Annotated in this window: 109 protein-coding genes and 3 tRNA genes (2 of these 112 cut by a window edge); 44 read left to right on the plus strand and 68 right to left on the minus strand. The window is 71.4% G+C overall.

Annotation, left to right across the window (positions count from 1 at the left end; all coding sequences use genetic code 11):
- The 6 genes from HSO01S_RS11020 to HSO01S_RS19060 form a co-directional block, all read right to left on the minus strand.
- Positions 1 to 512, minus strand: the beginning of a protein-coding gene (locus tag HSO01S_RS11020) for an MFS transporter (protein ID WP_218003796.1). The gene continues 769 nt to the left of window position 1, outside the view; the window shows 512 of its 1281 coding nt (coding positions 1-512); its start codon is at positions 510 to 512; its stop codon lies off the left edge, out of view.
- Positions 513 to 543: 31 nt separating this feature from the next.
- On the minus strand, positions 544 to 1962 hold the full coding sequence (locus HSO01S_RS11025; protein WP_066041302.1) for a GAF domain-containing protein: 1419 nt from the start codon (positions 1960 to 1962) through the stop codon (positions 544 to 546).
- A 109-nt stretch (positions 1963 to 2071) separates the two neighbouring features.
- Positions 2072 to 2437 (minus strand): DUF6457 domain-containing protein, encoded by a 366-nt coding sequence (locus tag HSO01S_RS11030; RefSeq protein ID WP_066041304.1) that lies wholly within the window; start codon positions 2435 to 2437, stop codon positions 2072 to 2074.
- 152 nt (positions 2438 to 2589) lie between these two features.
- Complete coding sequence (locus HSO01S_RS11035; RefSeq protein WP_066041307.1) at positions 2590 to 3012, minus strand: organic hydroperoxide resistance protein; 423 nt, start codon at positions 3010 to 3012, stop codon at positions 2590 to 2592.
- Positions 3013 to 3091: 79 nt separating this feature from the next.
- Positions 3092 to 3571, minus strand: a complete 480-nt coding sequence (locus tag HSO01S_RS11040) for a MarR family winged helix-turn-helix transcriptional regulator (protein ID WP_066041569.1) — start codon at positions 3569 to 3571, stop codon at positions 3092 to 3094.
- Positions 3572 to 3665: 94 nt separating this feature from the next.
- On the minus strand, positions 3666 to 4172 hold the full coding sequence (locus HSO01S_RS19060; protein WP_066041309.1) for an 8-oxo-dGTP diphosphatase: 507 nt from the start codon (positions 4170 to 4172) through the stop codon (positions 3666 to 3668).
- A gap of 55 nt (positions 4173 to 4227) precedes the next feature.
- Here HSO01S_RS19060 and HSO01S_RS19065 point away from each other — a divergent pair, with 55 nt between their 5' ends.
- Entirely contained in the window at positions 4228 to 4404 is a 177-nt protein-coding gene (locus HSO01S_RS19065) for a hypothetical protein (RefSeq protein ID WP_169799976.1), read from the plus strand.
- Between the two features lie 84 nt (positions 4405 to 4488).
- Positions 4489 to 4749, plus strand: coding sequence for a TraR/DksA family transcriptional regulator (locus HSO01S_RS11050; RefSeq protein ID WP_084361567.1), 261 nt, complete (start codon positions 4489 to 4491; stop codon positions 4747 to 4749).
- A 16-nt stretch (positions 4750 to 4765) separates the two neighbouring features.
- On the opposite strand, the gene HSO01S_RS11055 is transcribed toward HSO01S_RS11050, so the two are convergent.
- From HSO01S_RS11055 to HSO01S_RS11065, 3 genes are all read right to left on the minus strand, one after another.
- Positions 4766 to 5074, minus strand: coding sequence for a hypothetical protein (locus HSO01S_RS11055; protein ID WP_157079021.1), 309 nt, complete (start codon positions 5072 to 5074; stop codon positions 4766 to 4768).
- Entirely contained in the window at positions 5071 to 5589 is a 519-nt protein-coding gene (locus HSO01S_RS11060) for an amino-acid N-acetyltransferase (protein WP_066041317.1), read from the minus strand. Before HSO01S_RS11060 ends, HSO01S_RS11055 begins: the two co-directional genes overlap by 4 nt.
- A 117-nt stretch (positions 5590 to 5706) precedes the next feature.
- Positions 5707 to 8235 (minus strand): ATP-dependent Clp protease ATP-binding subunit, encoded by a 2529-nt coding sequence (locus tag HSO01S_RS11065; RefSeq protein WP_066041319.1) that lies wholly within the window; start codon positions 8233 to 8235, stop codon positions 5707 to 5709.
- A 160-nt stretch (positions 8236 to 8395) separates the two neighbouring features.
- Between HSO01S_RS11065 and HSO01S_RS11070 the strand changes: the two genes are divergently transcribed.
- The gene (locus HSO01S_RS11070) at positions 8396 to 9517 is read left to right on the plus strand and encodes a pirin family protein (RefSeq protein ID WP_066041321.1); all 1122 of its coding nucleotides are present in this window, start codon (positions 8396 to 8398) and stop codon (positions 9515 to 9517) included.
- Here the strand turns inward: HSO01S_RS11070 and HSO01S_RS11075 are convergent.
- From HSO01S_RS11075 to tilS, 17 genes are all read right to left on the minus strand, one after another.
- The gene (locus HSO01S_RS11075; RefSeq protein WP_066041324.1) at positions 9514 to 9885 is read right to left on the minus strand and encodes a manganese efflux pump MntP; all 372 of its coding nucleotides are present in this window, start codon (positions 9883 to 9885) and stop codon (positions 9514 to 9516) included. The two genes, HSO01S_RS11070 and HSO01S_RS11075, sit on opposite strands and share 4 nt — an antisense overlap.
- Before the next feature lie 18 nt (positions 9886 to 9903).
- Positions 9904 to 11361 (minus strand): cardiolipin synthase, encoded by a 1458-nt coding sequence (gene cls, locus HSO01S_RS11080; protein WP_066041326.1) that lies wholly within the window; start codon positions 11359 to 11361, stop codon positions 9904 to 9906.
- A gap of 73 nt (positions 11362 to 11434) precedes the next feature.
- Positions 11435 to 11614, minus strand: coding sequence for a hypothetical protein (locus tag HSO01S_RS11085; protein WP_066041327.1), 180 nt, complete (start codon positions 11612 to 11614; stop codon positions 11435 to 11437).
- A gap of 85 nt (positions 11615 to 11699) precedes the next feature.
- On the minus strand, positions 11700 to 13214 hold the full coding sequence (gene lysS, locus HSO01S_RS11090) for a lysine--tRNA ligase (RefSeq protein ID WP_066041330.1): 1515 nt from the start codon (positions 13212 to 13214) through the stop codon (positions 11700 to 11702).
- A gap of 197 nt (positions 13215 to 13411) precedes the next feature.
- Positions 13412 to 14308, minus strand: a complete 897-nt coding sequence (gene panC, locus HSO01S_RS11095) for a pantoate--beta-alanine ligase (protein ID WP_066041331.1) — start codon at positions 14306 to 14308, stop codon at positions 13412 to 13414.
- Between the two features lie 144 nt (positions 14309 to 14452).
- Positions 14453 to 15157, minus strand: coding sequence for a Rossmann-like and DUF2520 domain-containing protein (locus HSO01S_RS11100; protein ID WP_084361568.1), 705 nt, complete (start codon positions 15155 to 15157; stop codon positions 14453 to 14455).
- Positions 15154 to 16890 carry a PH domain-containing protein gene (locus HSO01S_RS11105; protein WP_066041334.1) on the minus strand — a complete coding sequence of 579 codons (1737 nt, stop codon included), beginning with the start codon at positions 16888 to 16890 and terminating at the stop codon, positions 15154 to 15156. The genes HSO01S_RS11100 and HSO01S_RS11105 overlap by 4 nt, the downstream gene beginning before the upstream one ends.
- Positions 16887 to 17354, minus strand: coding sequence for a PH domain-containing protein (locus HSO01S_RS11110; RefSeq protein ID WP_066041338.1), 468 nt, complete (start codon positions 17352 to 17354; stop codon positions 16887 to 16889). The genes HSO01S_RS11105 and HSO01S_RS11110 overlap by 4 nt, the downstream gene beginning before the upstream one ends.
- A gap of 22 nt (positions 17355 to 17376) precedes the next feature.
- On the minus strand, positions 17377 to 17829 hold the full coding sequence (locus tag HSO01S_RS11115) for a DUF3180 domain-containing protein (RefSeq protein ID WP_066041340.1): 453 nt from the start codon (positions 17827 to 17829) through the stop codon (positions 17377 to 17379).
- Complete coding sequence (gene folK / locus HSO01S_RS11120) at positions 17826 to 18377, minus strand: 2-amino-4-hydroxy-6-hydroxymethyldihydropteridine diphosphokinase (protein ID WP_066041342.1); 552 nt, start codon at positions 18375 to 18377, stop codon at positions 17826 to 17828. The genes HSO01S_RS11115 and folK overlap by 4 nt, the downstream gene beginning before the upstream one ends.
- A complete protein-coding gene (gene folB, locus HSO01S_RS11125; protein ID WP_084361569.1) occupies positions 18374 to 18865 on the minus strand; it encodes a dihydroneopterin aldolase in 492 nt (163 codons plus the stop codon). Before folB ends, folK begins: the two co-directional genes overlap by 4 nt.
- Complete coding sequence (gene folP / locus HSO01S_RS11130; protein ID WP_066041344.1) at positions 18862 to 19704, minus strand: dihydropteroate synthase; 843 nt, start codon at positions 19702 to 19704, stop codon at positions 18862 to 18864. Before folP ends, folB begins: the two co-directional genes overlap by 4 nt.
- Positions 19701 to 20315, minus strand: coding sequence for a GTP cyclohydrolase I (gene folE, locus HSO01S_RS11135; RefSeq protein WP_066041346.1), 615 nt, complete (start codon positions 20313 to 20315; stop codon positions 19701 to 19703). Before folE ends, folP begins: the two co-directional genes overlap by 4 nt.
- 7 nt (positions 20316 to 20322) lie before the next feature.
- Complete coding sequence (gene ftsH, locus HSO01S_RS11140) at positions 20323 to 22335, minus strand: ATP-dependent zinc metalloprotease FtsH (RefSeq protein ID WP_066041348.1); 2013 nt, start codon at positions 22333 to 22335, stop codon at positions 20323 to 20325.
- Positions 22336 to 22457: 122 nt separating this feature from the next.
- Entirely contained in the window at positions 22458 to 23141 is a 684-nt protein-coding gene (locus tag HSO01S_RS11145) for an Ig-like domain-containing protein (RefSeq protein WP_066041351.1), read from the minus strand.
- Positions 23142 to 23207: 66 nt separating this feature from the next.
- Entirely contained in the window at positions 23208 to 23762 is a 555-nt protein-coding gene (gene hpt / locus HSO01S_RS11150; RefSeq protein WP_066041353.1) for a hypoxanthine phosphoribosyltransferase, read from the minus strand.
- Between the two features lie 12 nt (positions 23763 to 23774).
- Complete coding sequence (gene tilS, locus HSO01S_RS11155) at positions 23775 to 24809, minus strand: tRNA lysidine(34) synthetase TilS (RefSeq protein ID WP_066041355.1); 1035 nt, start codon at positions 24807 to 24809, stop codon at positions 23775 to 23777.
- A gap of 97 nt (positions 24810 to 24906) precedes the next feature.
- Between tilS and HSO01S_RS11160 the strand changes: the two genes are divergently transcribed.
- Entirely contained in the window at positions 24907 to 25401 is a 495-nt protein-coding gene (locus tag HSO01S_RS11160; protein ID WP_066041573.1) for an inorganic diphosphatase, read from the plus strand.
- 69 nt (positions 25402 to 25470) lie between these two features.
- On the plus strand, positions 25471 to 27447 hold the full coding sequence (locus tag HSO01S_RS11165) for a hypothetical protein (RefSeq protein WP_066041357.1): 1977 nt from the start codon (positions 25471 to 25473) through the stop codon (positions 27445 to 27447).
- A 71-nt stretch (positions 27448 to 27518) separates the two neighbouring features.
- Here HSO01S_RS11165 and HSO01S_RS11170 read toward each other — a convergent pair whose 3' ends face one another.
- The 3 genes from HSO01S_RS11170 to HSO01S_RS11180 are packed head-to-tail and all read right to left on the minus strand — an operon-like array spanning position 27519 to position 30740.
- Entirely contained in the window at positions 27519 to 28064 is a 546-nt protein-coding gene (locus HSO01S_RS11170) for a hypothetical protein (RefSeq protein ID WP_066041358.1), read from the minus strand.
- A gap of 2 nt (positions 28065 to 28066) precedes the next feature.
- Positions 28067 to 29428, minus strand: coding sequence for a M23 family metallopeptidase (locus HSO01S_RS11175; RefSeq protein WP_066041360.1), 1362 nt, complete (start codon positions 29426 to 29428; stop codon positions 28067 to 28069).
- A 49-nt stretch (positions 29429 to 29477) separates the two neighbouring features.
- Complete coding sequence (locus HSO01S_RS11180; protein WP_084361570.1) at positions 29478 to 30740, minus strand: M23 family metallopeptidase; 1263 nt, start codon at positions 30738 to 30740, stop codon at positions 29478 to 29480.
- 121 nt (positions 30741 to 30861) lie between these two features.
- Here HSO01S_RS11180 and HSO01S_RS11185 point away from each other — a divergent pair.
- From HSO01S_RS11185 to HSO01S_RS11195, 3 genes are all read left to right on the plus strand, one after another.
- Positions 30862 to 30934, plus strand: a tRNA-Glu gene (locus HSO01S_RS11185).
- A gap of 55 nt (positions 30935 to 30989) precedes the next feature.
- A tRNA-Asp gene (locus HSO01S_RS11190) sits at positions 30990 to 31063 on the plus strand.
- 59 nt (positions 31064 to 31122) lie between these two features.
- Positions 31123 to 31195: transfer RNA gene (locus tag HSO01S_RS11195), tRNA-Phe, on the plus strand.
- A 73-nt stretch (positions 31196 to 31268) separates the two neighbouring features.
- Here the strand turns inward: HSO01S_RS11195 and HSO01S_RS11200 are convergent.
- Entirely contained in the window at positions 31269 to 32171 is a 903-nt protein-coding gene (locus HSO01S_RS11200; protein WP_157079022.1) for an Abi family protein, read from the minus strand.
- 152 nt (positions 32172 to 32323) lie between these two features.
- On the opposite strand from HSO01S_RS11200, the gene HSO01S_RS11205 reads away from it, so the two are divergent.
- Complete coding sequence (locus tag HSO01S_RS11205; protein ID WP_066041365.1) at positions 32324 to 33172, plus strand: DNA/RNA non-specific endonuclease; 849 nt, start codon at positions 32324 to 32326, stop codon at positions 33170 to 33172.
- Positions 33173 to 33210: 38 nt separating this feature from the next.
- Here HSO01S_RS11205 and HSO01S_RS11210 read toward each other — a convergent pair whose 3' ends face one another.
- Together HSO01S_RS11210 and HSO01S_RS11215 are read right to left on the minus strand one after the other, a co-directional pair.
- Positions 33211 to 34350: an FUSC family protein gene (locus tag HSO01S_RS11210; RefSeq protein ID WP_157079023.1), complete on the minus strand. Its 1140-nt coding sequence runs from the start codon at positions 34348 to 34350 to the stop codon at positions 33211 to 33213.
- Entirely contained in the window at positions 34343 to 35062 is a 720-nt protein-coding gene (locus tag HSO01S_RS11215; protein WP_084361571.1) for a DUF1275 family protein, read from the minus strand. Before HSO01S_RS11215 ends, HSO01S_RS11210 begins: the two co-directional genes overlap by 8 nt.
- 195 nt (positions 35063 to 35257) lie before the next feature.
- Between HSO01S_RS11215 and HSO01S_RS11220 the strand changes: the two genes are divergently transcribed.
- Complete coding sequence (locus HSO01S_RS11220) at positions 35258 to 36469, plus strand: cupin domain-containing protein (RefSeq protein WP_066041368.1); 1212 nt, start codon at positions 35258 to 35260, stop codon at positions 36467 to 36469.
- A gap of 21 nt (positions 36470 to 36490) precedes the next feature.
- Here the strand turns inward: HSO01S_RS11220 and HSO01S_RS11225 are convergent, their stop codons facing one another.
- Positions 36491 to 36769 (minus strand): hypothetical protein, encoded by a 279-nt coding sequence (locus tag HSO01S_RS11225; RefSeq protein ID WP_066041370.1) that lies wholly within the window; start codon positions 36767 to 36769, stop codon positions 36491 to 36493.
- Positions 36770 to 36882: 113 nt separating this feature from the next.
- Here HSO01S_RS11225 and HSO01S_RS11230 point away from each other — a divergent pair, with 113 nt between their 5' ends.
- From HSO01S_RS11230 to HSO01S_RS11245, 4 genes are read left to right on the plus strand one after another with little or no spacing between them, the layout of a single operon-like run.
- The gene (locus tag HSO01S_RS11230; protein WP_066041372.1) at positions 36883 to 38085 is read left to right on the plus strand and encodes a winged helix DNA-binding domain-containing protein; all 1203 of its coding nucleotides are present in this window, start codon (positions 36883 to 36885) and stop codon (positions 38083 to 38085) included.
- Positions 38082 to 38882, plus strand: coding sequence for a spermidine synthase (locus HSO01S_RS11235; RefSeq protein ID WP_066041375.1), 801 nt, complete (start codon positions 38082 to 38084; stop codon positions 38880 to 38882). Before HSO01S_RS11230 ends, HSO01S_RS11235 begins: the two co-directional genes overlap by 4 nt.
- Positions 38879 to 39580, plus strand: a complete 702-nt coding sequence (locus HSO01S_RS11240) for an SOS response-associated peptidase (protein ID WP_245635980.1) — start codon at positions 38879 to 38881, stop codon at positions 39578 to 39580. Before HSO01S_RS11235 ends, HSO01S_RS11240 begins: the two co-directional genes overlap by 4 nt.
- Before the next feature lie 45 nt (positions 39581 to 39625).
- Positions 39626 to 40453, plus strand: a complete 828-nt coding sequence (locus HSO01S_RS11245; RefSeq protein WP_157079024.1) for a hypothetical protein — start codon at positions 39626 to 39628, stop codon at positions 40451 to 40453.
- A gap of 16 nt (positions 40454 to 40469) precedes the next feature.
- Here the strand turns inward: HSO01S_RS11245 and HSO01S_RS11250 are convergent, their stop codons facing one another.
- The 3 genes from HSO01S_RS11250 to HSO01S_RS11260 all read right to left on the minus strand — a co-directional run bounded on the left by HSO01S_RS11250 (position 40470) and on the right by HSO01S_RS11260 (position 46662).
- A complete protein-coding gene (locus HSO01S_RS11250; RefSeq protein ID WP_066041379.1) occupies positions 40470 to 41219 on the minus strand; it encodes an alpha/beta fold hydrolase in 750 nt (249 codons plus the stop codon).
- A gap of 109 nt (positions 41220 to 41328) precedes the next feature.
- Complete coding sequence (locus HSO01S_RS11255; RefSeq protein WP_066041380.1) at positions 41329 to 42495, minus strand: ABC transporter permease; 1167 nt, start codon at positions 42493 to 42495, stop codon at positions 41329 to 41331.
- A 99-nt stretch (positions 42496 to 42594) separates the two neighbouring features.
- A complete protein-coding gene (locus HSO01S_RS11260; RefSeq protein ID WP_084361574.1) occupies positions 42595 to 46662 on the minus strand; it encodes a cell wall-binding repeat-containing protein in 4068 nt (1355 codons plus the stop codon).
- 188 nt (positions 46663 to 46850) lie between these two features.
- Between HSO01S_RS11260 and HSO01S_RS11265 the strand changes: the two genes are divergently transcribed.
- Together HSO01S_RS11265 and HSO01S_RS11270 are read left to right on the plus strand one after the other, a co-directional pair.
- The gene (locus tag HSO01S_RS11265; RefSeq protein WP_066041384.1) at positions 46851 to 47993 is read left to right on the plus strand and encodes an ROK family transcriptional regulator; all 1143 of its coding nucleotides are present in this window, start codon (positions 46851 to 46853) and stop codon (positions 47991 to 47993) included.
- A gap of 129 nt (positions 47994 to 48122) precedes the next feature.
- Complete coding sequence (locus tag HSO01S_RS11270; RefSeq protein ID WP_066041577.1) at positions 48123 to 48971, plus strand: TspO-related membrane protein; 849 nt, start codon at positions 48123 to 48125, stop codon at positions 48969 to 48971.
- Here the strand turns inward: HSO01S_RS11270 and HSO01S_RS11275 are convergent.
- Together HSO01S_RS11275 and HSO01S_RS11280 are read right to left on the minus strand one after the other, a co-directional pair.
- Entirely contained in the window at positions 48937 to 50547 is a 1611-nt protein-coding gene (locus HSO01S_RS11275) for a sensor histidine kinase (RefSeq protein ID WP_084361575.1), read from the minus strand. The genes HSO01S_RS11270 and HSO01S_RS11275 overlap by 35 nt on opposite strands.
- Positions 50544 to 51248, minus strand: a complete 705-nt coding sequence (locus tag HSO01S_RS11280; RefSeq protein WP_169799980.1) for a response regulator transcription factor — start codon at positions 51246 to 51248, stop codon at positions 50544 to 50546. Before HSO01S_RS11280 ends, HSO01S_RS11275 begins: the two co-directional genes overlap by 4 nt.
- A gap of 291 nt (positions 51249 to 51539) precedes the next feature.
- On the opposite strand from HSO01S_RS11280, the gene phoA reads away from it, so the two are divergent.
- On the plus strand, positions 51540 to 53477 hold the full coding sequence (gene phoA / locus HSO01S_RS11285) for an alkaline phosphatase (RefSeq protein ID WP_066041387.1): 1938 nt from the start codon (positions 51540 to 51542) through the stop codon (positions 53475 to 53477).
- A 113-nt stretch (positions 53478 to 53590) separates the two neighbouring features.
- Complete coding sequence (locus tag HSO01S_RS11290) at positions 53591 to 54139, plus strand: DUF1697 domain-containing protein (protein WP_066041389.1); 549 nt, start codon at positions 53591 to 53593, stop codon at positions 54137 to 54139.
- 43 nt (positions 54140 to 54182) lie between these two features.
- Here HSO01S_RS11290 and HSO01S_RS11295 read toward each other — a convergent pair whose 3' ends face one another.
- Complete coding sequence (locus HSO01S_RS11295; protein ID WP_066041392.1) at positions 54183 to 54740, minus strand: CGNR zinc finger domain-containing protein; 558 nt, start codon at positions 54738 to 54740, stop codon at positions 54183 to 54185.
- Between the two features lie 76 nt (positions 54741 to 54816).
- Between HSO01S_RS11295 and HSO01S_RS11300 the strand changes: the two genes are divergently transcribed.
- Both HSO01S_RS11300 and HSO01S_RS19260 read left to right on the plus strand, forming a co-directional pair.
- Complete coding sequence (locus HSO01S_RS11300) at positions 54817 to 55866, plus strand: EamA family transporter (protein ID WP_218003797.1); 1050 nt, start codon at positions 54817 to 54819, stop codon at positions 55864 to 55866.
- Positions 55867 to 55944: 78 nt separating this feature from the next.
- Positions 55945 to 56457: a hypothetical protein gene (locus HSO01S_RS19260; RefSeq protein WP_066041395.1), complete on the plus strand. Its 513-nt coding sequence runs from the start codon at positions 55945 to 55947 to the stop codon at positions 56455 to 56457.
- Between the two features lie 77 nt (positions 56458 to 56534).
- On the opposite strand, the gene HSO01S_RS11310 is transcribed toward HSO01S_RS19260, so the two are convergent.
- Positions 56535 to 56879 (minus strand): hypothetical protein, encoded by a 345-nt coding sequence (locus HSO01S_RS11310; RefSeq protein WP_066041397.1) that lies wholly within the window; start codon positions 56877 to 56879, stop codon positions 56535 to 56537.
- 28 nt (positions 56880 to 56907) lie between these two features.
- Positions 56908 to 58083: a zinc-dependent alcohol dehydrogenase gene (locus HSO01S_RS11315; RefSeq protein WP_066041399.1), complete on the minus strand. Its 1176-nt coding sequence runs from the start codon at positions 58081 to 58083 to the stop codon at positions 56908 to 56910.
- A gap of 129 nt (positions 58084 to 58212) precedes the next feature.
- On the opposite strand from HSO01S_RS11315, the gene HSO01S_RS11320 reads away from it, so the two are divergent.
- Positions 58213 to 58503, plus strand: a complete 291-nt coding sequence (locus HSO01S_RS11320) for a hypothetical protein (protein WP_066041400.1) — start codon at positions 58213 to 58215, stop codon at positions 58501 to 58503.
- 4 nt (positions 58504 to 58507) lie between these two features.
- On the opposite strand, the gene HSO01S_RS11325 is transcribed toward HSO01S_RS11320, so the two are convergent.
- Genes HSO01S_RS11325 through HSO01S_RS11335 form a run of 3 tightly spaced genes read right to left on the minus strand, consistent with a single transcriptional unit; the run spans position 58508 to position 62033 of the window.
- Positions 58508 to 59248: a glycosyltransferase family 2 protein gene (locus tag HSO01S_RS11325; protein WP_084361577.1), complete on the minus strand. Its 741-nt coding sequence runs from the start codon at positions 59246 to 59248 to the stop codon at positions 58508 to 58510.
- A complete protein-coding gene (locus tag HSO01S_RS11330) occupies positions 59245 to 60789 on the minus strand; it encodes a bifunctional PIG-L family deacetylase/class I SAM-dependent methyltransferase (protein WP_066041402.1) in 1545 nt (514 codons plus the stop codon). The genes HSO01S_RS11325 and HSO01S_RS11330 overlap by 4 nt, the downstream gene beginning before the upstream one ends.
- A complete protein-coding gene (locus tag HSO01S_RS11335; RefSeq protein WP_157079025.1) occupies positions 60786 to 62033 on the minus strand; it encodes an acyl-CoA dehydrogenase family protein in 1248 nt (415 codons plus the stop codon). Before HSO01S_RS11335 ends, HSO01S_RS11330 begins: the two co-directional genes overlap by 4 nt.
- 263 nt (positions 62034 to 62296) lie before the next feature.
- Here HSO01S_RS11335 and HSO01S_RS11340 point away from each other — a divergent pair, with 263 nt between their 5' ends.
- Positions 62297 to 62665, plus strand: a complete 369-nt coding sequence (locus HSO01S_RS11340; RefSeq protein WP_066041406.1) for a gamma-glutamylcyclotransferase family protein — start codon at positions 62297 to 62299, stop codon at positions 62663 to 62665.
- 25 nt (positions 62666 to 62690) lie between these two features.
- Here the strand turns inward: HSO01S_RS11340 and HSO01S_RS11345 are convergent, their stop codons facing one another.
- Both HSO01S_RS11345 and HSO01S_RS11350 read right to left on the minus strand, forming a co-directional pair.
- Entirely contained in the window at positions 62691 to 63404 is a 714-nt protein-coding gene (locus HSO01S_RS11345; RefSeq protein ID WP_245635981.1) for a hypothetical protein, read from the minus strand.
- Complete coding sequence (locus HSO01S_RS11350) at positions 63401 to 63982, minus strand: helix-turn-helix domain-containing protein (protein WP_066041407.1); 582 nt, start codon at positions 63980 to 63982, stop codon at positions 63401 to 63403. The genes HSO01S_RS11345 and HSO01S_RS11350 overlap by 4 nt, the downstream gene beginning before the upstream one ends.
- A gap of 57 nt (positions 63983 to 64039) precedes the next feature.
- Here HSO01S_RS11350 and HSO01S_RS11355 point away from each other — a divergent pair, with 57 nt between their 5' ends.
- Positions 64040 to 65074, plus strand: a complete 1035-nt coding sequence (locus tag HSO01S_RS11355; protein WP_245635982.1) for an NAD(P)/FAD-dependent oxidoreductase — start codon at positions 64040 to 64042, stop codon at positions 65072 to 65074.
- Between the two features lie 181 nt (positions 65075 to 65255).
- On the opposite strand, the gene HSO01S_RS11360 is transcribed toward HSO01S_RS11355, so the two are convergent.
- Positions 65256 to 66080, minus strand: coding sequence for an SDR family oxidoreductase (locus HSO01S_RS11360; protein ID WP_066041408.1), 825 nt, complete (start codon positions 66078 to 66080; stop codon positions 65256 to 65258).
- Between the two features lie 68 nt (positions 66081 to 66148).
- Here HSO01S_RS11360 and HSO01S_RS11365 point away from each other — a divergent pair, with 68 nt between their 5' ends.
- Positions 66149 to 67195, plus strand: coding sequence for an LLM class flavin-dependent oxidoreductase (locus tag HSO01S_RS11365; protein ID WP_066041410.1), 1047 nt, complete (start codon positions 66149 to 66151; stop codon positions 67193 to 67195).
- Between the two features lie 42 nt (positions 67196 to 67237).
- Here HSO01S_RS11365 and HSO01S_RS11370 read toward each other — a convergent pair whose 3' ends face one another.
- The 6 genes from HSO01S_RS11370 to HSO01S_RS11395 all read right to left on the minus strand — a co-directional run bounded on the left by HSO01S_RS11370 (position 67238) and on the right by HSO01S_RS11395 (position 72437).
- Positions 67238 to 68113 carry an alpha/beta fold hydrolase gene (locus tag HSO01S_RS11370; RefSeq protein WP_066041411.1) on the minus strand — a complete coding sequence of 292 codons (876 nt, stop codon included), beginning with the start codon at positions 68111 to 68113 and terminating at the stop codon, positions 67238 to 67240.
- A 38-nt stretch (positions 68114 to 68151) separates the two neighbouring features.
- Complete coding sequence (locus HSO01S_RS11375; protein ID WP_066041413.1) at positions 68152 to 69003, minus strand: PPK2 family polyphosphate kinase; 852 nt, start codon at positions 69001 to 69003, stop codon at positions 68152 to 68154.
- Positions 69004 to 69070: 67 nt separating this feature from the next.
- The gene (locus HSO01S_RS11380; RefSeq protein WP_066041416.1) at positions 69071 to 69535 is read right to left on the minus strand and encodes a GNAT family N-acetyltransferase; all 465 of its coding nucleotides are present in this window, start codon (positions 69533 to 69535) and stop codon (positions 69071 to 69073) included.
- Positions 69536 to 69583: 48 nt separating this feature from the next.
- Positions 69584 to 70525, minus strand: a complete 942-nt coding sequence (locus tag HSO01S_RS11385) for an FHA domain-containing protein (protein ID WP_066041419.1) — start codon at positions 70523 to 70525, stop codon at positions 69584 to 69586.
- Between the two features lie 13 nt (positions 70526 to 70538).
- Complete coding sequence (locus tag HSO01S_RS11390; protein ID WP_066041422.1) at positions 70539 to 70811, minus strand: hypothetical protein; 273 nt, start codon at positions 70809 to 70811, stop codon at positions 70539 to 70541.
- 195 nt (positions 70812 to 71006) lie between these two features.
- Positions 71007 to 72437, minus strand: coding sequence for an amidohydrolase family protein (locus HSO01S_RS11395; RefSeq protein WP_066041423.1), 1431 nt, complete (start codon positions 72435 to 72437; stop codon positions 71007 to 71009).
- Positions 72438 to 72528: 91 nt separating this feature from the next.
- Here HSO01S_RS11395 and HSO01S_RS11400 point away from each other — a divergent pair, with 91 nt between their 5' ends.
- From HSO01S_RS11400 to HSO01S_RS11410, 3 genes are all read left to right on the plus strand, one after another.
- Positions 72529 to 73140 carry a histidine phosphatase family protein gene (locus HSO01S_RS11400; RefSeq protein WP_066041425.1) on the plus strand — a complete coding sequence of 204 codons (612 nt, stop codon included), beginning with the start codon at positions 72529 to 72531 and terminating at the stop codon, positions 73138 to 73140.
- 63 nt (positions 73141 to 73203) lie between these two features.
- The gene (locus HSO01S_RS11405) at positions 73204 to 74403 is read left to right on the plus strand and encodes an acyl-CoA dehydrogenase family protein (RefSeq protein ID WP_169799977.1); all 1200 of its coding nucleotides are present in this window, start codon (positions 73204 to 73206) and stop codon (positions 74401 to 74403) included.
- Positions 74404 to 74521: 118 nt separating this feature from the next.
- Positions 74522 to 75652 (plus strand): VIT1/CCC1 transporter family protein, encoded by a 1131-nt coding sequence (locus HSO01S_RS11410; RefSeq protein ID WP_066041429.1) that lies wholly within the window; start codon positions 74522 to 74524, stop codon positions 75650 to 75652.
- A 51-nt stretch (positions 75653 to 75703) separates the two neighbouring features.
- Here the strand turns inward: HSO01S_RS11410 and HSO01S_RS11415 are convergent, their stop codons facing one another.
- The gene (locus HSO01S_RS11415) at positions 75704 to 76279 is read right to left on the minus strand and encodes a 1,2-dihydroxy-3-keto-5-methylthiopentene dioxygenase (protein ID WP_066041432.1); all 576 of its coding nucleotides are present in this window, start codon (positions 76277 to 76279) and stop codon (positions 75704 to 75706) included.
- A gap of 157 nt (positions 76280 to 76436) precedes the next feature.
- Between HSO01S_RS11415 and HSO01S_RS11420 the strand changes: the two genes are divergently transcribed.
- From HSO01S_RS11420 to HSO01S_RS11435, 4 genes are read left to right on the plus strand one after another with little or no spacing between them, the layout of a single operon-like run.
- On the plus strand, positions 76437 to 77534 hold the full coding sequence (locus tag HSO01S_RS11420; RefSeq protein WP_066041434.1) for a substrate-binding domain-containing protein: 1098 nt from the start codon (positions 76437 to 76439) through the stop codon (positions 77532 to 77534).
- Positions 77531 to 79153: a sugar ABC transporter ATP-binding protein gene (locus HSO01S_RS11425; RefSeq protein ID WP_084361579.1), complete on the plus strand. Its 1623-nt coding sequence runs from the start codon at positions 77531 to 77533 to the stop codon at positions 79151 to 79153. The genes HSO01S_RS11420 and HSO01S_RS11425 overlap by 4 nt, the downstream gene beginning before the upstream one ends.
- Positions 79140 to 80192: an ABC transporter permease gene (locus HSO01S_RS11430; RefSeq protein ID WP_066041437.1), complete on the plus strand. Its 1053-nt coding sequence runs from the start codon at positions 79140 to 79142 to the stop codon at positions 80190 to 80192. The genes HSO01S_RS11425 and HSO01S_RS11430 overlap by 14 nt, the downstream gene beginning before the upstream one ends.
- A 9-nt stretch (positions 80193 to 80201) precedes the next feature.
- Positions 80202 to 81500 carry an S-methyl-5-thioribose kinase gene (locus HSO01S_RS11435; protein ID WP_066041439.1) on the plus strand — a complete coding sequence of 433 codons (1299 nt, stop codon included), beginning with the start codon at positions 80202 to 80204 and terminating at the stop codon, positions 81498 to 81500.
- Between the two features lie 46 nt (positions 81501 to 81546).
- Here HSO01S_RS11435 and HSO01S_RS11440 read toward each other — a convergent pair whose 3' ends face one another.
- The gene (locus tag HSO01S_RS11440) at positions 81547 to 83859 is read right to left on the minus strand and encodes an LLM class flavin-dependent oxidoreductase (protein ID WP_066041442.1); all 2313 of its coding nucleotides are present in this window, start codon (positions 83857 to 83859) and stop codon (positions 81547 to 81549) included.
- A gap of 98 nt (positions 83860 to 83957) precedes the next feature.
- On the opposite strand from HSO01S_RS11440, the gene HSO01S_RS11445 reads away from it, so the two are divergent.
- Both HSO01S_RS11445 and HSO01S_RS11450 read left to right on the plus strand, forming a co-directional pair.
- Positions 83958 to 84455 (plus strand): MarR family winged helix-turn-helix transcriptional regulator, encoded by a 498-nt coding sequence (locus HSO01S_RS11445; protein ID WP_066041444.1) that lies wholly within the window; start codon positions 83958 to 83960, stop codon positions 84453 to 84455.
- A 98-nt stretch (positions 84456 to 84553) separates the two neighbouring features.
- On the plus strand, positions 84554 to 85429 hold the full coding sequence (locus tag HSO01S_RS11450; RefSeq protein WP_066041445.1) for an aminodeoxychorismate lyase: 876 nt from the start codon (positions 84554 to 84556) through the stop codon (positions 85427 to 85429).
- Between the two features lie 178 nt (positions 85430 to 85607).
- Here HSO01S_RS11450 and mtnB read toward each other — a convergent pair whose 3' ends face one another.
- From mtnB to HSO01S_RS11470, 4 genes are read right to left on the minus strand one after another with little or no spacing between them, the layout of a single operon-like run.
- Positions 85608 to 86348 carry a methylthioribulose 1-phosphate dehydratase gene (mtnB, locus tag HSO01S_RS11455; protein ID WP_084361581.1) on the minus strand — a complete coding sequence of 247 codons (741 nt, stop codon included), beginning with the start codon at positions 86346 to 86348 and terminating at the stop codon, positions 85608 to 85610.
- Complete coding sequence (gene mtnC, locus HSO01S_RS11460; protein ID WP_066041447.1) at positions 86345 to 87097, minus strand: acireductone synthase; 753 nt, start codon at positions 87095 to 87097, stop codon at positions 86345 to 86347. Before mtnC ends, mtnB begins: the two co-directional genes overlap by 4 nt.
- 54 nt (positions 87098 to 87151) lie before the next feature.
- Positions 87152 to 88399 carry a phosphotransferase gene (locus HSO01S_RS11465; protein WP_157079026.1) on the minus strand — a complete coding sequence of 416 codons (1248 nt, stop codon included), beginning with the start codon at positions 88397 to 88399 and terminating at the stop codon, positions 87152 to 87154.
- Between the two features lie 29 nt (positions 88400 to 88428).
- The gene (locus HSO01S_RS11470) at positions 88429 to 89547 is read right to left on the minus strand and encodes a translation initiation factor eIF-2B alpha/beta/delta subunit family protein (protein ID WP_084361582.1); all 1119 of its coding nucleotides are present in this window, start codon (positions 89545 to 89547) and stop codon (positions 88429 to 88431) included.
- A 76-nt stretch (positions 89548 to 89623) separates the two neighbouring features.
- Between HSO01S_RS11470 and HSO01S_RS11475 the strand changes: the two genes are divergently transcribed.
- Both HSO01S_RS11475 and HSO01S_RS18755 read left to right on the plus strand, forming a co-directional pair.
- Positions 89624 to 90361, plus strand: coding sequence for a DUF2510 domain-containing protein (locus HSO01S_RS11475; RefSeq protein WP_066041452.1), 738 nt, complete (start codon positions 89624 to 89626; stop codon positions 90359 to 90361).
- 8 nt (positions 90362 to 90369) lie between these two features.
- A complete protein-coding gene (locus HSO01S_RS18755) occupies positions 90370 to 90537 on the plus strand; it encodes a hypothetical protein (protein WP_157079028.1) in 168 nt (55 codons plus the stop codon).
- 15 nt (positions 90538 to 90552) lie between these two features.
- Here HSO01S_RS18755 and HSO01S_RS11480 read toward each other — a convergent pair whose 3' ends face one another.
- From HSO01S_RS11480 to HSO01S_RS11500, 5 genes are all read right to left on the minus strand, one after another.
- Positions 90553 to 92283, minus strand: a complete 1731-nt coding sequence (locus HSO01S_RS11480; protein ID WP_084361584.1) for an ATP-binding cassette domain-containing protein — start codon at positions 92281 to 92283, stop codon at positions 90553 to 90555.
- A 22-nt stretch (positions 92284 to 92305) separates the two neighbouring features.
- Positions 92306 to 93547 carry a multiple monosaccharide ABC transporter permease gene (mmsB, locus tag HSO01S_RS11485; RefSeq protein ID WP_066041459.1) on the minus strand — a complete coding sequence of 414 codons (1242 nt, stop codon included), beginning with the start codon at positions 93545 to 93547 and terminating at the stop codon, positions 92306 to 92308.
- Positions 93540 to 95078, minus strand: coding sequence for a multiple monosaccharide ABC transporter ATP-binding protein (gene mmsA, locus HSO01S_RS11490; protein ID WP_066041460.1), 1539 nt, complete (start codon positions 95076 to 95078; stop codon positions 93540 to 93542). Before mmsA ends, mmsB begins: the two co-directional genes overlap by 8 nt.
- Before the next feature lie 132 nt (positions 95079 to 95210).
- Complete coding sequence (gene chvE, locus HSO01S_RS11495) at positions 95211 to 96293, minus strand: multiple monosaccharide ABC transporter substrate-binding protein (RefSeq protein WP_066041592.1); 1083 nt, start codon at positions 96291 to 96293, stop codon at positions 95211 to 95213.
- A gap of 373 nt (positions 96294 to 96666) precedes the next feature.
- On the minus strand, positions 96667 to 97683 hold the full coding sequence (locus HSO01S_RS11500; protein ID WP_066041462.1) for a LacI family DNA-binding transcriptional regulator: 1017 nt from the start codon (positions 97681 to 97683) through the stop codon (positions 96667 to 96669).
- A 186-nt stretch (positions 97684 to 97869) separates the two neighbouring features.
- Between HSO01S_RS11500 and HSO01S_RS11505 the strand changes: the two genes are divergently transcribed.
- The 5 genes from HSO01S_RS11505 (at position 97870) to HSO01S_RS11525 (ending at position 104019) form a co-directional block, all read left to right on the plus strand.
- A complete protein-coding gene (locus HSO01S_RS11505; protein WP_066041464.1) occupies positions 97870 to 98928 on the plus strand; it encodes a LacI family DNA-binding transcriptional regulator in 1059 nt (352 codons plus the stop codon).
- Between the two features lie 98 nt (positions 98929 to 99026).
- A complete protein-coding gene (locus HSO01S_RS11510; RefSeq protein WP_066041466.1) occupies positions 99027 to 100799 on the plus strand; it encodes a xylulokinase in 1773 nt (590 codons plus the stop codon).
- A complete protein-coding gene (locus HSO01S_RS11515) occupies positions 100796 to 101572 on the plus strand; it encodes an L-ribulose-5-phosphate 4-epimerase (protein WP_084361585.1) in 777 nt (258 codons plus the stop codon). Before HSO01S_RS11510 ends, HSO01S_RS11515 begins: the two co-directional genes overlap by 4 nt.
- Positions 101569 to 103092 carry an L-arabinose isomerase gene (gene araA / locus HSO01S_RS11520; RefSeq protein ID WP_066041468.1) on the plus strand — a complete coding sequence of 508 codons (1524 nt, stop codon included), beginning with the start codon at positions 101569 to 101571 and terminating at the stop codon, positions 103090 to 103092. Before HSO01S_RS11515 ends, araA begins: the two co-directional genes overlap by 4 nt.
- On the plus strand, positions 103093 to 104019 hold the full coding sequence (locus HSO01S_RS11525; RefSeq protein ID WP_066041470.1) for an aldose 1-epimerase family protein: 927 nt from the start codon (positions 103093 to 103095) through the stop codon (positions 104017 to 104019).
- Between the two features lie 10 nt (positions 104020 to 104029).
- Here the strand turns inward: HSO01S_RS11525 and HSO01S_RS11530 are convergent, their stop codons facing one another.
- The 4 genes from HSO01S_RS11530 to HSO01S_RS11545 form a co-directional block, all read right to left on the minus strand.
- Entirely contained in the window at positions 104030 to 105043 is a 1014-nt protein-coding gene (locus tag HSO01S_RS11530; RefSeq protein WP_066041472.1) for a zinc-dependent alcohol dehydrogenase family protein, read from the minus strand.
- A gap of 20 nt (positions 105044 to 105063) precedes the next feature.
- Complete coding sequence (locus tag HSO01S_RS11535; RefSeq protein WP_084361586.1) at positions 105064 to 106083, minus strand: phosphotriesterase family protein; 1020 nt, start codon at positions 106081 to 106083, stop codon at positions 105064 to 105066.
- A complete protein-coding gene (gene xylB / locus HSO01S_RS11540) occupies positions 106080 to 107573 on the minus strand; it encodes a xylulokinase (RefSeq protein WP_066041474.1) in 1494 nt (497 codons plus the stop codon). The genes HSO01S_RS11535 and xylB overlap by 4 nt, the downstream gene beginning before the upstream one ends.
- 71 nt (positions 107574 to 107644) lie before the next feature.
- Positions 107645 to 108379, minus strand: coding sequence for an SDR family NAD(P)-dependent oxidoreductase (locus HSO01S_RS11545; protein ID WP_066041476.1), 735 nt, complete (start codon positions 108377 to 108379; stop codon positions 107645 to 107647).
- A 193-nt stretch (positions 108380 to 108572) separates the two neighbouring features.
- On the opposite strand from HSO01S_RS11545, the gene HSO01S_RS11550 reads away from it, so the two are divergent.
- The 4 genes in view from HSO01S_RS11550 to HSO01S_RS11565 are tightly spaced (at most 52 nt apart) and all read left to right on the plus strand, a layout consistent with a single transcriptional unit that may run on beyond the window.
- Entirely contained in the window at positions 108573 to 109190 is a 618-nt protein-coding gene (locus HSO01S_RS11550; RefSeq protein WP_066041479.1) for a glucose-6-phosphate isomerase family protein, read from the plus strand.
- Positions 109187 to 109834: a bifunctional 4-hydroxy-2-oxoglutarate aldolase/2-dehydro-3-deoxy-phosphogluconate aldolase gene (gene eda / locus HSO01S_RS11555; RefSeq protein WP_066041482.1), complete on the plus strand. Its 648-nt coding sequence runs from the start codon at positions 109187 to 109189 to the stop codon at positions 109832 to 109834. The genes HSO01S_RS11550 and eda overlap by 4 nt, the downstream gene beginning before the upstream one ends.
- Before the next feature lie 52 nt (positions 109835 to 109886).
- Positions 109887 to 110855, plus strand: a complete 969-nt coding sequence (locus HSO01S_RS11560; RefSeq protein ID WP_066041485.1) for a shikimate dehydrogenase family protein — start codon at positions 109887 to 109889, stop codon at positions 110853 to 110855.
- 3 nt (positions 110856 to 110858) lie between these two features.
- Positions 110859 to 111013 carry the beginning of an NAD(P)-dependent oxidoreductase gene (locus tag HSO01S_RS11565; protein WP_066041487.1) on the plus strand. It continues 772 nt past the right edge of the window, so only the first 155 of its 927 coding nucleotides appear in the window; the start codon lies at positions 110859 to 110861; its stop codon lies beyond the right edge, outside the window.

The following is a 111013-nucleotide window of genomic DNA, read 5'->3' on the forward strand; positions in this document are numbered from 1 at the left end:
GAGACGAGCTGCGCGGTCATCGAGACGGCGAGGGCCCAGAACCCGCCGATGGCGATGCCGAGGAGCACGCGCGCGACGAGGAGCACCCCGAAGCCCGGGGCGAGGGCGACCAGCAGGTCGGAGACGATCGCGAGGCCGGTGAGTCCGAGCATCACGCGCCGCCGGTCGAGCCGCGGCAGCAGCACGGGCACCGTGAGCCCGGCGACCGCGGCGACGATGGCGGTGACGCTGACCGACTGGCCGGCCAGGCCTTCGGAGACCCCGAGGTCGCCGGCGATGCGGGAGAGCAGGCTCGCGGGCAGGAACTCGCCCATCACGAGCGCGAACACGCCGAGCCCCAGCGAGACCACGCCGGCCCACGACGGGGCGGAACGATCGGAGGAGCCGGACAGGCCCGAACCGGACGGGGCCGAGCCGGACGGGCCGGCTGAAGTCGAAGAGGTGGATGCCGCCGACCCCGCAGCGGCGGAGGCGCCGGCCGGGATCACGCGGAGGGAACTGGTGTCGGTCATACGGGGGTCAACGCTCCCCCGCCCGCGTCGATCAGACCGATCGTCGCCCGGGCCGTGCCGATCGTCCGGCGGCCGGCCCCGAACCGAGCTGCTCCAGGTGCAGCACGACCCCGGCGCGGCGCGGAGAGCGCTGCGGCAGGAGGCGGAGCACCGCCATCCACACCTCCGCGTCGAGCCGCCCGTCGTCGGTCGAGGCGTAGTCGAGCAGCACGTCGACCGAGGCGTCGGTCAACATCGCCTCGCGCAGCCGCACCCGGAGCGTCGTGCGGATCTCCTCGATGCCCGGCGCCTCCGACCCGGGCAGCAGGGGCCCGGGGTACGCGGCGAGCGCCACGCGGTGCGCCCCGCGGTCCAGCAGCGAGATCACGTGGTGGGCGTCGAGCTCGACCGGGCTGGTCAGCCGATAGGGCCGCGACTCCAGGCCGAGCGCGAGCCCGAGCCCCGGTCCCAGCGCGGGTCCGGCGGTCTCCAGGATACGGCGCAGCCGCACGATCTCGGCCCGCAGCGTCACCGCGACGGAGTCGTCGCCGTAGACCAGCGCCGCCAGCCGGGCGGCCGAGAGCCCCTCGCGATGCCAGGCGAGCAGGGTCACGATCTCGGAGTGCCGCGTGCTCAGCTCGACCCCCGGCGCGAGTTCACCGGTGTCGCGACCGAGCACGTGCATCCTGACCGGCACCGCCCCCGTCGCCACCGGTCCGCCCCGCACCGATCCCACCGCAGCCGAACCACCCGGCGCCGACCCGACTGCTGCCGCCTTCGCGTTCTGCCGGCGACCGGAGAACCCGGTCACCCGCACCGCGGCGCGCTCGGCGGCGGCCGCCTCGGTGCTCCGCCGGTCCTGCCCGGCGCGCAGCCGCTGCACCATCAGCTCGGCCTCGGCCGCCGCAGCCGTCGCCTCGATCAGCGGCAGGGTGTGCGGGTCGACCGCGCGCGCATCCCCGGTGATGTCGATCACGCCCAGGATGCGCCGGGTCTCCGGGTCGTGCACCGGCACCGCGGTGCAGCTCCAGCCGTGCACGAGCCGGTTGAAGTGCTCGGCGTCGTGGATCTGGATGCCGTGGTCGAGCTCCAGGGCCGTGCCCGGTGCCGAGGTCCCCACCTCCCGCTCGGACCAGCCGGCACCCTCGACGAAGCGCATCTGCTCGGCGCGGCGCTTGGACTCGGGGTCGCCCTCCACCCAGAGCAGCCGCCCCATCTCGTCGCCCACGGCGACGAGCAGCCCCGAGCCCTCGGCGTCGCGCACGAGGAGCCGGCGGATCACGGGCAGCACCGAGGCGAGCGGATGCGCGAGGCGATAGTCGGCGAGCAGGTCCTCCGCGACCTCGAGGTGCGGCAGCAGGTGCTCCGGGTCGAGTTCCCGGCGGCGGGACCGCTCCCACGACTGGGCCACGAGCGGACGCGGGCGGCGCGGGCGCGGGGTGCCCGGCAGTGCGAGCCAGGGACTGCCCATCCGTTGCCGCCAATCGCCGTCGATCGAACCGTGGGCGGCCGGGCCCTCTCGGAGAAGTCCTACCGCGCCTTCAGTATCGCTCGCGACGGCCCGAGACTCCAGTGCCCGGTCAGTCCTCGAGGGCCGACCGCGGCTCCTCCAGCACGGCGGTCGGCGGCACGTCGGACGCGGCCAGCGACTCGGCGGCGCTCAGCGCGGCGAAACGGGTGGCGGCCTCGACGGCGGCGGAGGCCGCGGCGGGCACGTCCTCCCCCGCGGCGGCCGCGCGTCCGGCGGCGAAGCCCACCAGGTAGGCGGCGAGCGGCCCGGCCGGCGGACGCAGTGACACCGAGGTCGCTGCAGCGGCCTCCAGGAGGGCGGCGGCGTCGACCTGATAGCCCTCGAGCCGCAGATCGGCGGCGACCCGGGCCGACCAGGCGACGAGGTCGCGGTTGTGGTCTTCCTCGGTCAGGCCCACGATCGTGTCCTCATCCATTGCGCCCGCTCCTGTCGTCGTCGTCACGAGCCTAGGACGTCTGGAACGGAACGGGGCCGCCTCCGGCAGTCTGCCGGGGCGGCCCGATTCGATTCCCGCGGACGCGAATCCGCCCGCGGAGCTCTCAGGAGGAGAGTGGTCTCAGGCGGAGATCAGTCCTCCGAGACGGTGATCGTCACGTCGATGTTGCCGCGGGTGGCGTTGGAGTACGGGCAGACCTGGTGCGCCGCGTCGGCGAGCGCCTGGGCCACGTCGTGCTCGACGCCGGGGAGGACGACCTCGAGCAACACAGCGAGCTGGAAGCCGCCCTCGCCGTTCGAGGAGATCTCGACGCGGCCGCCGACGGACGAGTCGGCGATGGAGACCTTCTGCTGACGGGCGACCGCCTGGAGGGCCGAGTGGAAGCAGGCCGAGTACCCGGCGGCGAAGAGCTGCTCGGGGTTCGAGCCGTTGCCTGAGCCGCCCATCGACTGCGGGATGGCGAGGTCGAGGTCGACCCGGCCGTCCGAGCTGCGCACGTGCCCGTTGCGGCCGTCGCCGGTGGAGAGGGCTTCGGCGGTGTAGAGAGCGGTCATGATGATGCCTTTCGATGGAGCGGTTGGAGTGAGGTGAAGAGTGGGGGCGGCGGAGCAGAGGGCAGCGGCCGGCTCGGGGTCAGGCGCGCGTCGCCGCGGTGAGTTCGCGCATCCCCTCGGCGATGCCGTGGAGGCTCGCCACCAGGGAGCGCAGTTCGTCGAGCGAGCCGAGGCCGTAGGCGGGCGTGAGGCAGCTGACCGCCTCGGCGAGCTCGGCGCGCACCGAGCGCCCCTCGTCGGTCAGCGAGACGGTGACCACGCGCTCGTCGTCACGCGAACGGGCCCTGATGACCAGCCCGCGCTCCTCGAGGCGGCGCAGCATCGGCGACAGGGTTCCCGAGTCCAGGCCCAGCCGCGACCCGAGGGCACCGACCGTGAGGCCGTCGCGATCGGCGGCGAGCTCGACGAGGGCGATGTACTGGGTGTACGTGAGGTTCCAGGGCGCGAGCGCGGCCCGGTGGGCCTGCGCGACCGCGTTCGACGCCGAGTAGAGGGCGAAGCACGCCATGTCGTCGAGCGGCGAGGGCGATCCCGTCGCGGTGGTGGTCTCAGTGGCCATGAACCCCACTGTACACAATTCGATTGCGCACAACCAATCACACAGGGCGGCAACTCAGGAAGCCCGAAGCCTGACGCCCCGACCCCGAAGAAACTCAGACCGCCGGCGTCACCGGGTCGTGCAACTCGTACCCCGAGACGGTCGCGCAGTCGGGCCCGAAGGTGAAGTCGCCGAGCACCCGCTCGCCTCGCAGCACCGCGGGTAGCCAGTACTTCGCGTCGTCCCACATCTGATCCAGCGGCAGCGCGTCGACCGGGTACCAGTCCGGCGAGACCTCGTCCGACTCCTGCGGCTCGGCCGAGCCGGCGGGCCCGACGAAGACCGTCGAGTCCTGGCTCCAGTTCTCCCGGAACGGGAAGGCGAACTTCACCAGCCCCCGCTCCTCGAGGTCGACCGGCAGCACGACGAGCCCCGACTCCTCCTCGATCTCGCGCACGATCGCCTCGAGCGCCGTCTCGCCCGGCTCGATCTTGCCGCCGAGGCCCACGATGTTCCCCGAGCCGAGACCGGTCTTCTTGCGGCCGAGCAGCACCTCGACACCGTCGGCGCCATCGCGCAGGAGGAAGGCGACGCAGACCTGGTAGGGAGAGACGGGAGACACCCGAGGATGATAGCCCGCCGATGTGTTCGGGATGTTTCGGGCGTAATCTCGAAGCATGAGTACTTTCATCGACCCGCCCACTCCCGAGTCGTTCGAGCACAACGGCCAGCACCCCGAAGTCGACGACGAAAAGGGCGAAGAGCAGGATTCGTTCGACAAGCAGGTCGAGAACGAGTTCAAGACCCTCGTCGGCGAGGCCGAGCCCACCGACGGCCCGGCTCCCGGGGCCTGAACCACGCCCGACCCACGCACGGCCGAGCGGCTCACCGCGCTCCAGGATGCGGCGCTCGACGAGATCGCCGCGCTCGACGCCGACATGCGCGCACTCCGAACAACCCGCGAGTCCTCCTCGGACGACGACGAGCACGACCCGGAGGGCCCGACCCTCTCGAGCGAGTGGTCGCGCATCCGAGGCCTGATGCTCGCGGCCGAGGTGCGGCGCGACGAAGCGGATGCGGCACTCGAGCGACTCGCCGAAGGCCGCTACGGCACGTGCCTGAGCTGCGGGCGGCCGATCGCCGCCGGGCGGCTCGAGGCACGGCCCACCGCTGCCCTCTGCGTGGACTGCGCCGCCTGACGCCCGGGAACTGCGCCTACTTCTGAGATGCAGCCGTGCCGTCGTCGCCGCCGAGCTCCCAGGGCAACGGCCCCTCGAGCTCGATCGGCTCCTCCGGCGGGGTGTCGAACCCGCCCGGCCGCTGCACCCGGCCGAAGAACCCCATCTGGTTCGACTTCGGCAGCGACGACTCCGCCACGGCCTCCTCGGCCGGGGTCTCGCCCGCGCGGCGCCGGCCGAAGTACCGGTCGCGCAGGCGGGCGTTGAAGCTCTTGGGGCCGGACTCGTCCGGGGTGCCGTCGTCGTGCATCCGCTTCTCGTCGCCCATCGGGCTCTCCTCGCTCATCGCAGGTGCTTCAGCATGCGCGTGTTGCCGAGGGTGTTCGGCTTGACGCGGGCCAGGTCGAGGAACTCGGCGACACCCTCGTCGGGCGAGCGCACGAGCTCGGCGTAGACCTCGGGCTCGACCAGGGCGAGCGGCGAGGCCGTGTAGCCGTTGCGCTCGAAGAACGGCACCTCGAAGGTGAGGCAGAACAGGCGCGAGAGGCCGAGGTCGAGCGCTTCGGCCTCGAGGGCCTCGAGCAGCGCGTGCCCGATGCCGCGGCCGAGCCAGTTCTCGTGCACGGCGAGAGTGCGCACCTCACCCAGGTCTTCCCAGAAGACGTGGAGGGCGCCGCAGCCGACCGGCGTGCCGTCGGCCGTCTCGGCGATGCGGAACTCCTGCACGGCCTCGTAGAAGACCACCGCGTCCTTGCCGAGCAGGATGCGTCGCTGCACCAGCGGCTCCACGAGCGACTGGATCCACGGGACATCACTGGTGCGCGCCCGCCGCACGGTGACGGGCGTCTCGCTCGAACTCATCCCTCCAGCGTACCCGCCCCGGAAAGCCGACGACCCGTCAGTGCTTGTCGCCATCCCGGAGGAATAGGGGCAAGAACTGACGGGTCGAGGAAGGGGTGGCGCTCGGGTGCTGCGGGGTTAGTCGAGGTCTCCGAGGGCCGCGGCCGCGGCAGCCGCGGAGGCCTGCTGCTCGTCGCCACCGGCGCCGATCGCGCCGACCGCCACGGGCTCCCGCGAGGTCTGCACGAAGGTGAACTTGCCGTCTTCGAAGTCGACGTGCACGTGGTCACCGGCGTTCAGCTCACCCTGCAGGATGCGCTCGGACAGCTGGTCCTCGACCTCGTGCTGCATCGCGCGACGCAGCGGGCGGGCACCGAGCGAGGGGTCGAAGCCGACCTCGATCAGGCGCTCCTTGGCGGCGAGCGTGAGCTCGATCGTCATGTCGCGGTCGAGCAGACGGTCGCGCAGGCGCTTGATGAACAGATCGACGATCTGCAGCAGCTCGACCTTGTTCAGCTGCGGGAAGACGATCGTGTCGTCGACGCGGTTGAGGAACTCCGGCTTGAAGTTCTTCTTCAGCTCCTCCGACACCTTGGCCTTCATGCGGTCGTACGAGGTCGACTCGTTGCCGGACACCTGGAAGCCGATGGGCGAACCCGTGATGTCCTTCGTGCCGAGGTTGGTCGTCATGATGATGACCGTGTTCTTGAAGTCGACGACGCGACCCTGGCCATCCGTCAGCCGGCCCTCTTCCAGAACCTGGAGCAGGGAGTTGAAGATGTCCGGGTGGGCCTTCTCGATCTCGTCGAACAGCACCACGGAGAACGGCTTGCGGCGCACCTTCTCGGTGAGCTGGCCGCCCTCTTCGAAGCCGACGAATCCGGGAGGGGCACCGAACAGTCGCGAGACCGTGTGCTTCTCGCCGTACTCGGACATGTCGAGGGAGATCAGCGCGTTCTCGTCGTCGAACAGGAACTCGGCGAGCGCCTTGGCGAGCTCGGTCTTACCGACACCCGTGGGGCCGGCGAAGATGAACGAACCCGAGGGGCGCTTCGGGTCCTTCAGACCGGCGCGGGTGCGGCGGATCGTGCGGGACAGCGCAGCGATGGCCTCGTTCTGGCCGATGACGCGCTGGTGCAGCGCCTTTTCCATGAACACGAGGCGAGCGGACTCCTCCTCGGTCAGCTTGAACACCGGGATGCCCGTGGCCTGGGCCAGGACCTCGGCGATCAGGCCCTCGTCGACGATGCCGGAGGTCTGGATGTCTCCCGACTTCCACTGCTTCTCCAGGCGCAGACGCTCGCCGAGGAGGTTCTTCTCCTCGTCGCGGAGGCTCGCGGCCTTCTCGAAGTCCTGATCCTCGATCGCGGCCTCCTTCTGGCCACGGACGGCGGCGATGCGCTCGTCGAACTCGCGGAGCTCCGGCGGGGCCGACAGGATCGACAGCCGCAGGCGGGCGCCGGCCTCGTCGATCAGGTCGATTGCCTTGTCGGGGAGGAAGCGGTCCTGCACGTAGCGGTCGGCGAGGTTCGCGGCGGCGACGATCGCGCCGTCCGTGATCGACACCTTGTGGAACGCCTCGTACTTGTCGCGGAGGCCCTTCAGGATGTTGATCGCGTGGGGCAGCGACGGCTCGGCGACCTGGATCGGCTGGAACCGGCGCTCGAGCGCCGCATCCTTCTCGAAGTGCTTGCGGTACTCGTCGAGCGTGGTGGCACCGATGGTCTGGAGCTCGCCACGGGCCAGCAGAGGCTTGAGGATCGACGCCGCGTCGATCGCGCCCTCGGCCGCACCGGCGCCGACGAGGGTGTGGATCTCGTCGATGAAGGTGATGATGTCGCCGCGGGTGCGGATCTCCTTCGTGACCTTCTTCAGGCGCTCCTCGAAGTCTCCGCGGTAGCGGGAGCCGGCGATCAGCGAACCGAGGTCGAGCGTGTAGAGCTGCTTGTCCTTCAGGGTCTCGGGCACGTCGCCGCGCACGATCGCCTGGGCGAGGCCCTCGACGACGGCGGTCTTGCCGACGCCGGGCTCACCGATCAGGACGGGGTTGTTCTTGGAGCGGCGGGAGAGGATCTGCATGACCCGCTCGATCTCCTTCTCGCGCCCGATCACCGGGTCGAGCTTGTTGTCGCGCGCCGCCTGCGTGAGGTTGCGGCCGAACTGGTCGAGGATCTGCGACCCCTTGTCGGGGGCCTGGTCGTTGCCGCCGACCGCGACCTGCTCCTTGCCCTGGTAACCGGAGAGCAGCTGGATGACCTGCTGCCGGACGCGGTTCAGGTCGGCGCCCAGCTTCACGAGCACCTGGGCGGCGACGCCCTCGCCCTCGCGGATGAGGCCGAGCAGGATGTGCTCGGTGCCGATGTAGTTGTGGCCGAGCTGCAGCGCTTCGCGCAGCGACAGCTCGAGGACCTTCTTCGCACGGGGCGTGAAGGGGATGTGCCCGGTGGGCTGCTGCTGTCCCTGACCGATGATGTCTTGAACCTGCTCGCGCACGGCGTCGAGCGAGATGTTCAGCGACTCGAGCGCCTTCGCGGCGACTCCTTCGCCCTCATGGATCAGGCCGAGCAGGATGTGCTCGGTACCGATGTAGTTGTGGTTGAGCATCTTGGCTTCTTCTTGCGCCAAGACGACGACACGACGGGCTCGGTCGGTGAATCTCTCAAACATGTCTGTCTCCCTGGTCGCCAGGGCCGGAGGATGGCGACCGTTAGGAAGAGACTAACCAGCGCGAGGGGCCCCGACAGCCCCTGTTCGCCCTGGGCGTGACTCGCATTTCGAGTCACCTCCGCAGGCCCCGTGCCCGCGAGGCGATCGTAGGATGACGGGCATGAGCAACCTGGAGGAGAAGCCCTCCGAGACCTGGATGGAATGCGACGCGGTCGCCCTCGCGCGGGAGGTGGCGCCGGCGGTGGAGCTGATCGCCGCCCGCGAGGTGCCGCTCGGCGGGCCGCGCGCGATGACCGTGCACCGCACCCTGCCGAGCCGGCAGCGCACGATGATCGGCGCCTGGTGCTTCGCCGACCACTACGGGCCGTCGCCGGTCTCGGAGACCGGGGGCATGGTCGTTCCGCCGCATCCGCACACCGGGCTGCAGACCGTGAGCTGGCTGTTCGAGGGCGAGATCGAGCACCGCGACAGCGTGGGCAGCCACGCCTTCGTGCGGCCGGGGGTGCTCAACCTGATGACCGCGGGGCGCGGCATCTCGCACTCGGAGGTCTCGACGGCCCGCACGACGTCGCTGCACGGGGTGCAGCTCTGGGTCGCGCTGCCCTCCGCCTCCCGCGACACCGCTCCCTTCTTCGAGAGCCACGAGGCGGTCCGGCTCCGGATCGGCGACGCCGAGATCGCCGTGTTCGTCGGCGAGCTGGGCGGGGCCTCCGTGGGCGCGACGACCTTCAGCCCGCTCGTGGCGGCCGAGATCCTGCTGCCCGCAGGCGGCCGGGCCGAACTGCCGGTGCGCCCCGGCTTCGAGTACGGGGTGCTGGTGGATGCGGGGCCCGTCGCGGTCGACGGCGTCACGGTCGCGCGCACCGAGCTCGCGTACACCGGGCTCGGCCGGCAGAGGATCGTGCTCGGCGCCGGGGACGAGCCGGTGCGGGTCGTGCTGATCGGCGGGGCTCCGCTGGACGAGCAGATCCTGATGTGGTGGAACTTCGTCGGGCGCAGCCACGAGGAGATCGTCGCCTACCGGGCCCAGTGGCAGCGCGAGTCGGGCGCGCCCGAGCCGGACGACGCACCGGCGCCGCTCGGCGGGTCAGCGGCCGCCGGCGGGTCAGCGGCCCTCGGCGCGTCCGCGGCGCTCGGCGAGACCTCGGCCGAGGCGGCCGACCCGTCGCATCCGGAGTCCGTCGTGTCCCTCCCCCGCTTCGGCGCGAGCGACCACCACTTCGAGGGCTCGCCCCTGCCCGCGCCCGCACTCCCCACGGTGCGCCTCAAGCCCCGCCCCTAGCTCAGGCCGCGGCTCACCAGAACCCGAGGTGGTCGCCGAGGATCTTCGTGCTCGATGATCGGCACCTCGACGAAGGCCAGCGAGATGCCCACCGCGAGGGCGTCGATGCTCGTGGCCACCGCCAGCAGCAATAGCTCGCGCACGCGGAGGCGCTGGTCGTCCTTGCCGTCGTCGGAGCCGGTGAAGGCGTCCCAGATCATCTTGCCACCGATCACCACCAACAGGCCGAAGGCGATCCTGTGGTCGACCGGGGCGATGAAGGAGTTGAAGCTCGTTTCGAGCAGCCAGCCGATCAGGGGCATGACCGCCTGGAAGACCCCGAAGGTGAGCGCGATGATGACGGCGTCGCGCAGCACGAAGCGACGCATGCAGCCCTTTGCCGAGGGCTACTGGATGGCCGAGGTGAGGCGGGCCAGGTTGTCGAGGATGGTGGAGCGGAGGGGCTGCTTGCGCCACTCCTCGAGGGTGAGCTCGCGACTGACCGCGCGGTAGCCGTCCTCGACCTGGCGCATCTGCTCGACGAACTCGTGGCCGCGCACCATCAGCGAGACCTCCATGTTGAGGCTGAACGAGCGCATGTCCATGTTCGACGACCCGATCACCGCGACGTCGTCGTCGATCGTGAAGTGCTTGGAGTGCAGGATGTACGGGGCCTGGTACATGAAGATCCGCACCCCCGCCCGCAGCAGCACCTCGTAGTACGAGCGCTGGGCGTGGTAGACGAGGGCCTGGTCGCCGATCTCGGAGACGAACAGCTGAACCTCCACGCCGCGCTCGGTCGCGGTGGTGATGGCGTACATCATCGAGTCGTCCGGCACGAAATAGGGGCTCGTGATGATGATCTTGCGCTGCGCGTTGTAGAGCAGGGCCAGGAACAGGCGCAGGTTGTTCTCACCGTCGAACCCGGGGCCGGAGGGGACCACCTGCATGTCGAGGGCATCCGGCTCGTCCTCGATCACGTCGTCGGTGATCGCGCGGGTCTCGCGCAGCAGCAGCTCACCGCTCTCGCTGAACCAGTCGGTGATGAAGATCGCGTTGATGCCCGCGACGATCGGGCCCTCGAGCCGCGTCATCAGGTCTTGCCACTTGAGGCCCCGTTTGAGGTTGCCGCGCTTGTTGTAGCTGCGGTCGACCACGTTCTGCGAGCCCATGTAGGCGACCTCGCCGTCGATCACGAGCACCTTGCGGTGGTTGCGGAGATCGGGCCGCTGCCACTTGCCCTTCAACGGCTGCACGGGGAGCATGAAGTGCCAGGAGACCCCCATCGCGTTCAGCTTCTTGACGGTCGCACGGTGGCCGGGGGCGCGCACCGAGGCGATGTGGTCGAGCAGCACCCGAACGGTGACACCGCGTTTGACCGCGGCGTCGAGCGCCTCGAAGAACGGCTTCGTGGTCTTGTCGTACGAGAGGATGTAGAACTCGGCGTGCACGTAGCGGTGCGCCTTCTGGATGTCGGCCGTCATCTGCCGGATCGAGTCGTCGTAGTCGCCGATCAGCGTGGCCGTGTTGCCGCCGACCAGCGGCATCGCGCCGAGATTGCGGTTCAGCTCGACGACGCTGCGGAACCACGGCGGCCACGGGTGGTCGTCGCTGACCTTCTCGATGCCCTCGGTGGTCTCGATGATGAACTCGTTGATCGCGTGCTGCTTGTCGCGCCGCGACTTGGGCAGCTTGTAGCTCCCGATCAGGAGGAAGAGCAGGAACCCGACGTAGGGCAGCACGAAGATGGCCATGAGCCACGCGATGCCGGTCGAGGGCCGGCGGTTGCGCGGCACGACGATGACCGCGATGACACGGATGACGAAGTCGATCGCGAGCAGGGCGAGCACCACGGCGACGGCCATGTCGGAACTCCCCACTGCGGCTCCCCTCCGACGATTCCCTCAGGGATACCGTAGCGGGTCGGAGCGGACGCGCTTATTCGGACGCGGTCTTGGCCGGGAGGCCCAGCCGGCGGCGCTCTTCGGCCTCGATCTTCGCCAGCGCGCGGCGCTCGGACTTGTCCGACCGCAGGAGCGCACGCATGATGAACCAGAACACCAGGCCGATCAGCACGGTCGGTGCCAGGGCGGCGATCACGGGCAGGAAGTCGTTCATCGGAGCGATTCTACGGCACGCACCTGGGGGTCGTGCCCGGGACTCCCGTCCAGGAGCCCCGCCCTGACGGCGGCGCCCGGCAGGATCACTTCACCAGGGGGAAGAGGATGGTCTCGCGGATGCCGAGGCCGGTGAGGGCCATCAGCAGTCGGTCGATGCCCATCCCCATCCCGCCCGAGGGCGGCATGCCGAACTCGAGGGCGCGCAGGAACTCCTCGTCGAGCTGCATGGCCTCGTCGTCGCCGGCCGCGGCCTGCCGCGCCTGCTCGACGAAGCGCTCGCGCTGGATGACGGGGTCGACCAGCTCGGAGTATCCCGTCGCCAGCTCGAAGCCGCGGATGTACAGGTCCCACTTCTCGACGACGCCCTCGATCGAGCGGTGCGCGCGGGTGAGCGGGCTGGTCTCGACCGGGAAGTCGAGCACGAAGGTGGGGCGCACGAGCGAGCCCTTGACGAAGTGCTCCCAGAGCTCTTCGACGAGCTTGCCGTGGTTGGGCAGGTGCACCTCGACGCCCTCGCGGTCGGCGAGCGCCTTGAGGTCGGCGACCGAGGTCTGCGGAGTGATCTCGACGCCGGCCGCCTCGGAGAGCGAGTCGTACATGCTGATGCGGTCCCACTGACCGCCGAGGTCGTACTCGGTGCCGTCGGCCCAGGTGACCACGTGCGATCCCGAGGTCGCGAGGGCGGCGTTCTGGATGAGCGTCTGCGTGAGCTCGGCGATGCTGGTGTAGTCGCCGTACGCCTCGTAGGCCTCGAGCATCGCGAACTCGGGCGAGTGCGTCGAGTCGGCGCCCTCGTTGCGGAAGTTGCGGTTGATCTCGAAGACCCGGTCGATGCCGCCGACGACGGCGCGCTTGAGGAAGAGCTCGGGCGCGATCCGGAGGAACAGCTCGGTGTCGAAGGCGTTGGAGTGCGTGACGAAGGGGCGGGCCGCGGCGCCGCCGTGCATCGTCTGCAGCATCGGCGTCTCGACCTCGAGGTAGTGCCGGTCGGCGAAGGTGGCGCGGAGGGATGCGGTGGCCAGGGCGCGGGTGCGGACGACGTTCCGCGCCTGGTCGCGCACGATCAGGTCGAGGTAGCGGCTGCGCATCCGGGTCTCCTCCGACAGCTCGGAGTGCAGGTTGGGCAAGGGCAGCAGGGCCTTGGCCGCGATCTTCCACTCCGCGACCATCACGGAGAGCTCGCCGCGGCGGGAGGAGATGACCTCGCCCGAGACGAAGAGGTGGTCGCCGAGGTCGACGAGCTCCTTGAAGTCGGCGAGCGACTCCTCGCCGACGACGGCGAGCGAGACCATGGCCTGGATGCGGGTGCCGTCGCCGGACTGCAGCGAGACGAAGCAGAGCTTGCCGGTGTTGCGGAGGTGCACGACGCGGCCGGCGATGCCGACGGTCTCGCCCGAGACCTCGTCGGCGGCGAGGTGGCCCCACTTGGCGCGGACCGCGGGGATCGTCGTGGTGACCGGCACCGAGACCGGGTAGGCGCCCGCGCCGGACTCGTTGAGCTTGTCGCGCTTGGCCAGGCGCACGGCCTTCTGCTCGGAGACCTCGTCGTCGGTCAGCTCGGCGGGGGCGGTGGGGTTCTGCGCGGATGCGTCGGTCATGCGGAACGGGTCTCCTTGAGGTCGCGCCCAGTTTACCGGGCGCGTCGGGCGCCCCGGGAGCAGGGACGGGGAAGGTCGACGGGCGAGCGGGGATGGGAGTGGGAGTCCCATGCGAAAGTCGCTATCGTCGTGCCCCGGGGGGCCATGGACAGGTCACCGTGACGATCGTGGGGGTCGTCACGGTGGCCGCTCCGGCGTCAGTGGCCGAGGTAGATGGCGGCGTTGTCGATCAGGCGGGTGCTGCCGACCTTGGCGGCGATGATGACCCGGGCCTTGCCGGTGTAGTCGTCGTCGACGGGCTGGAAGGTGTCCGGATGCACGACGGCCAGGTAGTCGAGCTCGACCAGCTGCTCACCCATCGCGGCGGCCTGGGCGGCGGCGAGCACGGCGTCGATCCCCCGGTCGGACGCGGAGCCCGCGGCCTCGAGCACGTGCGGGAGGGTGGCGGCGGCCCGGCGCTCGCGCGGGTCGAGGAAGCGGTTGCGGCTGGAGAGCGCCAGCTCGTCGTCGTCACGGACCGTCTCGACCACCTCGACCGTGGTGGGCATGTTGAGGTCGGTGAGCATCCGCTGCACCAGGAAGACCTGCTGGGCGTCTTTCTGGCCGAAGAGCACGACGTCCGGGCCGACGGAGTTGATCAGCTTGGCGACGACGGTGAGCACGCCGTCGAAGTGGCCCGGGCGGCTGCGGCCCTCGAACAACGAGCCGACGCGGCCGGCGGTCACGCGGGTCGAGACGTCTCCCGTGGGGTAGAGCTCGTCGACCTCGGGGGCGAAGGCGAGGTCGGCGCCGCGGCCGGTGAGCAGGGCCAGGTCGCTCTCGAGGTCGCGCGGGTAGCGCTCGAGGTCGGCCGGATCGTTGAACTGCAGCGGGTTCACGAAGATCGAGACCACGACCAGGTCGGCGATCTCGGCGGCGCGTTCGACGAGGGCGAGGTGGCCCTGGTGCAGCGCACCCATCGTGGGGACGAGGGCGACGACGGGGCGGGTGCCGGCGGTCGTGGCGGCGTTCTGGATCTCGCGGCGGACATCCGCCACCGTCGTCACGACGACGGGGACCTGGGCTGCGAGAGCCTCCGATTCGGCTGATGCCACCGGGTACTCCTTGCTGTTGAGCTGTGCTCGGCGGCGCCTCGGGCGACCGCCACGACGATGTTACCGGGTGGCGGGACGGGGTCTGCCGGTGGGGGCGGGCCGGGTTGGATGGGCGGGGCGGATGAACGGGGCTGGGCGGGCGGGTCAGCCCGGGACGTCGCCGCCGGCGCGGGCCAGGGCGTTCTGCACCGCCGAGAGCATGAGCGGCGAGAGCACCCGCCCCGGGGCGTCGACGCCGATCGAGGCGAGGAGGCCGACGGCCTGGTCGACGATCGCGCTCGAGAAGGTGGTCGCGGTCTCGATGGCCTCGGCGTAGGCCGGCCGGTCGGCTTCCGCGACGACCACGGGCTCGCCGCCCATCTCGACCACGAGCGCCTGCGCGATCGGCAGCACGGGCGTCGGGGCGGTCACGCCGAACCAGGTTCCGGTGAGGCGGCCGAGGTCGATGCTGGTGCCGGTGAACGACATCGCCGGGTGCACGGCGAGCGGGATGATGCCGGCGGCGCGGGCCGGGGCGAAGACGTCGGTGCCGAACTCGGGGGCGGTGTGCAGCACGAGCTGGCCCATCTGCCAGGTGCCGGTGCGGGCGAGGCCCGCGATCAGGCTCTCGAGCTCGGAGGAGGGTACGGCGAGCACCACGAGCTCGCTCCGCTCGACGAGCTCGGGGATGGTGAGCACGGGCGCGCCCGGCAGCATGGCCTCGGCGCGCTCCCGACTGGACTCGCTGATGGCGGAGACACCGACGATCGCGTGACCGGCGTTCGCGAGGGCGGCGCCGATCACCGGGCCGACGCGGCCGGCGCCGACGATGCCGACGCCGAGGCGGCCGGTGCGTTCGGAGGGCTTCATCGGGGGTCTCCTTCAGGGGTGGTGGGGGTGGTGGGAGGTGCAGCCCAGCGCTGGGTGCGGTCGGCCGCGCCCGCGGCGTCGACGCGGACTGTCCAGAGCTCGAAGGCGGCCGTGCCGCGCTCGCGGTCGACCGCGTCGACGGTCGCCCGAACCGGCCCCGAGACCGTGTGGGCGGTGAGTCCGACGAGGTCGAGCATCCGTTGCAGCGGCCCCTGCGACAGGCGCAGGCTCTGCACCCGGGCGAGCGGCACGACCATCAGGCGGCGCCAGATGAAACCGGTGCGGATGAGGATGGCGTCGTCGGTGAGCGCGGTGCCCGTCCTCCGCCACGACAGCGGCCGGATGGGCCAGGCCCGCCGCGGGGCGTCGTCGAAGCCCCCGCCCTCCCGCGCGACGAGGCCGGCGAGCACGAGGCCGCGGGTGTGCTCCCCCGCGAGACCGGGGAGCAGGAGGCCGAGCACCTTCCGCACGTCGTCGATCGTGCCGACCGGCAGCATCGTCGTGCTCGACTGCGCGCTGCCCTCGCCGGCCGCGCCCGCCCGGTTGATGCGGATCATCCACCAGCCCACCGGCCGCCAGAGCAGCGGCTGGCTGACCTCGATCGCGTGGATGCGCCCCGGCGGCAGCGTGTCGTTGCTGGTCGAGAGCAGGCCGAAACCGACCCGCACGCCGTCCGGGGTGCCCGCGATGCTGTAGCGCAGCGACTTGGTGAACCGGCGGCCGTAGTAGCCGAACGCGGCGGCCGCACCGGGCAGCAGCAGGAAGACGACGAACAGCCGGTCGCCGAGCATCGATGTCGTGACGAGCACCGCCGCGACCACGAGGAGGCCGATGGTGAAGCCGCTCAGCACGAGCGAGGCGATCAGGCGGCCGGGCGGGATGCGGACGACCGACTCGGGGGCGGCCAGCGTCGGGTCGAGCTCGGGGGCGAGGAGTTCGCGCATCCGCTGGTTGACCAGGCGCTCGCGCTGCTGCGGCGGGACGGCGCCGGCCTGCGCGGGCACCCCGCCAGGTACTTGCTCGCCGGGCACCTGCACGCCGGGCACCTGCCCTCCGGCCTGCCCCAACGCGTCGGCGGTGCGCTCCTCGGCCTCCACCTGCTCGCGCGCCTGCAGCCCGGAGGCCAGCACGAGCACGTCACGGCGCAGGCGGTCGGCGCCGGCGCTGCCGAGGTAGGCCAGTTGCACCTTCGCGTCCTGCCCGGCGACGCTGATGTCGAGCTTGGCGGCTCCGAACAGGCGGGCGAACACCGGGCGGTCGATGCCGATGCCCTGGATGCGATCGAGCCGGGCCCGCCGATGCGTGCGGAAGAGGATGCCGCTGCGCACCTCGACGACGTCGTCGCCGACCCGGAAGCTGTGCGTGCGCCAGGAGAGGTAGAAGCCCGCGATGCCGATGACGAGGGCTCCGACGACGATGAGGCCGAGCCAGCCGATCTGGCCGCGCTCGTAGGCGGTCTGCAGCGGGTCGCCGGGAAGGTCGGGAGCGCCGAAGACCCAGTCGACCAGCCGCTCACGGAAGTTCGCGATCACGAAGCCGAGCACCGCGATCAGCACGATGCCGCCGCGGAGCAGCGGGGTGGCGGGGTGCAGGCGGTGCCACTCGCCGTCGGTGAGGTCGGTGCCGGCCTGCCTCGGACCGCCCTGGCCGCCGTGGCCCGTGGCGCCCTGGCTCAGGCCGCCCTGGATGGGGCCGCCCTGGATCGGGCCGCCGTCGCCCGGTTGCTCGCTCACAGCCCCACGCGACGCGACTCCGCGAGGGCGACGAGCTCGTCACGGAGCGCGGTCGCCTCGGCGTCGACGAGACCCGGGATCGTGACGCCGGTCGCCGCCGCGGCCGTCACGAACTTGAGCTCGGCCAGACCCAGCGCCCGCGCGACCGGGCCGCGGTTGACGTCGATCAGCTGCATGCGCCCATAGGGCACCGACACCACGCGGTGGAACATGATGCCCCGCTTGAACTCGAGGTCGTCGTCGCGCAGTCGGTAGCCGATCGAGCGCACCCGCCGGGGTGCGAGGGCGAGGGTCGTCAGCCCGATCACGACCGCCACCGCGAGCGCCGGCCAGCCGAACCACGAGCCGTTGAGGATGAACGGCACGGTCACCGCCGCGAGCACCAGCCCGCCGATGATGCTGGAGACGACCTCGACGCCCAGGTACTTGGGGCTGACGCCGTGCCACTCCCCGGTCACGGTCATCCGATTCGAGGGCACGGGATTCTCACTTCGCGTCGGGTTCGTCGGGCGGCAGGGTGCACAGCCGCTCGGCCACGAGACCGGCGACCAGGAGGGTGACCCCGGAGACCGCGGCGGCGATGCCCGACCAGAGGGAGCCTACATCGGCGATCACCGGCCGGGTCAGGAGGAAGGCGAGCACCCCGATGCTGAACCCGCCGATCAGGCTTCCGACGAGGCTCGAAGCCTTCGCGAGCACCACGGTGCGCATGGCGCGGAACGGGTTGACCTGCGCCGCCGAGGTGCCGCGGATGGCGCGCCGGATCGGCACCGCCAGCACCACGACGATCGCCGCCGCGGCGAGCAGCGTGATGGTGAGCGTAACCGGCGGGACAAGCACGGGCGAACCGGCCGCCGCGAGCACGATCTCGAGCACGTAGCCGGCCGCGATCCCGACGACGCCGAAGACGATCAGGGTGACCGGACGCGTGTGCCTCACCGACGCTCCCCCGCGTAGGGCCGGAGGGTCGTCTGCGGGATGCGCGCCAGCAGGGCGTCCGCGCGCCCGAGCCCCGGCAGGGTCGCCTCCGGATCGACCTCGAGCCACGGCACGAGCACGAAGTCGCGCTCGGCCGCCCGGGGGTGCGGGAGGGTCAGGCGCGGGGTGTCGCGGATGACGGAGGCGAAGGTCACGATGTCGACGTCGAGCGTGCGGTCTCCCCAGCGCTCGGCCCGCACACGGCCGTGCGCGTGCTCGATCGCGTTGACGACGCCGAGCAGCTCTTCGGGATGGAGGCTGGTGCGGATCAGGGCGACCGCGTTCAGGTAGGCGGGCGCGTCGGGGTCGACGCCATCCGGTTTGACCGCCGTGGTCTCGTAGAGACGCGAGACCGCGAGCACCTCGATGCCCTCGGTCTCCTCGAGCTCCCGCACCGCCTCGAGGATCGTCGTCTCGCGATCGCCCAGGTTGCTGCCGAGGGCGAGCACGGCGGGGAGCCGGATGATCCGGCGCTCGACGCTCGGGATCGGACGGGCGTTCGCGTTCATGAGGAGGCCAATCGTGCTCGGGGCTTCGTGCGGATGATCGTGATGCTGACGTCGGCGAAGGGCACCGTGATCGGGGCGTCGGGCTTGTGCACCACGACGCGCGTGCGCTCGACGGGCTCGTGGGCGAGCACGACGGAGGCGACGCGCTCGGCGAGCGTCTCGATCAGGTCGACCGGGTCGGCGGCCACGGCCTCGGAGATCTCGACGGCGAGTTCGCCGTAGTGCACCGTGCGGGCGAGGTCGTCGCCCGAGGCGGCGGGCGCGGTGTCGAGCCAGACGTCGACGTCGATCACGAAGCGCTGGCCGTTCTCGCGCTCGAAGTCGAAGACGCCGTGGTGGGCGAAGACCTCGAGGCCGGTGAGGGTGAGGAGGTCGAGCTCGGCGGGGGCGGCGGCGGATGCACGGGGTGCGCCATGCAGGTCGGCGTCGGGCCGGCGGGTGCCGGGTTCGCCGGTGCCGGGCCGGCGGGTGCCGGGTTCGTCGGTCATGCCTGCCCTCCCTCGTCCTCGTCGCGGCCGCGGGGGTCGTCGCCGTGCCAGGCGGCGACCACGTCGAGCGCCTGCCGGGTGAGAGCCACGTCGTGCACCCGCACCCCCCACACGCCGTCGTGCACGGCGAGGGCCGCCACGATCGCCGAGGGGAGGTCGCGGTGGCCCGGCGCGGTGCCCTCGGGCAGCAGCCCGCCGATGAAACGCTTGCGCGACGCCCCTACGAGCACCGGGGGGCCGAGCGCCACGAGGCGGTCGAGGTGCCGCAGGAGCTGCCAGTTGTGGGCGCCGTTCTTCGCGAACCCCAGACCGGGGTCGAGGATCAGCCGGTCGGGGTCGACACCCTTGACGATCAGCTCGGCGGCCCGGAACTCCAGGTGCGAGACGACCTCGCCGACCACGTCGCGGTAGTGGGCCGCACCCGCCATCTCGTCGCTCGGACCGCGCCAGTGCATCACGACGAACCGGGCGTCCGAGGCCACGATCAGGTCGTCCATCTCAGGGTCGGCGAGGCCGCCCGAGACGTCGTTCACGATGCTCGCGCCGGCCTCGATCGCCGCGGCGGCCGTGGAGGCGTTGGTCGTGTCGACGCTGACCGTGATGCCCCGGGCGACCAGGTCGCGGACGACGGGCAGCACCCGCCGCTGCTCCTCCGAGACGGCGATGCGGCCGGCTCCCGGGCGGGTCGACTCCCCGCCCACGTCGATGACGTCGGCGCCCTGCGCGACCATCTCGACGGCGTGACGCACGGCGGCGTCCCGGTCGAGCCAGAGTCCGCCGTCGCTGAACGAGTCCGGCGTGACGTTGAGGATGCCGAGGATCGCGGTCGGTGCGCTCACCGGCCCTCCCCCGGTGCATCCTGGAGCCCTGCGCTCGGAACGGTGCCCGACCCGGTGCCGATCAGGGCGATCACCTCGGCCCGCGCGGCCGGGTCGGTGAAGACCCCGCGCGACGCGAGGGTGACGGTGGTGCTGCGGGTCTGCCGCGGCCCGCGCGCGCTGACGCAGCCGTGCTTCGCGTCGAGGACGACCAGCACGCCCGGGGAGTCCAGCGCCGATTCGATGGCCGCAGCGATCTCGTCGCCGAGCCGCTCCTGCAGCTGGGGGCGCGAGGAGGCCGACTCGATCACCGCGACGATGCCGCCGAGCCCCGCGATCCGCTCGCCCGGCAGGTAGGCCACGTGGGCCACCCCCTCGAACACCATCAGGTGGTGCTCGCAGACCGAGCGGAAGGTGATGTCGCGCAGGATGACGGGCTGCGCATCCGGAGCCGTGAAGGTCGAGCCGATCGCCGACGCCGGATCGACCCCTACGCCGCCGTACAGCTCGGCGAACAGGTCGGCGACGCGACGCGGGGTCTGCGCCAGCCCCTCACGGGCCGGGTCGTCGCCGATCGCGGCCAGGATCTCACTGACCGCGGCCTCGATCCTCTCCCGGTCGACGGAGCTCACGCGAGCCCTACGCGGTGGCGGGGCGGGGGTTGATGCGCGGGGCGCGCTTCGGCTTGGACTCGGGCTCGGGTTCGGAGCCGACCCCGCCGTCGACCGCGCCGGCGTCGATCGGCGCCTTCGTGGTCGGGAACGACACCGGGGGGAGCTCGGAGACCGGGCGGTTCTCGCTCGAGAGCCACTGCGGGCGCAGCGGGAGGTGCTTGACGCCCTTGAAGATCTCGGCCAGCTGGTCGTGGTCGAGCGTCTCTTTCTCGAGGAGCTCGGCGGCCAGCCTGTCGAGGATGTCGCGGTTGTCGTTCAGCACCTGCCAGGCCTCGTCGTGCGCCGCCTCGATCAGGCCGCGCACCTCGGCGTCGACCTGCTGGGCGAGGCTCTCGGAGTAGTCGCGCTCGTGGCCCATGTTGCGGCCGAGGAACATCTCGCCCGAGGCGCTGCCGAGCTTGACGGCACCGAGCGAGGCGGTCATGCCGTACTCGGTGACCATCTTCTTGGCGGTGCCGGTGGCCTTCTCGATGTCGTTCGAGGCGCCGGTGGTCGGGTCGTGGAAGACGATCTCCTCGGCGACGCGGCCACCCATGGCGTAGGCCAGCTGGTCGAGCAGCTCGTTGCGGCTGACCGAGTAGCGGTCTTCGAGCGGCAGCACCATCGTGTAGCCGAGGGCCCGGCCGCGCGGCAGGATCGTGACCTTGGTGACCGGGTCGGTGTAGTTCATCGCCGTCGCCACCAGGGCGTGGCCGCCCTCGTGGTACGCCGTGACGAGCTTCTCCTGGTCGCGCATGATGCGGGTGCGACGCTGGGGGCCGGCGATGACGCGGTCGATCGCCTCGTCGAGGGCGCGGTTGTCGATCAGCTGCGCGTTGCTGCGGGCCGTGAGCAGGGCCGCCTCGTTGAGCACGTTCGCCAGGTCGGCGCCGGTGAAGCCGGGCGTCTTGCGGGCGACGACCTCGAGGTCGACACCGGCCGCGAGCGGCTTGCCCTTGCCGTGCACCTCGAGGATCTTCTTGCGGCCGTTGAGGTCGGGCGCGTCGACGCCGATCTGGCGGTCGAAGCGGCCGGGGCGCAGGAGGGCCGGGTCGAGGATGTCGGGGCGGTTGGTCGCGGCGATCAGGATGACGTTCGTCTTGACGTCGAAGCCGTCCATCTCGACCAGCAGCTGGTTGAGGGTCTGCTCGCGCTCGTCGTGACCGCCGCCCATGCCGGCGCCGCGGTGGCGGCCGACGGCGTCGATCTCGTCGATGAAGATGATGGCGGGCGAGTTCTCCTTCGCCTGCTGGAACAGGTCGCGCACGCGGCTCGCGCCGACGCCGACGAACATCTCGACGAAGTCCGAACCGGAGATCGAGTAGAACGGCACGCCGGCCTCACCCGCGACCGCGCGGGCCAGCAGGGTCTTGCCGGTACCGGGAGGACCGTACAGCAGCACGCCCTTCGGGATGCGGGCGCCGACGGCCAGGAACTTCGCGGGCTCCTTCAGGAAGTCCTTGATCTCCTCGAGCTCCTCCAGCGCCTCCTCGGCACCGGCCACGTCGTCGAAGGTGACCTTCGGCGACTCCTTCGAGACGAGCTTGGCCTTGGACTTGCCGAACTGCATGACGCGGTTACCGCCGCCCTGCATGCCGGAGAGCATGAACCAGAAGAACGCGCCGATCAGGAGGATCGGGAGGAAGAGGCCGAGCGCCGAGAGGAACCAGTTCGGCTGCGGGACCTGGTCGTCGAAGCCGTCGGCGGGCTTGGCATCCGTGACCGCGTTGACGACCTCGGTGCCGCGCGGGGCGACGTAGTAGAACTGCACCTTCGAGCCGAACTCGTCATCCGGGTTCGTGAGCGTCATGTCGACGCGCTGCTCGCCGTCGATGATCGTCGCCTCGGAGACCTTGCCGGTCGACAGCAGATTCAGGCCCTGATCGGTCGTGATCTGCTTGGTGCTGCCGCCGGTGATGAGCGTGAATCCGATCCAGAGGGCGATCGCGCCCAGCAGGATGTACGGAATGGGAGATCGAAGGATGCGTTTCGCGTTCATGTCTCTTCATCGCTTGTGTGCCGGGGATGCAGCACGGTGCCTATGTCGTGCTGCAAGGGTACCCGTCGCGGACTGGACGCCGCCTCCATGTTCCCCGTGGGCGTAACGGCCCCGGCGAGGAGTCACCGCACCAGGAAGGTCACCGCCACGACGTTCGAATACGCATCCTGATCCGGGCCGGTCAGCCGGTAGAGGAAACGGTCGGTTCCCGTGAAGCCGGCGTCGGGCTGGTACACGAAGGAACCGGTCACGGTGTCGAGCGCGAGACTGCCGTGCGCCGGCGGGGTCTCGCCACGCTGGATCAGCCAGCCCGCCGTGGGCACGGAGTCGTTCTGCAGCAACCCGGCATCCGCCCCCACCGCGAGCCGAGCGCCGGCCGCCACCTCGTAGGAGTCAGCCCCGGCCACCGCCTCGGGCACGACCTCGACCGTGAACGACGCCTCCCAGATCGACGGCAGCCCGCCGACCGGCACGATCACGCGGATCACGTCGGTGCCGAGGTAGCCGTCGGCCGAGGTGTAGTCGATCACGCCGGCGGGAGTGATCGACACCGTGCCGTGCCCGGCGACCGCGAGCAGCTGCCGGGGCACCTGGGAATGGCAGGTCGTGCGCAGCCGCGTCGGCAACCCCGTCACGACCTGCTGCGTCGTGCCGAGCGCGTGCTCGCAGACCGGGGTGGGCATGAGCGCGTCGGCCGGCGCCGCGGAGAATCCGGCGAGGCCCACCGCGAGGAGCGCGCCGGCACCGGCGAGGGCGACGGAACGGGTGATGGTGCGCGAGATCGTGCGGGAGATGGTGGACGGCATGGATCGGCCTCTCGTTCGGGCCCGACCCTCCGTCAGCCTAGCAGAACCCGAGGTATCCTCATCGACTCAGGCGTAGACGTGGGGGGCGAGCACGCCGATCGACTTGAGGTTGCGGTAGCGCTCGGCGTAGTCGAGGCCGTAGCCCACGACGAAGGCGTTCGGGATGTCGTAGCCGACGTACTTCACGTCGATCTCGACCTTCACGGCCTCGGGCTTCCGCAGCAGTGCGCAGATCTCGACCGAGGCGGCGCCCCGCGACCGCAGGTTCGCCAGCAGCCACGACAGCGTGAGCCCGGAGTCGATGATGTCCTCGACGATCAGCACCTTGCGGCCGGTGATGTCGGTGTCGAGGTCTTTCAGGATGCGGACGACGCCGCTGGACTGCGTGCCCGAGCCGTAGGAGCTCACCGCCATCCAGTCCATGTTGATCTGCAGCCGCAGCGCGCGGGCGAGATCGGCCATCACCATGACGGCGCCGCGCAGCACTCCCACGAGGAGGACGTCGTCGTCATCGGTGTAGTCGGCCTCGATGGAGCGGGCGAGCTCGGAGATCTTCTCGGCGATCTGCTCTTCGGTGAACAGCACCTCGGTGATGTCGGATTCGATGTCTGAAATGTCCATGGCTGCCGTTCCCTACTCGTCGATCGTGTCGTGGACCGCTCGCGAGAACACGATCCGCGCTCCCCGCCGCACCACTCTAATCCCTGGCAGATCGACGCCCTTCTGGCCGTGCCAGTCGGTGACCAGGGCCGCCGCCGCCAGGGTCTGCGCGCGCGAGAGCGAGACGCCGAACTCGCTCTCGACCACGTACCGGATGATCCGGTTGCGGAGCGCAGGCGGGTTCGCCGCGAGCGCCGGTGCCGAGATCGCGATGCCGGCCTCGGCGTGCTCGACCAGATCCTCGATCGTCTCGGTGGCCATGTCATGCAGGGTGTCGTCGTCCTCACGGAACTGCTCGGCCGTCCGGGCCAGCGCCTCGGCGATGCCCGGGCCGAGCTCGCGTTCAAGGAGCGGCAGCACGACCTCGCGCACCCGCACCCGGGTGAAGGAGGGATCGAGGTTGTGCGGGTCATGCCAGGGCTCGAGCCCGGAGTCGGCGCAGAAGGCGAGGGTGGCCTCACGACGGATGCCGAGCAGCGGGCGGAGGCGGGTCCCCGAGGCGGAGACCGGCTCCATCCCGCCCAGGCTCGCGGCCCCGGCCCCGCGCGCCAGCCCGAGCAGCACCGTCTCGGCCTGGTCGTCGAGCGTGTGGCCGAGGAGGACGACGCGGGCACCGGTGTCGGTGAGCGCCCGGTCGAGCGCGGCGTAGCGGGCCGTGCGGGCGGCGGCCTCGGGGCCGCCGGTGACCGAGGCGGGACCCGCGGCGACCTCGACCCGGGTGACGAGCACGGGGTCGAGACCGAGGGCAGAGGCCTGGGCTGCGGCGCGCGCGGCGACCGCATCCGAGTCGGCCTGCAGACCGTGGTCGACCACGACCGCACCCGCCCGAAGACCGGCCCGTGGGGCCTCGAAGGCCGTGGCCGCCGCCAGCGCGAGGGAGTCGGGGCCGCCGCTGAGGGCGACGAGCACCAGCGAGCCCTGGTCGAGCCCCCGTGCCTCCAGGGCCTGTCGGACGGCCCGCCGGACATCGGCGGTGGCGGGGGTGAGGCGCGGTCGTCGATCGTCCATGTGCATCCGATAACGTTATTGCAGCGCACAGGCATCGACAGCTGTGGCATGACCACGCCCGGCATGCGTGACCGGAATCGACATCAGGGAGCACAACATGGCCGAGTACGACGTCGTCGTCGAAATCCCCAAGGGGAGCCGCAACAAGTACGAAGTCGACCACGAGACCGGGCGGGTCTACCTCGACCGCGTGCTCTTCACGAGCTTCGTCTACCCGACCGACTACGGCTACTTCGAGAACACCCTGGGCCTGGACGGCGACCCCGTCGACGCGCTCGTGCTGCTGGAGTACCCGGTCTTCCCCGGAGTCGGTGTCAAGGTGCGCCCGGTGGGCGTGCTCAACATGAGCGACGAGGCCGGCTCCGACGCGAAGGTCGTCGTGGTTCCTCACAAGGACCCGCGCTGGGCCCACATCCAGGACATCACGGACGTGCCCGAGCAGACCCGCAAGGAGATCGAGCACTTCTTCGCCCGCTACAAGGATCTCGAGCCGAACAAGTTCGTGAACATCGAGGGCTGGGGCGACGCGGCCGAGGCCGACGCGATCGTGCAGGCCGGCTTCAAGAAGCTCGCCGACGAGGGCGGCCACTAGGCCCTCGCGCCTGCCTTTCCGGCAGCGCGCGCTTCGATCTCGCCGACCGTCTCCCTACCCAGGCTGCCCGTGACCTCTTTTCCCCGCCGCGTCGCGGCCGCCTTGACGAGCCCCCGATCGGTCTGGTGGCTCGTCGTCGTGGCGATCCTGCTGTTCGCGGGCACCTGGGCGTTCACGACGCTCTCGTACTTCTTCGCCGACGACTACCTGCTCGCTGACGTGCTGATCAAGAACCCGCTGAACGTCGAGATCCTCACGCGGTCGTGGTTCGGGCACCTGCTGCCCGGCTACATCGCGGTCGACGGCGTCTTCATGAAGCTGTTGGGCCTCAACTGGGCGGCGGCGGGCGCGGTGATCGCCCTCGTGCACACCGGCGTCTATGTCGCCCTGGTGCGCTGTCTGGATGCGGCGGTCGGCCGGGTGCGGATGAACCTGCTTTTCGGGCTCGCCTTCACGCTCTCGACTGGCGTCTTCGTGACGCGGCTGTGGTGGGCCGCCACGCTCAACAACATGCTCGCGCTGGCGTTCTGCCTGGCGATGATGGGCAGCCTCACGCGGTGGGTGACGCGGAAGCGCTGGTGGTACCTCGCCGGCACCCTGATCGCCTTCGCCCTCGCGCTGTCGATGAGCGAGAAGTCGCTGCTGTTCGCGGCCTTCGCCGTGCTGTGGGTGCTGCTCGTGGTGTGGCGCGACGAGAAGATCGCGCGGCGCCTGCTGCTGCTCGTGAAGGCCTGGCCGGTGTGGCTCGGGATGGCCGTGCTCGGCGGGATCGTCGTCTGGGTGTTCGTGCACGGCGCCTACGTCGACGAGTCGGGCGAGGCCGCCTCGCTCTCGACCTCGGCGCTCTTCGTGGGCTGGGGAATCGTGGGCGGCTTCGTACCGTCGCTGTTCGGGCTCGACCTCTGGCAGACGCGGCCGGCCTGGGAGTTCGCGGCGATCGTCGCCTCGAACGCCGTGCTGCTGGCCGCGATCGTCGTCTCGATCGTGCGGCGGCGGAGCGTGGGCGGGGTCTGGATCTTCATCGCCCTCGCCGCGCTGGCGACGACGGGGGTGCTCTCGCGCCGGGCCGACCTGCTCGGCATCGACGGGTCGCGCATCCTGCGGTACGACCTCGAGGAGACCGCGCTGTTCTGGATGGCGGCGGGGGTGATCGCATTCAGCGTGCTGGCGGGGCGGGTGCGGCGGGTGTCGGTGCCTGCGGTCGTCGGCGGGGCTGGCGTTTCGGTCGCGGGTTCGACTTCGGCTTCGGAGCCCGCGCTTGTCGGCGCGACCGCCACGTCCGGTGCCGCTTCGACCGTGGTCCCGGCTGCTCGGCACGCTCGGGCGGGCGGGCCGGTTGCGCCGGCATCCGTCCTGGAATCTGACCCGGAATCCGTGTCGGAGGACGTGGCGCCGCCGTCGCGCGCGCGTGTCGTGGGCGGCTGGATCGCGCTCGTCACCGTCGCGGTCGTCACCGCCGCATCCATCGCCGTGTGGATCCCCACGACCCTCCAGATCGTGAAGCTGAACAACGGGGTCGACACCCGCATCTGGGTCGACCGCCTCGACGAGACCTTCCCGACCGGTGAGGTCCCGCCGTTCCTCGACACCACGGTGCCGACCTACGTGGCGATCACCGGGATGGCGCCGTTCAACACGACGGGGATCATCCTGCCGCTCATCCACCCCGGCACGCCCACGACCGACGAGCTCGGCGGCGCCTGGATCGTCGGCGCCGACGGGACCGCGGGCCCGGCCGTGGTTCAGCCGCTCGGCCCCGAGATCACCGTCGGCCAGTGCACGGCGGACTCCGGGATCTCGATCCCCGGGCTCGCGGGCGCGGCCGGCGACTACGTCGTGCTCGACTTCTCGAAGACGACCCCGAACGAGGTCTCGATCCAGGTCGGCCACCTGGTGCAGCGCACGATCACGTCCACCTCGGGACAGCTCGTCGTTCAGCTCGCGCAGCCGCTCGAGGCGGGCACCTTCGCGATCACGAACAACGGCAAGCCGATCTGCGTCGATTCGGCCCAGGTCGTGAGCATCGCGCCGGGCGCGGGCCGATAAAGCAACTTCCGCGCAGTGCGCTTTGCGCTTTGCGCGGTGCGCTTTGCGCGGCGCGCTCGGCGCTGGGCCGGTCAGCGGCCGTTGCTCGTGGTGACCTTGACGATGCGGGACCCGTCGCCGTCCTCCCCCGTGACCCGGATGCTGCTGAGCGGGTCGGGCGAGGTCGGCAGGTCCGCGCCGGCCGGCATCCGTACCGTCGCGGACAGGCTGCGGTACGCGGGATGAAGGAGGTCACCCGTACGCGTGTTCGACTCGACGAGCTCGCTGCCGGGCGGGAACTCGAAGCCCGTCTGCGTCTCGACGGCCACCAGGTTGAGGGTGTTGACGCAGTGCTCGGTGATCGGGTTGCAGTAGGGCTGGGAGGCGTCCTGCGGCGGGAGTAGGGGGCCCGCGAGCACGATGGCGCCGGTCAGCAGCGCTCCGGCCACGACCACGAGAACAGCGGATGCGGCCACGAGCTGCCCCAGCGTCCGTCGCGCCCGTCCGGGCCCGGCCTCGATCGTCTCGGGCTGCCAGCCGAGGAGGGCGGGCAGGTCATCGGCTCCCGCGCCTCGGCCGGGCTCGGCCGGTTCGCGCTCGACCGGTCCGGAATCGTGGGAGCTCTCACCCGTGGGCACGGTCAGAAGCCGACGCCGTACCCGCCGAGGAAGGCCCGGGGGTTCTGCGAGCCGCCGTTCACGCGGGTCTCGAAATGCAGGTGGCAGCCGGTCGAGGCGCCGGTGGTGCCGGCCCAGGCGATCGGCTCGCCCTCGGCGACCGACTGGCCGCGACCGACGTTGAGCCGAGAGTTGTGGCCGTAGACCGTCGTGACCCCACCGCCGTGGCTGATCGTGACCGAGTTGCCGAGCCCGCCGTTGTAGCCGGCCTGGCTGATCGTGCCGGCCGCCGCCGCGTAGACCGGCGCGCCGCAGGTACGGCCGCCGCCGTAGACCAGGTCGATGCCCGCGTGCAGCCGGTTCACCCGGTCGATCGGGTGGAAGCGCATGCCCCACTCGTCGCTCACGACCGAACCCGGGAACGGGTTCGACCAGCCCTGGCCGCCGGCTCCGACGGACCAGCCGCCTCCGCCGCCGGCACTCGCCCCGGCATTGGCCCTGGCCTCGGCCGCCGCGGCGGCTGCTGCGGCCGCAGCTGCGGCGGCAGCAGCCCGAGCGGCCTCTTCGGCACGTCGACGTTCTTCGACGCCCTTCTGGTACTCGACCTCGGTCGTGGCGGTGGCCGCCGTGAGTGCCTTCAGCTGCTCCTCGAGGACGATGCCCTGGGCCTCCTGCTCGGCGAGCGCCGCCTCGACCTGTGCCTGCGCGTCGACCGCGACCTGGAACGCGGCTTCGGCCGCGACCTTCAGCTCCTCGAGCCCCGACTCGGCGACCTCCGCCTGGGCGGTGAGGGCGTCGGCGGTGTTGCGATCCTGCGCCGCCTGCTCGTAGACCCGGCCGGTCTGCTGAGAGAGCTGGCTCATCGCGCCGAGCTGGTAGAGCAGGTCGTCGGTGTCCTCCCCCGCCACGATGAGGCTGAGCGTGAGGTCTCCCCCGCCCGCGCGGGTGAACTGCGTGATGAGTTGGCCGGCCTGCGCGTTCGAGAGGTCGGCCTTCTCCCGCGCCTCGACGGCCTGCAGGGCGAGCTCGTCGGCACGATAGGCGGCCGAGTCGTAAGCATCCTGAGCCGCCGCGTACTCGTCGGCGCGCTGCTGGGAGAGCGACTGCGCCAGGGCCACGTCGCTCTGCAACTGGTCGATGAACCCTTGGATGCGCTCCACCTCGGCCTGCTTGGTCGCCTCGCTGCTGCGGGCGGCGAGCACGTCCTCCCAGCTGGGGTAGTCGACGGCGGTGGCCGGCTCGGCTCCGCGCAGCACGTCGACCGCGATGATGCCGGCGGCGAGCACGAGCGCCGTGGCGAACCGCGGCAGCGACCTCGGCCCGCGGCGGCTCCGCGACCGGCCGCGCAGTCGGGCATCCAGACGTGTGCTGTTCGGGCTGGTCATGCTCGCTCGTTCCTCATCCCGCGCTCCTCGCGTTCGTTGCCGAACCCGGTCATCCGAAGTCGACCCCCTGGTCGGCCATGAAGGGGCGCGGGTTCACCGCGGTGCCGTTCTGGCGCACCTCGAAGTGCAGGTGGCAGCCCGTCGAGTTGCCGGTCGTGCCCGCGAGGGAGATCGGCTGGCCGACCTGCACGTAGTCGCCGTTCGCGACCAGGAGCCGGCTGTTGTGGCCGTACGCCGTCGCGATGCCGCCGCCGTGGTTGATCTGGATGAAGTTGCCGTACCCGCCGTTCCAGCCCGCGAAGTTGACGATCCCCTCCGCTGCGGCGTAGACGGTCGCTCCGCAGGTGCCACCGGAGTAGACGAGGTCGATGCCCGAGTGCAGGAGGTAGGCGCCGGAGACCGGGTTCACCCGCATCCCGTACTCGTCGGAGGAGTACGCCCCGGGGAACGGGCTCGCCCAGCCGCTGGCGGCGATGTAGGGAAGCGTGGACAGGCCGGCTGCGGCAGCGGCCCTGGCAGCCTCGGCCCGGGCGTCGACGCCCTTCTGGTAGTCGGCCTCGGTGGCGACCCGATTCTCCTGCAGCACCTGCAGCTGGGCGCTGAGCTCGACCTGGTGGTCCTGCTGCTCCTGAAGAGCCGCCTCGGCCTGCTGCTGTGCCGCCACGGCCTCGTCGCGGAGCGCCTGGGCGGCATCGGCGAGCGTCTTCAGCTCGTCGCGGGCGATCGTGGCCTGGGCGGTGAGCGCCGTGGCGGTGTTGCTGTCCTGCTCAGCCTTCGCGTAGATCTGGGAGGTCTTCTCGGCGAGCTTGGACATCGCACTGAGCTGGTAGAGCAGGTCGGTCGAGACCCGTTCGCCGCCCACCAGGAGGTTGAGGGTCAGGTCATTGCCGCCGCTGCGGGAGAGCTGGGCGGCGAGCTGGCCGGCCTGCCGGTTCGATGCATCCGCCTTCGTGCTCGCCTCGGCGGCCTGGGCGTCGAGCTGACCGGCGACGAAGTTGGCCGTGTCGTACTGCTCCTGGGCCGCGTGGTACTCCTCGCCGCGCTGGAACGCGAGGTCTTGAGCCGCGACGACCTCGGCGTTCATCGACGAGATCAGGCCCTGGATGCGGGTGACCTCGTCGTTCTTCGCCGTCTCGTTCGCCTGGGCGTTCTTCACGTCGTCCCACGTGGGGTAGTCGTCGGCGTACGCGGGCGCCGGACCCGCGACGAAGGCCGTGGCGGCGACGAGGGCCACCGTGGCCACGACCGTCGCGATCCGGTCTCTGATGCGCCGGGATCGCGTTCGAATCCGGACGTGTCTCGTGCTGCTCATGTCTCTGCGAATCTAATCGCTGGGCGCTTTGATCGGGTGGACATTCCCGCGCATGTGGACGAACGGCGTCGAATTGGAGACTGTGCAGGAGTTGTGGCATACTCGATGAGTTGTCGCCGCTGGCCCCATCGTTTAGCGGCCTAGGACGCCGCCCTTTCACGGCGGTAGCACGGGTTCGAATCCCGTTGGGGTCACGATCCCGACGTCACGAGCATCGGGTCGGCAACACTACAATAGGAATACCAGTAAGGCCCTGTAGCGCAGTTGGTTAGCGTGCCGCCCTGTCACGGCGGAGGTCGCGGGTTCAAGTCCCGTCAGGGTCGCAAGGCGTGAAGCCCTTCCATTCGGAAGGGCTTTTCGCTAGAGCGGCACACGCTTGCTCGGCTCTGTAGCTCAGTTGGTAGAGCGCACGACTGAAAATCGTGAGGTCACGGGATCGACGCCCGTCGGAGCCACTGAAACCCTCGCCTAGCTTCTACATGGCGGGGGTTTCTTACGTTCCCGCCCCGTGGCGCGCGTCTCGATGACTCACACCCTCGCCCAGAGCTCGATGCCCTCCCAATCGTCAGGCGCACCGAGCGCTCCGAGATTCATCGCGTTCTGCCGAGGGAAGCTTCTCATCGCTGCGCACAGCATTCGGCCGTTCACGCCGGGAGTGTGCGCGATCAGATACTGGATCGCGGTCAGCATGGCGAAGGTCGAATTGGTCACCGGCCTGATCTCGTCCAGCGAGTGGTCAACACCGGGCGCGGGCAGCTTCACCGTCAGCGAGTAGTACCGATTGAAGAACCGCGAATGGTGGGCGCAGACGTTCCGGACGACGTTCAGTGCACGCAACCACGACTTCAGCTGAGGTGCGGTGAGGCCGAACCTATCGGCGATCGCCTCGCGTACCGCGAGCGGCGTGAAGTTGTACAGGTACGACAAGCCTCCCCAATCCAAGACGTCGACAGCTACCCAGATGGGAATCACACCACCCCGCGCACGGCGGTGGTGGACGATGAACTCTTCGCGGGAATCCCGAACGTTCTGCTCAAGCTTCTCCAGCCACCGTCGGTAGTCCGAACCATCGTCGATCGACAGATCCTCGGGCCGGAGGTGAACCAGAGGATCCACTTCCCCCAACCGATACCCCAGTTGCGCCCTCAAAGACATTTCGATCGGCTGAAGGGCCGCGAAGGTGGTCGCCCTCAGTCGATTGTCGAACTCCCAGAGCAGGCCCACATCGCCGAACGTCGCGCCCTCGCGGAACCGGTCGGTTCTGCTCCCGTCCGGACGCTTGAGGCGCAGCGAGTGCCAGTAACCGCTGAGGGTGTAGTAGCCGGCCCGGGCCAGAAGGCTCAGAGCGGCAGCGTCGTCCTCAACCGCCATGCCGCGCTCTTTGACGAGAGCGAGTTGCATCTCGTACGTCTTGAACGGCTTCGGATCCACGCGCACAGCATGCCAGAAAAGTAAAGACCGGCCCTGGACCCTTTCGGGCGGAACCGGTCGTGTTGAAGAAAGAATATCACGCCGCACAACTGAAAATCGTGAGGTGCTGTGCGCTTCGGGCGGATGTCGGGGGTGGGTGGTCGACTGGGGGCATGGGCTCTTCTGACGGATTCGATTCTTCCTTTCTTGGGCTTGAGTGTGGGGTGCCGGGGGTGGCGGCCGGGCGGGCTGTGCGGGTGCTGGGGTATACGCATTTCTCGGTGCATTTGGATCCGGAGCGACGGCTGGCCGCGGTGACCGCGGTGAACATCGACGGGGCGACGGCGGTGGATGCTCCTCGCGGCGACGACTGGCACCTCGACGAGCGCATCCCCGCGAGCGAGCAGACCGGGCCCGAGGTGTACGCGCGCAACGACCTCGACCGCGGGCATCTCGTGCGCCGGCGCGACCCGGTGTGGGGGCCGGACGCGACTAAAGCGAACTACGACACCTTCTCGTATACCAACGCAGCCCCGCAGGTCGCGGAGTTCAACCAGTCGAAGGAGCTCTGGAACGGGCTCGAAGACCACGTGCTCTCCTACGCCGAGACGAACGGACTGCGGGTGAGCGTGTTCACCGGGCCCGTGTTCGGAGACGAGGATCCGGAGTACCGCGGGGTGCGCATCCCGTTGGGGTTCTGGAAGGTGGCGGCGTGGAACGCGGCCGGCGTGCTGCGGGCGGCGGGATTCGTGCTCGACCAGTCGCCGCAGCTCGACGGGATCGACCTGGAGACAGCCCGCGCGACCGCCATCGCGACGGATGCGCCGCCGCCGCTCGGGCCGTTCCGTACCTTCCAGGTTGCGGTCGCCGACCTGGCCGCGCTCACCGGGCTCGACTTCGGGGTCATGGAGGCGGCCGACGTCTTCGAGCGACCGGCCGAGGAGACGGGCATCCGTCCACTCGGGCTGCCGCGGGCGATGCGGTGGCGCGAGCTCGAGAGCGCCGAGGCCATCCGCCTCTGATCCGATCGGCACTCGGCGCGTCAGGTCGTCGCGCCTGATCAGGCGGCGGACGCGGCGGTGGCGGACACGGCCGCATGCCGGCGGAGCAGGCGACGACCGTGGATGCGGCGCTGCAGGGTCACACCGATCAGCACCACGAACGCGATCCCCGCCCCCAGCCCCGTGTCCTCTACCCGCACGCCCACCACGTCGATCAGCGGGATCCCCGCGCCGTCGGCCGCGATCACCAGCGCCATCGGCGTGATCGCCACGAGCGACAGCCCCAGGTTCCGCGGCACGAGCACCTCGAAGAGGTACATCAGCACGCCGATCAGCAGCACGAGCGGCAGGCCCTTCGGATCCCAGAGCGCGATCAGATAGAACAGCAGCAGCGCGGCGGCCGTGCCGAGCACCCGGTGGAGCCCGCGCAGCACGCTCAACCGCACCTCGCTGTGGTTCTGCAGGATGGCGATGATCGCCAGCAGCACCCAGTGCACCCGGTGGAGGCCGAGCACACTGCTCACCGCGACTCCCAGCACGGTGGCGATGGTGAGGCGCACGAAGATCCGCTGCACGTTCGGCGGGAACGCGAACCGCCACGGGGCCCGCGCGGCGTACCGCACCGCATCCCGTCGCCGCCCGCCGGGCGTGAGGAGCGGCGCCAGCACCACGACGTAGGCGGTGAGCATGCCGACGCCGAGCAGGATGAGCGCGAGCAGCGGATCGAACCCCGACCCCTCCGCCGACACGGGCGCCACCAGGGCACCCACCGCTCCCGTGATGAGCACGTAGAACATCGACCCCGGCGACCCGACGGCGAGCCCGAGCCCGAGGAACGAGCTCACCACCGCGACGATCAGCATCGCCACGAGGTTGCCCACGAGTGAGGCACTGGTGAGGATGCCGGCGACCGCCGCCACCACGAAGCCGACCATGATCACGGGCAGTTCGAGCGCGCGCTCGCGGCGGCTGCGGTCGGGCAGGTGGAGCACGAGGAACGAACCGAGCGAGGCGATGAGTCCGAGCGTCGGCTGCCCGGCGAGCGTGAAGACGAACGGCGGGAGCATGATCGCCACCGCCGCCTGCACGCCGAGCCGCCACTGCGGCGGCGCGGCCCGCAGCGTGAAGAGGTCGAGGACCGCAGCGCGGAACGACGTCTTGCTCCTCACGTCGGACACCGGGTGCGGCACGTCAGACACCGGGTGCGCCCCGGGGCGAGGGCGCCTCGGCCTGCGGGGCCCCGGAAGACGGGCTCGCGGCCGGCCGCGCACTGAACGCGACGAGCGTCGCCACCGCCGTCACGACGAACGGCAGCATCGGCCCGCACCACCCCGCCAGCTGATAGAGCGCGGTGGCCGCCACCGCCCCCGCCGGCAGCGCCAGGATCGACAGCACGCGCATGCCCTGCCCGCTGTCCTTCCGCTCGGCGAGCGCCTGCATGGTCGTCGTGAGCGTTCCCGTGACATAGGTGGTGGTGATCCCGTCGACGTCGCTCAGCTTCTTCGCCGCCACCGTCTGGAGCGCCAGGGCCGCCGCCGAGAACGCGATCACCACGCAGACCACGGCGAGCGGCGCATCCTTCCAGATGAAGAGCCAGACCACGATCACGACCAGCTGCGCGACGAGCGAGGGGATGAGGAGCACGGTCATCACGTACCGCGGCGAGTCCGGACCGTGGCCGGACCCCTTGGTCAGTCGGAAGCCCGAGTAGAGCACGACGGCGAACACCGCGATGGCGACGACCGCGCAGATGAAGGTCTTCTCGAAGCCCGGCTTGGTGAACATCGCCGCCAGCACGAGGTTGCCGGTCATGTTCGCGGTGAAGGTGCCGTTCAGCGCGAGGAAGGCGAACGCATCCGCCGCACCGGCGCCGAACGACAGCAGGACAAGCGCGGGGTGGAGTCGTCTCATGGTCGTCCTCTTCGGTCGGGGCCAGGTGGCCCTCAGGCTACGCAAGCATCGGGGCGGCGTGACCCGACCGGAGTCGAGCCCGGCTAGGACGTTTGTCGAGACATCCCGATCTCGACATTCGTCAGTAGCGCTGAGGGGTCGCACTGCCGTTCCATCGGGATCACGACACTCTCTACGTCAGACAAGGAGTCACTCATGGACGCGAGCAACGACGGCGCACCCAACCACGAGGTGCCCACGATCGGCAATCCCGATCTTCCGGCCGAAGGCGAGGTCAACACCCAAGGAGACCCCTCGAGCCTGACGATGACCGGGCCGCAGAACCCGACCCTGGAGAAGCTGTTCCCCAACCAGATGGATGCGCCGGCGACCGACATCTCGACCCAGCCGTTCTTCTGGTCGTCGTTCAACATCTCGCCCCGCCGGGTGCAGCGCGGTGGCTGGGCCCGCGAGCTCACGCAGAAGGACTTCGCCATCTCCGAGGAGATCTCCGGCGTCAACATGTACCTCGAGGCCGGCGGCATCCGCGAGCTGCACTGGCACCAGACCGCCGAGTGGGCCGTGATGACCCGCGGCAGCTGCCGGATCACGACCCTGAGCCGCGAGGGCCGGCCGAGCGTGGACGACGTGCACGAGGGCGACCTCTGGTACTTCCCGCCCGGGCTCCCCCACTCGCTGCAGGGCCTCGGTCCGGATGGCGCCGAGTTCGTGCTCGCCTTCGACGACGGCGCGCAGTCCGAGAGCAACACGCTGCTGCTCACCGACTGGTTCGCGCACACCCCGCCCGAGGTGCTGGCGAAGAACTTCGGGGTGGCGCAGGAGGTCTTCAAGGACATCCCGCTGCACAACCTCTGGATCTTCCCCGGCGACGTCCCCGGCGAGCTCGAGACCGACCGCAAGTCCGCCGGTGTCCAGCCCGACACGGGCGCCGTGATCTTCCGCCTCTCGCAGTCCGAGCCGGTTCACCAGAACAGCGGCGGCAAGATCCAGATCGCCGACAGTTCGAACTTCCCGATGTCGCAGACGGTCTCCGCCGCGCTCGTGGCGCTCGAGCCGGGTGCGATGCGCGAGCTGCACTGGCACCCGAACGCCGACGAGTGGCAGTACTGGCTCAAGGGCTCAGGGCGGATGACTGTGTTCAACACCGGGCCGCACGCCAACACGACCGACTTCAATGCCGGCGACGTCGGCGTCGTGGGCCGCAACTTCGGTCATTACATCGAGAACACCGGCAACGACCTCGCGATCTTCATCGAGACCTTCAAGAGCTCGCGCTACGAGGAGGTGTCGTTGGCGAACTGGCTGAGCCACGTGCCGCCGGCGCTCGTGTCGGCGCACCTCAACATCCCCGAGTCGGTGCTCGCGACGTTCCCGCGCGAGACGCAGGGGATCACGCCGCTGCGCTGACGGGGGGCATGAGCAGCGGCGTCAGCCGAGCTCCGGGTGGCGGCCGTTCTGCGGCTGCCCGCCCGGGGCCTCGATCGGGGCCGCGGTCGCTTCGGGTGCGACTGCGGCCTCGGCGAGTGCCTGCGCGAGCACGTCGCCCACCACGGTGCTCTGGGTGGCGCGGTTCAGGAACTGCCGGGCCCCGCCGTCGAGGAAACCCCGCCGCTTCGCCTCGACCATGATCTCGCGCACGGCCTCCTGCTTGCCCGGCGTGAGGCCGGCGACGATCCGGTCGGCCTCGATCAGTCGTTCCTTCTCCATCTCGGCCCTCCGCCCCTCGGCCCCTCGGCCGGTCTGCCCGGCAACGGATGCGCCGGCTGAGCACAACGATAGCGACCGGCGCGGGCGTCGGTGGCGAGCGGCATACTGGGCGCATGACCAGACGACTCGCCCCCGGGGAGCACACGCTGCTCCGGCAGCGGCTCGAGTCGCAGTGGGTGCTGCCGGTGGGCGGCGAAGAGCGTGAACGGCCCGGCGGCGACGGCGCATCCCGGGTGGCCGCCGTGGCCGGGAAGCTGCTCGCCCTGCAGGCGCAAGACTTCGGGCAGTCGCTCTGGGCCCTCGGCGTCCGCGCCCCCGGCACCACGCGCGACGACGTGTCCCGGGCGTACGACGAGGGCCTGATCGTGCGGTCGTGGCCCATGCGGGGCACGCTGCACATCACCACGGCCGACGACCTGAGGTGGATGCTCGGGGTCACGGCCACCCGCACGGTCGCCTCGATCGCCGCCCGGTATCGCGCGCTCGGCCTCGGCGACGACGACTTCCGGCGGGCGAGGGCGGCCGCGGCTCACGAGCTGGCCGGAGGCGGGCGGGCCTCACGCGAAGAGTTCACCGCCCTGCTCGAGCGGGCGGGCGTCGACACCGCTGGTCAGCGCGGGGTGCACCTGATCGGGCGGCTCGCCCACGAGGGGCTGATCTGCTGGGGGCCGACGCACGGGACACAGCAGGCGCTCGTGCTGCTGGACGAGTGGGCGCCGGCCGGGCGAACCCTCAGCCGCGAAGAGGCGCTCGGGGAGTTCGTGCTGCGGTATCTCCGCGGTCACGGCCCCGCGACGCTGAAGGACTTCTGCTGGTGGTCGAAGGTCACGGTGGCGGAGGCCCGACAGGGCCTCGCGCGGGTGCGCGACCAGCTCGGGGCGGTGACGATCGACGGAGTGGAGTACCTGCGAGCGCTCGATGCCGGGACGCCAGCGGCGCCATCCGCTTCGGGCAGGCGCGGGCTCGGCGCCCAGGTGCTCCCGGGGTTCGACGAGTACCTGCTGGGCTATCCGTCTCGGCAGCCCGCGCTGCCCGAGCCGTACGCCGACCGGATCGTTCCGGGCAACAACGGCGTCTTCCTGCCCATGCTCGTCGTCGACGGCGTGGTGCGGGGCACCTGGCGGCGACGGGTGACCACGTCGTCCGTGACGGTGACGCTCGACCCCTTCGAACCGCTGACCGCGACCGCCCGCCGCGCACTCGAGCGCGACTTCGCGCGCTACGGCCGGTTCCTCGGCCTCCCGGTGCGGATCGACGAGGCGGTACGGATCGACGAGACGGCGAGCGCCGACGAGGCGACCGGAGCCGGATCATGAGCTGGTCGGCGACGCTCCCACCCGCTGGCCGGCGGGTCGAGATCACGGCCGACCCGCTCATCCATGGCGGCTTCGAGCTGGCGATCGACGGATCGCCCCAGTCGCACGTGCGCCTCGACGACCCCGGCTCGCTCTTCTACGACTACGTGCGGCGAATGGGGTCGGTGTTCGACCGCATCCGGGTGCCGGGCGCGCCCGTCACCGCCGTGCACCTCGGTGCGGGGGCGCTCACGCTGGCTCGGTACCTCCAGGTCACCCGCCCCGGTTCCGACCAGCACGTCGTCGAGCTCGAGCCCGGCCTCATCGACTTCGTGACCGAGCGGCTCCCCCTCCCCGAGGGCACCGAGCTCACCGTTCACCTCGGCGACGCCGCGCGGGTGGTCCACCTGCTCGGCGCGGCCGTCCTTGGGGCCGACCTCGTGGTCGCCGACCTCTACCAGGGCACGACCACCCCGCCCTACCTCCGCAACCCGGCGTTCTTCTCCGATGTCGCGAAGCTGCTCGCCGCCGACGGGGTGCTGCTGGTCAACGTCGCCGACGACGACGGGGCACCCGCCCGCCGTGCGCAGGTCGCCGCGCTCGAGCAGGTCTTCCCGCACCTGCTGCTCCTCGGCCCCACCTCCGTGCTGCAGGATGACCGGGCCGGCAACGCGGTCATCGCCGCGTCCGCGAGCGACCGGATGAGGGAGTGGGTGGCCGACCTCCGGCTCGCCGGCCCGCATCCGGGTCTCGTGATCGAGCATCCCTCCCCCACCCGACGAAAGGACGACACCCCATGTGCGGACGCTTCGCGATGAGCACCGAAACCGACGAGCTGATCTCCGAGTTCGTGGCCCGTGGCGGCCGGCTCGAAGACTGGCGCCCCTCGTACAACGTCGCCCCCACCGAGGAGGCGCCGATCGTGCGCGACCGCCTGATCGACGGCGAGATCGTGCGCGAACTGGATGCGGCGAGCTGGGGCCTCAAACCGTCGTGGGCGAAACCGGGCGGCCCCTCGCCAATCAACGCGCGGCTGGAGAGCGTGGCGAGCAACGGCCTGTTCCGCAACGCCTTCGCCCAGCGCCGCTGCATCGTGCCGATGAACGGCTACTACGAGTGGGAGGCGACCGAGCACGGCAAGCAGCCCCACTTCATCCACGCCCCCGAGACGCTGCTCGCCGCGGCCGGCCTCTACGAGGTGCGGAAGGAGAAGGACGAGTGGCAGCTGACTTTCACGATCATCACGCGCGAGGCGGCGGATGCCTCGGGCGAGGTGCACGACCGGATGCCGGTGTTCCTCACCCCCGACACCTGGGACGCCTGGACCGAGCCGCTCAAGCTCGACTCGACCGGGCAGAAGGACGAGTACGTGGCCATGCTCGACCGCTCCTCGCTGGCCGTCGCGAGCACGATCACGACCTACCCCGTCTCGAAGCGCGTCAACAATGTGCGCGACACCACCGTCGCGAAGGACGACCCCACCCTCATCGCGCCCCTCGAAACCCCGGAGGCCTGACGGACACGACAGGGAACCGGATCGCGCGAGCGGACACTAGGGGATATGAGTGACATCACGCCCCCGGTGCAGCCGCGTCCCCGTCGTCGAGCGGTGATCGTGGGGATCATCGCTCTCGCCGTGGCGGTGGTCGTGGCGATCGTCGTCGTGGTCACGGTCGTCCAGCCGGGGAGCACTCCCACGGCCGGCTCGGCGACGCCGGGCGCGAGCGCCTCGCAGACCCCGCGCCCGACCCCGAGCCGGACGTCGACACCGGCCTCGACCGCCTCGCCGTCGCCCACGCCCACCCCTGCACCGACCGCACCGGCCCCCACCGATCCGGCTGCGCCCCAGGCGCCCGCGGGCCCGGCGATGGACCCGTCCGACCCGAGCACCTGGATCATCCGCTTCGACGGCGTCGGCCCCGTCTCGCTCGGTGTGCCGATGAACGACCAGCGGCAGGTGGTCCCCGACTTCACCGACATCACCGATCCGAGCTGCACCGAGTACTACCTCGATCTGGAGGCGCCCTCGGGCTTCTCGGTCCTGATGCTCGGAGGCCCGCAGCAACCGAGGAGCACCGTCGGCGTCACCTTCGGCAACGGGGGCGGGACCGGGCCCGAGACCCGGGAGACGACTCCCCGGACGGCCGAGGGCATCGGGATCGACTCCACGCTCGACGAGCTGCTCGCCACCTACCCGGGGATCGAGAAGACCGGGATGTACCAGTCCGAGGAGTACCCGTACTACGGCCTCACGGACGGCCAGGGTGCCTGGATCGTCTTCGGGATCATCCAGGGCAAGGTCGCCGACATCCAGATCGCGACGGAGGCCGTGCTCCCGCCGGAGAACGTCTCCGTCAAGACGATCCCCAGCGAGCGCTGCCCCGCCTGACGGAGCAGCGGCGCGCTCAGCCGGCCGCCGGCGCCGTCGCGCGCACGGCCTCGAGGATGAGGTCGGCGACCGCCCCGGGCTGCGAGACCGTGACCGCGTGGGACGCGTCGATCTCGACCGCGTGCGAGGAGGCCCGCGAGGCCATGAAGCGCTGCGACTCGACAGGCACGGCCAGATCCTGCCGCGTGATCAGGGTCCACGACGGGATCTCGCGCCAGCCGGCCGCCGTGGCCGCGTCCTCGAGCGCCGCCGCGGCGATCGGGCGCTGGGTCGCGGCCATCCGTGCCGCCTCGCCCTCCGGCACGTCGGCGGCGAAGACCGGGCCGAACCTGTCCTGTTGGATGTAGAGGTCGTCACCGGAGGCGGACCCGAAGGCGTACGGCACCGGCTGCAGAGCGGTGCCGAGCTCGCCGCCCGGGAACTTCGCGGCCAGCTGACCCGTGCTCTCGCCGGGCTCCAGCAGGAAGCTCGCGACGAACACCAGCGCCCGCACCGACCCCGCGCCCTCCGTGGCCTCGCTCGCCACCGACCCTCCGTAGGAGTGGCCCGCGACGATCGCCGGGCCGTCGATGCGGTCGAGCACGCTGCGGAGGTACTGCGCGTCGGCCGCGAGTCCGCGCAACGGGTTCGCCACGGCGAGCACCGGCAGGCCCTCGGCGAGCAGGCGGTCGACGACCCCGTTCCAGCTCGACGACTCGGCGAAGGCGCCGTGCACCAGCACGATCGTGGGCTTGTCCGCCGCGGGGGCGAATGGGTAGGCGGTCATGCTGCTCTCCTTCGAGTGGGGTGGGGGAATTCTGTGATACGCAATATATTGCGTATCACGAACAGAGCACAAGAGGTGGTCGAGGTGCGCGGGAGGTGCGCGCTCCCCGTCAGGGAGCGGCCGAAGGCCCGTCCGAACCGATCCGCCGCTCGGCCGACGCCGGCACCTCGACGACGTCGATCGCGCCGGGCTTCTCGCCCGGCACACTGATCTCGACGGTCTCGACGCGGCCCGGGCCGTACTTGATCCGCCGCGCGATCACGAACGCCGCCGTGGAGCCGACCAGCCAGGCGCCGAGCACCAGGTAGGGCTCGGCGTGCCAGGCATCCGGGAAGTAGGTCAGGTCGCGAAGCGCCCGGACGGTCGCGCCCGTGGGCAGCCATCGGCCCATGAACTCATAGAACGGCGGCAGCAGCTGCGGCGCGACCGCCCCACCGGACGAGGGGTTGCTGATCAGGATGAACAGGATCCAGGTCGGCAACAGGGCCCACTTCCCGCCGATCACGACGCGGAAGAAGCTGTACACCGCGCCCGCGATGAACACGCTCGTCGACAGCACGCCCCAGACGGGGAGGAACGGGAAGCTCTCGAACCGCAGCACCGGACCGGCCGTCAGCGTGACGACCAAGCCGACCAGCACCGCCCGCCCGGCATCCCACGCCAGCTCGCCGCCGAGCGTCAGGCCACCCGCGTTGACCCGGGTCTGGATCGCCCCGACGAAGCCGATGATGGTCGAGGCCAGCGCGAGGTAGAACAGCACCAGGCCGCCCGGGTCGCTCGGGCTCAGCGGGTTGAGGTCGGTGACCGTGAAGGTCACGTCGAGCGACGTGCCCAGCTGCGTGGCATCGCTCTCGATCAGCCGGGCGACGGATGCACCCGAGGCGCTCGAGATGAGCAGCTGCGCGGTGGTGCCGGCCTCGTCGACGACGGCGGCGTAGATGTCCTGCTGCTCGATCGCATCCCTCGCCGACTGCTCGTCGGGGAAGGAGCGCACGTCGAAGGACGTACCAGTCACCGACTGCAGGCTCTGGTCGAGACTCGTCGGCGTGACCGACTGCGAGACGACGCCGATCGGCACGTCGTGCGGCTGCGGGTTGCCCATCGCCAGGCTGTACGAGGTGACGAAGAGGGCGGCGAACAGCGACACCAGCAAGGAGACCACCAGGGCCGGCTTGTTCGGGCCGCTCACCACCCGCCGGGCGGCGACGATCGAGCGATGCATCGCGGACCCCGGAGCGGCGACGGCAGGGGCGTGATCGGAGTCGGGATCGGCCATGCGATCACGCTAGCGGAGAGCCCGGAAACGACGAAGACCTCCGGGAGGATCCCGGGTGCGATACCCGAAATCCTGCCCGGAGGCCTTCGCCGACTTACGCTAGCCCGCCGCGCACGGGGTCAGGCTCGCCACCTCGGGCGAGAGCGTCAGCTCGCCGCCGAGGAGGGTGACCTTGTTCGCGCCGAGCGCCTCGATCTGCGCCAGCGTCTCGGCCGGCACGCAGGTGCCGGGAACCGTGAACAGCGGAGCATCGATGCGCGGGGCGAACGCCGACCCGGAGAGGGCATCCGGGAACTTCTCCCCGGTCGCGATCACCACGTCGTCCGCCGACTTGAAGAAGTAGGCGTTGATCGCCCGCGAGGACGCGTACCGGTCCTCGCCCGCGAGCCGGTTCACCGAGCCGAACGTGGCGGCCTGGGTGGCGATGCCGGGAGAGACCGAGGCCTCACCACCGGCGATCAGCACCGTGTCGACACCGAGCTTCTCCAGCAGGGCGACCGTGTCGTCGTCGATGGTCGGAGCCGAGCCGTCCACGAGGATGACCGGCGCCTTGCCGTCGACCGCGGCACCCGCGGAGAGCGCGTCCGGGAAGCTGGTCCCCGTGGCGAGCACGGCGACCTTCGATCCGCTCGCGAACGAGGTCGCCGCGATCTCCCGCGACGTCGCGTACCGGTCGCTGCCGCTCACGCGGCTGACCGTCCCGATCGAGGCCAGGTCGGTCGCCACCGCGGCGCTGACCGAGCTCTCGCCACCGACGATCACGATCGACTTCGGGGCGAGACGCTTGATCTCGTCCTTGACCGAGGCCGGCAGCGCCGCACCCTGGGTGAGGAGGATCGGCGCGCCGCCGAGGGTCGCCGCGGGGGCGGCCGACAGGGCGTCCGGGAACACCTCGCCCGAGGTCACGTACACGGTGTCCGCGCCGCCGGGGAAGCCCGCCTTCGACGTGTTCACCGAGACCTCGTAGCGGTCGACGCCGTCGATGCGCTCCGTGGTGCCGTCGGAGACGGAGCCACGGGTGACCGAGACGAGCGACTGCAGGTCGGTGTAGCCCTCGGAGTACGGCCCCACGTCGATCCCGGAGACGCCCTTGTTCGTGGCGAGCTCTTCGAAACCGGCCGTGTGGATGGCGACGTCGAGGATCGTGGAGACACTGCGCTGCAGGTCACCCAGGCGGAGGTTGTACCCCGTGGTGGAGTAGTTGCCCCGCACCGTGACGGTGTACGACACCACCGGGCTCGCCGCATCCGCCGGGTTCTGGCGGACCACGTCGGTCACGGTGATGGCGGGCCGCTGCGTCGCGTTGAGCGCCGAGCTGTTCGCCCCGGTGAGGTAGGACTGCACCTCGTCGTAGGCGGCCTGGACGCTCGCCGGCTGGGCCGTCGCGGCGAACACCTCGTTGTTGATCGCGTCACGCGTGATCGTTCCCGAGGCCCGCGCGGCACCGAAGTCGGTGTTCGCGTCGATCGTCTTGCTGACCGTGTCGGCACCGGTGACCGAGGGGGTCAGACCGTTGAACTGCCACGACCACGACGTGCGGGTGGGTGTGACCGTCTTGGTGTAGACGGGCAGCCCGGTCGAGTCGATGCTCGGGGCGGTCTTCTTCGAGGCGTTGACGATCTCGCCGGGGTTTCCTCCGGGCTCGATCAGGTCGTTGCCGGCGTACATCACGGCGGTGGCACCGGTGCGCGGTCCCGCGCCCCAGTCGCTCATCACCAGGCCGCCGAAGCCCCACTCACCGCGCAGGATGTCGGTGTCGAGGTCGTACGAACCCGAGGTGTACGTGCCGTTGATCTTGTTGTACGAGGTCATCACGGCCATCGGCTGAGCGCCCTTGACCGCGATCTCGAACCCGCGCAGGTAGATCTCGCGCAGGGCCCGTTCGCCGATCACCGAGTTCGACGTGGTGCGCGCCGTCTCCTGGCTGTTGGCGGCGTAGTGCTTGATCGTCACACCGATTCCGGGAACGCTCTGCACACCCAGCGTCGTCGACACGGCCGTGAGGCCGGAGACCAGCGGGTCTTCGGAGTAGTACTCGAAGTTGCGGCCGTTGAGCGGGTCGCGGTGGATGTTCATGCCCGGCGCGAGCCAGAGCGTGACACCGTACTCGGCCATCTCGGCGCCGATCGCGGCGGAGACCTGCTGGATCAGATCGCGGTCCCACGTCTGGGCGAGCGCGGTTCCGATCGGCCAGGCGGTCGCGAACTGGTAGCTCGGCGTCGAACCCTGGATCTCCTTGGTGATGCGGAGTCCGGCGGGGCCGTCGGCGAGCGTCATGCCCGGGATGCCCTGCCCCTCGTACTTCGAGGTGGTGTAGCCGGCGGCGCCGACGGCGCTGGCGATGCTTCCGCGGCCCGAGGAGCCCTCGGCGATCGTGGCGAGCTGCACGAGCGAGAGGCCCGTGACGAACTGGTCCATGCTCACCGTGCCCTTGGCCACGTCGAACAGCGTCGCTCCGGCGACCGGGGTCGTCGGGGTGACGGTCTCACCGGTCTTTGCCTGGTACGGCGCTCCGGTGCCCTCCCAGTCGGTGACCGTCGGGTCGACGTGCGCCGCGACGCTCGAGATCGTGGAGCCGTCGATCGCCGCGTACGGCGAGGCCGGGTCGACCGCGACATCCTGCTGGAACTCCGAGGAGTTGTCCGGCGTGACGAAACCGGTGGTGTCGAGCGTGATCACGGGAGCCGCGGCGATCTCGGCCGCCTCGCCCTCGTAGGAGTAGAACTCCTCGGGCGTGCTGGTCAGCTCGCTGTCGGGAGCCTGGTCGTTCACCTCGTTGGCGAGTTGCTCGGTGACGAGCTCGTCGCCCAGCCGGACGACGCCGGCCACCTGGGTGCTGCGCGAGGAGTCGCCGACACGGACGACGTAGTCGCCCGCGGCCATCACCTCGGCCGCGCGGGTGGTGTCGTAGGACGACATCTGCGTGGTGGTGTACGAGATGGTCAGGGTCTGCGACTCACCGGGGGCGAGCACGTCGGTCTTGCCGTACGCTGCGAGCTCCTGGTACGGCTCGTCGAGCCCGCCCTGGGGTGCCGAGTAGTAGACCTGCACCGTGTCGCGACCCGAGTAGGTGTCGCCGGTGTTCGTGACGCGGGCGCGCACGGTGACCTGACCGGAGTCGGCCGTGACCGAGACCGGCTCGACCTGGAAGTCGGTGTACGACATCCCGAAGCCGAAGGGGTAGCTCACCACGCCGGCCGGGTCGGCCGGGTCGATGGTGGCGTACTTCGAGTCGAAGTAGCGGTAGCCGACGTAGATGCCCTCGCTGTATTGCTCGGTCGCCGAGTTGGCGTCGTTGTTCGCGAAGGTGCCCGAGGCCGGGTAGTAGGAGTACTTCGAGGCCCAGGTGTCGGTGAGCTTGCCGGCGGGGGTGACCTTGCCGGCGAGCACGTCGGCGACGGCGTTGCCGGTCTCCTGGCCGCCCTGGCTCATCAGGAGCACCGAGTCGAGGGCTTCTCCGCCTGCAGGATCCTTCGTGTCGGCGTTGATCGCCGGCACGAACGAGGTGTCGACCACTCCGCCGACGTTGAGCAGGATGACCACGTTCTTGTAGGTCTGCCCGATCAGCGCGATGTCGTTGCGCTCGACATCGGTGAGCAGGTAGTCGCCGGCGCCGGACTTTCGGTCGGCGCCCTCGCCCGAGCTGCGGGCGAGCACGAACACCGCGGTGTCGGTGGCTGCGGTGGGAGCCACGGTGTCGGCAGTGAGCACCTGCTCCACCGAGGAGTAGTCGACGGTCGGGCTGCCGAAGCCGCCGGAGGCGTTGGCGTACTTCGCGTCGTACGCGGCCTTCATGGCGTCGTAGTAGCCGGGGCTCGTCGTGACGGTGTAGCCGGCGTTCTCCAGCCCCTGCCGCACCGAGATCGTGTAGCGGTTGTTGACGTCACCGGATCCGGTGCCGCCCTTGACGGTCTTGTAGCTGCCCACACCGAACACGGCCACCGGGCCGCTCTCGGCGAGCGGGAGGCTGCCGCCGTCGTTCTTCAGCAGCACCATCCCGTCGGCCGCAGCCTGACGGGCGAGTTGCGCGTGCGCCAACTCGAGCTGCCCCGGGTTCGGGTCGGTGGTCGCGGCACTGGCCGCACCCACCCCGAACGCCCCTAGGGATGCGCAGACGGTGGCGGCGGCGACCACACCGCTCGCCAGCCTGTTTCTCAGGATTTGCATTCGCTGTCCTCTCTGACAACGTCGGTGGGCCGATTTGCCCGTAGGGACAGATACTCGCCCCCGAGCACGACTTTATGAGCCCCGTTCGGGGTGGTCAATCCGTTTTAAAACTCGATTCCGGGTTTTTTTGCTGAAACGCGTTCTAATTCCTGAGCGCCCTCCTGGGGCCATCCGCTAGCCTGCGATCCATGACCCACCCCGACGACCTCGCGAGCTCCCGCACGGACGAGGCGGTGCTGAAGCTCGTCCGGGCCGCCGGCGACAGCAGTCGCGCCGAGCTCGCGGCGGCGACCGGAATCGCGCAGAGCACGATCAACCAGGCCGTCTCGCGACTGCTCGGCCGGGGGCTGCTCCGGCAGATCACGACCAGCCCGAAGGGGGCCGGCTCCGGCAGCGGCCGCCCGGCGACGCGTCTGGCCCTGGCGCGGAGTTCCGGGGTCACGGCCGCGATCGACTTCGGCCACAACCACGTGCGGGTCGCGGTGGCGGATGCTCGGGACGGCTTCTCGGCCGAGCGCGAGCTGCTGATCGACGTCGACCTGCGCGGCACCGAGGCGATGGAGACCGCAGCGGCCCTGCTCCGCGAGCTGCTCGACGAGGCCGGCAAGGAGATGCCCCCGGCACTCGTGGTCGGCATCCCCGGCCCGGTCGATTCGCGCACCGGGCTGGTGCGGTCGCCCACGATCCTCTCGAGCTGGATCGGGATGGCGCCCGCGGCGACGCTCGGCGAACTGCTCGGCACCTCGATCCGGATCGAGAACGACGCCTTCCTCGGCGCCTACGGCGAGCTGCGGCACGGCGTCGGGCGCTGGGCCGGCACCTTCCTCTACGTCAAGGTCTCGAACGGGGTCGGCGCGAGCCTGGTGATCGACGGCAAGCCGTTCCGCGGTGTAAGCGGGTTGTCCGGCGAGATCGGGCACATCGCGCTCCCCAACCGCACCGAGGTCTGCCGCTGCGGCAACCGTGGATGCCTGGAGGCCGTGGTCTCGGTCGGCGCGGTGACCGCGCAGATCGCGCTCACCCGGCAGGATCCGTCGATCGACCCCTTCACCGAGACCCGGCCGGGTTCGCCGAGCTACCGGGTCTTCGAGGAGTCGGGCCGCATCCTCGGCCGGGTGCTCGCGGCCTGTTGCGACCTGCTGAACCCGAACGCCGTCGTGCTCGGCGGCGAGCTCGGGGCGAACAGCCCGGCCTTCGTCGAAGGGGTGCGCGCCTCGATCGAGCGGCACGCCCAGCCCGCGGTGGCCGGTGCGCTGCGGGTGCTGGCGGCCGAGACCGGAGGGCGGGCCGAGATCGTGGGGGCAATGGCGCTGGCGGAGGTCACGGCCTGAGGCTTGGTCTGAGGAGCCGTCCCTGGCAGCGCGGGGCACGGGCGATTAAGGCGCGAAGTAACTAAGCTGGTTAGCGAAACAGGCAGCCCGATGTTCGGAACAGGCCGGACGACCAGCTCGGAGGCGATCATGACCGCGACCCATCCCATCCACTCGTCGACCACCGACGCCGGGGCCCCGACCTCCGCCGATCGCGTGCGCCAGGTCGTCGTGGCCGCGAGCGCCGTCTTCGCGGTGATCGGCTCGTTCGTCGGGTCGGGCGCCGCGGGCGGTACGCCCATCCAGGAGGCCGCGGGTGGGGCGCTCAGCGCCGACTCCACGCTGATCGCCCCGGCCGGCCCGGCCTTCTCGATCTGGTCGGTGATCTACCTCGGGCTGATCGCGTACGCGGTCTGGCAGTTCCTGCCCCGCCAGGCGGCCGCACCCCGGCAGCGGCGGCTCGGCTACCCGGTGGCGGTCACGCTCATCCTCAACGCGGCGTGGATCCTCAGCGTGCAGGCGGGACTGCTCGCGCTGAGCGTCGTGGTGATCGTGCTGCTGCTGGCCGCTCTGCTCGTGACCTTCGTGCTCGTCGTGCGCACGCGCCGCCGCGGCCAGGGCGTGATCGAGTCGATCGTGCTCGACGGCACGATCGGGCTCTACCTCGGCTGGGTCTGCGTCGCGACCGCCGCGAACGTCACGGCGGCGCTGCAGGCGGGCGGCTTCGACGGCTTCGGCGCGCCCGCCGAGGGCTGGGGCATCGCGATCGTGATCGTCGCCGCCCTCGCCGGGATCGCGCTGGCCGCCTACGGGCGGGGCCGGCTCGCGCCCGCCGCCTCGCTCGCCTGGGGCCTGGCGTGGCTCGCCGTGTCGCGCACCACCGGCGAACTGCTGAGCGCTCCGGTCGCGACGACGGCCTGGATCGCGGCGGCCGCCGTGGTCGTGGCGACCGTGGTCATCCGGATCACGGCCGTGGCGGGAGACCGCCGGAGGGCCTGACCTCGCCGCGGGCGCCGTCGCCGTCGCGGTCTCGATCGCTGCGGTCTCGATCGCCGTCGAGTTCCCCGTCACTGGTGGCCGCGGCACCCGGGCTCCCGAGCCGCGCCAGCCGCACCGTGAACGTCGTCCCCTCCGGGCTGGAGTCGACCGCGATGCTGCCCTCGTGCGCCTCGACGATCGAGGCCACGATCGCGAGCCCCAGCCCCGAGCTGCCCGCCCGCCGCGACCGCGACGAGTCACCCCGGGCGAAGCGCTCGAAGAGCTCCGGCACCAGCTCGGGCGCGATCCCGGGGCCGTCGTCCGCGACCGCGAGCTCGACGACGCCGTCCTCCGGAACGCGGACGCGCACGGCGACCGCGGTTCCCTCGGGGGTGTGCGTGGCGGCGTTCGACAGCAGGTTGAGCACGAGCTGGTGCAGCCGCTCGCGATCGGCGGTGACGACGACCGGTTCGTCGGGGATCGCGATCGACCACCGGTGGCCCGCCCAGGTCGCCCCGGCGTCGCTGATCGCGTTCTCGGCGACCTCGCCGAGGTCGACCCGGTCCAGGTGCAGGTCCTGACCCTCGTCGAGCCGGGCGAGCAGCAGCAGGTCGCTGACCAAGGAGTTCATCCGCCGCGCCTCGGACTCGATCCGCGCCAGGGAGTACTCGGTGATGTCGGGCAGCTCGGCGTTGTCCTGCCGGGTCAGCTCGGCATAGCCCTGGATCGCCGCGAGCGGGGTGCGCAGCTCGTGACTGGCGTCGGTGACGAAGCGGCGCATCCGCCTGTCCGTCGCGGCACGCACCGCGAGGGCGTCGTCGACGTGCGCGAGCAGCCGGTTGAGCGCCTCGCCGACCTTGCCCACCTCGGTGCGCGGGTCGGTGTCGGATGCCTGCACCCGCGTCGTGATCCCCACGTCGCCACGGTCGAGCGGCAGGGTCGTCACCTCGACCGCCGTTCCGACCACCCGCGAGAGCGGGCGGAGACCAAGCCGCACCACCACGATCGTGCCGAAGACGATGATCGTGAGGGCCAGCAGGGCGAGGACGACGAGGATGAGGGTCTCCTGGCGCACCGCGGCGTCCGCCGTCGCCATCGACATGCCGGCGACCAGGGTGCCGCCCTGGCTGTCGGTCGAGGTCGCGACGCGGTAGCCGCCGAGCCCGGGCAGCGGGATGCTCTGACGCTGGCCGTCGCTGAGCGTGAGCGATTCGAGGGCGGCGATCACGGCGGGATCGAGCGTGCGGGCGTCAGAGTCGGAGAACTGCGCCGAGTCGACGACCCGGCCGTCTTCGATCAGGGCGATGATCGCGCCGGGGCCGTGGCCGACGAAGTCGACGAAGGGCTTGGGGGTGCGGGTGGGGGCGCTGCTGCCGGAGGCCGATCCGCTGCCGGCCGGCGAGCCGTAATGGAACTTCTCGACCGAGTGCCGGAGCGCCGACAACGACCCGGTGAGCTGCGTGTCGACCACGGCGGTGACCGACGAGGTCACCGTGACCACGCTCACCACACCCACCGTGAGCAGCACGGCCGCGACCACGGCGGCCACCCCGACGACGAGCCGGTTCGCCAGCGACCAGGGGCGCCGGCCGCTCATTCGACGGGCCTCAGCACGTAGCCGACGCCCCGCACGGTATGGATCATCGAGGGGCGGTCGGCGTCGATCTTCTTGCGCAGGTACGAGACGTAGAGGTCGACGATGCTCGCCTTGCCCGCGAAGTCGTAGTTCCAGACCCGGTCGAGGATCTGGGCGCGCGAGAGCACCCGGCGGGGGTTGCGCATGAAGTACCGCAGCAGCTCGAACTCGGTCGTGGTCAGGGTGATCTGCGCGCCTCCCCGGTTGACCTCGTAGCTCGACTCGTCCAGCAGCAGGTCGCCGACGATGATCCGGGAGTCCTCGTCGGAGGTCACCATCATCGAGCGGCGGAGCAGGCCCCGCAGGCGCGCGACGAGCTCCTCGAGGCTGAACGGCTTGGTCATGTAGTCGTCGCCGCCGGCGGTCAGCCCGATGATCCGGTCGTCGATCGAGTCGCGCGCGGTGAGGAAGAGGGTGGGCGAGGTCGCCTCGACCTCGCGCAGGCGGCGCAGCAGTGTGATCCCGTCGATGTCGGGGAGCATGATGTCGAGCACGACGACATCCGGCCGCTCTGCGCGATAACGCTCGAGGGCGGTCTCGCCGTCGTGGGCGACGTCGACGGTCCACCCCTCGTAGCCGAGGGCGAGCGAGACGAGGCTGGTCAGCACCTGCTCGTCGTCGACGAGCAGCACCCGGATCGGCGACCCGTCCGGCCGGTACATCCGCGGCAGCTTCGCCAGCACGGCGCGACGGCGCCCGGTCGAGTGCAGCTCGTCGGGCGTCGGGGTGTTCGTCACCCTCCATTGTGGCTCGCCGTGCCTCCAGCACTCCAGCGGCCCCGGCGCTTTCATAGCTGCCGCAAATGTCCCGGCCCCCATCCGGGGTACAGACTCCGGATGCTCTGCGTTCACCCGGGCGTCGCCTCCGGTTCAGTCTCCTTTCCCCCGCGGGGACTCTGCTGGTGGATGCACCCGGACGGGTGCCCTTCACACTTCTCGAGCACGGAGCACACGATGGCGTCACATCCCCCCTTCCGCCGCGGCAGGCGCGCACTGATCGCCGCCGCCCTCCTCACGGCCGCGAGCATCAGCCTCCCCGTCGCGGCCTTCGCCGATCCGGGCGACGACCTCTCGGTCAACGGCGGCGCGACCCGCAACTCCGGCGACAAGACCGCGGCCCTCCGCGCATCCATCGTCGACGGGCCGGCCAAGAACGTCATCCTGCTGATCGGCGACGGCATGGGCGACTCCGAGATCACCGTCGCCCGCAACTACGCCTACGGCGCCGCGGGCGAGCTGCCCGGCATCGACGCCCTGCCCCTGACCGGTCAGTACACGACCTACTCGCTCTACCGCGACGGCGACGCGAAGGGCAAGCCCGACTACGTGCCGGACTCCGCCGCGACCGGCTCGGCGTGGTCGACCGGCACCAAGACCTTCGACAACGCCATCTCGGTCGACATCGACGGCAAGCCGCAGCAGACCCTGATCGAGATCGCCAAGGCGAACGGTCTGAAGACCGGCGACGTCTCGACCGCCGAGATCCAGGATGCGACTCCCGCCGTCCAGGTCGCGCACGTCGACGCCCGCAGCTGCTACGGCCCCGACAGCACCACCTGCGGTGACGACGCCCTCGTGGCCGGTGGCCTCGGCTCGATCAGCGAGCAGCTGCTCGACACCCGCCCCGACCTGACCCTCGGCGGCGGCTCGGCCACCTTCAACCAGACCGCGAAGGCCGGCCAGTGGAACGGCCAGACGCTGTTCGCCCAGGCTCAGGACCGCGGCTACCAGCTCGTCTCCGACGCCGCCGGGCTCTCCGCCGTCAAGGCGGCCGACCAGACCGCCCCGGTTCTCGGCCTCTTCACCCCGGGCAACTTCCCGACCCGCTACGCGCCCTCCGAGGCGACCGTGGGCGGCGCGAGCCTGGCTCCCGTCACCTGCCAGCCGAACCCGGCCCGTCTGGAGTCCGGCCTGTCGCTGTCGTCGCTGACGAACAAGGCGATCGACCTCCTGAACACCGGTTCGGGCGCCGACGACAAGGGCTTCTTCCTGCAGGTCGAGGGCGCCTCGATCGACAAGCAGGACCACGCGGCCAACGCCTGCGGCCAGATCGGTGAGACCCTCGACCTCGACGAGGCCGTTCAGGCGGCCCTCGCCTTCGCCGAGAAGGACGGCAACACGCTCGTCATCGTCACCGCCGACCACGCGCACACCTCGCAGATCGTCGACAGCACTCCCCCGGCGACGCTCAGCACCGCGCTGACCACCGCCGACGGAAGCGTCATGAAGGTGGCCTACGGCACCGCCGCGGCCGGCGGCTCGCAGCAGCACACCGGCACCCAGCTGCGGATCGCGGCCTACGGCCCCGGCGGAGCACAGGTCGTCGGGCTCACCGACCAGACCGACAACTTCTTCACGATGGCCAACGCGCTCGAGCTCAACCGCAACACCGCCTCGCTGAGCGCGAACGCCTCGGCGACGCTGTCGAAGACCACGGTCGCTCCCGGCGAGGAGCTCTCGGTCGCGGCCGAGGGCTTCCAGGGCGACCGCCAGCTCGGGGCCGTCGTAGCCTCGACGCCGGTCGACCTCGGCTCGGACGACGTGATCGACGGCGACGCCTCGTACACCTTCACCGCACCGACCGACCTCGGCGCGCACTCGGTGACGCTGACCGGCCGCCAGAGCGGCAAGGTCGTCACGGCCGAGTTCACCGTGGTCGCTGCGGGCACCGGCACCTCGAACCCGCCGGCCGGCGGAGCGGGTGCGGGAGCCGGCGCCGGCACGGGCGGCTCGGGATCGGGCTCCGGCTCGTCGGCCACCGCCGGCTCGGGCGCCTCGGCGCTCGGCTCGACGGGCGCCGTCGTGGCACCGTTCGCCGTGCTCGGTGCGCTGCTTCTCGCCGCCGGTGCCGTCATGGTGATGCAGCGTCGTCGTCAGGCGCAGCAGCACTAGCATCGCGCGACCAGACAACGCGAGGCGGGCTCATCCTTCGGGGTGGGCCCGCTTCGGTGTCGGGGGAATGCGTCAGGGGGCGAGGTGTCGGTGGGCGGCGGTACGGTGTGGCCATGAGATACGCAGCGCTGCTCCGGGGCGTCAACGTGAACGGCGTGACGGTGAAGAGCGCCGAGCTCGCCGAACTGTTCCGCTCGCTGGGGTTCGCGGGGGTGAAGACGGTGCTCGCCTCGGGCAACGTCGTCTTCGAGACCGCCGACGGCGATCGGCCGGCGCTCAAGGCCCGGATCGAAAAGGGGCTCGCCGAGCGCTTCGGCTACGACGCCTGGATCGTGCTCGTCGCCCACGACGACCTGGCTGCGATCGTCGACGGATACCCCTTCCCCGAGACCGACGAGACGCATCCGTACGTGGTGTTCAGCTCGGATGCGGGCGTGCTCGACGAGGTGGCCGAGACCGCGGCCGGCCTCGACCCTGCGGCGCCCGGCGAGCTCGGCGAGCGGGCCGCACGGGGGCCGGACGGCCTGGCGACCAGGGTCGTCTACTGGGAGTGCCCCAAGGGTTCGAGCACTGACACGGTGTTCGCGAAGTACCTCGCGAAGGCGCGGTTCAAGTCGACCACGACCACCCGCAACCTGCGCACGCTGCGGAAGCTGCTCTAGGGGGCCGGCGGTTCCGGCGGTTCCGGCGAGCGCTCACCGGCCGTCACGCGCCCGACGACTGGCGCGCGCGGTACGCGAGCACGTTCATCCGGTTGCCGCAGTTGCCCGCGTCGCAGAAGCGCTTGGAGCGGTTGCGCGAGAGGTCGACGAGCACGCCGTCGCAGTCGTCGGCGGCGCAGCGCTTGAGTCGATCGAGCTCGTCACCGCGGATGACGTCGATGAACGCCATCGCGACCTCGACGGCCATGCGGGTCGCGAGCGGGGCATCCGACTCGGTGGCGTGCAGGTGCCAGTCCCAGTCGCCGTGCCGCACGAGCTGGGGCAGGGCGTTCGCGTCGCGGAGGATGCCGTTGACCAGCGCGACCGAGTCGTCGCGGTCGAGCTCCCAGAAGCGCCGGAAGAGGGGCCGGAGCGCGCGGACGGCCTCGAGCTCGGCGGCGTCGCCGTCACGGCGGCCCGAGTAGTCGTTCTCGTCGAGGAGCGCCCGGAGCGCGTCCGTGTCGGCCAGGGTGTCGACGGTCGAGTTGGAGACCCGCTCCCCGGTGTTGACGAGCGCGGAGGTGAAGGCGAGCGTCGCCTCGGTGTCATAGGCAAAGACCATGTTGACTCCTGACAGACCGGGCGGATAGTGTCATCAGCGTAACGGCATTTCACTCCTGACAGGCAGAAGGCACCCGATGAGCGCTCCGGCACGGTCCACCGTCGGCGGCACGCCCGGCACCGGCGGTACGAACGGCACGGGCGTCACAGGCGCGGATGCGGCCGGACGGCTCCCGTCAGCCATGGCCTCGCACAAGGCGTCCGGCCTGGCGCTGGCCCTGCTCGCCGCCGCCGCCTTCGGCACGAGCGGCCCCTTCATCAAACCCCTGCTCGACGCGGGTTGGTCGCCCGCCGCCGCGGTCGCCGTGCGGGCGGGAGCCGGCGGCCTGCTCCTGCTGCCGTTCGCTCTCATCGCACTGCGGGGCCGGTTCCGGAAGCTCGCCGCGGCCTGGAAGCTCGTCCTCGCCTACGGTCTCATCGCCGTGATCGGCGCCCAGGTCTTCTACTTCGCCGCGATCGAGCGGCTCCCCGTCGGTATCGCGTTGCTGATCGAGTACAGCGCCCCCATCCTGCTGGTGCTGCTGGCCTGGGCGCGCACGCGCATCCCCCCGGCCCTGCTCACGATCATCGGAGCGGTGCTCAGCATCGCCGGGCTCGCTCTCGTGATCAACCCGTCCGGCACCGCGGGGCTCGACGTGCTCGGGGTCGTCTTCGCCCTGGCCGCCGCGGTCTGCCTGGCCGGCTACTACCTGATCTCGGCGCTGCCGACCGGCGGCCTGCCGCCCGTCACGCTCGTGAGCGTCGGTCTGGTCGTCGGCGCGGTGGCGCTCACGCTGGTCGGGCTGACCGGGCTGGTGCCGCTCTCGGTCTCGTTCGATCCGGTGGCGCTGCCGTGGCTCGGAGAGGTGCCGTGGTTCGTGCCGATGGGCGTGGTCGTCGTGGTGGCCACCGCGGTCGCGTACCTGGCCGGGCTGCTCGGGGCGCTCCGCCTCGGATCGCGGGTGGCCTCGTTCGTGGGGCTGGTCGAGGTGCTCTTCGCGGTGCTGTTCGCCTGGCTGCTGCTCGGCGAGGTGCCGACGCTCGTGCAGGCGCTCGGCGGCGCACTGATCGTGGCGGGCGTGGTGTTCGTGCGGCTGCAGCGCGAGCCTCCGCTGCCCGAGCCGATCACCCCCGACCCGATCGCCTGAGCCGAACACCTCCCCTGCAAGCAGTGTCAGACGCCCCGGGATGCGGTAGGCATGAGTAAAGATCGCGAAGGGATCCTCATGAGCCAGCCGCACGACAACGGTCAGCCGCCGCAGGGCCAGTGGCAGCAGCCGCAGCAGGGGTACGGGCAGCCGCAGCAGCCGCCGTACGGGCAACCGCAGCAGGGCTACGGTCAGCAGGGGCAGTCGCCGTCGCATCCCGGAGCGCAGCCGCAGTACGGTGCCCAGCCTCAGTACGGGCAGCCGGCGCCGGCGGCCGGCAGCAACCCGATGGGCCTGGCCTCGCTCATCGCTGGGGCCGTGCCCTCGGTGCTCGGCATCGTCTTCCTGATCGCCCAGGCCGCCGTCCTCCGCAGCGGCGAGACCGAGGCGCTCGGCGCGATCAACGGCCTGAGCTCGGTGCTCTCCGCCATCCTGGCTCTCGCGGCCATCGTGCTCGGCATCGTCGCCGTCACCCGCCGCGGGCTGTCGAAGACGCTCGCCGCCGCGGGGATCGCCCTCGGAGCCGCGACCCTCGTCAGCGTGCTCAGCGGCCTGATCTACTCGGCGGCACTCTCCGCGTTCTACGGCTGAATCGGCCGGGCCGGCCTCAGGCGAACGACAGGATGCGCCGCGCCGCTCCCTGAGAGCCGGCGCGGCGCATCCCGAACTCAGTCGTCGATCTGCTCGAGCAGCTTCTTGCTCGCCTTGGCGATGTCGTCGTGCCCGAACTGCGCGGCGCGGCTCTCGAGCGAGATGATGCCACCGCGCCTGACCTTCGAGAAGTCGCCGTAGGGGAAGCTGTAGCGCCCCTTGGTCTCCTCGGACTTCTCCGAATCGACGCCGAGGTGCCACTTGGCGTACTCGCCCCAGCCGCGCTTCTCGATGAAGGCGTTCTCCTCCTCGGAGGTCGGGGCCGCCTCGCTCCAGTCGTCGCGTTCGTCACGCACGACCTTCCCGGCCTCGATCAGCTCGCGGGCCTGGCCTACGGCGGTGGTGTTCAGCTTCACGGACATGCGGTGCTCCCTTCGCGATCGGCCGCGCTCACGGCTTGAGGACGACCTTGATGCAGCCATCCTCCTTCTTCTTGAACACGTCGTACATGCGGGCCGCGTCCTCGAGCGGCACCTGGTGGGTCACGAGGTCGTCGATGCCCAGCGGGTCGGCCGGGTCCTCGGCCAGCGGCAGCAGCTCGTCGAGCCAGCGGTGCACGTTGCACTGGCCCATCTTGAGCGTGATGCCCTTGTCGAAGATGGTCATGAACGGCACCGGGTCGGCCGCGCCGGCGTAGACGCCGCTGAGCGAGACCGTGCCGCCGCGCTTGACCACGTCGAAGGCGAGCATCATCGCGGCGAGCCGGTCGACGCCGACGGTCTCGGCGGCCTTCTTGGCCAGGGCGTCGGGCAGCAGGCCGGTCGCGAACTGGCCGAAGGCGGCGACGGGGTTGCCGTGCGCCTCCATGCCCACCGCATCCACCACCGCGTCGGGCCCGCGACCCTCGGTGGCCTCGCGCAGGCGGTCGGCGATGTCGTCGGTGAGGTCGAAGGTCTCGATGCCGTGGCGCTCGGCCATGGCCCGGCGCTCGGGCACCGGGTCGACGGCGATCACGCGGTGGCCGAGGTACTTGCCGATGCGTGACGCGAACTGCCCGACCGGGCCGAGGCCGAGCACCGCGAGCACGCCGCCTTCCGGCAGCTCGCAGTACTGCACGCCCTGCCAGGCGGTGGGGAGGATGTCGGAGAGGAAGAGGTAGCGCTCGTCGGGCAGCTCGGTGCCGACCTTCAGCGCGTTGAAGTCGGCGAACGGAACCCGGAGGAGTTCGGCCTGCCCGCCGGGGACGGATCCATAGAGCTCGGTGTAGCCGTAGAGCGACGCGCCCGTGCCCGACTTGCGGTTCTGGGTGGTCTCGCACTGGGTGGTGAGGCCCTTCTGACACATGTAGCAGAAGCCGCACGCGATCACGAAGGGGATGACGACGCGGTCGCCGACCGACAGCGAGGTGACGCCCGAGCCGACCTCCTCGACGATGCCCATCGGCTCGTGTCCCAGGACGTCGCCCTTGTCGAGGAACGGCCCGAGCACGTCGTAGAGGTGCAGGTCGGAACCGCAGATCGCGGTGGAGGTGACGCGGATGATCGCATCCGTCGCATCCTGCAGCACCGGGTCGGGGACCTCGTCGACGCGGACCTTCATCGTGCCTTGCCAGGTGAGTGCTCTCATACTCCCGGCTTACCCCGCTCCCGGGATCCCGCAACCCCTGCCCGGGAATTCGCGGGGCACCCGGTGCGGGCTCGCGAGGTCGGTCGCATGCTGGAGGGAGCATCCGCAGTTCCGACGAAGGAGACGATCATGGCTCTCGAAGCCGACGACCTGGTGCTGCCGCACCGTGGCCTGGAGTACACCCTCAGCGGAGGAGCCCCCGAGTGGGCGATCGGGCGTGACGGCGTGCTGTTCGGGTACCTCGTGATCCGCTCGGTCGCGGGCGAGGAGGGCGAGCCCGTCTACACGACCCGGCTGCCCGACGGCACGATCGGCAACGTCGAGGGCAGCGACTGGGAGCAGATCGTGAAGGCGATGCTGAACGAGGTCGACCCGGCGATCCCGGATGCGAGCTCGGGGTCGTCGATGGCGACGCCGTAGCGCTTCAGGCGGACGTCGCTTCTTCGACCAGGTTGCGCAGGTAGCCGGCGAAGCCGCCGGGGGTGCGGCCGGTGAGGCGTGACGAGGTGATCACGACGGAGTCGCCTAGGTCGGCGATCACGGGTGCCGATGCATCCGTACTCGGTGTCGGCGCGATCTGGGCCGCCATCGTCTCGATCGCGCGCACCAGCGCCACGTCCTCGCCGTCGCGGAGAGGCGGGAAGCCGCCGGCCGCGAGGTAGGCGTCGGCGCGCACCCCGAGGTTCGCGCCGTAGACATGGCGGGCGCCGCGCACGTGCGCGTGCCGCCACGACTCGAGCACCGAACGGGGGGCGCCGTCGCCCTGGGGCTCGACCGCTCCGAGGGCGACGAGCGCCCCGGTCTTCGCGGCCTCGTACTGGTCGAGCAGCCACGACTGGGGCACGAGGCTGTCGCCGTCTGTGCTGCAGATCCAGTGCTCGCCGGGGTTCTCGACCTCTTCGAGCACGCGCGCGAACCCGGCGGCGCGGGCACGGCCGACGTTCTGCACGTCGACCTCGATCACGTCGATCCGGTCTTCGGCGGCGAACTGTAGGGCGATCTCGCGTGAGGCGTCGGTGCAGTCATCGAGCACCACGACGACCCGGCTGCAGACCGGGGCGTGCCGCTGCAGCGCACGCCGGCTCGCGAGCACGGCCTCGAGGGTCGACTCGAGGCGCTGCTCCTCATTGCGCACCGGGATGACGACGTCGACGGCGGCGATCATACGATCCCCTCCCGACGGGCGACCGAGACGGCGGGGCGGGGCACGAGCACGTCGAGCACGAAGTCCTCCTCCTCGTGCCGCACAAGGCGGTCGAACTCGGGGCGGTCGGCGAACCGGGCGTGCACGCCGTCGCCGGAGAAGGGCCGGCCCTCGACCGGATGCCGCCAGTGGCAGAGCACGAACGCCCCGCCGGGTGGCAGGATGCGCGCGACCCGCTCGGCCAGCAGGTCGAGTTCGGCGGGTTCGAGGTAGTAGCCGAGTTCGGAGAGCACCACGAGATCGAAGCCGCCGTCGGGCCAGTCGGCGGGGATGTGCATCCGTTCGAAGCGGGCCTTCGGGAGGTCGGCGTTGCGGGCGCGGGCCCGGTCGAGGGCGCGCTCGGAGACGTCGACGCCGAGGAAACGGTCGCGCGTGCGGCCGGCGAGCTCGCGCGAGAGCACCCCGGTGGAGCAGCCGAGCTCGAGCACCGAGCCGTAGTCGCGGTCGGGCAGGGAGGCCAGCAGCACGGCCCGTTTGCGCTCTTCGTACCAGCGGGTCTCGAAGCCCCAGGGGTCGTCGGCGCGGGTGTGGAGCTGCTCGAACCAGGCGTCGAGGGCGGCGGGGTCGTGGGTGGCGGGGCCTGGGGTGTCCTGGGTGTCCTGGGTTGCTCGGGTGGCTCGGGTGGCTCGGGTGGCTTGCGACTCGGCGGGCCGGATGCCGGGCTGGGCGTCGAAGAAGACCTCGAGCGGGCGGCGGAAGTGCGCGAGCATCCCCTCGTGCAGCAGAACCTCGTCGCCGGGCAGGCCGCTGAGCGGTTCGACCTGGGTGGCGTGGAGTGTCAGGGCGCGCTCCTTGGCGCCGAGCGCGCTCTCGGCGAGCGGAACGACGACCGCGTCCTGCCAGGGCAGGTCGCTCGGCGCGCCCCAGTGCCAGGCCCAGACGGGGTAGCCCCAGACGAGCACGGCGGCGGGGGTGCGGTCGTCACCCGTCCCTGTGGTGGCTGCCGCCTGGGCCGGCTGGGCTGCCCGGGCCGGCTGGGCTGCCGCCTGGGCGGCCTGTGCCGCGGCGGCGTGGTCGGGGTGGCGGTCGCCCGACCACGGGGTGACCACCAAGGTCGTGTCGGGGTCGGCTCCGGAGGGGGTGCCGACCGCGGTGGCGATCGCATCCTGGAGGGTCGCGAGGTGCTCCGGCTCGCTGACCTGGCCATCAGGGAAGCGCAGGAAGTGCACCTGCGCGCCCGGGTCGAGGGCCTCCACGGCGGCGAGGGTCTCGGCCTCGCGCAGGTGGGCGAGCTGGTCGGGGCGGTGGGTCGACGAGTCGGGGTGCGAGGCCTCTCCCGACGTGGCCACGATCACGGTGGTGCGCACTCCGGCGGCGTAGGCGGTCGCGAGGAGTCCGCCGGCGCCGAGCGTCTCGTCGTCCGGATGCGCCGACACGACCACGAGGTGCGCGACCTCGGCGAAGAACCCCGCGCCGATCTGCCGGAGCTCCCCGCGCATCCGCTCGATCGCGGCGGCCCAGTCGGCCTCGGCGGTCCCCTCGTCCTGGTGCAGGAAGGTCATCGCGCTCCCCCGTCTTCTGCGGAACCCCGGGCGGCATTGTTCTCGGCCTCGACGAGGAGGCGGCCGAGGCGGGCCTCGTCGCGGGCACCGTGATCCTGGAGGAGGTAGAGCTCGAGGTCGGCGACCCGAGCGGCGTACCCGGCGTCGGTCGCCAGCGGGGCGGGGCCGAGGGCGCGGGCGGCTTCGCGCAGCACCGTCTCGGCGGCCTGCCGCACCACCGTACGGGTGACCTGGGCGAGCACGGCGGCCTCCCCGCGGTCCAGGCCTGGGGGCGCCTCCGCGCGGTCGAGGGCAGCGGGCGCCCCGGCTGCGACGGGCACGTCCCCGGGGTTGAGGGCGATCGCGGCGGGCGCGGCGGCGGCGGCCGCGAATGCCCCATCCGTGCGCCCGGCGGTGGGCACGCCGGCGAGGTCGACGGCGCGGGCGGCCGCGGCCAGGACAGCACGGGCCGCCGTCAGGGCAGCGGTCGCGCGGCCGGCGTGGAGGGCCGAGAGGTCGTCGGCCTTGCGCACGGCCGCGTCGAGGATGCGGCGCTGCACGCCGAGAGCTCCGCCGAACCAGCAGGCGGCGACGCCGATGCCGCCCCACTCGAAGCCGGCGCGTTCGAGATACCACCCCGTCGCCCCGACCGGAACCGCGGGCACCCGATCGAAGTCGGCCGGCCCACTCGGAACCTCGGGGAACCCGCGGGCCACCCACGCCTCGTCGTGCACCGTCACTCCGGGCACGCCGAGCGCGACCGCGAAGAGTCGCCGACCCCCGTCGACGTGCGCGGTGACCAGCGCGTGGCTCAGTCGCCCGGCCAGGGAGCACCAGGGCTTGGTGCCCTCGAGGAGCCAGCCCCGCGCATCCGGAACCGCCGTCAACCGCACCCCCGGCCCCTCGGCCGCGAACACGCCCCAGGTGCTGTCGGGGCCGGCGCCGATCGTCGCCAGATCGACCGGATCGGGGCACTCGTCGAGGATCGCGAGTGCGTCGAGGTGCGGCTCGACGATGCGGGCGACGGTGACGTCGGCCGATCCGAGGGTGGCGAGGGCCTCGAGGTAGCCGGCCATGCCGGTCGTGGGCCGCGGAGTCGTGGCGCCGAGTCGGCTCGCCAGGGCGAGCGCGGGATCGACGATGTCGTCGTCACTCGCCGATCCACCCGGCGCGTCAGCGCGCACCCCGATCGCGACCGCCTCGTCGTACAGGGCGGTCAGGCGGGAGTCGTCGCGCCCGTCGAGTGTCACAGCCGCGCGTTCCATCGTCACCATCCGCTCTCGTTCCGTCCGACCCGCGCGAACGGCCCGGGTCTGTGACGAACGGGCTGCTGAGAGTGGTCATGCGTGCACTGTGCACACGAAGCGGCCCTCAGCAGCCCGTTCGAACGGACCCCTCGGCCCGGAACAGTTGCTGTCAACCCAACTCCCCTCGATCCGCCCTCCCAACCCCTTGACAGGGGATGCCCATCCGCCGAGCTCAACCCCTTGACACTGTGCCTCGGCGCGGTCCTCCCTAGGCTGAAGCCATGACCGACGCGGCCGACGTCCTCCTCTTCTCGTACGGAACCCTCCGCCAGCCCGAGGTGCAGCTCGCCACCTTCGGCCGCCTGCTCGAGGGGCGGGATACGGCGGTGGTGGGGTTCCGGCTGGAGTGGCTCACGATCACCGACCCCGCGGTCATCGCCACGAGCGGCAGCGATCGCCACCCCCTCCTCGTGCCGCTCGCCGACGGCGCCGCCCCGGATGCGGCGACAGGGTCGGTGGCCGGCACCGTCTTCCGCGTCACGCCCGCCGAGCTGGATGCCGCCGACGAGTACGAGGTCGACGACTACGTGCGGGTCCGAGTCCCGCTCGACACGGGCGAGGAGGCCTGGGTGTACGTCTTCGCGGGCTGACGGGGCGCGTCCCGCCCGAGTCACCTCAGGCCGGGCGGATGGTCGTCGTGACGTCGACGATGCTGGGCTCGGAGGGGGCCGAGCCGAAGCCGAACCGCACCGGCGGGTCGAGTGGGGCGAACGCCCCGAGGTCGACACCGTCGAGCGTCGCCGAGGCCCACGCGATGCGGCGCACGACCGTCACCCCGTAGAACTCGCGTCGTCCGCCGCCGGCCGTGCCCGCGGTGCGCACACCGGCCATCACCCTTCGCGCGATCGGGTCGATCGCCGACAACCACACCGGCGAGGTCGCGACCACCTGCGGAACCGCCCGCAGCAACCGCCCGAGCCCCGACACCTCCCCCACCCGGAGGCGCACCGCCAGCATCCCGTCGCCGGAAGCGCCCGAGTCGGCGTCGACGGCCAGGCCGCCCGCGACGCGCCGCAGGCGCACGGGCACCACCCGCACCTCGTCGAAGCGGTAGGTCGAGGCGATGAAGTCCGCGGTCTCGGGAGTCGGCGCGAACAGGGTGCGGTGACCCGTCGCATCCTCGACCATCAGATCGGCGAACGACCCGAACGGCGACCGCTGCCACATGCCCACCACGATCCGGGTGCCCGACGCGGTGCCGAACCCGGCGATCCGCCCCGAGAACCGCACCGACCGCCCCAACAGACCCGCACCCGAACCCGAACCACCATCCACGCCAGAAGCACTACCCACGCCAGAACCACCACTCACGCCAGAACCTCCGCTCATCGCCCGACCCTCCGGCCCGGCTCGGTCTGCGCCCGCACGTGGATCCGCTCTCCGTCGCGGCTGAAGATCGCCATCAGCTCCACCGGATCGTCGTCGGCGTTGCCCACCCAGTGCGGGATGCGCGTGGCGAACTCCGCCGCCTCCCCCGGCTTCAGCACCAGGTCGTGGTCGCCGAGCAGCAGCCGCAGTCGCCCGCTCATCACGTACAGCCACTCGAAGCCGTCGTGGGTGCGCTGCACCGGCTCCTCGCCGACGGGCGTGATGACCATCCGCACGGTCTGCATCGGCGAGTTCTCCTTCGACAGCAGCTGCATCTCGCGCCCCGCCCGGTGACTCGACCGCGACCGGATGCGCGGGTCGGGCACCACGTCGGCCACCAGCTCGTCGAGCGTGATCTCCAGCGCCGCCGTCAGCGGGATCAGCAGCTCGAGGTTCGGCTGCCGCTTCCCCGCCTCCAGGCGCGAGATCGTGCTCGCCGAAATGCCCGTCTCGGCGGCGAGCGCGGCGAGCGTCACGTCGCGCGAGGTGCGGGCGGCGCGGAGTCGCGCCCCGATCCGGACGCCCTGCGAATCATCCATCTTGCCATTCCAGCACACTTGTTTGCAGTTCGGTACCCCCGCCGCGAGGCTTGACCCATGGACCAGAACATGGACGAGAACATGCAGGACACCACCCCCGAGAACACCGACGCACCCCTCGACGGATCGCACTGGGACGTGGTCGTCGTCGGCGGCGGTGCGGGCGGCCTGAACGCGGCCCTCGTGCTCGCCCGAGCGCGCCGGAGCGTGCTCGTGATCGACGCCGGCCTCCCGCGCAACCGCTTCGCCGCGCACATGCACGGCTTCCTCACCCGCGACGGATTCCCGCCCGGCGAACTGCTCGAACTGGGCCGCGCCGAAGTGCTCGGCTACGGGGCGACGATCGTCGAGGCGCGCGCGACGACGGTCACGGGCGAGGCCGGCGACTTCGAGGTCGTGCTCGACGACGGCCGCGCCGTGCACGCGCGGCGGCTCGTCGTCGCGACCGGCCTCCGCGACGTGCTGCCCGAGCTCGACGGACTCGCCGAGCAGTGGGGCCGCGGCGCGGTGGCCTGCCCGTACTGCGACGGCTGGGAGGTGCGCGACCGCCGCATCGGCGTGCTCGCCTCGGGCCCCATGAGCGTGCACCAGGCGATGCTCGTGCGGCAGTGGTCGGCCGACGTCACGGTCGTCAGCAGCGCGGTAGCCGAGTTCGACCCCGAGGTGCGGGCCGGCCTCGCCGCACGCGGCACGAAGGTGATCGAGACGGATGCGGCCGCGGTGCTCGAAGACGCCGACGGCGTGCTGACCGGCCTGCGCCTGGTCGACGGCTCGGTCGTCGAGCTCGACGCGCTCTTCGTGGGCTCGCGACCCACGGCCAACGACGACCTGCTCGAGCAGCTCGGAGCCGCGCGCACGGCGGGACCGATGGGCGAGTGGGTCGAGTCCGACCCCACCGGGCGCACCTCGGTTCCGGGCGTCTGGGTCGCCGGCAACTCGGCGAACCCGGGGGCGCTCGTGATCGTCGCGGCAGCCGGCGGAGTCATGGCGGCGACCATGATCAACGCCGACCTCGTGGCCGACGACACGCGTCTCGCGCTGGCGGCCGTCGCCGACGCCGGTACCGTGACCACCGCCGCCGCCGCCGCCTGAACGGAGTTTCCCTGCAAATCCCGGCGACCGACGCCTTATACGGGGTCGCTCTCCCGCATTTGCAGGGTTACTCGGCCAACGATGACCAGTAACGTCCGAAATAACGAGGACCGACCCCATATACGGCGTCGGTCCTCGTTATTCCGGACGTTATCGGCGCTCACGCCGACAACGGCCCAGGTCAGCCCTGCGCGAGCTCCGACACGTCCTGCCACTTCTCCCACTCCGCGATCCGCGACGCGTAGTCGGCCTTCGCGACCTGGATCGGCGTGCTCCCGAAGAACACGCGCAGCGGCGGCTCCTCGGCATCGACGACGCGCAGGATGGCGGCCGCCGACGCCTTCGGATCGCCGGGGTCGGCGACCCTCGACTTGCGCGCCTCGGCGGCGGCCGCGTGCACGGCCTCCAGTTCGGGCAGCGGGGTCGCGTGCCGTGCCGAGGCTCCGCCCCAGTCGGTGTCGAACCCACCGGGCTCCACGAGCGTCACCTTCACGCCGAACGGCGCGACCTCCTGGGCGAGCGCCTGCGAGAAGCCCTCGAGCGCCCACTTCGAGGCGTTGTAGATCCCGATGTTCTGGAAGGCCGAGATCCCGCCGATCGACGAGACCTGGATGATGTGCCCCGATCCCTGCTCGCGCAGGTACGGCAGGGCGGCCTGCGTGATCCAGAGCGCGCCGAAGACGTTGGTCTCGAACTGCTCGCGCACCTCCTGCTCGCTGAGCTCCTCGATGAACCCGAACTGCCCGTACCCGGCGTTGTTCACGACCACGTCGAGGCGCCCGAAGTAGTTCACCGCCTCGGTGACCGCGGCGAAGTCGGCCTCGCGATCGGTGACGTCGAGCCGGATCGGCAGGATGCGGTCGCCGAACCGGTCGACCAGGTCGCCGAGCGAGGCGGTGTCGCGCGCGGTGGCCGCCACACTGTCCCCGCGTTCGAGGGCGGCGATCGCCCATTCGCGGCCGAACCCGCGCGACGTCCCCGTGATGAACCAGATCTTCTGAGCCATGAGCAGTCCCTTCGCTACCGCGCCCGGCCGCACGGAATATCGCAGGCCCCGCCGACGCTGAGACAAGTATGCACAAGAGCATCGGTTTCCTCAGCTTCGGCCACTGGCAGCCCGTCCCCGGGTCACGCACCCAGACGGCCGCCGACGCACTCCTCCAGTCGATCGACCTGGCGCAGGCCGCCGAAGACCTCGGCATCGACGGCGCCTACGTGCGGGTGCACCACTTCGCCCGCCAGCTGGCGAGCCCGTTCCCCCTGCTCGCAGCGATGGCCGCCCGCACCAGCCGCATCGAGATCGGCACCGCCGTGATCGACATGCGCTACGAGAACCCCCTCGCCATGGCCGAGAACGCCGCCGCCGCCGACCTCATCGCCGCCGGCCGCCTGCAGCTCGGCGTCAGCCGCGGTTCACCCGAGACGGCCTTCCGCGGGGCCGAGTCGTTCGGCTACCGCGCCGACACCGAGGCCGGTGAGACGGATGCGGATCTCGCCCGCCGGCACACCGAGCTGTTCCGCGCCGCGATCTCCGGTGCCGGCGTCGCGGTCTCCGACCCGCGGATGACCGGGCAGTCCGTCCCGCTCGCGATCCAGCCGCAGTCCCCCGGTCTCGCCGACCGCATCTGGTGGGGTTCGGGAACCCGGCAGACCGCCGTCTGGGCGGCCGAGCAGGGCATGAACCTGCAGAGCTCGACCTTGCTCAGCGAAGACACCGGAGTGCCGTTCGGCGACCTCCAGGCCGAGCAGATCGCCCTCTACCGCGAGGCCTGGAAAGCGGCGGGCCACGAGCGCGAAGCGCGCGTGAGCGTCAGCCGCAGCATCATCCCCCTGGTCTCCGACCTCGACCGCGCCTACTTCGGCGGCCGCGCCTCGGATGCGTACGACCAGGTCGCGACCCTCGAGGGCGTGACGGCGCGCTTCGGCAAGAGCTACACCGGCGAACCGGATGCGATCGCCGAGGAGCTGCGCAACGACGCGGCCGTCCAGGCCGCCGACACCGTGCTGCTCACCGTGCCGAACCAGTTGGGCGTCGACTACAACGCGGCGCTGCTCGAGAACATCGCCCGCCACGTCGCCCCGGCCTGGGGCTGGAGCCCGCTCGCGCTCACCGCGCACTGACCCCCAGCGCGCACCGGCACGGGACCGGCAGCGTGCGGGCGCTCACCGCGCACTGAACGTGTCGAGCACCTCTCCGCCGCGACTGATCGAGATGAAGTGCCCGTCCTCCGGGTACCGCCGGAGGCTCGCCGACGGCAGCCGCCGCGCGAAGGTCTCGGCCCAGGCGGCCGGCACCATCCGGTCGGCGCCGCCCTGGTGCACCACGACGGGCACCGGCACCTCCTCGGGTGAGAACCCCCACGGCCCGGTGAAGGCGCGGTACTGATCCACGGCTCCGCGGCTGTCCCGCAGCCCCGCGACCACGGTGCGCGAGAACCAGTCGTGCCGGCCCTCGATCACAGCGGCGTCGCGCGGATCCAGCGCCGACCCCGAGATCCGCGCCGCCAGCCGCGGCAGCGCGCGGGTGAACACCCGGGTAGCCGCGAACCCGGCGCGGGCCACGAGCGGTGCGCGCTCGGCGAGCCGGCCGAGCCGCTGGTCGGTGTGGTTGAGCTCGGCGAAGGTGCCCGAGTCGTCCAGCGGCAGCGCTCCTGCGACAAGGGCGATCGCCGTGACCCGCTCCGGATGCACGTGACCGATCGCGAGCGCGTACTGCCCGCCCTCCGACCAGCCCATGACCCCGAACCGGTCGACCGCGAAGCCGCGTGCGCCGAGGTGGTCGAGCAGCGACGAGAGGTCCGTGCGCGCCCAGGTCAGCATCCCGTGGCCCTCGCGGCGCGAGCTGCCGCCGACCCCCGGCCGGTCGGGCGAGACGATGGCGAGGCCGCGCGCCCGGGCCGCGTCGTCGGAGAGTTCGGCATCCAGACCGCTCATCATGCCGCCGTGGCAGTTCACGACGACGAAGCCGTCGGGGTCGCCGTAGACGCGGAAGGCCAGCGTGCGTCCGTCGGGGAGCGAGAGGGTCTGCAGGGTGCCCACGTCTGCACCCTACTCTCCGGCCCGGGGTGTTCCCGGTGTCAGCCGGCGAGCAGGCGGGCGCGCTGCTCCTCGACGTCGTAGTCGGCGGCCGGCCACTCGAGGTCGAGCGAGACGAGCGCCTCCTCGAGCAGCTGCTGCACGGCGAGCGCCGAGTACCACTTGTGGTCGGCGGGCACGACGTACCAGGGGGCGTGCTCGGTGTTCGTGGCCGGCAGCGCGACCTCGTAGGCATCCTGGAACAGGGGCCAGAGCGCGCGGTCGTCGACGTCGCCGACACTGAACTTCCAGTGCTTGTCCGATCGGTCGAGCCGGCGCAGCAGGCGCTTCCGCTGCTCGTCCTTGCCGAGGTGCAGGAAGACCTTGACCACGACCGTGCCCGCGTCGACCAGCCGCTTCTCGAAGGCGTTGATCTCGTCGTAGCGGCGCACGAGCTCCTCCGAGCTGATGCTCTGGTGCACCCGCGGCACGAGCACGTCCTCGTAGTGCGAGCGGTCGAAGACCCCGATCATCCCGGGGCCGGGCACCTGCTTCTCGACCCGCCAGAGAAACGGATGCGCGAGCTCCTCCTCGGTCGGCTTCTTGAAGGCGTGGTGCGCAAGACCCTGGGGGTCCATGGCGCCGGCGACGCGCTTGACGACGCCGCCCTTGCCGGCCGTGTCCATCCCCTGGAGCACGACGAGCACCGAGCGGGTGCCGCCGGCGACGCTGCTGGCGAAGAGCTTCTCCTGCAGGGTGGAGAGCGAGCGGGCGGTGGCGTCGAACAGCCCCTCGCCCGCGGTCTTGTCGGCGGCGCCCTTGGTCGCGCCGGTGTCGCGCCGGGAGAGGTCGAGCGGGGTGCCCGGTGCGCCGAGGCGCAGTCGGTCGCTCCACGCGTGGGGGTGCTTGGTCATCGGGATCTCCCTTTCGTCGTCGCCCGCCGGATCTGCCTGGCTCGCCCCGGCGAAGGGCGAGCCAGGCTCAGAGCGGTCTGGCCATGTTCTGCGCGGTCACGAGGTAGCCGAGCGACTCGTACAGGCCTCGGGCGATCGTGTTGTGTCCGAAGACGTTGAGCCCGAGCTTCTCGGCCCCGTGCGCCTTCGCCTCCTGTTCGGCGAGCAGCATGGCGCCGCGGCCGAAGCCCTTGCCCCGGTGCTCCTCGCGGATCTCGACGTCGAAGACCCACCACTCGCCCGGCCGCGAGTCCGACAGCGGACCGATCCAGAGCGTGCCGACCGGGGTGTCGTCGTCGAGCACCTCGAAGATCAGCTGCCCCTCGGCGGGCCGTCCACCGGGGAAGTACTGGGCGTTGGCCTCGGCCACGCGCTCGTCGGCGTAGGCCTCGGTGTCGCCGGAGTCGATCCGCTCCTGCCGGTAGCCCGCGTTGCTCGCCGCGATGAATCCGGCGAGCGCGTCTTCGTCCATCGCCTGCAGCCTGAGCGTCATGGTGCACACAGTAGCGGGCGGCCACGTCCGCCGCTCGGCGGGCGCGCCTCAGCTCGGGTGGTCGGTCGTCCGCCGCCGCGCGCCCGGCGGCACCGGCCGCGGAGCCTGGCGCTTCTGCACCGACAGCTCGCCGCCGACCCGCCCGCCGTAGGGCCGCCCGTGGTCGGCGAACTCCTCCCGGAAGTACGCGAGTTTCCAGTCGCCCAGATCGATCCGCGCACCGGTGCGGAGGACGCGCCCGGGTGCTCGTCCCGACGCGCGCCCCATTGCACCCGCGCCAGCCGGACCCGCCGTCCGGCCGTCCGCGACCCCGAGCACCCCGGTGTCGACCCCGCCCCCGGTCGGCTCGATGTCGTAGAGCACGTACTCGTCGTCCTCGGTGTGCCGGATCTCGGCATGCACGTCGCCGAGCCCCGGCAGCCGAAGGTCGGCATCCGGCCCCGAGCCGATCGTGGTGCGGCCCGGCAGCAGGTCGAACTCGCGCGGCGGCCGGCCGTCCCACGGCCCCGAGCCGATGACGAAGATCAGCCGCGGGCGACCGGAGCCCGGCGTGTAGTGCGTCGTGGTCACCCGGCGTCGCACCACGCGGGCGACCGTCGGGGCGAGCGGGAAGGGCGTCGCCGGGGGCGCCGGGATGCGCAGCTCGTCCGAGCGCGCGCGGCTCCGCCGGATCATCGGCCAGACCGCCGAGGGCGATCCGAGGCGGATGTGGGGCGACCCGGTGAGCAGGCGCCCGAGCCCGGTCGCCTTGACCGCCCCGAAGCGGACCACGCAACCGGCCGGCCCGTCGAGCGAGACGATCACCCCGCGGCGGGCGAGCGCCGCCGCGAACACGCGCAGGTCGGCGAGCGAACGGCGGCCGCCCGGCAGGCGGGAGGGATCGGAGACCTCGATGTGGATCTCGGGCCCGGCCGCGGTCATCGTGCCGGTGAAGTCCGGGCTCCCCTCGACCTCGGCCGAGAAGGACAGGTCGATGTCGAAGCGCACCATGGCGGGATCCGCCTCAGCTGCGGCGGAGCGGATCGGAGCCGGGGGCCTGGTCGTCGCTGGTCGTGACGCGCAGGGTGCCGTCGATCTTCCAGACCGCGCGCGGCGCATCCGGACCGATGTCACGAGGCACCTCGACGGTCATGTCGACGAAGGTGTAGTTCACGGCCGCGCCACGGCCGGTGAGGTACGACCACATCTCGCGGCCGAGGTCTGTCCAGTCGGCGATCGAGCGGCCCTCGGGCCCGGTGGCCGATGCGAACGGATCGGTGGTGGTGGTCTCGGACATCTCAGTTCCTCCCGCTGCGGGCGGGGCCCTGCCGGAACTGCCGCCGGCGGTGCACCGTGTCGCGTCCACGAGCGCGCTGTTGCGCTCTGTGCTCACGGTAGCGCCGCGGATGCGCCGTGCACCAGAGCCCGGGAGCACGTACCGGCGTTCTACCAGGCGAGCCGCTCGGAACTGCGCGAGGCAACCGGTTCGGAGCTACCAGGCGAGCCGCTCGGAACTGCGCGAGGCGACCCGTGAGGCGACCTCCCGCACCCGCGAGTGCAGCTCGATCGAGGCCCGCGCGGCGAGCGGATGCGTGCTGACGCCCTTCTCGCTCATCAGGTCGCCTCCCGAGTACACGCGGGTGAGATTGCGGAGGCCGCAGGCGAAGGCGTAGTGGGCGTAGACGTCCCAGACCGGCCCGGTGTCGGGGCTCGCGGGATCGACGACGATGAAGTCGGCGTGCTTGCCGACCTCGAGCGAGCCGATCCGGGCCGCCACGTCGGGGCCGAGCGCCTCGGCGGAACCGAGGGTGTGCATCCGGATCATGTCGTAGGGCATCACGACCGAGGCGTCCTGGTTCACGGCACGCTGCGTGTAGGCGCCGATCCGGAGGTTCTGGAAAGGGTCGGAGATGTCGGTGCACGACTGGTCGTCGAGCCCCACACCGATCGGCATGCCGAGCGCGCGATAGCCCGGGATGTCGGCGACGCCCGACCCGAGCCGGCCGTTCGAGGTCGGCTGCCAGACCATCCCCGCACCCTTCTCCGCGACCACCCGGCTCATGTAGCTGTCCGGATGCACGAAATGGCCGAACAGGAACCCGGGCCGCAGCGCCCCCGCCTGCTCGTACCAGCGGAACTTCTCGCGCTGCTGGTCGAGCGCCTCGCAGGTCTCGAGGAAGTGTGCCTGGTTGCCGATGCCGTGCGCATCCATCGCCCGCACCTCGTCGCGCGCGGCCTGCGGCGTGGCCGACCACTGCACCGCCCCGAAGACGGATGCGCCGAGGTCGAGCTCGGCGGGGACCGTCGTCTTCAGGTGGTCGATCGCGCGGCCGAACACCTCGAAGGCCTCCTCGACGGGCTGGAACTCGCTGTCGAGTCGGATGGCGTTCATCGTGCGGAGCCCGGCATCCCGGGCCGCGTCGATCTGCCGGTGGAGGTAGCCCTCGGGGCGGATCGCGTAGATCTCCCGGCTGTCGGTCTCGGCGTCGTAGCTGCCGACGACCCGCGAGTCGGTGAAGTTGTAGGCCGAGGTCACGCCGTTGCCGAGGAAGTCGAGGCAGCCGTGCAGCGTGAACCAGTAGACGTCCTCCTCGTCGGCGCCGGAGATGAACGCGCTCTGCTCGCCGACCCAGGGATAGAGGGTGTCGCCGGGGGTCATCCCGCGCATCCCGGAGGTGAAGATGTGACTGTGCGCCGAGATGAAGCCGGGGGCGACGAAGGCGCCGCCCACGTCGAGCACCTCGCCGGAGCCGATCGCCGCGGAACCGGCCGCACGCGCCCCGATGCCGCCGGCATCCGTGGGCGGTTCGCCCTCCCCCATCGCCTCGATCAGGCCGTCGTCGCCGACGGCGAGCCAGCCGCGGAACCAGTCGGCTCCGTCGGACATCGGGAGGATCACGGCGTTCACCACGAGCAGCTTCATGTCGCCATCATCACTCCTGCACATTGCGGCGAGGTTTCGGCAGTTTGCACAGCGCGTTTAACCCGCTCGCGCGGCCGATATTCTGGATGCCATGACCCGCCCCCCGCAGATCGTGCTCGTCCGCCACGGAGAGACGGAGTGGAGCCTCAGCGGCCAGCACACCGGCCGAACCGACATCCCGCTCACCGCCCGTGGTGAGGAGCAGGCCGCCCAGGTCGGTCGCGTGCTCGACGGCCGCTCCTTCGGGCTCGTGCTCTCCAGCCCGCGCGTGCGCGCGCACCACACCGCCGAGATCGCCGGCTACGGCGACCAGGTCGTGGTCGATCCGGATCTCGCGGAGTGGGACTACGGAGCCTACGAGGGCCTGACCAGCCCGCAGATCGCCGAGGTCTACGGCGACGACTGGAACCTGTGGCGTGACGGCATCGAGCCCGACGCCGAGGGCCGGGGCGAGCAGGCGGCCGACATGCTGGCGCGCAACACCGCGATCATCCACCGTGCCCGGCCGACGCTCAACGAGGGGAAGGACGTGCTGCTGTTCTCGCACGGCCACTTCCTCCGCACCCTGTCGGCGACGTGGCTCGGCCTGCCGATCGCCGCGGGCGAGCTGCTCGTGCTCGACACCGCCTCGATCAGCGTGCTCGGCTTCGAGCACGGCAACCAGGTGCTGCGGTCGTGGAACCGCACGCCCTGGGCCGAATGACCCGCGAGACCGCCCGAACCAGCACGAACCACCTCTGACCCGCCCCTGGAGAGGAGCAGCAGCGTGACCCGACCCGCTGTGATCACCGAGCCTGCCGCCGCGCTCGACGCCCTCGCCGGGCTGGCCGACGACTTCGCCCGGGTGGCCGTCGCCCGCGACAAGGAGGGCACGGCGCCGTTCGCCGAGGTGGCCGCGCTGCGGGCCACCGGCATCCTGCCCGCCCTGGTCGACCGCGAGTTCGGCGGCGGCGGCCTCGACTGGCACACCGTGTTCGAGGGGCTGCGGCCCGTCATCCGTGCCGACGCGGGCCTCGGCCACGTCTTCGCGTACCACTTCGTCAACTCCTGGCGGCTGCAGCTGAACGAGTACCAGCCGCGGATCGACGACCTCCAGCGCGAGCTGGCGGCCCGGCACCTGTTCTGGGGCGGCGCGGGCAATCCGCGGGACGCGGGGCTCGAGCTCACCCCGGTCGCCGGCGGTGGGTTCACGGTCACCGGCCGCAAGTTCTTCGCCACCGGAGCCCAGGTGGCCGACCGGGTCACCGCGTCGGGAACCCGGGTCGACACGGGCGAGAAGCTGGCGATCGTGATCGACGCCACCGGGCCCGGGGTCGTGCACCACGACGACTGGGAGAACATCGGGCAGCGGCTGTCGGCGTCGGGTTCGGTGTCGTTCCATGCCGCCGCGGTGCCCGAGGAGCACGTGCTGGGCTACGGCGAGCAGTCGGGGCCGAAGTACAAGCCGTACTCGTCGCTGTCGATCCTGCTGTTCCAGCTCGCGCTCGACCACCTGCACGTGGGGCTCGCCGAGGGAGCGCTCGAGGCCGCCTCGCAGTACGTCGTGAGCACGACCAAGCCGTGGTCGACCAGCGGGCTCGCGCGCGCGGTCGACGACCCGTACATCCGCGAACTGATCGGCGAGCTCACCGCGGCGACCCGGGCGGCGGATGCGCTGACCTGGCGCGCCACCGACGCGCTGGTCGCGGCCGCCGACAAGCGCTGGGCGCTGACGGATGCCGAGCGCGGCGAGGTCGCGGTCGAGATCGCCGCCGCGAAGGTCGTGAGCACCCGCACGGTGCTCGACGTCACCTCGCGGTTGTTCGAGCTGACCGGCGCCCGCGCCACGGGCGAGGCCTACGGCTACGACCGGTTCTGGCGCAACGCCCGCACGATCACGCTGCACGATCCTGTGGCATACAAGGCGCAGGAGGTGGGCGACAACGCCCTCACCGGCGCGTACCCGGAGCCCTCGGGCTACAGCTGAGCCGGGCCGGCCGAGCTGGCCGGGCTCGGCGGGCGTAGGCGCCACCGGAGCCCGCGGCGAGCGCGGCGTGACACGCCCACGAGGCGGGTCGCGCTCGGCGGGATGGGAGAATGGGGTCATGGAACCCACTCGCAGCGAGCTGCGCCGCTGGCGGAAGTATCTGGCCGACGAGCGGGCCGAGGCGAAGGTCTACCGCGAGCTGGCGGCCCGGCGTACCGGCTCCGAGCGCGAGATCCTCTCGGCCCTCGCCGACGCCGAAGGCCGCCACGAGACCCACTGGCTCGAGCTCCTCGGCGACGACGTCGGCAAGCCCCGTCGGGCCGACCTCCGCACCCGCATGCTCGGCGTGCTCGCCCGCCGCTTCGGCTCGGTGTTCGTGCTCGCCCTGATGCAGCGGGCCGAGGCGCGCTCGCCCTACGAGACCGATGTGGATGCGACGCCCGCGATGGCGGCCGACGAGCGCATCCACGGTGAGGTCGTGCGGGGCCTGGCGGCACGGGGCCGCAGTCGCCTCTCCGGCACCTTCCGCGCCGCGGTCTTCGGCGCCAACGACGGACTGGTCTCCAACCTCGCCCTGGTGCTCGGGATGAGCGCGACCGGCGTCTCTCACACGGTCGTGCTGGCCTCGGGCGTCGCCGGGCTGCTCGCCGGCGCGCTCTCGATGGGGGCGGGGGAATTCGTCTCGGTGCGGTCGCAGCGCGAGCTGCTCGCCGCATCCACCCCCGACCCGGACGCCCACACCGCCGTGCCGCTCCTCGACGTCGACGCGAACGAGCTGGCACTGGTCTACCGGGCGCGCGGGATGACCGAGGAGCAGGCCGACGCCCGCGCCAAGGACGTGTTCGGCGGGGTGTCGACGACCACCTCGGCGATCAGGATCGTGCGGGTCGGCGACGCCGGCGTGACCGCGCCGGAGATCGTCGGGGGCGGTGCGGGCGGGGACTCTCCGGACGGCGACGAGCACGAGGAGATCGGCACCGCCTGGCAGGCCGCGATCTCGTCGTTCTTCTTCTTCGCCTCGGGCGCGATCATCCCCGTGCTGCCCTACGCGTTCGGGCTCTCGGGCGGCGTCGCGATCGCGATCGCCGCGGGCCTGGTCGGGCTCGCGCTGCTCGGCACGGGTGCCGTCGTCGGGCTGCTCTCCGGCGGCCCGCCGCTCAGGCGTGCGCTGCGGCAGCTCGCGATCGGCTTCGGCGCGGCGGCCGTGACGTACGTGCTCGGGCTGCTCTTCGGCACGGCGATCGGCTAGCGAGCGCCCAGGCCCGGCCGGGCCAGGCCAGGCCCAGCCCAGCCCCGGCGGCTACGCCGAGACCGACGCCAGCTCGTCGTAGGTGGCGAACTTCGTCGCGACGTCGCTGCCGGTGAAGTTGCCCACCCAGCCGTCGTCGTCGTGGAAGAAGCGCACCGACACGTAGTCGGGGCGGGTGCCCATGTCGAACCAGTGCGTGGTGTCCTTCGGCACGGAGAGCAGGTCGCCGGCCTCGCAGAACACGGCGTGCACCTTGCCGTCGACGTGCAGGTAGAAGACGCCGGAGCCGCGGGCGAAGAAGCGGTCCTCGTCGTCGTCGTGCTGGTGCTCGCTGAGGAACTTCTGACGTGCGGTCGCCGAGGCCTCGCGGTACTCGTCGGTGTCCTCCGGCGTGATCGAGACCACGTCGACCAGGGTGTAGCCGTGCTCGGCGTTCACCGCGTCGATCTCGGAGCGGTAGGCGGCGAGCACCTCGTCCTGGGTCGGGTTCTCGGAGAGCTCCTGGAGCTCCCAGCGGCTGAAGCGCGCACCGAGGCCCGCGAGCACCTCGCGGATCGTGTCGGCATCCCGCGTCTGCAGTTCGGGCGTCGAGGGGTCGTTGTCGTTCCACACGGTCAGGAGGGTCATGACCAACATGGTAGACCTCGACTCCTGCACAATCGGCGGCGGGCTCCGAACGAGTAACAGAGCGACACATGATTCGGCCGCCCGCCCGCGCGCGGGGTTGAATCAGAACGCGATCACACGCATCCGCACGTCTTCTCCTCATCCCGAAGGATCCCTCATGGCCCTCATCCGCAGAGCCGCGGTCGTCACCGCTCTCGCCGCCGCCTCCGTGCTCGCGCTCAGCGCCTGCGCCCAGTCCGACGGCGGTTCCTCGTCGGCCGGCTCGTCCGCGGCCGCACCCACCGCATCCGCCGCCCTGCCCGCCCCCTTCGACGGCGAACCCGTCAAGGTCGCGCTGGTGCGCCAGAGCGGCGCGGGCGACTACTTCGAGGCCTGGGGCGCCGGCGCCCAGGCGCAGGCGAAGTTCGCGAACATCGACCTGCAGGTGACGGATGCGCGCAACGACAACGCCAAGCAGGCCAGCGACCTCGAGCAGGCCATCGCGTCCAAGCCCGCGGCGATCATCGTCGACCACGGCCAGACCGACACCCTGCAGCCGCTGATCACCGAGGCGGTCGGAGCCGGCATCTCCGTCGTCGTCTACGACCTCGCGCTCACCGACCCCACCGGGGTGATCACCACGAGCCAGTCCGACGAGTCGATGGCCAGCGGCGTGCTCGACCAGCTGATCGACGACGTGGGCGACGGCGCGAAGGTCGGCTACGTCTCGGCCGAGGGCTTCGCCGCCCTCGATCGCCGCGCAGTGGTCTGGAACCAGTACGTCACCGACCACAAGCTCGACGTGCTGTTCTCGACCGGCAAGGTCAGCGAGTCCACCGCGACCGACAACATCCCGCTGGTGGATGCGGCGGTGAAGCAGAACCCCGATGTGCAGGCGATCTTCGCCCCGTACGACGAGATCACCAAGGGTACTGTTCAGGCTGTGATCAACAACAACCTGCAGAGCAAGGTCAAGGTCTACGGCATCGACATCTCGAACGCCGACCTCGAGGTCATCACGGCCGACGGCAGCCCCTGGGTCGCCACCTCGGCGACCGACCCGGCCGCCGTGGGCGCGGGCGTCGTACGATCCCTGGCCCTCAGCCTCGCCGGTCAGCTCGACGAGACCGACGTGCAGTTCCCGGCGATCACGATCACGCAGGACTTCCTGGCCGAGAACTCGGTCACCAACGTCTCCGAACTGCGCACCGCCCAGCCGAGCCTGAAGCTCGACGACGTCGTGGTCGCGGATTGGCTGCCCGCGGTCTCCGAATGACCTCTGTTCCCGCTCGTCCGGTCGAGGGGCGCGACGCCAGCGTCGTGTCCCTCGTCGGCGTCTCCGTGGCCTACGGGTCGAACGTGGTGCTGACCGATGTCGACCTCGAGTTCCGGGCCGGCGAGATCCTCGCGCTGCTCGGCGCCAACGGGGCCGGCAAGTCCACGCTGATCAAGGCGCTGTCGGGCGCGAACTCCCGCTATACGGGCGAGATCCGGATCGGCGGGGCGCCTGTGCACCTCGGTTCCCCGGTCGCAGCCCGGCAGCAGGGCATCTCCGCGGTGCACCAGAAGGTCGCCGACGGCATCGTGCCCGGCCTCACGGTGGCCGAGAACCTCACGCTCGACGACCTCGCTCAGGCCTCGCGGCATCCGCTCCGCAATCGCCGGCAGGCGACCGTCGACGCGCGGTCGGCGCTCGCGACCCTGGGTCTCGACTGGCCCGACTCGGTGCTGGGGCAGGATGCGGCCGACCTCGCGATCTCCGACGCCCAGCTGCTCGTGCTGGCCCGGGCGCTCCGCAGCACGCCGCAGCTCCTGATCCTCGACGAGCCCACCTCGGCCCTCACCGCGGCCGAGGCCGAGCGGCTGTTCGAGGTGCTCCGCGGGCTCCGGGCCCGGGGGCTCTCGATCGTCTACGTCTCGCACCGGTTCGGTGAGATCGAGGCGCTGGCCGACCGGGTCGTGGTGCTGCGCGACGGGATCGTGCAGAGCGAGTCGGTGCGTCCGTTCGAATGGCACGGCATCCTGCACGACATGCTCGGCCGCGCGACCGACGTCGAGCACGACCGGGGCGGCACCCAGCGCGGCACCGAGGTCGTCGCCGAGCTGCGCGGGGTGCGGCTGTTCCCCGAGGCGGCTCCGGTCGACCTCGAGGTGCGGCGCGGTGAGGTGCTCGGGGTGCTCGGACTGATCGGGGCCGGCAAGACCGAGATCGCCGAGCTGCTCGGCGGGCTCGCGAAGCCGCTCGCCGGGTCGCTCCGCCTTCGGGGCGAGGACTACGCGCCGCGCCGGCCGGGCGATGCGATCGCCGCCGGGGTCGTGCTGGTGCCGGAGGACCGGCAGCGCCAGGGGATCCTGCCCGGGTGGTCGGTGCTCCGCAACATCACGCTCCCCTTCCTCCGCGAGTCGAGCGTCGCGGGGCTCGTCCGCCGCCGCTTCGAGCGCTCGCGCGCCGACACCGTGATCGACACGCTGCAGGTCGTGGCCCGGGGCCCCGAGGCCTCGATCGACGACCTCTCCGGCGGTAACCAGCAGAAGGTGGTGGTCGGCCGCTGGCTCTCCGCCGGGCCGACGCTGGCCATCCTCGACGAGCCGTTCCGCGGGGTCGACATCGCCGCCCGGCGCGAGATCGGCGCCCGGCTGGCGGGGCTCGCGGCCGACGGCGCCGCCGCGGTCGTGCTCTCCAGCGACGTCGACGAGATCCTCGAGGTCGCCGATCGCATCGTCGTGCTCGTCGGGGGTGCGGTCGAGCTCGACCGGTACGCCGACGAGGTCGACCGGGCAGCGGTGATCGGGGCGTTCCTCGGGCAGACGGTCTCGTCGTCGCCCTCCCCTTCTTCTTCCCTTTCCCCTGCACCCGAGCCCTCTCCCGAAAGGCCCTCGAATGTCCAGCCCTAGTGTGGTCGCGGTCAGATCGACTCCCGGCGAGCGCATCTCCGCCTTCGTGGTCAAGTGGGGCTTCGTCGGCGTGACGGTGGCCCTCATCCTCTTCTTCGTCATCACCGAACCCAACTTCCGCACCGTCGACAACATCTTCGGCATGCTCAAGTTCATCGCGCCGACGGCGATCGCCGGGCTCGGCGTGATGCTCGCGATGACGGTCGGCGGCATCGACCTCTCGGTCGGCGCCTCGGCGGGCTTCGCGGTCTCGATCGCGGCCTGGACGATGGTGATCGGCAACCAGGTCGGCGGTGTCGCGGTGTCGGTGGTGCTGGTCTGCGGGCTGCTGATCGGGGCGCTGAACGCGTTCTTGATCGTGATCGCGCGCATCCCGGATCTGCTGGCGACGCTGACCACGATGTTCGTGATCGTCGGGCTCAAGCTGATCATCGTCGACGGCAAGTCGATCTCGTCGCAGATGACGCTGTCGAACGGCACGACCGCGCCAGGCAAGTTCACGGCCGACTTCCTCTGGCTCGACCGCGGGAGCATCGGGCCGGTGCCGGTGCCGGTCATCATCTTCCTGGTGATCACGGTGCTGCTGTGGTTCCTGCTCGAGCGCACGCGCTGGGGCCGGGCGCTGTTCGCGGTCGGCACGAACTCCGAGGCCGCGCGGCTGTCGGGCATCCGGGTGCAGTGGTACCGCACCGCCGCCTACATGGGCTGCGGGCTCCTCGCCTCGGTGGCCGGGCTGCTGCTCGCGGCCCGGATCGGGCAGGGCGACGTGAGCGCGGGCAACTCGCTGCTGCTGGATGCGGTGGCGGTCGCGCTCGTCGGTGTCTCGGTGCTCGGAATCGGCCGGCCGAACGCGTGGGGCACGGCGCTCGGCGCGGTGCTGATCGCGGTGATGGTGACGGGCTTCACGATGCTCGGGCTGCCGTACTACGCGCAGGACTTCGGCAAGGGCATCGTGCTTTTGATCGCCCTGCTGTTCAGCTTCACGTTCTCGCGGCGGCGCACGGTCGTGACCGCGGGATCGACCACCTCGAGCTCGTAGGGGGCTGCGATGACCGAATCCCGTTCGTCGAGACTTGGGGGGCCTGACTTCACCCAGCTCCGGGCAGACACCGTCGCCGCCTATCTGGCCAGCCGGCCGGCGCTCGCGACCCGCATCGACGCGGCCCGCATCGCCTCGGTGCGCGAGGTCGGCGACGGCAACCTCAATCTGGTGTTCATCATCCACGACGCGGTGCGCGCATCCGTCGTTCTCAAGCAGTCGCTGCCACACGTGCGCACCGACCCCTCGTGGCCGATGACCCGCGAGCGCTCGGCCCGCGAGGCGACGGTACTCGGGCAGCACGTGCTCGCCGACCCCGGTCATGTGCCCGCCTTCTACGACTACGACCCCGTGCACTACGTGCTGGCGATCGAGAACCTGTCGGATCACCGGGTCTGGCGCAACGAGCTCAACGAGGGGCGCGCGCACGACTACGCCGCCGACGAGCTCGGCGTCTACGTGGCGCGCACGGCCTTCGCGACCTCGCCGCTCGGCATGGATCCGCTCGAGCACAAGCGGCTGATCGCCCGCGCGGTGAACCCCGAGCTCGCCCAGATCACCGAGGACCTCGTGTTCACCGAGCCGTACATCGCGCACGAGCACAACGCCGTGCTGCCCGCGAACGAGGTGGATGTCGCCGAGCTGCAGGCCGACACGGCCCTCGTGCGCGAGATGGGGCTGGCGAAGTGGCGGTTCATGACCACGGCGCAGTCGCTCATCCACGGCGACCTGCACACCGGGTCGGTCTTCGTGCGGGCGGCCGTTCCGGCGTCCGGGTCCGCGTCTGCGTCTGCGTCTGCGTCTGCTCAGGATGCGCGGGGCGGCACCCCCGCGTCGGTGCGGGCCTTCGACAGCGAGTTCGGCTTCGTCGGGCCGACCGGCTTCGACCTCGGCGCCCTCTGGGCCAACTTCATCATCGCGGCCGCGCGGGCCGAGGCGCTGGGCGAGCCCGACCGGGCCGAGCTCATCCTCACCCTCCCGGGCCGGCTCTGGGCCGCGTTCGAGCGGGAGTACCGCGCGCTCTGGCCGACGCGGATCGACCCGCGCGTCTGGGGCGACGAGGTGCTCGAGGGGCTGCTCGCCGGCATCCGCGACGACGCGGCGATCTTCGCGGCGGCCAAGGCCATCCGTCGCATCGTGGGCTTCGCGAAGGCGAGCGACATCGAGACGCTCGACCCGGTGCTCCGCGAGCGTGCGGCCCGGAGCGTCCTCCGCGCCGGGCGCTCCCTGGCGCTCACCCGGCACGGCATCGGCGACGTCGAGGCCCTCGCCGCCGAATCCCTCGCCATCCTCCGCACCACGCGCTGACCCGCTTCCCGCTTCCCCGGTCAGCGCCGGACTCTGGCCACCCGCCTCACCCCAAGGCGTCGGGCTCGGCCCGCACCCCGAAGTTGTCGCGGAACAGTCCGTCGGGGTCGACGCGGTTCTTCACCGCCCGCAACCGCGCGAGCGTCGCCGGAGGGAACGCCTGCTCGATCATGCGCTCCCCGGTTCGGCTCTCGAAGCTGAGGTAGAGCCCGTCGAAGTGCTCGGCGAGCGCCGACCACAGCGCCTCGAACCGCGCGGAGCGACCCACGGAGGTGATCGAGAAGTTGGCGGAGCGGTGGGCGTACGCCATCGCATCCGGGGCCACGTCGTTGACGGCGCCGCCCACCGAGCGGATCTGGAACCAGGGTGCAGCCCCCGAGGTGGCGAGAGCGGCCGCGGCGCGCGCCGTCGCCGGGTCGAGGTGCTCGACCAGACCCGACCGGAACTGCGGTTCGCCCTGCCCGTCGTGGGCGACGTGGGAGGCGTTCGCCATCACCGACGCGTAGGGCAGCAGCTGCACCTGCTGGCCGATGAGCGGGGCGAGCTCGGCGAACGGCTGCAGCCGCGCGATGATCGTGTCGGGATCGTCGGAGTCGACGACCCCGTAGAGCTGGGCGGTGGCTGGTTCGGCGGGCCGCCCGGCGCTCATCAGCAGGAACAGGGTCGTGTCGCGCGGCGACGCCTCCATCACGCGCCCGAACTCCTCGAGGAAGACGGCGGCGTCGTCGACCTGGAAGGCGAGCTGCGCCCAGCCCACGTCGCCCACCCGGTCGGCCTCGAACTCGAACGAGACCACGACGCCCACGTTCGCGCCGGCGCCGCGCACCGCCCAGAGGAGGTCGGCCGAGCCGGAAGCGGCATCGGCAGAGACGTCGGCATCGGCAGAAGCAGAGGCAGAGGCAGAGGCATCGGCTGAGGCTGAGTCGTCGCCGTCGGCACTCGCCCGCACGAGGCTCCCGTCCGCGAGCACCACGTCGGCCGCGACGAGGTGGTCGATCGTCAACCCGTGCTCCCGCCCGAGAAACCCCACTCCCCCGGCCGTCGCCAGGCCGCCGACACCCACGCCGCCGTAGTCGCCGCTGGAGATCGCGAGCCCGTGCGGCTCCAGAGCGCGGGCCACGTCCATCCATCGGGCCCCCGGTCCGATCCGCACGCGACCGGTCGCCTCGTCCAGCACCTCGATGGAGTCGAGCGCTCCGAGGTCGATCACGATGCCGCCGTCGTTGGTGCTGCGCCCGCTGATGCCGTGACCGCCGCTCCGGATGCCGAGCGGCACGCCGGGGTGGCGCCGGGCGAACGCCACGGCCTCCTGCACCTCGGGCACCGTGCGGGGCCGCAGCACCAGCCCCGGCGCCCCGCCCCTCATGTAGGTGGAGCGCACCTTCGGGTAGGCGAAGTCGCCCGGCTCCACCGCCCGCTCCCGCAGGCTCTCGGGGAGCTCGTCGTAGGCGATCCCCTCCCGGCGGGCCGCGAGTGCACGCGCCGAGCGGGCACCCCCGGGCCGCGAGGTGCCCCGCCGCGCCCGTTCGGCCGCCACGGCCTCGCGGACCGCGGGCATGGTGCCGTCGGCGAAGCGTTCTAGGGCGGTCGGGTCGTCGCCGACCACGATGAAGGTCCCGATGCCGTCCCCGAGCGCCAGCTCGATCAGCTGGGCCGCGCTCTCGGTGCCCGAGATGTTGAGGAGGCGACGGATCTCGCCCGGGTCGCGCCCCGCATCCCGGGCCGCGTCGTCGATGCGCGCGTTGCCCGCGGCCAGATCCCCCGGCTGAAGGTATCCGAGGCTCGGCAGCCAGCCGTCGGCCTTCCGCCCGGTGAGCCGCAGCATCCGGGGCTTGTAGGCGCCCAGCCAGATCGGGATGTCGTGGGCGGGCGCCGGGCCGCGCTTCGCCCCGTTCAGCGGGTAGTGCTCGCCGCCCCGGAGGACACCGCGCTCCCCCACGGCCCAGATGCCGCGGATGACGTCGATGGCCTCGCTGAGCGCATCGACGGCCTGACCGGGGGTGAGCCGGCGCCCGCCCATCGCCTCGATCGCGTCCCAGAATGCGCCGGAGCCGAGGCCGAGGTCGAACCGCCCTCCACTCAGCAGGTCGAGCGATGCCGCGGCGCGGGCCGTGACGGGAGCAGGGCGAAGAGGCAGGTTCAGCACGTTCGGCGCCAGATGGATGCGCTCGGTCGACGCCGCCGCGAACGACAGCAACGTCCAGGTGTCGAGGAACGACGACTGGTACGGGTGGTCCTGGAAGGTGACGAGGTCGTAGCCCAGGCTCTCCGAGAGCTTCGCGAGCTGCACCGGAGCCGCGGGGCTCGCGGCGGTCGGGGTGATGAAGGTGCCGAAGGTGAGGGGGTGACCGTAGTCCATCGTGCTCTTCCGTGATCGAGTCGAAGCGTTCTGCGGTATCGCAGATCGTCTGTCAGACAACATATATTACCCGCAACCTATTCCGGTAGACTTCGGGCATGGCAGACGACCTCGATTTCGGCTGGGCGCTCGGCGTGCTCTTCCGCTCCTGGCAGACGGCTGTCACCGAGGCCGTCGGCGCACTGCCGCACGGGCCGCGCGGCTTCCAGATCCTGAACACGCTGGCCTCCACCGAGCATCCGCCGACCCAGGCCGAGCTGTCGATGCACCTCGCCATCGACCGCACCGTGCTCACCTACGTGATCGACGACCTCGCCACGGCGGGGCTCGTCGAACGGCGGCCGGATGCACGTGACCGGCGGGTGCGCCGGCTCGCACTCACGGCCGCCGGCTCCCGGCGCCTGGCCGACCTGCGCGGGCGGGTCGCCGAAGCCGAGTCCGGCCTCTTCCCGGGCCTCGGAGGCGCCGATGCGGCTGCGCTCCGCACCCTGCTCGAGCGGGCCGCCGCGGGGCTGCACCTGGGCGATGGCGAGCACGACGCCTGCACTGTCGTCTCCGCCATCCTCGACGACGCGCAGCGCCCCGCCGCGGGATAGGGCGCGAGGCGCTCGGCGCCGGAACCCGCCCCGCCCGACCAGCGGGCCAGCGGGCGGGCGGCACGGCAGTCGGGGCAGACCTGGGTACTGTGAAAGGCGTGACTGACACTGCTCCTGACGACGGGTCGTTCGGCGACCTGGTCGTGTTCCTCGACGAGGGCGTCCCGGTTCCCCTCGCCTCCGCCGCCGTGAACGTGGCCGACCTCGCGGTGACCCGCGGCGACGGCATCTTCGAATCGATCGGGGTGATCGACGGGCGCTTCATCGAGTTCGAGCGGCACCTGGCGCGCCTGGCACATTCGGCCGCGATGCTCGACCTGCCCGAGCCCGACCTCGAGGCGTTCGAGGCGGCGGCCCGGCGCGGCGTCGCGGCGCACCGCCCCGAGCCCGAGCTGCTCGTCAAGCTGCTGTACAGCCGGGGTATCGAGGGCGACGACGTGCCGAGCGGGTGGATCCAGGTGCTCACCGGGCCCGACCACTCGGCCGCCCGGCGCGAGGGGGTGCGGGTGGTCACGCTCGACCGCGGCTACCGGCACGACATCGCGCAGACCTCGCCGTGGCTGCTGCAGGGCGCCAAGACGCTCTCCTACGCGCTGAACAAGGCCGCCCTCCGCGAGGCGGCGCGGCGCGGGGCCGAGGACGTGATCTTCGTCAGCTCGGACGACGTCGTGCTCGAGGGCCCGACCGCCAACGTGCTGGTGCGGCACGGCGACCGCTTCCGCACGCCGCGCACCGACCTCGGCATCCTGGCCGGCACCACCCAGGCCGCGGTCTTCGACACGCTCGACGCGATGGGCTTCGCGGCCGAGGAGGCCCTCCTCTCCCCCGCCGACCTCGCCTCCGCCGACGGCCTCTGGCTGCTCTCGAGCGGCCGCCTGATCGCGCCCGTCCGCGAGCTCGACGGCCGCCCCCTCCCCGTCGACGCCCCCTTCACCACCACCCTCCTCGAGAAGTCCTTCGGCCTCCCCACCTGACCCACCCCCACGGCGCCCGGCACGGAAGTGCACGCGGCGGGCCGTACTCGACGCCCCAGGGTGAGGCCTTGGCCGCGCTAGCGACCGAGGCCGAACATGTCGCGCTGCGCCGGGCAGGGACCGGCGCAGCCCGGGATACGCGCGCGAAGCACGCGCATCCCGGCAGCTAACACAGCAGCTAGCGCGTAGCCAGTGCGATCTGCAGCAACGCCTCCACCAGCTCCAGGTGCCACCGCGCCTGCCGCAGGTCGGAGCCCCAGGCGTAGATGCCGTGGCTCGCCACGATCAGGGCCGGCACCTCGCCGACGTCGGCGGCGCACCCCTGGTAGACGCGCTCGAAGTCGTCGCCGAGCACCCGCATGTCCTGGTGGTTCTGCACGACGGGGATGACGACCCGCTCGCCGTGGGCGCTGTGGCCGATGCCCTTGAGCATCTCGAGGTCGCGCAGCTCGACCCCCTCGGGCCAGGCGTGCCCGGCCCTCACCGCGGTGAGCGCGTGCACGTGGATGCACGCCCCGGCACCCGTGACCCGCGCGATCCGCGCGTGCAGCCCCGCCTCGGCCGACGGCTTCCGCGCGAGGCCGAGCGCATCCGTGAGATCGAGTCCGGGATCGGCGCCGGGAACGGCGTCAGACCCGCCATCGACCCGCGAACCGATCCACTCCCCCTCGCCGTCGACGAGCACCACGTCCGACGCGGTCAGCTCGCCCTTGTCGAGGCCCGAGGCCGTGACGGCCAGCCGCAGCGGGTCGCGACCGAGCGTGACCGACAGGTTGCCCGCGGTGCCCGGCATCCACCCGCGCGCCGCGAAGCGCGCCGACTCGGCGGCCAGCTGCGCCCCTGCCTCGGTCACCGCCGCGGCCGTGACACCCGAGGGCGAGAACACGTTCGGCGCCCAGTCACCCGTGCCGGTGCTCACGGAGCGACGACCTCGACCTCGTCGAACGATGAGACGACGGATGCTCCGCCGAAGTCGGCCTCGAAGAACGGCTCGCCCTCGCGCGAGAACGCGACGACCTGCCAACCGGCCTCGAGCGCCGCGGCGACCTCGCCGGGGTTGTCGGTGAAGAAGACGATCTCGGCCGCGGGCACGTCGAGCGCCGTGGCGATCGCCTCGTACGACGACGCGAACTTCTTGGGGCCGGCCTTCACGGTGTCGAAGTAGTCGGTGATGAGCGGCGTCAGGTCGCCGTCCGGCGAGTGCCGGAACCACGGCACCTGCGAGGCGACGGATCCGGACGAGAACACCGCGATCCCGACCCCGTGCTCGTGCCACTGGCGTAGCCGCGGGATCACGTCGTCGAAGAAGTGCGACGAGATCTCGTCGCGCGCGAAGCCCTCGGCCCAGATCTGACCCTGGATGGTCTTGAGCGGGGTGGCCTTGACGTCGCGCTCCATCCACTCGTGCAGCACGGCGACGATCTGGTCGGTCGACGCGTCGGTGGCGAGGGATGCGTCGTGTACGACCTGCTCGCGCGCTTCGGCGATCGCGGGGTCGGCCGCGTGCTCGTCGAGCCAGCCGGCCAGTCGGGGGCGCGCGTAGTCGTAGAGGTCGCCGAGGATGAACCCGGCCGCACTCGTCGTGCCCTCGAGGTCGACCACCAGGTAGCGCGCGGTGACGGCGAGCGGATCGGGCGTGGGGGCGGGGGCGGGTGTCTCGGTGCTCACGGTGTCCTCCGGTCGTCGGTGGTGGGGGCGGTGGTGCGGGCGCGTCGCTGCGCGCTATTCGGGGCGGTGCTGGTCGGGGCGGTGCTGGTCCGTTGGATGCGCGGGGTCGGCCAGGGAGCCGACGGGTGCGGCCGGCGCGGACGGGGTCGGCTCCCCCGTCAGCAGGTGGTACCGGGCCGCGTCGAAAAGGCGGGCGGAGGCCTCAGCCCGCGCCGGCTCGGGCAGCGTCTCGATGTCGGCCGCGTGCGAGAAGCCGACCGCGCGGCGCAGCTGCTCGACACCGGCGAAGCGCCAGGCGTCGGCCTCGATCGCGGCGAGCGACGCGTCGTCGCCCCACGACCGCGCGAAGGCGTCCCAGCACGCGCGAACGGCCGAGTACCGCTCCCGGGCCACGTCGTGCCGGCCCAAAGCGGAGGCCGCGATCGCCGCGAGCTCGAGGTTGGCCCAGAACAGCCCGAGGTCGAGCCCGATCGGCCCCACGAAACTGAACTCCGGGTCGAAGACCTTCACCGTCTGCGCCCCGTCGCGCCGGCCGAGCATGACCGATCCGCTGTGCAGGTCGCCGTGCACCAGTGCCTCGTGCCGGGTCTCGAACACCTCACGCACGCCGGCGACCGCCGCCGCGACATCCTCGTCGCCGTACAACGCGCGCACACGCTCCTCGAGCGCGGGATGCCAGTGGTTGTGCTCATGCGCGCGGTACGGCTCGTCGAGCACCACGTCGAGGGTCATGCGGCAGAGCTCCGGGTTCGCCGCGAGCTCGATCAGGGCGTCGTGCCCCTCGTCACCGAGTGCACGACGCGATGTGGATGCGGCGAGCTCGCCCACGAACCGGCCCACGACCGCGCCCAGATCCGCGAAGTCGATGCCGGCCGTCGCGGCAAACGCGCCCGAGTCCGTAGCCACACCCTCCGCATCCGCGGCCGACCCCGGCGCGAGCTCGGCGACGAGCACGTCGCGCAGCACGTCGAGATCCGACAGATCCTCCATCACCAGCACGTACCGCGACTCGTCGAAGGCGAGGATCGCCGGGATCGAATCCGGCACCCGCTCGGCGAGCCGCTCGTAGGTGCGCGCCTCGGACCTGATCCGCGACGGGTCGACCGGCCACTCCGGCCCCACGACCTGCACCCACGGCGGCGCCTGCTTGACGGCCAGGCTGCCGAGCGGCCCGCGGGCGATGAACACGCGGTTCATGTTGCCCGCGGTCACCTCGGTCACCCCCACCTCGCCGGGGGTCGCGGCCACGCGGTCGAGGAGCCCGGCAGACGAGAGGTACGCGACCACGTCGTCGCCGGTCACCAGAAGCTCATAGGTGGTCTCGTCCTCACTCACCGCGCACCGCCCTCGGGCCCGAGCGCAGCCGAGGCGGCGGCGACCGCGGCGTCGATGCCGTAGTACTCGGCGACCCGGCCGGGCTCGAAGGCGCCGCGATCGGTGACGATCCGGGTCACGAAGCGGGCGGGGGTCACGTCGAAGGCGGGGTACCAGGCATCCGTCACCCGCTCCGAGGCGGTCCGGCGCCCGAGCGTGTGCAGCACCTCGAGCGGATCCCGCTCCTCCACCACGATGTCGGCCGCCGTCGGCGCCTCGTCGTCCGGCGCCTGCACGAGAGCGTAGAACGGCACGCCGAAGGCCGAGGCCGCGACCGCGAGCCCGAGCGTGCCGACCTTGTTGACGACGCTGCCGTCGAGCGAGACCCGGTCGGCCGCCGTGACGAGCGCGTCGATCGGGCCGATGGTCGACCCCGGGGCGAGTGCGGCGGCTCCCATCGAGTCGGTGATCAGCGTGACGCGCTCCCCCATCTCGGCGAGCGTGTGCGCGGTCAGGCGGGCGCCCTGCAGATAGGGGCGCGTCTCGGTCGCGACCCAGTCGAACCGCTTGCCCGCCACCCGGGCGGCCCGCACGAGCTCGATCAGGTAGGTGTCCATCCAGCAGTGGGTCAGGATGCGCCCGCCGTCGGGAAGCAGCGAGACGGTTTCAGCGGCCAGCCGGTGGCTGCGGGACCGGTAGAGCTCGGCGCCCGTGCGCGCAGCCTCGAGCGCCGCCTCGATCATCCGGGCCGTCGTCGCGGAGTCCGGCCTCTCTGCCGCATCCGCCACCGCGTCGACCGCCGCGAGCACGCGCCCGACGGCCTCGCGGGGGTGGTTGTTCGTGGGCCGCGCGGCCTCGATCACCGCGCCGGCCGCGCGCATCCGCTGCCGCGCCTCCTCGGGCGGGAGCCCCGCCGACTGCACGGCGGTGATCTCGAGCCCGGCGTAGGCGGCGAACAGGGGCCCCGAGCTCTGTGTGACCATGTCGCGGATGGCCGTGGCCACCTCGTCCGCATCCCGCGCGGTGACCCACTCGACGCGTTCGGGGAACACCCGGCGGTCGAGGATCCTCACCACGCCGCCCTCGACCCTCACGGAGTCGTCGAGCACGGGCGCGTTCTCGGCTGTAGTGGTCATGCGCTTCCCGTCGATTTCCCCCATCGAGGATACCGCGCGACCGTATGCTTGCCCTATCAAACGAGAAGGGGGCTCCGTGAGCCATTCGAACGGGAACCAGTCCACGCCAGCCGGTTGGCACGCCGATCCGTCGGGTGCTCCGCAGCAGCGGTGGTGGGACGGCACTCGCTGGACCGAGCACACGCAGGCCACCCCGCAGGCGCAGCAGCCGGCGGCACACACGCAGCAGCAGGCGCAGCCCCAGTACGGCCAGCAGCAGGCCCAGCCGCAGTACGGCCAGCAGCCTCAGCAGTACGGCCAGCAGCAGCACCCCGCATACTCCCCGGCCTACGCCACCCAGGCCCCTCCGCCCGTCGCACCCGGCACCCCGGTCTACAACGTCTTCATCTGGGTCCTCACCGTGCTCCCGGTGGTGTCGCTGCTGATCCTCCCCCTCTACTCCAGCGCCATCGAGCAGTCGGTGACCACGACCTACCGCTACGGCGGCAGCATGTCCTTCCTCGGCCTGCAGGCGGTCGGCTCCCTGATCAGCCTGGTGCTCTACGCCGCCATCGTCGTGCTGGCGTACTTCGACCACAAGTGGCTCGTCCGCCAGGGCTACGTGCAGCCGTTCCACTGGGCCTGGGCGTTCCTCTCGATCGTCTACCCGATCGGCCGTTCGGTCGTGGTGCGCCGCCGCTCCGGCCGCGGGATCGCCCCGATGTGGGTGTCGATCGGCCTCTGCGCCCTCAGCATCATCGTGAGCATCATCTGGAGCATCTCGCTGTTCGCGACGATCTTCGGCACCTCGATGACCTACGGCAGCTACACCTGAGGCCGGGGATGAGCTATTCACCTCCGCCCGGCCCCTCCGAACCGAAGGATCCGAACGACCCGAACCGCCGCAACCGCCCGTCCAACGGCCGCATCGCGGTCTGGATCGGCGTGAGCGCCGTGGCCCTCTACTTCCTGGGCAGCGGCATCTACGGGATCATCACCGGCGGCAGCTGAGACCCGAAAGGGTCGTCAGCGACGATCCGCGAGCACCATCGGGGCCATCAGCTCCGCGGCCGTCGTAGTCGCAGGGCGGGATACCGGCAGCTCGGCCGTGATCCGCCCGTCCCGCATCGCGTAGGCGCGGTCCGCCACCCCGAGGATCTCGCCGAGGTCGTCCGAGGCGATCAGGATGCCGGCGCCCGCGTCGGCGAGCCGCCGGATCAGGCCGTGGATCTCCTGCGCGAGCGCATCCGCCGCCCCCGCCGTCGGGTGATCGAGCAGCACCGCCGTGGGCCGGGTGCCGTCGCCGTCCAGCCAGCCGGCCAGGGCGTTGCGGATGCTCGTGCCGGCCGGCTCCCCCGTCGCCGACGCACTCGGCGCTGCAGCAGCGCCCCCGCCACCGCGACCGCGCCCCGCGAACAGCGCCGCGATCCCGCCGAGCCCCGCGACCGGAGCGGCCTCGGGGTAGCTGCGGTCGCGGTCGATGACCCCGAGGCGGGCGAGCCGGCCCAGCATGCCGGGCGAGATCCGCGAAGGCACACCGCCGATCAGCCCGAGGTCGTAGGTCGTGGTGCGCTCGGTCGCGAGCACGAGCCCGGCCGCGATGGACTCGGTGGGGTTGCGGGCGGTCAGCGGCACACCGGCCAGGCGCACGTCGCCCTGAACGCGGGATCCCGCGGTCTTCTCGAAGAGGCCGAGCAGCAACTCGCCGGCGCCGGAACCCTCGAGGCCCGCGAGGCCCACGATCTCGCCGGCGCTCACGGTCAGGCTCGCGTCGCGCACGACGGCGCGACCGGGATCGAGCGGATGCGCCGCGGTCCACCCCCGCACCTCGAGCGCGGGCTCCCGCCCGGCGGCGCCCGCCTGCACGGTGCCGAACGGGCGGCCCTCGCCGCGGTCGACGACCACGTCCGCCACCATCGCCTCGACGAGCCGGCCCGCCTCACCCGGCGCCTCACCCGAGATCTGGCGCGCATCCACCGGCGCCGCACCCGCGTCACCCAGCGCATCCACCGGCGCCGCACCCGCGTCACCCAGCGCATCCGCCGGAGCCCCTGCCACCCACGTCCCCGACGCGTCCCCGCCCGCCAGCACCGTCCCGGCATCCGCCGCCCGCAGCAGCGGTTCGACCCGCGCCGAGGCGACCACGACGATCAGGCCGGCCGCCGCGAGCCCCACGATCCCCCGCACGACGACGTCGGTCTCGGACGGCTCCAGGTCGCGGAACGGCTCGTCGATCAGCACGATCTTCCGGCCCGAGGCGAGCATCCGGGCGAACCCGACCACCTGCCGCTCGGCGCGACCGAGCGAGGATCCGCGGGCGCGCACGTCGACGGACTCCAGCCCGACCCGGGCGAGCTCCTCGGCGGCCCGCTCGAACATCCTGCCGAACCGGATCAGCCCGGCGACCGGCCGCTCGTTGCCGAGCGTGACGTTCTCGGCGACCGACAGGCCCGGGACGATCGCCGGCTCCCCCCGGAGCACGACGATCCCCAGAGCCTCCGCGTCTTCCCGGCGGGCGACGGTGAGCGCGAGGTCGGCGCCATCGAGCTCGATCCGCCCGGCCTCGGGCCGCAGGTACCCGCCGATCACGGCGAGCGCCTCCGAGGCGCCGGAGCGCGGCCCGCCGAGGATCCCGTGCACCCGCCCCGCCCCGACCCCGAACGACAGCGAGCGGATGCCGGTGCCCGCTCCCGACCTGGCCGACACGTGGTCGAGTTCCAGAGTCGCGCGTGCTCCCGGCATCCGCTCGTCAGTCATCAGGCCGTCAGGCCGCCACGGGCTACCGCCCGCCCGAGCGGCGCTTGTTGTAGACGTCGAAGGCCACCGCGAGCAGGAGCACGAGGCCCTTGACCGCCTGCTGCCACTCGATGCCGATACCCATGATCGACATGCCGTTGTTCAGCACGCCGATGATCAGACCACCGACGATCGCGCCGCCGATGGTGCCGACGCCGCCCGTGACCGCCGCGCCGCCGATGAAGGCGGCCGAGATGGCCTCGAGCTCGAAGCCGTCACCGGCCTTCGGGCCCGCGAGGTTGAGTCGCGCGGTGAAGACGAGTCCGGCGAGACCGGCGAGGAAGCCCATGTTGACGAACAGCCAGAAGGTGACGTTGCGGGTCTTGATGCCCGAGAGCTCCGCCGCGTGCAGGTTGCCGCCGATCGCGTAGATATGACGGCCGAACACCGAGCGGTTCATGATCACACCGTAGATCAGGATGAGCACGGCCAGCACGATCAGGGTCACCGGGATGCCCTTGAAGGTCGCGAGGGCGTAGGCGAAGAGCAGTACCACTGCCGAGACCAGGACGAGCTTGCCGACGAACCAGGCGGCGGGCTCCACCTCCTGGCCGTAGCTCTGGCGGCCACGGCGGGTGCGCACCGACTGCACGATCAGGGCGACGATCGCGATGATCGCGACGCCCATGGTCAGCGGGTCGATGTCGAGCGCACCGAAGACGTCGGTGATGAAGCCGTTGCCGAGTGCGCGGTAGAAGTCGGGGAACGAGCCGATGTTCTGGTTGCCGAGCACCACGAGCGTGAGGCCACGGAAGATCAGCATGCCGGCCAACGTCACGATGAACGCCGGGATGCCGACGTACGCGATCCAGAACCCCTGCCAGGCGCCGACCAGGGCGCCGATCAGCAGCGAGAGCACGACGGCGAGCCAGGCGGGCATCCCCATGTTGACCGCGAACACACCCGACACCGCGCCGACGAACGCCGCGACCGAACCGACCGACAGGTCGATGTGGCCGGCGACGATCACCATCACCATGCCGATCGCGAGGATCAGGATGTAACCGTTCTGCACGATCAGGTTCGAGACGTTCTGCGGGCGCAGGAGCACCCCGTTCGTCAGGATCTCGAACACCACGACCACGAGGATCAGGGCGATGAAGATGCCGTTCTTCCCCAGGTCGGAGATGACGTGGCTGAGAGCGCGCGTGAAGCGGTTGTCGGCGGGCTCGACCCGTCCTCCGGCGGCCGTGTCGGCGCCCGGCTTGGTCTCGAGATCAGACATCAGATCGTTCCTTTTCCATGGTCATGAACTTGATGAGCGTTTCAGGGGTGGCCTCGGCGATGGGCACCTCGCCCGTGATGCGGCCCTCGGCGATCGCGTAGATGCGGTCGCAGATCCCGATCAGCTCGGGCAGCTCGCTGGAGATGACGATGACGCCCTTCCCCTCGGCCGCGAGCCGGTTGATGATCGTGTAGATCTCGTACTTGGCGCCCACGTCGATGCCGCGGGTCGGCTCGTCGAGGATGAGCACGTCGGGATCGGAGTAGATCCACTTGCTCAGCACGACCTTCTGCTGGTTGCCGCCGGAGAGCTTGCCCACCTTGGCCAGCACCGAGGGGGCCTTGATGTTCATCGAGGTGCGGTAGCTGTCGGCGACCTTGTACTCCTCGTTGTCGTTCACGAGGCCGCCCCGCTCGAGCTTCTTCAGCGACGCCATCGAGATGTTGCGCTTGATGTCCTCGATGAGGTTGAGGCCGTAGAACTTGCGGTCCTCGGTGGCGTAGGCCAGGCCGTTGTCGATGGCCTCCGACACGGTGCGGGTCTTGATCTCCACGCCGTTCTTGAACACCCGGCCCGAGATCCTGGTGCCGTAGGAGCGGCCGAAGAGGCTCATCGCGAACTCGGTGCGCCCGGCGCCCATGAGGCCGGCGATGCCGACGATCTCGCCGCGCTTGACGTTGAGGTTGACGTGGTCGACCATCACGCGGGTGGGGTCCTGCGGGTGGTAGGCCGTCCAGTCCTCGACGCGGAGGATCTCCTCGCCGATGTGCGGCGTGTGGTCCGGATAGCGGTGCTCGAGGTCGCGGCCCACCATGTCCTTGATGATCCGCTCCTCGGTCACCTCGAGCTTGGGGATCGTCTCGATCGCCTTGCCGTCGCGGATGACCGTGACGGTGTCGGAGATCTTCTTGATCTCGTTGAGCTTGTGGCTGATGATGATCGACGTGATGTTCTGGCCCTTCAGGGACAGGATCAGGTCGAGCAGGTGCGCGCTGTCCTCGTCGTTCAGGGCCGCAGTGGGCTCGTCGAGGATGAGCAGCTTCACGCGCTTGGACAGCGCTTTCGCGATCTCCACCAGCTGCTGCTTGCCGACGCCGAGGTCGAGCACCTTCGTGGTGGGGTTCTCCCGCAGGCCCACTCGGGCGAGGAGCTTGGACGCCTCGATGTTGGTCTTGTTCCAGTCGATCAGGCCGAGCGGGCCCTTGATCTCGTTGTTCAAGAAGATGTTCTCCGCGATGGAGAGGTAGGGGCTCAGCGCGAGCTCCTGGTGGATGATCACGATGCCCTTGGCCTCGCTGTCGCGGATGTCGCGGAACTCCATCGTCTCGTTCTCGAAGACGATGTCGCCCTCGTAGGTGCCGTGCGGGTAGACCCCGCTCAGCACCTTCATGAGCGTGGACTTGCCCGCCCCGTTCTCGCCGCAGATCGCGTGGACCTCACCGCGCGCGACGTCGAGCGTCACGTCCTGCAGTGCCTTGACGCCGGGGAACGTCTTGGTGATGTGCCGCATTTCCAGGATGTTGGTGGTCACGATCTCTCTCCTGCGAGTGGGTGGACGTGAAAGTAGGGACGAGGTTCGGTGGGGGGCCACCGCCGAAGGTCTGCCCGGTCGACCGAGAGGCGACCGGGCAGACCCGTCAGGTGATCCGCAGCGGAGTGCGGATCAGCCGTTCACCTGGGCGTCGGTGTAGTAGCCGCCGTCGACCAGGACCTTCTGGATGTCGGCCTTGGTGACCACGACCGGCTGCAGCAGGTACGAGGGCACGACCTTCTTGCCGTTGTCGTAGGTGTCGGTGTCGTTGGTCTCCGGGGTGCCGCCGGTCAGCAGCGCCGTCGCCATGTCGACCGCGACCTTGGCGAGCTCACGGGTGTCCTTGTAGATCGTCGAGTACTGCTCGCCGGCCTCGATGGCCTTGACCGAGTCGAGCTCGGCATCCTGACCGGTGATGATCGGGATGTCGGCCGTCGTGTAGCCGGCCGAGGTCAGCGCCGAGATGATGCCGCGCGAGATGCCGTCGTAGGGCGAGAGCACGCCGTTGACCTTCGAGCCGTCCGAGTAGGTCGAGGTGAGGATGTTCTCCATGCGGGCCTGGGCGGTCGCCGGGTCCCAGCGCAGCGTCGCGACGGTGTTGAAGTCGGTCTGGCCGCTCTTGACGACGAGCGTTCCGTCGGCGATGTAGGGCTTCAGGGTGTCCATCGCGCCGTTGAAGAAGAAGGTCGCGTTGTTGTCGTCGGGGCTACCGGCGAACAGCTCGATGTTGAACGGGCCCTTGGTGCCGGTCTTCGCGCCGCTCGCGTCGACCAGGCCGAGGCCGGTCAGGAGCGAGGTCGCCTGCTCGACGCCGACCTTGTAGTTGTCGAAGGTGGCGTAGTAGTCGACGTTGTCGGAGTCGCGGATCAGGCGGTCGTAGGCGATGACCGGGATGTCGTTGTCCTTGGCGTTCTGGAGCGTGTTCGTCAGCGTCGTGCCGTCGATGGACGCGATGATCAGGGCCTTGGCGCCCTTGGTGATCATGTTCTCGATCTGGCTGACCTGCGTGGGGATGTCGTCCTCGGCGTACTCGAGGTCGACCGTGTAGCCGGCGTCCTCGAGCTGCTTCTTGATGTTGTCGCCGTCGGCGATCCAGCGCTCGGAGGACTTGGTGGGCATGGCGACGCCGATCAGGCTGCCGTCCCCGCCGCCGCTGGATCCGCTGTCGCCCGAGCTGCTCGAGCCGCCCGCGCAGCCGGCGAGCGAGACGACCATGGCCCCGGCGGCCAGGAGCGAGAGTGCGATTTTCTTCTTCACGGTGTGTCCTTTTCTGTGTGTGATGACTTCGTTGTCTGCAGGTGGTGCGGCGAAAGGGTCAGACGTCCTCGCCCGAGGCGAGCGGAATCGGGGAGACTGTGACGCCCCGGTTCTCCATCAGTCGCGGTCGTGTCGGCCCCGGGCCGCGGATGCCGTGCTGAGAACGGCGATGCGGGCGGCTGAGAGGGACACGCGTCAAACTCCTTCGTTTGGTTCGAGCTGAATGTGAACGGTCACATCGACTTGGGCAATGGTGCCTCACGATCCCGAAAAATGTCAACCCGACTTTTCCGGGCGGGCCCGATCGGCACCGGATCGTCACCGGATCGGGTCAGAACGGCGGCGGGGCGGTGCTCCCGCGCACCACGAGATCGGGCACGAGGCCCACCTCGGGGCGGTCGTCGTCCGAGAGCCGGCCGAGCAGCAGCGCGACCGCGCGGCGCCCGAGTTCGGGGAAGTCCTGCCGCACCGTGGTCAGGGGCGGCCAGAAGTGCGCCGCCTCCGGGATGTCGTCGAACCCGGCGATGCTCACGTCCCGGGGCACATCCAGGCCCGCCTCGCGGACGGCGTGGATGAAGCCGAGCGCCATCTGGTCGTTGGCCGAGAAGATGGCCGTGAAGTCCCGCACCCTCAGCAGCTCGCGCCCCGCGTGGTAGCCGAAGTCGGCGCTCCAGTCGCCGAGGATCGGCGCGGTCGCCGGCAGGTCGCGATCGCTCATCTCGGTCAGGAAGCCGTGCATCCTGGCCTCCGCCTCGATCCAGTCCTGGGGTCCGGCGAGATGGTGGATGTGCCGGTGCCCGAGATCGATCAGGTGCCGCGTGGCCAGCCGCGCCCCGGTCACCTGGTCGACCGAGAGGGTGTTGCGCGACGCACCCGCACTCTGCAGCGTGACGAACGGCACCGAGAGGTTCAGCTCGTCGAAGGTCTCGAAGACGCGCACCTGCGGGGCGAGGATGACCAGACCCTCGACGGCCTGGTCGAGCAGGTGGCCGAGCGCCTGCCCGATCGACTCGGGGTCGGTGGCCTCGAGGTTCACGGTGTTGACGAAGTAGCCCTCGGCGCGCGCGGCCTGCTCGATGGCCAGGATGCTCGAGGCCGGCCCGTAGTGCGCCGCCTGGTAGGCCACCACCCCGATCGTGCGGGAGCGGCTGGTGACGAGCACCCGCGCGGCCCGGTTCGGCCGGTACTGCAGGTCGTCCATCACCCGCTGCACGCGGGCCTTCGTCTCGACCCGGATGCTGGGGTGGTTGTTCAGCACGCGGGAGACGGTCTGGTGCGAGACCCCCGCGATCCGGGCCACGTCGCGGATGCTCGGCGCCCGGGTCACCCGGGTGTCGTCTTCCGCCATCTGCCCGCTCCACTCCCGCCGTGCGGCGGAGCACCGCCCGCACCTTTGCGTGACGAGCGCGGACCAGTCATGTGCACGGTCACATCGCGTTCGTGAGTCGATTATGTCGCCCGTCGGCGGCGAGCGCGAATGCGGGCTCGCGGGGCGGTGCTGACGGGCGGGGCCCCGTCCCCCGATAATCATCAGATGACTGCAGATCCCGTTCCCCCGGCCCCCGCACGGCGTCAGCGCCCGGCGAACGTGATGGACGTGGCCCGCGCGGCCGGCGTCTCGCACCAGACCGTCTCGCGGGTGCTGAACGATCACCCGAGCCTGCGGCCGGGCACCCGGCAGCGCGTGCTCGACGCGATGGCCGAGCTCGACTACCGCCCGAACGCCGCCGCCCGGGCGCTGTCGTCGAACCGGTCGCGGATGATCGGCATCCTCTCGACGGCCGCCGGCGAGTACGGCCCGGCGTCGAGCGTCGCCGCCGTCGAGTCGGCGGCGCGGGCGCGCGGCTACAGCGTCACGATCGCGAACGCCGACGGCCTCTCCCGGGCCTCGATCGACGAGGCCGTCGACCACCTGGCCGCCCTCTCGGCCGAGGGCCTGGTCGTCGTGGCGCCGCAGACCCGGGTGCTCGAGACGCTCTCGAAGCGCTCGTTCGGCATCCCGTGGGTGACGCTGCAGGCGGTCGCCGACCCGGATTCCCCGCACGAGGGGGGCGTCGGATCGGTCGCGCCCGTCGGCCACGGGCGGCCCCTGGACCAGGTCATCGGGGCGCGGCTCGCGACCGCGCACCTGGCCGAGGCGGGCCACCGCAGAATCGGGCACATCACCGGCCCGGCCGACTGGATCGACGCGGCGCAGCGGGTACGGGGCTTCCGCGAGGAGCTCGCATCGCGCGGGCTGGACGACGATCTGCTGGCGACCGGGGACTGGAGCGCGGCATCCGGCCACCGGGCGGGGCGGGAGCTGATCGAGCGCGGCGCGACCGCGATCTTCGCGGGCAACGACCAGATGGCGCTCGGTGCCCTCGCGGCCGCGGCCGAGGCCGGGCTCGAACCGCCGGCCGAGCTCAGCATCGTGGGCTTCGACGACGTCCCGGAGGCGGCGTTCTACCGGCCGGCGCTGACGACGGTGCGGCAGGACTTCTCCGAGGCGGGGCGCCGGGCGGTCGCCCTGCTGCTCGGCGAGAGCGAGGTCGCCCCCTCGGTCGAGCCGGTGCTGATCGTGCGCGGATCGACGGCGCCGCCCGCGCCCTGACCCGACCCGTCGGATGACAGACGGGCGCGGGTGTCGTACACTTCCGTTGTGATCGATCATGTGATCGCTCACATGTCGAGCCGAAGGAGTCCCGCCGCATGAGCGAGCCTGTCGTTCCCCTGGGCTCGCCGCCCGCCGAACCGGCTCGGAGCGGCGCGGCCTGGACCATCCTCGAGGAGCGCACCGCGCTCGGCATCGAGTTCGGCTCGACCCGCATCAAGGCCTGCCTGATCGGCCCCGACGCCGAGGTGCTCGCCGTCGGCAGCCACGACTGGGAGAACGACTTCGTCGACCGCACCTGGACCTACTCGCTCGACGACGTCTGGTCGGGCGTGCAGGCGGCGCACGCGGCGCTCGTCTCCGACGCCGAGGAGCGGTACGGCGTGCGCCCCACCGGCTACGGCTCGATCGGCATCTCGGCGATGATGCACGGCTACCTGGCCTTCGACGGCGACGACGAGCTGCTCGTGCCCTTCCGCACCTGGCGCAACACGACCACGGGCCCCGCCTCCGCCGAGCTCGGCGCCCTCTTCGGCGTCTCGATCCCGCTGCGCTGGTCGATCGCCCACCTGCACCAGGCCGTGCTCGACCACGAGCCGCACGTGCCGCGCATCCGTCACCTGACCACCCTCGCCGGGTACGTGCACGAGCGACTCACCGGCCGGCGCGTGCTCGGGGTCGGCGACGCCTCGGGGATGTTCCCGATCGACCCCGCGACCGGCGGCTTCGACACCGATCTGATCGCGCGCTACGACGAGCTCGTTGCGTCGAGCGCCCCCGGGCTCGATCTCGCCGCACTGCTGCCCGACGTGCTCGTCGCGGGCGAGGCGGCCGGCGAGCTGACCGCCGAGGGCGCGCTGCTGCTCGACCCGTCTGGGCTCCTCCGCCCCGGATCGCTGTTCTGCCCGCCCGAAGGGGATGCGGGAACCGGGATGGTCGCGACCTGCTCGGTCGCGCCCCGCACCGGCAACGTGAGCGCCGGAACCAGCATCTTCGCGATGGTCGTGCTCGAGCATCCGCTCTCCCGCCCGCACGACGAGATCGACGTGGTGACCACCCCCGCCGGAGACCCGGTGGCGATGGTGCACTGCAACAACGGCGCGAGCGAGCTGGCCGCGTGGGCCGGGCTGTTCACCCGGTTCGTGGAGGTGGGGCGGGAGGGCGCCGGGCAGGGAGGCGCCGGGCAGGCGGCCTCCGGAGGCTCGGCTCACGGCGACCGGTCTGCAGTCGCCGACGGTGACGCCGTCTTCGACATCCTGTTCCGCGAGGCCCTCGCCGGCGACGCGGATGCCGGCGGCCTGCTCGCCTACAACCACCTCGCGGGAGAACCGATCGCCGGCCTCGACGAAGGCCGGCCCCTCGTCGTCCGCACGCCGGACAGCCGCTTCACGCTCGGCAACTTCATGCGCGCCCAGCTCTACGGCGTCTTCGGCACGCTCGCCCTCGGCATGCGGGTGCTCGACTCCGAGGGCGTGGCCCTCGACCGGATGTTCGCCCACGGCGGCCTCTTCCGCACCGCGGGCGTGGCCCAGCGGTTCCTCGCCGGTGCGCTCGGCGCTCCGGTCGCCGTGAACCGCACCGCCTCGGAGGGCGGGGCGTGGGGCATGGCCGTGCTCGCCGGGTTCGCGGCGGCGAAGTCCGCCGAGGCCGACGCCGCAGCCGCTTCCGGCTCGGCCCCCGCATCCGGCTCGGCCACGAGCCTCGACCGCTACCTGCACGAGACCGTCTTCGTGCGCGCCGACTCCACCGTCGTCGACCCCGACCCGGCCGACGTCGCCGGGTTCGCCGCCTACCTCGACCGCTACCGCGACGGGCTCGCCGTCGAGCGCGCCGCCGTCCTCGCCCTGCCCCTGGAAGGAGCATCCTCGTGACCGACGCCCCCCGCGCCGACAGCCCCGGCGACCCCGCGACCGGCACCGCCGACGCCGTCACCGCCGACCTCACCTCGCCCGAGCTCCGCGACGCCATCGAGCGCACGCGCGAAGACGTCGCGAGCCTGCACGCCGAGCTCGTCCGCTACGGGCTCGTGGTCTGGACAGGCGGCAACGTCTCCGGCCGCGTGCCCGGCGCCGATCTCTTCGTGATCAAGCCCTCCGGCGTGATGTACGACCAGCTGCGCGCCGACAACATGATCCTCTGCACGCTCGACGGCCAGGTCGTCGAGGGCACCCCCGGCTCGGAGCGCTCCCCCTCGAGCGACACGGCCGCGCACGCCTACGTGTACCGCAACATGACCGAGGTGGGCGGGGTCGTGCACACGCACTCCCCCTACGCCGTGGCGTGGGCGGCGTTCGGCGAGCCGATCCCCTGCGTCACGACCGCCATGGCCGACGAGTTCGGCGGCGACATCCCGATCGGCCCGTTCGCGATCATCGGCGACGACTCGATCGGCCGCGGCATCGTCGAGACGCTCTCCGGCCACCGCTCGCGCGCCGTGCTGATGAAGAACCACGGACCGTTCACGATCGGCCGCGACGCCCGCGACGCCGTCAAGGCCGCCGTGATGGTCGAGGACGTCGCCCGCTCGGTGCACTACTCGCGCCAGCTCGGCACCCCGGCCCCGATCGAACCGGCCGCCATCGACTCCCTCTTCAACCGCTACCAGAATGTCTACGGACAAGAGCCGACAGGATCCCTCACGTGAGCACGCTCAGCACCGACCTCAGCCCCTACGAGATCTGGTTCTTCACCGGAAGCCAGAACCTCTACGGCGACGAGACCCTCCGCCAGGTCGCCGAGCAGTCGCAGGTGATCGCCTCGACCATCGACTCCGCCGACGCCGTGCCGGTGCGGATCGTCTGGAAGCCGGTCCTGAAGGACAGCGAGTCCATCCGCCGCGCCGCCCTCGACGCGAACGCCGACGACCGCGTCATCGGCGTGATCGCCTGGATGCACACCTTCAGCCCCGCGAAGATGTGGATCGCCGGTCTCGACGCGCTCACCAAGCCGCTGCTGCACCTGCACACCCAGGCCAACGTCGAACTGCCCTACGCCGAGATCGACTTCGACTTCATGAACCTCAACCAGGCCGCGCACGGCGACCGGGAGTTCGGCTACATCCAGACCCGGCTCGGCGTCGCGCGTAAGACCGTCGTCGGTCACGCCACGAACCCGCTGGTGCAGAAGCAGATCGCCGACTGGTCGCGTGCGGCCGCCGGCTGGCAGGCCACCAAGACGCTCAAGCTCGCCCGCTTCGGCGACAACATGCGCTACGTCGCCGTCACCGAGGGCGACAAGACCGAGGCCGAGCTGCGGTTCGGCGTTCAGGTCAACACCTGGGGCGTCAACGAGCTGGCGGATGCGGTGGCCCGGTTCGAGGGCGACACCGCGGCGGTCGACGCCCTCGTCACCGAGTACGAGGAGCAGTACGACGTCGTGCCCGAGCTCCGCGCGGGCGGCGAGCGCCACCAGTCGCTCCGCGACGGCGCGGCGATCGAGCTCGGCCTCCGCTCCTTCCTCGAGGAGGGCGGCTTCGGCGCCTTCACCACGAGCTTCGAAGACCTGGGGTCGCTCAAGCAGCTGCCCGGGCTCGCCGTGCAGCGCCTGATGGCCGAGGGTTACGGCTTCGGCGCCGAGGGTGACTGGAAGACCGCGATCCTGGTGCGGGCGGCGAACGTGATGGGCTCGGGCCTGCCCGGCGGCGCCTCGCTGATGGAGGACTACACCTACGACCTGGTCGAGGGTGCCGAGACGATCCTCGGCGCGCACATGCTCGAGGTGAGCCCGTCGCTCACGACCGCGCGCCCGACGCTCGAGATCCACGAGCTCGGCATCGGCGGCAAGGACGACCCGGTGCGCCTGGTCTTCACGGCCGACCCCGGCCCGGCCGTCGTCGTCGCGCTCAGCGACATGCGCGACCGCTTCCGCCTCGTCGCCAACGTCGTCGAGGTCGTCGAGCCCCGCGCACCGCTGCCGAACCTGCCGGTCGGCCGCGCGGTCTGGCGACCCGAGCCCTCGTTCGCCGTCTCGGCCGCCGCCTGGCTCACCGCCGGCGCCGCGCACCACACGGTGATGTCGACCGCGGTCGGCATCGACGTGTTCGAAGACTTCGCGGCCATCGCGAAGACCGAGCTGCTGCGCATCGACGCCGACACCACGCTCCGCGGCTTCCAGAACGAGGTGCGCTGGAACCAGGCCTACTACCGTCTCGCCCAGGGGTTCTGAGTGACTCGGCCGCTCTCCGGCGACCAGCTCGAACTCGTCTCCGACGGGTACCGGGCCACGGTCGCGACCGTCGGGGCCACCCTCCGGCGGCTCAGCCACGACGGGCGCGACCTCGTGCTCCCGTTCGAGGCCGACGAGCTGCGGCCGAACTACCGCGGTGCCGTGCTGGCGCCGTGGCCCAACAGGGTGGTCGACGGCCGGTACCGGTTCGCCGGGGTCGACCACCAGCTGGCGCTGACCGAGCCCTCGCGTGGGCACGCCCTGCACGGGCTGGTCAGCTGGCTCGAGTTCGAGGTCGTCGAGACGGCTCCGGATGCGGTGACGCTCCGCACCGGCATCCCCGCGCAGGCCGGGTACCCGTTCCCGCTCGAGGTCTCGGTCGCTTACCGGCTCGACTCCGATGGGCTGACGACCGTCGTCTCGGCGACGAATGTCGGCGACGCACCGGCCCCGTACGGAACCGGGCCGCATCCGTATCTCGTGGGCGGCGAGGGCCGCGTCGACGACTGGACCCTGCGGCTGCCGGCGCGGATCGTGGTCGACATCGTCGGCGAGCGCCTGCTGCCCGGGCGCACACGAAGCGTCGGCGAGGGGGACGGAGAACTCGACTTCCGGGTTCCGCGCCCCGTGGGCACGACCTTCATCGACCACGCCTTCGGCGGCCTCGAACCGGATGCGGACGGCGTGACCACGGTGACGGTCACCGATCGCGCGGGGTCGGGCGCCGGCATCCGCTGGGAGACGGGACTCCCCTGGGTGCAGGTGCACACCGCCGACCTGCCGGACGAGGGGCCGGGGGCCGGGCGCCGCGGGCTCGCGGTCGAGCCGATGACCTGCCCGCCGGACGCCTTCAACTCGGCTGAGGACCTGATCGTGCTGGAGCCGGGGGCGACCGCGACCCGGTCGTGGACGGTGTTCGCGGTCTAGATCGCCACCCCTACGGCCGGATGACCGCCTTGATGCAGCCGCTGTCGGCGACGGCGGCGAGCGCCTCGGCGTAGTGCTCGAGGTCGAAGGTGTGCGTGATCATGCCTTCGGTGTCGATCCGCCCGCTGCGGAGCGCCGCCAGAGAGCGGTCGAACGAGAACTGCTGCGCGAACGAGCCCTTGATCGTCAACTCGCGCCGGAAGACCTCGTACGGCAGGATCGGCAGCTCGGCGTTCTCGCCGGTCATCCCGTAGACGAAGATCGTGCCGCCGGTGCGGGTCAGCTCGATCGCGTGCTGCAGCACCGGGATGGCGCCGGTCGCGTCGATCACGACGTCGAAGCCGACGCCGCCTGAGAGCGCCAGGAGGTCGGCGGTCGCATCCGTGCCGCGCTCCACCTGCACCGTGCGGTCGGCGCCGTGGGCGGCGGCGAACTCGAGCTTGGCCCGGGTGGGAGCGGCCACGGTCACCGATCCGGCGCCGGAGGCCCTGAGCAGCTGGGCGAGCAGCAGTCCCGTCGGCCCGGCGCCGAACAGCAGCACGTCGGCGCCCGGCGTGAGCGCGAGCACGTCGAGGCCGTGCACCACGCACGCCGCCGGCTCGGCGAAGACGGCGACCTCGGGGTCGAGGTCGTTCACCACGAAGCACCGGTCGGCCGAGGCGATCACGTACTCGGCGAACCCGCCCGGGGCGTTGACGCCCTGCGCGAGCAGGTACCGGCAGAACGCGGGGCGGGCCCGGCGGCACTCGTCGCAGTGCCCGCAGGCCGCGGTGTTGTCGAAGGTGACGCGGTCGCCCGGTTCGAGGCCGGCCACCTCCGCACCCCGCTCGACGACCTCGCCCACGATCTCGTGCCCCGGGATGAGCGGGTAGGTCGGCCCGAACTCCCCGTCGTGCAGGTGCAGGTCGGTGCCGCAGACCCCGGCGACGATCACGCGGATCAGCACCTCGCGGGGGCCGGGGACGGGGGTCGGGATCTCGGCGAGGGAGAAGCGGCCGGGCTCGTCGTAGACGATGGCTTTCATGTTCTGAGGGGCCTTTCGGGTCAGGCGGGCATGGCGAGCAGCCGTCGGCCGTTCGCGATGGTGATGAGCTGGTAGTCGTCGTCGTCGAGCAGGGCGCGGACGCGGGGCAGGAAGCGCTCGGGCAGGTAGGCGAGGCCCGGCATCCCGCGGTAGGCGCGGTACCGGGTGCGGCGCGCGACGTCGCCGCCGAGCAGCAGGCGCGCAGCCCCTCCCGCCTCGACGACCCGCACGAGGCAGTCGAGGATCGCGGAGTCCGGGGCGTCCTTGTGCCGCGCCATCCCGTCGTAACCGAGGTACGCGCCGCGCGCGGCGAGCTCGGCGTGCAGCCCCGGGTCGAGATTGCGGTCGGCGTGGGCGAGCACGACCCGGCCGGCGGCGACACCCTGGGCGTCGAGCCGGTCGAGCACCTCGTGGGCCGCCGAACCGAAGTCGAGGTGCACCATCACCGCGCATCCGGTCGCCGCACTCGTCGCGGCCGCGGCCTCGAGCACGCGCGACTCGAAGTCGCCGATGGCCCAGTAGCGGATGCCGGCCTTGACGATGCCGGCCCGGATGGCGGAGCCGTCGGGTGCGGTCGCCGCCGCCCCGCCGTCGAGCCGGAAGCCGGCCCGGACGTCGTCGGTGAAGAGCCTCGTCAGCTGCTCGACGGACCGGCCGAGCAGCGGATGCCCGGAGCCGTAATGGCCGCCGTGGTGGGCGCCCGTGGTGTGCACGACGGCGAGTCCGGTGGCCGCGCTGATGCGGGCCGTCGCCTCGACGTCGCGGCCGAGCCCGGTCGGGGTCGCGTCGACGATCGCGCCGACGTCGGCCTCGGCCAGGGAGCGGGCTTCGAGACCGGAGAGCTCCTCGTCGTCGAGCTCGTCGCCCGGGAGGAGCGGCGAGACCTGGAACAGGTGCTCGTGGTAGTCGAGCACGCCGAGTCGGCCGGGCTCCACGTCACCGAGGACGGTGCGGACGACGGAGCCGGGCGCCGGGGCGGCGGCGGATGCGCGGGAGGCCGCGTCGGTGGCGCCGGGCGGGCGGGTGACGTCCGCCGTCACCGCTCCAGCCCGTCGAACCACGGCTCGAGGCGCCGGTAGGCGTCGAGGAAGGTCTCGTACTCCCGGCCGTACCGGGCGTGCCGCGCGGGGTCGGGCTGCCGCTCTTCGGTGCGGGTCGAGAAGCGCAGAGCGACATCGAAGTCGTCGAAGATCCCGGTGCCCACGCCGGCCACGACCGCGGCGCCGATGGCGTTCGCCTCGTCGACCAGGTCGCGGGCGCTCACCGGCACGCCCCAGACGTCGGCGAAGATGTCGAGCAGCAGCCCCGAGTTGGCGGCACCGCCGATGGCGTCGATCGAGTCGATGCGGGTGCCGTTCTCGACGAAGGCGCGGAGCCCCGTGTAGAGGTTGAACGCCACGCCTTCGAGCACCGCACGGGTGAGCTCGCCTCGCCCGTGGTGCATGAGCAGGCCCACGAAAGCGGCGCGGGCGGCCGGGTTCCAGTACGGCGAACGCTCGCCGAGCAGGTGCGGGAGGAAGTAGAGGCCGTCCTCGGCCGCCTTGGCCGTGACCGCAGCGCCGAGGAGCTCTTCGTACCGGTCGTCCTGACCCGGCGCGAGCAGGGAGGTGACCCAGGAGAGCGCGGCGCCGCCGGTCTGCATCGTGGCCGTCGGCACGAACCGGCCGGGGATCACGTGGTTGAAGGTCATCGAGCGCATCAGGGGGTCGTGCAGGGGTGCATCCGCACTCACCGAGACCCACGACGACGAGCCGAGGTAGGCGTAGGCGCCGGAGGAGGCGTCGATGATGCCGGCGCCGAGGGCCGCCATGGGGCCGTCGCCACCGCCGATCACGACGGGAGTGCCCTCGGACAGGCCCGTCTCGCGGGCCGCCTCCGCGGTGACCGTGCCGATCACAGTGGTCGACTCGACGATCTCCGGGAAGAGGCCGCGATCCAGGCCCGCCGCCTCGATCAGCTCCTCGGACCAGCCCTTCGCGACCTGGTCGTAGGCGTTCGTGCTCGACGCGTCCGAGGGGTCGGTGACCCGCACGCCGGTGAGCCGGTAGGCCAGGTAGTCCTTGGCCTGGAGGACGGTGTCGATCCGGGCGAAGGCCTCGGGCTCGGTGTCCCGGAGCCACATCACCTTCGAGAGCGAGTAGGTGGGGTTGAGCCGGTGACCCGTGATCGCGTAGGCCCGATCCATGCCGACCCGCTCGATCAGGGTGTCGCACTGCGCGCCGGAGCGCGTGTCGGCCCAGATGATCGCGGGGCGCACGATCTCGCCCGCCGCATCCACCGGCACGACGCCCATCATCTGACCCGAGAAGGAGACCGCGTCGATCTCCGAGCTCGAGATCCCGCCCTTGGCGAGCAGTTCGCGGTTGGCCGTGGCCATCGCGTTCCACCAGTCGTGCGGATCCTGCTGGGCGCGGCCGCCGGGGCCGAAGTCGGCGCCGTAGCCCACCGAGACGGCCGCGATGAGCCGGGCGTCGTTCGAGACGAGCGTCGCCTTGTTGCCGGTCGTGCCGAGGTCGTGGGAGATGATCACGGGGAGTCCTTCGAGGGTCGAGCGGATCGAGCAGGTGGAGCGGGCAGGGCGGTGGGGCGGTCGGCCGCGGGTCAGCGCAGCGAGTAGCCGCCGTCCATGAGCAGCTCGGCGCCGATGTAGTAGCGGGCGTCGTCGCTCAGCAGGAAGGCGACCGAGGCGGCGACCTCCTCGGGGGTCGCGAACCGGTCCACGACGACATCCCGCTTCCAGGTGTCGTGCATGTGCGCCTTCAGGTGGTTGAGCGGGGTGTCGACGTACCCGGGCGAGAGGGCGTTGACGCGCACGCCCGCGGTGCCCCACTCGACGGCGACCGACTTCGTGAAGGCGGTGACGGCGGCCTTGGAGGTGTTGTAGGCGGCCTGCTTCTGCGGGTAGTTGACGACGGCGTTGCCCGACATCGAGGCGATGTTGACGATCGCGCCGCCGCCGCGGGCGATCAGTTCGCGGCCGAAGGCCTGGCAGGTCAGGAAGACGCCGCGGAGGTTGACCCCGAGCACCGCGTCGAACTGCGCGACCGGCATGTCGACGACGGCCACGTCGTCCTCCACGATCCCGGCGCTCGTGACGAGGTCGACCGGCCGGTCGTCGTCGGCGTAGAGCGCCGCGACCACCGCGGAGACCGAATCGGGCGAGGCGAGGTCGAGCTCGAAGCCGCGGACGCCCTCGGGAAGGGTGTCGAGTCCTGCGCGGTCGAGGGCGTAGACCTCCGCGCCCTCGGCGACGAGACGGCGGGCGATCGCCTGGCCGATTCCTCCGGCACCTCCGGTGACCGCCACGCGACGGCCGGTGAAACGAGTCGTGTCCACGGGTGTTGTCCTCCCTGATTCTCCATTGAGTCCGCGAGCGTTGCGAGGCGCTGCCTAGTAAAACTACATCAAATCGGCCGTGCAATGCATCCCGACCCCCGCATCCAGGCATATCGACCCCCGATTTCGCCTCCGAGGGGACGGGATGGCACGATGCTTGTAGTATGACTACCGACTCTCGAGGAGGAGACGCATGACATCCGCCGCCACGGCCATCGACCAACCCACCCTGATCGAGATCGCCCCCACCGGGCAGCTCACGGGGGCGACCCGGCACTACGAGAAGCAGCTCGGCGACATGGCCGGCGTCTACCTCGACGAGCGGGCCTGGACGTCGGCGGTCGAGCGCGAGGGTGCCGAGACCCTGATCTACTCGGTCGACGAGCAGAAGTACCAGGACGGCCCCGGCGCCCTGATCGTCGGCACCAGCACACTGCTGCCCGGCTCCTACGGCGACGAGTTCGCCGTCACCCGCGGCCACCTGCACGCGATCTCGGATCGCGCCGAGCTCTACTACTGCCTGAGCGGCCGCGGCGTCATGCTGCTCGACACCGTCGACGGGCGCACCGCCGCCGTCGAGCTCACGCCGGGCAAGGCCGTCAACGTGCCCGGCCACTGGATCCACCGCAGCGTCAACGTCGGCGACGAGCCCTTCGTCACCCTCTTTTCCTATGCCGCCGACGCCGGTCAGGACTACGCGATCATCGCCGAGGCGGGCGGGATGAAGACCCTCGTCGTCTCGGACGGCGACGCCGGCTGGACCACCATCCCCAACCCCCGCCACCGCGGCTACCGGAAGGCCTCGGCATGACCGGCTCGCCCCTCGAGCGCCTGACGCTCGCCCGCATCGTCCCCGTCGTCGAGATCACCGACCCGGCCCGCGGCGTCGAACTCGCCCGTACCCTCGTCGAGGCCGGCCTGCCGGTCGCCGAGGTCACCCTCCGCACCCCGGCAGCCCTCGAGGCGATCCGCGCGATCGCCGACGAGGTGCCCGGCTTCCTCGTCGGCGCGGGAACGCTGCTGACCCCGGCCCAGGTCGAGGATGCGGCCGAGGCCGGCGCCCACTTCGGCGTCTCGCCCGGGTTCACTCCCGAGCTCTCCCGAGCCGCCTCCGACCGCGGTCTGCCGTTCGTGCCGGGCGCCGTCACCGCCTCCGAGATCCTCGCGGCCGCGGACCTCGGGCACACGCACCTCAAGTTCTTCCCCGCCGAGCAGTCGGGAGGAGCGGCCGCCGTCGGCGCGTTCGCCTCCCCGTTCGCCGCCCTCGGCATCCGCTTCATGCCCACCGGCGGCGTGCGCCCGGCGAACCTCGACGCGTACCTGGGCCTTGCCACCGTCTTCGCGATCGGCGGCACCTGGATCGCCCCGCGCGACCAGATCACCGAGGGCCGGTTCGACGAGATCGGCCGGGCCGCCCGCACCGCCGTCGCGACGGTCGCCGCCTACGGCGCCTGAGCCGGCAGCTTTTAGACCCCGGCACTCCCAGACCACAGAGAAAGAAGACCCCGTGCCTCGCACCTTCACCCCCGACACCCTCGAGCCGGCGTCGATCCCCACCTTCTACTTCATCGGCGTCACGACCGGCAGCTCGTCGATCCGCACGGTGTTCCCCGCCTGGGCGGAGGCGCTCGGGCTGGGTGAGGTCGAGCTCGTCGGGATCGACCTGCCCCTGCACGCGCCCGAGGAGCAGTACCGCACGGTGGTGTCGTTCCTGAAGGACGACCCGCTGAGCTTGGGCGCGCTCGTCACGACCCACAAGATCGACCTCTACCGGGCCGCCCGCGACCTCTTCGACGAGATCGACCCGCTCGCCGAGCTGATGGACGAGGTGAGCTGCCTCTCGAAGCGCGACGGCCGGTTCCGCGCCCACGCGAAGGATCCGATCTCCTCCGGGCTCGCGCTGGACGCCTTCCTCCCGGCCGGCTACTTCGCCGAGGCCCCGACCGACGTCGTCGTCTTCGGTGCCGGCGGCTCGGCCATCGCGATCGACTGGTACCTCTCCCGGCCCGAGCGGGGCGCCGACCGGCCCGCGAGGATCGTCGTCACCAACCGCAGCGGCGGCCGCCTCGAGACCCTGCGGGCGATCCACGACGAGGCCTCGGCCGAGGTGCCGCTCGAGACGGCGCTCGCCCCGACGGCCGAGGACAACGACGCCGTGCTCGCCTCCGCGAGCGCGCGGGCCGTCGTGGTCAACGCGACCGGCCTCGGCAAGGATGCCCCGGGCTCGCCGCTCTCCGACGCCGTCGTCTTCCCCGAGCGGGCCGTCGTCTGGGATCTCAACTACCGCGGCGACCTGGTTTTCCTCGACCAGGCCCGCGCGGCCGAGGCCGAGCGCTCGCTGCAGGTCGAGGACGGCTGGATCTACTTCATCCACGGCTGGACCCAGGTGATCGCCGAGGTCTTCGACGTCACGATCCCCACCAGCGGACCGGTGTTCGACGAGCTGTCCGCGATCGCGGCGCGCACGAGGGCCTGACCGATGCGCATCCTCGTCACCCCCCGCTCGATGACCGCCCAGGGCCTGGACGCCGTGCCCGAGCTGCAGCCGCTCCGCGACCTCGGGGCCGAGCTGGTGGCGGGCCCGGCCGGCCGGCTGCCGAGCGAAGAGGAGTTGCTCGCCCTGGTGCCCGGCAT

The organism is Herbiconiux solani NBRC 106740, assembly GCF_001571005.1.
GTDB classification, from domain to species: Bacteria; Actinomycetota; Actinomycetes; order Actinomycetales; family Microbacteriaceae; genus Herbiconiux; species Herbiconiux solani.

Coding starts and splice junctions, on each gene's coding strand:
- HSO01S_RS11430 (WP_066041437.1), top strand. CDS start 79,140: ATGTCCAGCCCTAGTGTGGTCGCGGTCAGATCGACTCCCGGCGAGCGC.
- HSO01S_RS11035 (WP_066041307.1), bottom strand. CDS start 3,012: ATGACCGCTCTCTACACCGCCGAAGCCCTCTCCACCGGCGACGGCCGC.
- HSO01S_RS11295 (WP_066041392.1), bottom strand. CDS start 54,740: ATGGTCTTTGCCTATGACACCGAGGCGACGCTCGCCTTCACCTCCGCG.
- HSO01S_RS11510 (WP_066041466.1), top strand. CDS start 99,027: ATGAGCGAGCCTGTCGTTCCCCTGGGCTCGCCGCCCGCCGAACCGGCT.
- HSO01S_RS11380 (WP_066041416.1), bottom strand. CDS start 69,535: ATGACGCTCAGGCTGCAGGCGATGGACGAAGACGCGCTCGCCGGATTC.
- HSO01S_RS11070 (WP_066041321.1), top strand. CDS start 8,396: ATGAGCAACCTGGAGGAGAAGCCCTCCGAGACCTGGATGGAATGCGAC.
- HSO01S_RS11065 (WP_066041319.1), bottom strand. CDS start 8,235: ATGTTTGAGAGATTCACCGACCGAGCCCGTCGTGTCGTCGTCTTGGCG.
- HSO01S_RS11315 (WP_066041399.1), bottom strand. CDS start 58,083: ATGAGAGCACTCACCTGGCAAGGCACGATGAAGGTCCGCGTCGACGAG.
- HSO01S_RS11205 (WP_066041365.1), top strand. CDS start 32,324: ATGGGCTCTTCTGACGGATTCGATTCTTCCTTTCTTGGGCTTGAGTGT.
- HSO01S_RS11235 (WP_066041375.1), top strand. CDS start 38,082: ATGAGCTGGTCGGCGACGCTCCCACCCGCTGGCCGGCGGGTCGAGATC.
- HSO01S_RS11040 (WP_066041569.1), bottom strand. CDS start 3,571: ATGGCCACTGAGACCACCACCGCGACGGGATCGCCCTCGCCGCTCGAC.
- HSO01S_RS11395 (WP_066041423.1), bottom strand. CDS start 72,437: ATGAAGCTGCTCGTGGTGAACGCCGTGATCCTCCCGATGTCCGACGGA.
- HSO01S_RS11075 (WP_066041324.1), bottom strand. CDS start 9,885: ATGCGTCGCTTCGTGCTGCGCGACGCCGTCATCATCGCGCTCACCTTC.
- HSO01S_RS11050 (WP_084361567.1), top strand. CDS start 4,489: ATGCGCGCACTCCGAACAACCCGCGAGTCCTCCTCGGACGACGACGAG.
- HSO01S_RS11440 (WP_066041442.1), bottom strand. CDS start 83,859: ATGGACTACGGTCACCCCCTCACCTTCGGCACCTTCATCACCCCGACC.
- HSO01S_RS11110 (WP_066041338.1), bottom strand. CDS start 17,354: ATGACCGTGACCGGGGAGTGGCACGGCGTCAGCCCCAAGTACCTGGGC.
- HSO01S_RS19065 (WP_169799976.1), top strand. CDS start 4,228: ATGAGTACTTTCATCGACCCGCCCACTCCCGAGTCGTTCGAGCACAAC.
- HSO01S_RS11530 (WP_066041472.1), bottom strand. CDS start 105,043: ATGAAAGCCATCGTCTACGACGAGCCCGGCCGCTTCTCCCTCGCCGAG.
- HSO01S_RS11250 (WP_066041379.1), bottom strand. CDS start 41,219: ATGACCGCCTACCCATTCGCCCCCGCGGCGGACAAGCCCACGATCGTG.
- HSO01S_RS11385 (WP_066041419.1), bottom strand. CDS start 70,525: ATGGTGCGCTTCGACATCGACCTGTCCTTCTCGGCCGAGGTCGAGGGG.
- HSO01S_RS11280 (WP_169799980.1), bottom strand. CDS start 51,248: ATGTACCGGCCGGACGGGTCGCCGATCCGGGTGCTGCTCGTCGACGAC.
- HSO01S_RS11145 (WP_066041351.1), bottom strand. CDS start 23,141: ATGCCGTCCACCATCTCCCGCACGATCTCGCGCACCATCACCCGTTCC.
- HSO01S_RS11260 (WP_084361574.1), bottom strand. CDS start 46,662: ATGCAAATCCTGAGAAACAGGCTGGCGAGCGGTGTGGTCGCCGCCGCC.
- HSO01S_RS11330 (WP_066041402.1), bottom strand. CDS start 60,789: ATGACCTTCCTGCACCAGGACGAGGGGACCGCCGAGGCCGACTGGGCC.
- HSO01S_RS11220 (WP_066041368.1), top strand. CDS start 35,258: ATGGACGCGAGCAACGACGGCGCACCCAACCACGAGGTGCCCACGATC.
- HSO01S_RS11420 (WP_066041434.1), top strand. CDS start 76,437: ATGGCCCTCATCCGCAGAGCCGCGGTCGTCACCGCTCTCGCCGCCGCC.
- HSO01S_RS11300 (WP_218003797.1), top strand. CDS start 54,817: ATGAGCGCTCCGGCACGGTCCACCGTCGGCGGCACGCCCGGCACCGGC.
- HSO01S_RS11410 (WP_066041429.1), top strand. CDS start 74,522: ATGGAACCCACTCGCAGCGAGCTGCGCCGCTGGCGGAAGTATCTGGCC.
- HSO01S_RS11355 (WP_245635982.1), top strand. CDS start 64,040: ATGGACCAGAACATGGACGAGAACATGCAGGACACCACCCCCGAGAAC.
- HSO01S_RS11415 (WP_066041432.1), bottom strand. CDS start 76,279: ATGACCCTCCTGACCGTGTGGAACGACAACGACCCCTCGACGCCCGAA.
- HSO01S_RS11345 (WP_245635981.1), bottom strand. CDS start 63,404: ATGAGCGGAGGTTCTGGCGTGAGTGGTGGTTCTGGCGTGGGTAGTGCT.
- HSO01S_RS11470 (WP_084361582.1), bottom strand. CDS start 89,547: ATGACCACTACAGCCGAGAACGCGCCCGTGCTCGACGACTCCGTGAGG.
- HSO01S_RS11265 (WP_066041384.1), top strand. CDS start 46,851: ATGACCCACCCCGACGACCTCGCGAGCTCCCGCACGGACGAGGCGGTG.
- ftsH (WP_066041348.1), bottom strand. CDS start 22,335: ATGAACGCGAAACGCATCCTTCGATCTCCCATTCCGTACATCCTGCTG.
- tilS (WP_066041355.1), bottom strand. CDS start 24,809: ATGGACGATCGACGACCGCGCCTCACCCCCGCCACCGCCGATGTCCGG.
- HSO01S_RS11425 (WP_084361579.1), top strand. CDS start 77,531: ATGACCTCTGTTCCCGCTCGTCCGGTCGAGGGGCGCGACGCCAGCGTC.
- HSO01S_RS11255 (WP_066041380.1), bottom strand. CDS start 42,495: ATGGCCGATCCCGACTCCGATCACGCCCCTGCCGTCGCCGCTCCGGGG.
- chvE (WP_066041592.1), bottom strand. CDS start 96,293: ATGGTCGTCTCGCTCGCCGGCTGCGCGGGCGGCTCGAGCAGCTCGGGC.
- HSO01S_RS11350 (WP_066041407.1), bottom strand. CDS start 63,982: ATGGATGATTCGCAGGGCGTCCGGATCGGGGCGCGACTCCGCGCCGCC.
- HSO01S_RS18755 (WP_157079028.1), top strand. CDS start 90,370: ATGAGCTATTCACCTCCGCCCGGCCCCTCCGAACCGAAGGATCCGAAC.
- HSO01S_RS11160 (WP_066041573.1), top strand. CDS start 24,907: ATGGCCGAGTACGACGTCGTCGTCGAAATCCCCAAGGGGAGCCGCAAC.
- HSO01S_RS11180 (WP_084361570.1), bottom strand. CDS start 30,740: ATGAGCAGCACGAGACACGTCCGGATTCGAACGCGATCCCGGCGCATC.
- HSO01S_RS11390 (WP_066041422.1), bottom strand. CDS start 70,811: ATGTCCGAGACCACCACCACCGATCCGTTCGCATCGGCCACCGGGCCC.
- HSO01S_RS11245 (WP_157079024.1), top strand. CDS start 39,626: ATGAGTGACATCACGCCCCCGGTGCAGCCGCGTCCCCGTCGTCGAGCG.
- HSO01S_RS11340 (WP_066041406.1), top strand. CDS start 62,297: ATGACCGACGCGGCCGACGTCCTCCTCTTCTCGTACGGAACCCTCCGC.
- HSO01S_RS11230 (WP_066041372.1), top strand. CDS start 36,883: ATGACCAGACGACTCGCCCCCGGGGAGCACACGCTGCTCCGGCAGCGG.
- HSO01S_RS11085 (WP_066041327.1), bottom strand. CDS start 11,614: ATGAACGACTTCCTGCCCGTGATCGCCGCCCTGGCACCGACCGTGCTG.
- mmsB (WP_066041459.1), bottom strand. CDS start 93,547: ATGTCTGATCTCGAGACCAAGCCGGGCGCCGACACGGCCGCCGGAGGA.
- folK (WP_066041342.1), bottom strand. CDS start 18,377: ATGAACGCGAACGCCCGTCCGATCCCGAGCGTCGAGCGCCGGATCATC.
- HSO01S_RS11325 (WP_084361577.1), bottom strand. CDS start 59,248: ATGATCGCCGCCGTCGACGTCGTCATCCCGGTGCGCAATGAGGAGCAG.
- cls (WP_066041326.1), bottom strand. CDS start 11,361: ATGGCCGTCGCCGTGGTGCTCGCCCTGCTCGCGATCGACTTCGTCATC.
- HSO01S_RS11240 (WP_245635980.1), top strand. CDS start 38,879: ATGAGCACCGAAACCGACGAGCTGATCTCCGAGTTCGTGGCCCGTGGC.
- HSO01S_RS11375 (WP_066041413.1), bottom strand. CDS start 69,003: ATGACCAAGCACCCCCACGCGTGGAGCGACCGACTGCGCCTCGGCGCA.
- HSO01S_RS11400 (WP_066041425.1), top strand. CDS start 72,529: ATGACCCGCCCCCCGCAGATCGTGCTCGTCCGCCACGGAGAGACGGAG.
- hpt (WP_066041353.1), bottom strand. CDS start 23,762: ATGGACATTTCAGACATCGAATCCGACATCACCGAGGTGCTGTTCACC.
- HSO01S_RS11055 (WP_157079021.1), bottom strand. CDS start 5,074: ATGAGCGAGGAGAGCCCGATGGGCGACGAGAAGCGGATGCACGACGAC.
- HSO01S_RS11360 (WP_066041408.1), bottom strand. CDS start 66,080: ATGGCTCAGAAGATCTGGTTCATCACGGGGACGTCGCGCGGGTTCGGC.
- HSO01S_RS11215 (WP_084361571.1), bottom strand. CDS start 35,062: ATGAGACGACTCCACCCCGCGCTTGTCCTGCTGTCGTTCGGCGCCGGT.
- HSO01S_RS11445 (WP_066041444.1), top strand. CDS start 83,958: ATGGCAGACGACCTCGATTTCGGCTGGGCGCTCGGCGTGCTCTTCCGC.
- HSO01S_RS11335 (WP_157079025.1), bottom strand. CDS start 62,033: ATGGAACGCGCGGCTGTGACACTCGACGGGCGCGACGACTCCCGCCTG.
- HSO01S_RS11505 (WP_066041464.1), top strand. CDS start 97,870: ATGACTGCAGATCCCGTTCCCCCGGCCCCCGCACGGCGTCAGCGCCCG.
- lysS (WP_066041330.1), bottom strand. CDS start 13,214: ATGACCGACGCATCCGCGCAGAACCCCACCGCCCCCGCCGAGCTGACC.
- phoA (WP_066041387.1), top strand. CDS start 51,540: ATGGCGTCACATCCCCCCTTCCGCCGCGGCAGGCGCGCACTGATCGCC.
- HSO01S_RS11320 (WP_066041400.1), top strand. CDS start 58,213: ATGGCTCTCGAAGCCGACGACCTGGTGCTGCCGCACCGTGGCCTGGAG.
- eda (WP_066041482.1), top strand. CDS start 109,187: ATGACCGGCTCGCCCCTCGAGCGCCTGACGCTCGCCCGCATCGTCCCC.
- HSO01S_RS11030 (WP_066041304.1), bottom strand. CDS start 2,437: ATGGATGAGGACACGATCGTGGGCCTGACCGAGGAAGACCACAACCGC.
- HSO01S_RS19260 (WP_066041395.1), top strand. CDS start 55,945: ATGAGCCAGCCGCACGACAACGGTCAGCCGCCGCAGGGCCAGTGGCAG.
- HSO01S_RS11365 (WP_066041410.1), top strand. CDS start 66,149: ATGCACAAGAGCATCGGTTTCCTCAGCTTCGGCCACTGGCAGCCCGTC.
- HSO01S_RS11290 (WP_066041389.1), top strand. CDS start 53,591: ATGAGATACGCAGCGCTGCTCCGGGGCGTCAACGTGAACGGCGTGACG.
- HSO01S_RS11175 (WP_066041360.1), bottom strand. CDS start 29,428: ATGACCAGCCCGAACAGCACACGTCTGGATGCCCGACTGCGCGGCCGG.
- HSO01S_RS11550 (WP_066041479.1), top strand. CDS start 108,573: ATGACATCCGCCGCCACGGCCATCGACCAACCCACCCTGATCGAGATC.
- HSO01S_RS11225 (WP_066041370.1), bottom strand. CDS start 36,769: ATGGAGAAGGAACGACTGATCGAGGCCGACCGGATCGTCGCCGGCCTC.
- HSO01S_RS11435 (WP_066041439.1), top strand. CDS start 80,202: ATGACCGAATCCCGTTCGTCGAGACTTGGGGGGCCTGACTTCACCCAG.
- HSO01S_RS11270 (WP_066041577.1), top strand. CDS start 48,123: ATGACCGCGACCCATCCCATCCACTCGTCGACCACCGACGCCGGGGCC.
- HSO01S_RS11025 (WP_066041302.1), bottom strand. CDS start 1,962: ATGGGCAGTCCCTGGCTCGCACTGCCGGGCACCCCGCGCCCGCGCCGC.
- folB (WP_084361569.1), bottom strand. CDS start 18,865: ATGACCGACGAACCCGGCACCCGCCGGCCCGGCACCGGCGAACCCGGC.
- HSO01S_RS11060 (WP_066041317.1), bottom strand. CDS start 5,589: ATGAGTTCGAGCGAGACGCCCGTCACCGTGCGGCGGGCGCGCACCAGT.
- HSO01S_RS11310 (WP_066041397.1), bottom strand. CDS start 56,879: ATGTCCGTGAAGCTGAACACCACCGCCGTAGGCCAGGCCCGCGAGCTG.
- HSO01S_RS11480 (WP_084361584.1), bottom strand. CDS start 92,283: ATGACTGACGAGCGGATGCCGGGAGCACGCGCGACTCTGGAACTCGAC.
- HSO01S_RS11500 (WP_066041462.1), bottom strand. CDS start 97,683: ATGGCGGAAGACGACACCCGGGTGACCCGGGCGCCGAGCATCCGCGAC.
- HSO01S_RS11275 (WP_084361575.1), bottom strand. CDS start 50,547: ATGAGCGGCCGGCGCCCCTGGTCGCTGGCGAACCGGCTCGTCGTCGGG.
- HSO01S_RS11100 (WP_084361568.1), bottom strand. CDS start 15,157: ATGAAGCCCTCCGAACGCACCGGCCGCCTCGGCGTCGGCATCGTCGGC.